Raw genomic sequence first — 115343 nt, 5'->3', positions numbered from 1 at the left:
AAATATTTAGAGTCACCTTTTCGGATGGAACTTGATCCAAAAACGTATAGCTTACTAGACAAAAAAATTAAGAATGCGCAAACATTATTTTGTGAAAAGAACATTGATTTAGAGATAACTGAAGACAAACTAGTAACAGAGTACTTCGAAATTACAGGTGGTTTAACTGCACTATGGGACAGTGAAGAGAAAACAATTACTGAACTACAGTCTTACTTACAAGATCCGGATCGTCATATACGAAAAAAAGCAAAAACGCTCATTTCCGAAAAGTTTTTATCTGTTGAAAATAAATTACAACAGATATTAAATGAATTAATTGCAATCCGTCACCAAAAGGCGCAAAACATTCAATTAGATAATTATTGTGATTACATGTTTAAGAAATATGAACGATTTGATTATACACCTGATGATTGCTATGAGCTCGCTGAATCTATTCGTGAATACGTAGTACCACTTATCGATAAAATGTTTAATGAGAAAAAATCTGAACTTCAAGTAGATAGTCTTCGTCCATGGGATTTAAAAGCAACCGCACCAAATCAAAAAATATTAAAACCTATCGAAGATGCGAGTGATTTAGTCGAAAAAAGTTCTCGCATTTTACACAAACTAGACCCGGAATTTTCTGCATTATTAAGCCGTATGCATAAAAATAATTGCTTAGATTTAGAAAGTCGTAAAGGAAAAGGACCTGGAGGATTTTGTGAATACTTACCTGCTTCGCAACTATCTTTTATTTTCATGAATCTCAATCATACACATTATGACGTTACTACTTTCCTTCATGAAATGGGTCATAGTATTCATAATGAGTGTATGAATCAGCTAGAGCTACAAAAATATTTAGAAATCCCTTCTGAATCAGCTGAGCTCGCTAGCATGACAATGGAATTATTTTCGATGGAGTATTGGGATACATTTTATGAGAATACAGAAGAATTTATAAAAGCAAAATTAGATTTCTTTAAAGATATTGTTAAGTACTTACCACAAATGCTTATCGTTGATCAATTTCAACATTGGATGTATGAAAATCCTAATCATACCGCTAAAGAAAGAAATGAAAAGTATTTAGAATTACATAAAACATACCAATCGAACGTCGTAAATATTGAAGGGTATGAAAATTGGATTGCAACTGGCTGGTTACCTGTACTACACATATTTGAATTACCATTCTATTACATCGAATATGCTATCGCACAACTTGGGGCGTTGCAAATGTATAAACAATATAAACAAAATCCTAATCAAGCAATAGAAAATTATAAAAAAGCTTTATCATTAGGTAGCTCTAAATCTTTACCGGCAATATATGAAGCGGCCGGTATTCGTTTTGATTTTTCTGGTGAAACAATTAAAGAACTAATGCTATTTGTAGAAAAAGAATTAGAATTACTTGAGCAATTATAAGAAGAAAACTACACCTATATTTTAGGTGTAGTTTTCTTCTTCATTTTATTAATCAGTTCTATGTACTGAGTATCACCATATCCGATTGTTGGAAAAAGATAAAACAACTTTGTTAATAATTCTTGATTTGATAAACCTTTATTTTTAGAGATGAATTTCATTACGATATTATCTTCTTTTAGCATTTCTAAATATAAATCTATAGCTTGATACATTACAGGTGGTACTTTATGATAAGTCTTTTTATGGTTTACTAATACTTCATTGTATATAGTAGAATAATCCCCCAATTCAAGTTCAATTTGATTTACTTTAAATTCATCCTCCCTGAAACTATTTAAGTATACTTTCCCTTCATAGCACGACTGCTCAAGGTATGAAAGTAAAGTAAGTAGATTCATTTGGCAAAACATATCTTCACCAAACCATAAAACAATACATTTGTACTCTTTCGTAAAAAGTTTTTTTAATGGATCTATTACCTTTTTTGTATAACTTTCTACTGAACTGTTATGTCCTTCCGCTCTTGTTTTAATAAAGTCCTCATCAAAAACTTGTGTAGTAGCAGGGTTCACACACATCGCCTCATTAAATGGTGCATAATCAGAATCACCCATTAGCTTTTTATTTTTAAATTCTTCATACATAACTTGACCATTTAATATGTTAAGTACCTCTTTATCAAATAGCTCACTCTTCCTATTTCGCAACTGTTCAACCTCTATTTTTCTAGAAATATTCATATTAAACGCCCCTTCTTTATTTAAATTTAGTTTAAGAAATGATTGAATAGACATTTTGTTAAGTTGATATTCTCTTGGATTCATTCCAAAAACATTTTTACATATTCGATTTAGCCGTTCCTATTTATAGTGCGATAGAATATTCATTTGCTGGAAATGGGAATATCATTGACTATGAACATTCTATTACAAAAGCACTATTTGAAGGCTACCAAGAGGAAAATGAACTACCAAAAGAGATGATAGACAAGTTTCCATTATTTATTAAATTAAAGGAGATTTTTGAATATAGCTTAATGCATATGTATTGGGATAAAGAAGAATTAAGGGAGGAACAAGTACGGATTATGAACCTTTATAGGATGAAGATCGAAAATAAGAATACCTATATCAATATTTAAGAACGCTGTTGTTTAACTACAAGGAAACTTTGGTTAAACAACAGCATTTATTAATTTGCTGACAGCCTTTTTTATGACTTATAAATACTGATTCAATAATCTTTTCAAATACACTTCATTTTGCGGTGATACTTTTTCAGAAAATCTAGCTGCAATAATAATAGGAGCCCATTGAAAAACTTCATCTCTTGATAAGCCGGTACGACTGCAATATATATGTAAATACATCTCAGCTAATTCTACCGAAGATTGTGAGTACAACAAGTATGTTCGAAATACATCTGCGCGAATATCACCTGAACTTGCATCTACCCAGTCTATAACTTTCACTTTCTCTTCCTTACTCAAAATCAAATTAAACGGATGGAAATCTCCATGACATAGCCTAAAATCAAATGTAATAGAATCTAATTTTTGTAATATATTCTTCTTTTTGCTTTCATCCAATTTATGTACAGATTTAATTTGACGCTCTAACCTTTTCCTCATTAACTCCATTTCATCTGTATTCACACGTATAGCATGGATCTTTTTTTGCTCATTAACACAAAGTCCGATATAACGCTCTGCCTCATTCAAATTATTAAGCAGGAGATTACCAATGTTCTCCCCTTTTACATATTCCATAATAATTGCCTGTCTATTTTGTATCTTTGTCACTTCAAATACGTTTGGAACTGGCAGCCCGCATGAATACGCATATTTTTGTTTTTTTGCTTCCTTTATAGACTCTGTATCTGAGAGGTAATCTTTAAATAATTTTACAACCTTATCATCAGTTAAATAAATTTCTGCTGTATTCCCTTTTGCAATCGGATTACCTAAAACCACTTCATTTCTCCCCTTAACATAAATTAAAATAACACCTTATACCTCTCTTTACATTCACTATAATCCTAGCTAAAACCTTCTTCACGAATATACAAAAAACTTACCGCTTTCCATCCTTAAATAGAAAGCGGTAAGTTTAATTGTTTAGGAATATCAGAATGAAACTCTGATGTATGCACAATTGAAAATGTATATCCTTGCTCAATAAATGATACTTCATTACATTTATATTCAAATGATACACCATTTTTCTTAAAGTTATTTTGGATTCGCTGTAAAAATGCGACGTCTGGTGTTCCGAAAGAAACGTGTACTTTCGGTGATAGAGCTTTCATCGCGATTGGAATCCAAGGTCGCTGCCACCAAGTTGCGACGACATAAGCAGTGCCACCAACTACAAAGTTAAAAATATCCCCGTCTTCCATCGTTTTCATATTTAGATTTGATTTCAGCCATTCCCTAAAAATAGGTACACTTTTAACAGGAAGACCAATTTCCCTTACATATAAAATGTTTAAAGGTGACTGCGGTACTAATACATCTTCTTTAACATAACTATGCGCGATAATTTCGAGTAGATTTCCATCTCCGTCTTTAAAGTATAAATTGAATCGACCATCCTCTTCATCAATTATATGACCATCTTTCCATTTCGCAATGAGTAATCCAGACTCCTCAAGCCATCTTGCTGTTTCATGAAATTTTGAATATGGGATTTCAAAAGCAACATGTGCAGGTGCAATTGATTCATACACTTCTTGAAAACTAATTGTTGTATAAGGTGTTACTTCAAATTGAATGAAGGATGCTGTTTCTTTTTTTATTGGAAAAGATAATATGTCCTTATAAACTTGTTTTACCCCTTCCATGGAAACCGTTTGTAGTTTTATATCTGATATATGTGTAATCACTTTACATTCCCCCTCATTTCTTATTATCTATTCGTATTGTATTACACTTATAAATAGATAAAATCAAACGGAAGGATGGATTTTTCATATAGAAACTACAACTTTAGTATGAATATGTTAGCTCCAATTATTTTTTATTTCTGCTATAACAATTTCTGGTTTATCCCAGTGCAACATGTGTGTAGTATCAGGAATTACTTTTACTATACTGTCCGTTTTCTCTTTGAAAACATTTACTGTCTTATCTCTATAATCCGCCCAAACTTGTGGAACTGTAGCTCGGAGTAATACAATATTAGCCGGCAGCTTCTCATATATATCTATCGTTTCATCTTTATGCATACCTCTTATTATATTACTAGCTGTATTCCCCCTGGCATGCCACCATACTTTGTTATCCATTTCGATCCCTAGGTCCTTTACAGCAACTTCTAACAATGAAGACCACCTAGTATAAGCTTCTTTTTCACTTTTGAAAAATTCGTCCCAATTATTAAAAACGTATTCATCAAAGTCCTTTTCATAATAAGCAATTTCTTCTTCCAACGTTTTTTCTTGAAGCCTTTTTGTTTGATATCCACCATCAATAAGAATACTTCCTTGTACTTTTTCTGAATGATGTAACAAATAAAATAACGCTACAAAACTTCCCCATGAATGTGATAGAAAATAGAAGTATTCGATTCTCAATTCATTTATTATTTCATTTAACCAATTTGCTAAATTCTGCATCTCATAATCTTCTGTTCTTTCAAATGGCGGTGTTTTACCATGTCCAGGTGCATCAACGGAGATAAATCTATACTCTTCTTTTAATTCCTCAGCAATTTCTATAAAACTTAAACTCGTACTACCTAATCCATGTAAACAAAAGATAACGGGCTTGTCATTATTCCCCCATTCAGTAATATGTACATTTATTTTTTCATTGCTAATATAGTAACGTTTCAAAACATTTATCCTCCATATTTTGATTTACACTTTATTTATTTCTATTATTTTCAAGTATTTCCTGTATTCTTTTCCACACAAAAAGCTGCTTTTCTTTAAATGAAAAGCAGCTTTTACGCTAAAATATATTATAATTTAACAGCGATAATCATAAATCTTTTTGAATTTGTATGAATCCCTTTTTCAGAACTATTCGTGTCAATGAACTTTTGTAAAATAGTAAAATCCTCTTCCTCTTCTCCAAATCTAGGAATAATAGGCGTATGTTTTAATAAGAAAATGAGATCTTCAGGCGTATTGTAATAATCAGTAACATCATATTCACGTACTTGCACGAGATCAAATCCTGCACTAATAAATTCATCCATATACTTTTCTTTTAAAGTGCCATCTCGTTCACCTAAGCATTGTCCTCTGCCAAATGCTTCTTTCAGGTTTAATTTATCATTCTCACTTACTTGTTGCGTTAAGAAAAAAGCACCTTGTTTCATTACTTTTGCTAACTCAGATGCTAGAAACGGTGCGTGACAACTAGAAGCGATATCAAAATGGGCACTCTGAAACGTTAAAGCTTCAGAACCCATTTGAAGAAACTCAACATTTTGTACACCTGATTTTTTCAAGTTAGAATGTGCCGTTTCAATCATGCCGTTAGAATTATCAATTCCAATTAACAATTTAGCCGAAGATGCTATATTAAGTATATTTTCCCCTCCGCCTGTACCAACATCAAGTAGAGTGGCTGATGGTTTACATCTTTTTTTCACTTCCCCATAAAAGTCCCATATATCTCCTACAGTTTCACATTTTATTTTACTAAAATCCCATCCATTTAATCTTCCTACTCTATCATAAAAGCTTTTGTACTCTAATTCATTCACCTTATAACTTCCCTTTTGTAAAAATAAATTAAATATGTAATATAACCTGCAACACTGTTTAATTATATGTTATAAAATAAAAATTATTAAAACAACATTTCACTTCGCAGTACATTAAGTTTACATAACAATTTTATAGTTTACCTTTAACTATATGTTCTAAATGTCTTCTTCCCCAACTACACATACTATCCAAAACAGTACTGACTGTTTTTCCATGTTCAGTTAAGCTATATTCTACTTTAGGTGGTATTTCTTGATAATGCTTATGAATCTTATAAATCTCTTTCTCTTGTAAAAAGGCCTGGCCATAATAATGAAATTGCACATACTGTTCTATATTTAATGCAAAATAGTTTTACTACAGGTAATGTATTATTTCCAGATAGAGGGTACACATATCATTAATTATTAAAAATTTAATGCCTCCTTGTATTAACTAGTATTAAGGAGGCTATTATTAACTAAAAAAGGGATCTATTAATGTAGGATCTTCTTTCAAAAGTTCTGCTAACAACACTAATTGCGGAAAAGGTCATAAGATTAACTCTTTATCCAGCAACCCCTTTTGTTCTCGAATCATTCCGCCTTCTCGCATAAAAACCGCCCTAATTTCTATTCCCTACAATTTTATATAAAATCAATATTATAAAGTAGGATTCAACAACTTCTTACAGAATTCTATATTTAATACGTATTGGACGAATTATTTTCAAGTTCCTCTATAAAAAAGGGAGGTCATACAATTGTGAAATTTGTACAAGAACGAAGATTAACTGTCAAGACAATTTTTTCAAAAGAATACAAGATTTTTATTTTTGGTTTACTCATTTCACGAATCGGGGATTCACTATATACTTTTGCACTGCCTTGGATTGCCTATCAATTAACTGGTTCAGCTGTAATTATGAGTTCTTTATTTGCTGTTAACGTATTGCCAATCGTTTTATTTGGCCCTTTAGTTGGTGTACTAGTTGATCGATATGATCGAAAAAAGTTACTTTGGATGGCAGATATTACCAATATTATTTTAGTAAGTCTCGTACCAATTCTACATGCATTACATCTATTAGAAATCTGGCATTTATACGTAATTACTTTTATCTTAGCAGTTATGTCCATGCTTTTTGATGTAACAACTGTTACAGTCATTCCACACATCGCAGGTGCATCATTAACGAAGGCTAATTCTTTATATCAAATGGTTAATCAATTGGCTAGTTTGTTTGGTCCAATCATAGCTGGGCTTTTCATATCTTTTATTGGCGGCTTTCAAGTACTTTGGATTAATGTTCTTTCATTTATTGCTACATTAATTGCTGTGATTATATTACCTTCTATGAAAAGCTTAATCAAAAAGAATACCGATAAAAATACATTGCAAAATGTACTAAATGATTTGCTTGATGGATTTAAATGGCTGAAAAATGATCGGTTAAATATAGCTTTGTCACTTCAAGCTATGGTAGGTAACTTTGGAGCAAGTGCTGTTTTAGGTATACTTATGTATTATTTATTATCGACATTAAATCTTACCTCCGCACAAAGTGGCTATAATTATACTTTAATAGGAATAGGTGGGCTTTTAGGAAGCTTAATTGCCGTTCCTTTAGAAAAGAAATTTCGACGTGGTGTACTTATTCCTTTACTCCTATTTTTAGGAGCGCTTGGATTAACATTTGCTTTGTGGAGTACATATTGGCTCGCTCCCGGAATTGCTTTCGGAATCGCGATGACATGTAATATCACATGGAATACGATTGTTACATCAATTCGCCAGGAAACTGTTCCATCCAATTTGCAAGGACGTGTTTTAGGTTTTTCTCGTGTACTTACACGATTAGCTATGCCATTAGGCGCATTAGTAGGTGGAATTATTTCAGCCTACAATCCTGTATTTATATTTGCTTTAGCTGCTTTTACTAAATTAATTGAAGTCTTTATTGCCTTATATAGTCCGATACGAAAACTGTAAAGAGGGAAAAGTACATATTTTGAGATATTAATAAAATAAAAAAGGCATAAAACATGCCTTTTTTATTACTTATTTGTTTATTGGATAACAAACTTCTGTAACCCACTTATTAGGATCCGCTTCCATCGCTGGGCTCACATGATAAATATTAAACATCGGGCCTACTAATTTGTAACCCTCTGCCTCAATCCATTTTGCCGCAGCTTCATTTACAGCTGTCATCTGTTCATAACTTCCATTAACCGTTATGGAAGCTACATGAATTGATTCAATCTTTTTAAATGTAACGTCTTTTGTATTTTCGTGCTTACCAAGAATACTTAGCTGTATTTCTATATCTACATCATTTTCTTTGTATTCACGATCATGGAAAACCGCAATACTATAACTCGAATGGGCAATACTAATATTTTTCATTTGAATTTCTTGCATCAATATACTCCATAAATCACCTTCGCAATTATACGATGGAATAATCTTTCTAACACTAGCTACAGTTCTTTCTGGAATTTCTTTTATTGAAACATGATAATTCATCTCAACAACATCCTCTCTCATCATTTTCATTGAGTCTTCGAGGAGACGTAATTGTTTTTGGAGGTTATTCATGTCTTCTTTAATTTGAGCACTACGATTAAAAAATTGCTCTTTTATGGTATCTATATTATCGCATTCTATTATTTCTTTGATGGTAGCAATATTAAACCCCATAGCTTTTAACGTTTGAATTTGATTTACTTTTTTTAATTGGTCTGCTGAATAAAATCGATATCCACTCTGCTCATCGACTTTTACTGGTTGTAGTAATTCCACTTTATCGTAGTGTCTCAACATTCGTATACTAATGGAAGATAGTTTTGAAAAATCCCCTATTTTAAACATAATTTCCTCCTATAAGTTACATCTACTTTGAAGCTCAACTTTATCTTAAACAATGACATTGTGTGAGGGTCAACTGTTTATAACGTTTGAATTATATTTCTTTAATTATTTACCCTTATATACTCTTCTGTCTTATGCCTATAAAGATTGATAATAATCCGTTCACAGCTAATAAAATTACTATAATACTTGTAAGTAAACCTACATCTGCCGCAAATATTTTTATCGTACGCCATGGTGAGCTTGTACAATAAGTAAGAAGTGGGATGAAAATAATAGATAATTGTAGGAATAGAGCCCCTACGAATAACCAAGTTAATTTTTTTACAGTTTCCTTATGTTTATATTTTTTAATTAACATAATTGATGAAATGAAAAGCGCGAGTATAACTGTAGACATAACAATTTGTGTAAATGGTATGCTTTTATGGGGATCAACCGGTTCTTCTTCATTCAAAATATTAATAATCCCCTTTTTTAATACTGAAAGTGCTGGTTCTTCTAATACATGATTTTTATTTGTTAAAATCACACCACCCCAGCCACTTTTATTTAAAGTAAATATTTCTGTACGAGCATCGGGCGTTGATCCTGAATGCCAAATCATCGTTTCGCTTTCATTTATACTTGTTGTTCTTAATCCAAAACCATAGCTTTTTTCTGAATTTATGTTATAAAGTGGTGTAAGATAAAGGTCGATGTTTTCTTTCTTTAAAAATTGAGTATCTTCTTGTCGATTCAAAAACATAATAAATTGAATCATATCTTCCAAATTTGCGGTAATATAACCATACGGTGCCCCGGCATTATCATAGGATACTACACTTTTTCTTGGTATGCCAAACCATGACTGATAACCTGTTAAATAGCCTTTTTCATATGCAGTTTCTTTACTTACTGCCGCACCATTCATATTTAATAGCTGAAAAACATGTTTTTCCATATATGAGGAATATGTATCATTTGTAATTTCCTCAATAAGTGCACCTAAAACAATATAATTCGCATTACTATATTGATATTTTTCTCCTGGTAGAGCAGTTAATTTTACATTTGAAAGTCTCATTACATTTTCTTTTAATGCTGTAGAACTTTTGGATTGCTTATCTGATATTAATAAGCCTTCATATGTGTTTATTCCGCTTGTATGAGTTAAAAGGTGTTGGATTGTTATAGATGAGGATATTTGAGAATCTTTTAGTTTAAACCAAGGAAGATGTTGTTGAACTGAATCCTCTAATTTTATCTTTTTGTCTTCTATTAATTTCACTATAGCTAAAGCTGTTAAAGATTTGCTTATTGAGCCGATTGCAAATGGTGTTTTACTAGTTATTTTTTTTCAGATTCCCCAGTAATCCCCCACGTTTTAGTGAAGAATACATCTTTATTATGTACAATTGCAACAGCAGCCCCTGGAATATTCTGTTCCTTTATAAATTTTTCAATATACTTATCTAAAGTAGCTTTAATATCTTGCTGAGCATATGCTTTTGGATAAATGATACATAATACTATTACATTACAAAGAATATAGATTTGAAATAGTTTATAGATAGTTTTCTTCATTATACTTTAGATAGCTTTCTTTTTTTATAACTTACTAAGCTAATAAACACTACTACAGAGAGCATAAAGCTAATCATTATTAATAAAACGTTCCACCATTGATTCTCTGATATGCGATATAAAATATTATAATTAAATGTATTTTTGCTATTAGTTGAATTAAATGATTCAGTTAAAAATATTGAAAATGTAGTTTGCGAGATGAGGTAAGTAATAATTGCGATGAATATGCCACGTAAGATAAATGTGTTGAATTTTCCTTTTTCATTTTGAAGTTGTTTCATTTTAACTTGTAAATCAATTTCATTTATTTCTATAAAATCTTTAACAAATAATTGAGGGGTACCTAAATCATCTATACTGTCTTCACCATGTTCATGACACTCTTGAATATGTTCTAATATTTGTCTCTTAATATTTTCCCTTTCTTCTAAACTAATATCGTATTGCTTTAATTCCTTAAGTACGTCTCTTAAAAATTGCTTTTCTTTACCTATCAATTTATTCCTCATTTCAGAAGGTCTCCTTTCAAACCGCTTTTTAATAATGTTTGAATGTCCAATTGCAATTCTAACCACTCATTAATTTTCTTCTCAAGACGTATTTTCCCATTTTCATTAATTTCATAATAAATCCTCACTTTACCACTGTCTGTTACCTCTTGATAAGTGTTAACCCACTCTTGATTTTTCAACTTAGTTAAAATAGGATAAATACTTCCTACTCCTTTCAATTTTAAATTGTTTATTTCAAGTTCTTTCATAATCTCATAACCATAACTTTTCTTTTTCGACAAAATAGATAATACACACATTTCTAAATGACCTTTAATTAAACTTGTTCTATCCATAGGATAAATTTAACAGAAATATATACTTCATTCAAGTATATATTTCTGTTAAATTTAAAAAATCACACAATGAAAAATAGATTAATAAACAAAACATATCACTTACGAACCATTTTAAACCTTAATTTTCGCTTTTATAATATAATAATTACATAATATATTAATCGTTTATCACTATTTGTTTTGTATCTCTCCTTCCATATTACTTCTTTTCTTATTGAAAAATATTGTATGGAGACATAAAAATACTAAAAGATCCAATTTCTTAATTTTGATATTAAGAAATTGGATCTTCTTTCATTACCTTGTATTAATCATACTGCGCTAATATATACATTATAAAGAATATATGTTTTATTAATTTATATTAATAAAACATATATTAATAAAATTTACTGATTACTCTCAAGACATTCATAAACCGCCATCATATCTCGTTTAACCAACTCACGTATGCGATTGAAAATGGGTATTTGTCCAACAGCTTCTGTTAATAAGCTTTCATTCACAACATCACTTACTTTTCCAGTTAACCACGTTTGTACATCCACGCCCTCGACAACTTCTTTTAACCCTTCGTCATTAATACCACTTGCATTACAAGTTACACATGGAATTGTTAGTTTAAAGACACCATCATGTAAATTATCTTCGGTTATCACTTTCTTACCTTTACAAAATGGACATGGATTATTTTTTTTAATTTTATTAATTTGGGTAACTAATTTTTTGTATCCAAACGCTTCGTATACATACGTAAGTTTTTTATATTTACCATTTGTGAAATACTTATCTATAATGGTTTCTCTCGTTTCATAAACATTAGGGAAATCACAAACAGTTACCTGATTATTAACACTAATGGATTCGATATTTCCTTTTATTTCGCTCCAGAATGGTAAGACATTTTGTAACACCATTTCATAGTTTGAAAAGCTTGCTTGTTCTAATTCAAACATTTTCAATGCAACTTGTGCTTTTCTTGGCAATAAAGAAACATCTTCCGTCAATACCATATCGCCACCAACAATAGACTTCAATTTAACAAGTGCCGGTAAATCACCAACTATTTTCAATACTTTATTAATAGGCTGATTGATTATTTCACGAATATTTACGTTACCAAATTTAAGTGGTTTATGATGATTTAAAACCGTCCCCTCACAAATTGGACATTTCATCATTTTTTTTGAACTCTTAATTTCTTCTTTAATAGGTGCCTTTGAAATAACAATATATCCACCAATAATTGTATTAAACCCTACCCATGTTCTGCGTGTCTTTCCTTTTTTATCATAAAATGATTTTTCAAAATATCCGTACCAAAACGTATGCTTTTCTTCTTCTGACATATCATTATAGCTCTTTGACAAATCGTGACCAAGCTCATTTTTTATTTCTTCGAATAGAAATTCTATTTTTTCATGCTGATAAAATTTTAATACCTTCATGATTTCTTGATCGAATAGCCCATCCCAAAATGGAACACTTTTATCTTGAATGGCAATATCTTTATCAAAAACTTCAATTTGAAGACGTCCAGAACAAGATGGACAATGATTGTCCTGTGAATAGAAATCAAAACTTCTCGTATCTTTATTAATTGGATGAGCAGCTACAATATGATTAATTAATCCACCAATCTCATATAAGAAACTATATTGACTATATAAATGTCTTTCAAGATCAATAGCAACAACAGGTGCAATTGTATCAGATTCATATTCGCCATAAATTAAACGGGCCATTGATGATAAACTTTTTAAAATACCACCCTTATAAATGTTTTCGGCATTTTTAAAATAGTTAATATGATTTTCTTCTAAATAGTGAACGCCTTCTTTATGCTTAAGTGCTGAAGAAATATGTATTTGCTCAGCATTATTCACACTGCTTTTTTGACGATAATAATTTTCATGACTTACTACATCAAGATGCTTTATAGATTCAGGCTGTCTTTTCCCGAAATCTACAATATAATCAGAGCTTTCTAACATGTAACTATTATGTTCAATCATAATGATAGAGACTGATTCATCTTGCAATATCCCTCTAACACTATCTATAAATTGATTTAAAATATTTTGGGATAAACCTTTTGAAGGCTCATCAAAGATAAATAATGTATGTGGATTTCTAGTGTTTGCAAATAACTCCGAAACTAAATGAACACATTGAAACTCACCTGTTGATAATGTTTGTGTTTTTCGTTCTAACGTTAAATAACCAAGTCCTAATTTAATAAGTAGACTCAAGCGTTTATACGCAATATCTTCATTTGGAAGTTCATCTATAATATCCTCGATCGAACGCTCAAAAATATCATCAATTTCTTCACTATACTTTGATAGTTTCTTTTTAATATCTAGGAAAGTGGCTACAGTTGATCGACTTGTAATGGATTGATTTCGATCTTGTCCTACCATAACTAATTTATCTTTTGGATATCGTTTCAAGAAATCTGTAGCTAAACATTCATTGACAAGTGTAGATTTCCCGCATCCAGATTCTCCAGTAACCGTCACAAGCCTATTTTTAGGGATTTGAAACTCCGCCATTTGGATATTACGGCAATATAATTCATGGAATGTATAGTATTCTGTTGGTACTTCTTTATTTAGATCCGACAGTATTGGTTTTGGTCTTGGCGATTCTTTCACAATTTGTCCACCATATTTTCCGCTACCAGGTCCAAAGAACAATTGCTCATCTGTTGTATCCAGTACAGTATCTGAATGATCAATGAGCCAAATTTGATTTTTACACCCTAACTGCTTAATCTCTTCTAATATTTGTAATAATGTTTCATGATCAAGTCCAACTGAAATCTCATCAATAATAATTACAGCATTTTCGCTTACTGCCATAAATTCAGCCAAATATAGTCTTGTTAACTCTCCACCTGACAACGTACCCATAATTCGATTTAATGTTAAATAACCAATGTTCATATTAATTATATTTTGCAGTATATGTTGCTTTGCTTCACTAATTTTTAACTCTTCCGCTAACGAAAGAATAGACTCAACACTTAAATCATTAATATTTGAAATTGTATGTGGTTTAGCAAATAAATCTATCTTATGTTGTTCGATTTCTTCGCTATAACGTTTTCCCTTACATTTTTTACACTCAATATTTTTAGTAGTACCTCGGCCTTTACAGCCAGTACACCAGCCTAACTGGTTATTGAATGAAAAAACCTCAGGTGAAAGATGAAATACATCAGCAAGTTTTTCACGTACCTCTGTGAAAACACCAGTATGTGTACCGATTGTTGAACGTGGATTGGAAGAAATCGATGATTTTCCTAGAAAAAGAACTAAAGGCATATCTTCTATCTTAATAGCACTAAAATTCGTTTGCATAATGTTAGGAAATAAATATTGATATTCAGCCTTTGGCAATAAAGAAACTAATCGTTTTTTTGATTCTTCACCAATCGTTTGACAAAAGGTTGTTTTACCTGAGCCTGATAACCCAGCGATTCCAAACGACTTATTAAATGGAATCACTGTATCTAATTTATTTATGTTATTAGCAATTAATTGATTTACTTTCATATTAACCTCTATTCTTATTTTTCTTTAAAATCATTTTTACAGTGTAATAATTACATAATGAATATAACTTTTTATACAATTATCCTCTCATTTAAAGGATCTTATTCTTATATGTTTCAAACCATTGTTGCCATTCATCTTTAGAAAATTCTTTTTCTTTTCCTTCTAGTACGGAAGAAAAAAGATCTAAGCAAATATGCCAACCAGCTATATCTTTCGGTGTATGATCAGTTAATACATGAATGTACTCTTTAAGAAGTAAAAGAGTCCCACTTTCTTCTTTATGTATTTCAAATCGGACACGATCTTTATCCCAAGTAAATTCAAGTACTGAATTTACTTGACACTCTAAAATATCCATATTTATAAATGAACCGTCCATCATGTCGAACTTTATTATTCCACTCGTTTTAAGACTTTCAATTTGTAAATTAGACATCCATTTTTTAAGCTTACTGTTTTCTGTTAAAACAGACCAAACTTCCTCTATTGTATTTGGAAATCGGCGTTCAAATTTTACAATATACCCATTAGTTAGTTTCCAAATTTCAGCTATCATATTGATTGCCCCTTTATACAGAATGTATGTTCTCACTCTATTTTACACGAATATAAATATAAAATAAATCTTTATGTCAACGAAGTATTAATTTAAAGTTAATGGTAATGAGAAAAACTTAAATATTTTCCAAGTCGAGTTATATAATGTTGAAAAATAATTATCATGTATATCCGTTTCCTTATTAAATATAGACTTACGCACCAATAAAAAAAGCCGCATTTGCGACTCATGAAATTATAGTATTAACCCTTGCTTTTATTGAATGACTTACCGCTTAATCGCATCAACAATTAGCGATGGAAAACCAAGCTTCTCACCTTTATTTCTAGAATCATACCTTTTCGAACGGAAAATAACACCGTCGTTTGCATCCCATTCGTTGTAATAAAACTGACCATTTTCATCACAATATTCAAGTAAAACTACCTCAAATCCAGCAAATTTAAACATTTCCGTTAATGTTTTATAATTATGAACAATTTTATGACTTGCTGCTGGATGATCTTTCGGGCCAGGTCCGCCTATTTGAACTATGTTTTGGTATGCTTCATCTCGGAAAAATGCATCAGGAACACCACAACGAATATGCCCTCCTGGCTTTAAAAATTCATAACAAATTTCAGCTGCTCTTACACCTTCTTCAAAAGTAAGGTGTTCCCATACATGCTCAGCTAAAATAGCTGAAATAGAGTTGTATTCAAATCTTTCTTCCCACGTAGCTTTATCTAGTAAGTTAAGTTCATCTTCTTGCGTTTGAATCCAAGCTGGATTATTATTAAACACTCCAGCTCCGGCAACTACTTTAATTTCGTCTTGTTTTATTGCCACCATGTTCACCTCTTAAATATTTTAATTCATTAATATATTCTATGTTTACTATTATCCTTCCTCCTTTAACAAATTTAGTACCATGAGTCCAGTACAATACCGAACTCATGTCCTAAAACTCTCTAACGCAACGATCTGTCTAACTCTATAAAATTAGTTCATAATATACGATTTTTCTTACAGAAATATAGCACACCAAACATTAGCATAATACCAATTACGTAAAAAATTGTTGTTCCGCTCCCACCAGTATTAGGAATTACCCAATTATTCTTCGCATTTTTCACTGTTATTTTTTGTGTCTTTACTGCTTCTGTAATTTCTATTTCTATTGGATCCCTAAGTAACATGTATCCGTTCGGTGCTTTTATTTCTTTAATCGTATACTTTCCAATTGCCAATTGGTTGGAAATTACCTTTCCTTTTTCATCCGTTATTAATCTACTAACTTCTTTCCCTTCTTTATCTAACACTTGAAATACAGCGCCTTTTAGCTTTAATTCACTATCCTTATCATCAACTTTTTCAATTTCAAATTGCCCAGTCGGATCTGGCAATTTCTTATTTTCTATTTTAATTTCTACTACTGTATCTTTTTCTATTTTTACAGCTATTTTATCTTTTAATAATTCATAACCTTTAGGTGCCTCTATTTCCACTAGGGTATAGTTTCCTATTGGTAAGTCCTTTGATATCATTTCTCCTTTTTCACCTGTTATTAACTCTCCAACTACTTTTCCTTTTGCATCTTCTATATGAAACTTTGCCCCTGCTAGTTTTTTATTTTTATCACTTATGTCTACTTTCACAAGCTTCATTTTTCCCATTGGATCTGGCAATTTCTTATTTCCTATTTTAATTTCTACTTCTGCATCTTTTTCTATTTTTACAGTTATTTTATCTTTTAATAATTCGTAACCTTTAGGTGCTTCTACTTCCACTAAGGTATAGTTTCCTATTGGTAAGTCTTTTGATATTACTTCTCCTTCTTCATTTGTTAATAGTTCTCCAACTATTTTCCCATTTAAATCTTCAATTTTAAACTTTGCTCCTGCTAGCTTTTTATTTTTATCACTTATGTCTACTTTCACAAGCTTCATTTTTCCCATTGGATCTGGCAATTTCTTATTTCCTATTTTAATTTCTACTTCTGCATCTTTCTCTACTTTTACAGCTATTTTATCTTTTGATAATTCGTAACCTTTAGGTGCTTCTTTTTCCACTAAAGTATAGTTTCCTATTGGTAAGTCTTTTGATATCGCTTCTCCTTCTTCATTTGTTAATAGTTCTCCAACTATTTTTCCTTTTGAATCTTCTATATGAAACTTTGCTCCCACCAATTTTTTATTATCATTATTACTATCAACTTTTTTTATTTTTACTTTTCCAGTACTAGGCTTGTTCCAATGTTGCCAGTTAAATTTGAAATTGTGAAATTCAAATCCACCAGTTTGTTGTACCGCGCCGACAAATGCTTGTCCATTAATCGAGCCGCCTTTTGTTTCTAATACAGCATTTGGGGCAAACACACTCCCAACGACACCATATCCCTCTGTTGTAATTTTTTTCGCATTTGGAAAAACCCAAATCACTTTCCCGTATAGCTCAGTAAACGGGGAATTAGGAGAATATGGTTGTGATGTAGGAACTATATCTGTAGCCCTTCCAATATTGTTCGTGTCATATAGAATAGACCCGTTTTTAAATGTAACCTCTGTTGCATCCGAATACATAACAATAAAATCTTTGTCCTTAGCATTTGGTAAAAATACATCTCTTATATCTAAATTGATTTTCCCTGTCAATTCTGATGAAACATAAATATTAGGATTGTTTATATCTTTTCCGATTCCATGACTCATATTTGGAATTGGGGTATTCGTTTTATATTGACCTGCATTTTTACTGACTTGGTTCACTATATTGCGAAATTCATTAAATTTCGCGTCAATTTCTAGTTTTTCTTTATAAACGATACGATTATAAGAGGATTGTATGATGCGATCTGGATCACTCTCTTTTGTCATTACGACTATTCCGTTTTGAATGATAAAAGATTCTTCTCTTGATTTCTTAAATTTTCCAGACAATAACAAGGACGGATATCCCTCATCAACCCATTTTTCACCTACTATATTAGATGTTCCCGCTGCAGCACCTACAATCGTATACCCCGATGCATCCATATCACCTTGAACTGCAATTGCTCCTTCAATGTCGCCACCTATTGCTTTATGGTTACCAAAGACAACTGCATTATAACGCGATATATCACCTAGACCTTCTAAGTTTGTCGTGGATCCATATACTTCTTTTGGTACATATACGACAAAACTTACACTTAACATTAACAAAACAATAAAATGAATACTTACCAGCTTTAATCGTAGCCTCAATTCCTTTGTTCCCACCTTTACCGTATTTTTTCTATAGTCGAATAAAATGACATATTTATCAATGAGGATTTACTTCATTCCCTATATACCTTCTTTACTTATCTCTGAATTTCCGGTCCCACTGTCCATTAATGCAGGATAAATAAATACATTCTATCTAGTTAACCTTTTCTTATAAATTACGACTAGAAACACACATAACAATAGGATTGGAACTATTACAGTCCACTTATTAAATATAAATATCTCTGTACTCACTTTTTGTTTTTCTTTCTCGTTTAACTCCACACGCACACCTCGAACTAGCAATCTATTGGTGTTTACTCCATAAGGCGTACACGTAATTAAAGTTGTATAATCTTTTTTTTGTACAATTTGTAGATCGTCCGTTTCGTGTGGTAACACTACTTTAATTTGATCTACTTTATAAGCAAGAACTTTGTCTAAAGAATGAATATAAAAAAGATCTCCTTCGCTCAACTTATCTAAATCTGTAAATAATTTTGCTGATGGTAAACCACGATGCCCTGTTAAAATAGTGTGCGTATTTTCTCCACCTATCGGGAGCGAAGAAAAATCTAAATGACCTATCCCGCGGCTCAATACTTCCTCAGATGTCCCTTGATAGATTGGCAGTTTTATATTAATTTTCGATATTTCAATATACCCCATTACATCTCCTAAATTTAACGCATCAGCATATGCTTGATGATTACTTTTTTTTTCAGAAAATGGATCAGTAAATGTTTTCGTGGAAGTGTGAACTTGTTTATTATATTCGGCTGCTTCTTTTTCCCTACGTTCAACTTCTTTCTTTTGTAGCGCTTTGATCTTCTTATCGTAAGAGCTAATCTCAGAATAATGTGCACGAGTCGCCAACCAATTACTAATAGTAGGATATAAAAAAACACCTAATCCAAATAAAAAAATACCTCCCAAAACAAGATTTCGTTTCATATTTCCACCTCTGTATATGCTTAAATATCGAAAAGAGGGAAGCATTTTGCTTCTCCCCTTTTCCCATAGTTACATGTTCCTAAAATCTTAATTATTAGCAAACTTTTTTCTGAAGAAAACAAATGCCGCTGTAACCATTAACGTAAGACCTATTACAGTAAAAAGAGTCGTTCCTATGCCACCCGTTACCGGAAGAACCCATCCACTTTTATTATTTTCAATCGTTAATTTAACCGTTTGATTATTTTCGCTAATCTTTACATCAATGGGATCTTTTAATAATTGATAAGAAGCTTTTGTACCATCTTCTTTTGTATATGTTGGTGCTTTCGTTTCAAAAATTTGATAGTCTCCATATGGAATGTTAGACCATTTAATAACACCATTTTCATCTGATACACCTGTTACTTCTTTTCCTGCTACAACAACTATTTTTCCATTTTTATCTTTAAGTACAAACTCTGCACCTTTTAATTTACTCTTATTAGCACCATCAATTTTTGTTAACTCAATTATTCCAGTTGTTGGAACAACAACTACAGGTTTAGATTCCTTTTCTCCAATTACATCATTTTTATTTGTAAAATCAATTTTTGCTGTATTTAAAATTTCCGAACCAGATGGTACTCCTTCTTTTACTTGAGATTTAATTTGCAAATGAAATTCTTTTTTACCATCTAATTTTGTGAAATCTTTTACTGTAGCTGTTACTTTTTGACCTTCTATAGCTACCTCTACAATGCTTGCATTTACTTCTGCTCCATCAATTTTCACGATTGGCTTTCCTTGAATCACTAAACGATTATCCAAAGTATCTGTTACCACATATTTTTTGTATTCCTTAATGTCTTCTGGAATTAATGTTTTAATATCATAATTATAATTAGTTAACGGATTTATTGGTAACGCTTCCAATTTTCCGTTAATTTTTTTATCAATTGTTGGTTCTTCATTGTTTTTCACTTCTATTTTAACTACTGTACCAGAAGTAATAGTTCCATCTTCATTAATTGTTCCGGAGTTCTTAACAAAAAACTCACGTTTAGTTGGATCTATTACGTAGCCTTTCGGAGCTTTTGTTTCTTGGAAATAGTATTTACCATACTCCAATCCTTGCACGCGAATATGACCATTAGCATCTGTTACTAACTCTTTTTTCACTTCTGTACCGTCTTTTTTAAATAAAGAGAATACTGCACCTGCTAATGCTTTTTCATTTACACCAGTTTTTATTAAATCCACTGCACCACGTTTAATCTCATTTTTGGGATACATGTGAACATCATAGTTTAGCACCTTACCCTCTTTATTCGTTAATGGGATATCCACTGTATACGTATTGGGATTTAGATTAACATGTGGAGGTCCTGCCACTTCTTTCACCTCATAACGTCCTAGCGGAAGATCTTTTAATACAGCTTGTCCGTTATCATCTGTTACTACTTGATTTGGAGTGGCTCCCATTACAGGTTTCACGTCTTCTTTTACGATTTTCCCATCGTTTGAAATTTTTTCAAAAGAAGCAACCCTTTTCACTTCAAACGTTACACCTTTTAATGGTTTCACATCTTTTGGCACCTCTTGATTTGCAGAACCGTCACCTTCTAGTCCCTGCGCTCCATCTTTTTCTTGTTCATACTTATGAATCGTTAAAGTACCTTTAGATGGTGAATCTGCCTTTACTAATACACTAGACCATGTAGAAAATGTTAAGAATAACACTAAAAGCACACTAAATATTTTTTTCATTTCTCTTATCCCCTTTACTACTTCTATCATTTTAAAAATTTCTTTATTACTATTACCTTCTTAAAAGCAATAGTGTGCCAAGTATCAGATTTAAACGAATAACATAAAACATAGTCGTCCAACAATCCATTGTTTACAATCACTTATTCACTTTTCTTATCTTCTATTATTACGTTGTCTCTCCACATGATATATGTAATTTTCTCCCCTAAATTACACGTATATCCCTATTTCAAGAATCATTACATTTGTTACATAATAGCTTTCACTGCTAATTTCGACTAGTCACTTACTGTCAATCTATTCATATCTCACTTCCTATCCCTATTTAAAATCCAATCTTAATCATTTTTTGATACATATAAGTAATAACCAACAAATAAGTGTGACGATTCATATTTTACGTTACTGTCCAAAACTATTACCTGTATATTCAAATAATATGTGCTATTCATGTTAAATTATGGTATTATTCTTAGAAGTTTATAACTTTTATTTATATTTTTTATTGATAAAGGTTTTCCGTATCTACTTATGAAAAAGGAATATATGTTTATTTAACTATTACGCATAACTGTAAGGAGGAAGAATATGACTAAAAAACTCAGTCTAGTTGAGATAGAGTACATTTGCAATATGTTTTTTCAATCTTTCGAAATTCCAGTTTGTTTTTTAGATTGTAACAAAAATATTCTTTTAGAATTTAAATCCAAAAATGATTCACATTCGTTATATACATCAAAAATAGAACAGTTACATATGCTTTTTCAGAGAAATGATACATATAATTCTCCCATCTTCAGAACTCACGAATATCTAGGGCACTTTATTTTAATTCACATAAAGAGCGATTATATGGTGAACGGTACTGTTATTATTGGGCCCTTGACACATGTAAATTTTTCTACAAGTAAAGCGGATAGTAACCTTAATTTTATTCCAAATTATAAAAGAACAAGAGACCATTATTTTTCATTGTCAGTCAAAGATCAAAATTTCTTTGTAAATATAGCGATATTGTTCTATAACATTCTCTATAAAAAAAATTCAGATGTAAGCACCTTTTCAAATAACAGTGACTCACTTCATATAAGTCATAGCAGCATCTTAAACGAAGATGTATATATTTCAATGCAAAAAGACGAATCCATTTATCATAATTTATATATAGAGCAGCAACTACTTAGTTCTATAGAAGACGGGGATAAAGAAACCGTACTCAAATATTATTACGAATTCCAACAAGAGACTCTTTCATCTTTATCTTCATTCCATCAATTAAGACGTCATAAAAACATTTGTATTTCATCCATCACGCTCGCTACTAGATATGCGATAAAAGGGGGACTTCCATCTGGGATTGCTTACAAAATTTATGATTTACATATTCAAAGAACAGAAGATTTAAAAGACAAAGAATCTGTTTGGGATTTATTAAAAAATGCTTTTTGTACCTTTGCAGACCGTGTAAAGGCACAAAAAACACAGCAATATTCACAGACTATTGCTATTTGCAAAAACTATATTTTTAAAAATATTTACAATCCAATATCTGTTAAACAACTTGCTAAATTTGCAAATGTGAATTCAGATTATTTATCTATATTATTTAAAAAAGAGGTCGGTATTTCATTAATTGAGTACATTCAACGTGAACGAGTCGAAGAAGCAAAGAAATTATTAACTTTCACCACCTATCCCTTATCAGACATATGCGCTTCGCTTAATTTTAGCGATCAAAGTTATTTTACTAAAATTTTTAAAAAATTCACCAATGAAACACCTGGTAAATATCGAAAATCTCATGTTGTCATTTAGAGTGAAACTTCCATTAAAACAACATGTTTTCAGTAACTCATCAATGGCAGATTAGAAGCACCCCCAGATTCATGAACTATAGGATTTATGCTTTTTCCAAACCAAAAAACACGTTACTATTCTTTTATTTTAATGAGAATAATAACGTGTTTTTTATGTAATGTAGTTTTGTAGACATAACATGATCCAACTACAAATTTTTATAGAAGCCAAATGCACCGCTTAACTACTAAAATCTTATTAAGTAAAAATCCATATTTTGTTTTACTTACTTTCTACTTTATTTCTTTTGAATAATGAACTCTTTTCTTCAAAAGAATGATCCCTACTATTATTTTTGTATCTTTCTAAATTTGCGAACAAAAGTGAGTACTGTGCCTGTAATAATCATCAATATGCCGATTGCTGCACTGTTAGTTGTACTTACACCCGTCTTTGGAAGCTCCTTATATGTATATTCTTTTTTATCGCTATTATTGTTATTTGTCTTATTAGTAAGGCCATTAGCTTTGCTAGTTTCTTTATCTTTCACTAATACTTTTTGTATTGTATTTACCTCATTACCCATGGAATCTCTAACACTATATATTATTTCATAAGTACCAGCTTTAGTTGTATCTATAGTTCCTTCATACGCTACTTTAGAAGTAAGGTCACCGTCCTCTTTATCAGTAGCTGATACCCCTACCAACGGATCAAATTGATCACCCTCAGTAATTGAAGTTGTAGCAGGTACTTTTAGTATTGGTTTATCATTTTTAACTTCTTCTCTAACTTTGACCGTTACAGTTTGTTTCGCCGTTACTTCATGACCTTTAGAATCTGTAACCGTGTACGTTAATACGTAAGTACCGACTTTAGATGTATCTACTCCACCAGCAATTTTTACTTTAGAAGTAAGATCGCCGTCTTCTTTATCAATAGCTTTTACTTTTATCATTGGATCGAATGAATCTCCTACATGAATTGTCGCTCCAACAGGCACTGTTAATTTAGGTTCTAAATCTAATATTTCTCCATTTCCCTCTACAATTACAGTCTGTGTAGCCGTTGTAGTTCTCCCTTGGGAATCAACGACCAAGTATTCCACAATGTATGTACCTGGTTTTGAAGTATCTACATCGCCTTTATGCTTTACTTTATTTGTTAAATCACCATCTTCTTTATCAACAGCTTTTACATTTCTCATTGGATCAAACGTATCACCTACACGTAGTGTAATGGTAAACGGCACAGTTAACTCTGGAGCTTGGTTTTCTGCTGTTTTTTCGTTTTCTTTCACTGTTCCGGTAATTTTTGCAGCATCAAAAGCATTTTGGACTGCTTGAACTTCAATTGAGTTCGTTCCATATTTATTAGTTGCCACTTTAAGGCATGCCAATTTCAATTCAGAGAAATTAGAAGTCATGTTTAATTCATCAGTATTTGTATAATAGAATATATCAAACATTTTATCTTCACCAATACCATTTACATTTACACCGTTATGAGTACCACCTTGTGCAATTAAATACGCAACTTTATTAATAATACTTGAGTTAAAATGAACGCCTCCATAATCCTCTCCATTTAAATCATTATATTTACTATAATCATCGGGATACGGTAGTCCTTCTGAAAAATTAATTGCAGTTGGATTTTTCATATTACGAAAAGTCGATCCAGTTTGCTCTCCTATTGTCCAGTTAAATTCCCCATTATTTATGTATTTCTCTATAGCCGTTCCCATAATATCCGATAATGCCTCGTTAATTGCCCCAGATTCTCCTGAGAATTCAAGGTTAGATTCACTTGATGTAACTGCGTGTGTAAATTCATGACCGGCTATATCGAACGCTTTTACCATAGGATCTCCATATAAAAGCATACTAATGTTATTAATATTAGTACTAAATGCATTCTCCCAATTTTCAGGATCATTTGTTCCTCCAGAATCCCATGCATGTACAACTGAAACTACTTTTTTTCCTTTATTATCAAAACTATTACGATTATATTTTTCTTTATAAAAATCATATACCTTTGTTGCTAAGAAATGAGCGCTTACCGCCTTTGGATCATTAAATGTTGTTGAAGCGCTAGTTGCTAGTATGCCAGGATAATAACTTTCTTCATTTGTAATATCTCTATAATTTACATCATATGTCTCAATTCCTTGCCCTCTTGTGTAATCAGCAAGCGCATAATTCCCACTGGTCTGTTTAGAAATACCAAATGTACGAGTTACGCCTAAATCATCTTTTCCTGTTCCAGTTAATGATGTGAAATTGCTAGTTTTATTTTCCTTAACGGATTCAACATACTCTTCACTTATTTTCAAACTTGATTCTTGTACCATATCTTTTAACATATCGCCATTATGAGCATTCACTAAATAAGTTCCAGATACATAATTTGGTGTTGTAGCAGCAAATGTAACTTGATATGCATTGCTAGCCTGCCCATGATTTTCATCAACAAAAATAACTGCCTTAACTTCTGGTTCAGAAATAAATTTAATGTCGTTTCCGTACTTTTTATAAATATATTGTTTCGCTTCTTCTTTTGATAAATTAATAGATTTCTTTAAATCTTCTTGTGTTAAATTTTGTGCGCTAGCTCCTGAAATGCTTTTAATAATACCTTTTTTATCTACGTGAGCAGTCAACTGGTGGCCATACACTTCTTTTCCTTCATATATTTGTTGCATGCGCACAAGTGTAGTTCCATCATAAGAACCACGTTTTTGAAGAACTTTGTAATCTACTCCTGTTTCTGCACTAACTTGTTTTGGAGACAAAGCATGGTCCGTATTTTCCTTAAGTGCATCTTTCACTACATTCTCTGGCGCCTTTTTTGATGGTTGTGTAAGATCACCTGTACGGAACGAATCCTCGTGAATTTCAACTTGCATTTGACCAGGTTCCTCTGCATGACCTACTCCATATGGTGTTACACTTGTTAAAACGAATCCTGTTGTTAATGCAACTATAGCTATTTCTTTTTTATTTCCCATGGTATTTACCTCGTATAAATTTCTATTATTTATATGAAACTGCTAAAATGTATACAATCTATTCCTAACATAAAAAGATGACTTTTGTAATCTACAAAAGCCACCTCTTCAATATATAATATCCCTAAAATGTTTTTAATACATAATTTCTATACAAAAAAGAAAAAAGCATTCATTAACGAGCATTTTGCAATACTTTTATTAGGTCATTTATATTTTCAACTTTCTGCTGAAACTGATCAAATCTGTTATGTAGCGATGAAGGATTTTTATCTTCAGTTGAAATAACTTGTTTTAATTCATTTTCTAATTTATCATACATATCAAAAAAATTATCAAATTCTACACTTACAAGCTCTTCATTTTCGCGATAGAATCTTTTTGCTTCTATATAAGTCATATATGATTTATTTAAAAATCCTAATGAAATTAAATATTTAGAAGTGTTTTCTTGATAAATAGCAATATCACATGCTATTTTAATATCAGAATAAGTCTTTTGAACGAGACAATGCAATTCAAAAATCTTAAACTTTAATCCATTATTCATTTCATCCCCTCCCATCGTATCTATTCTACATAAAATTAGAATATTATACAAAGAAAATTATTAGCAAGAAATTGACAATTAAAAAAATAACTTAAGGATAAACAAAATCCCTCTCATTATAAATTATAATTGCGGAGCATTTACCAACATAACGGCTAAATAAAAAACGAAAAGAATAAATCTTTCCGCTCTTAGAGTAATAAATACATTTCATATTGCGCTAAAGAATTCTTTTCAAATCCACACTTCTTTAAAAAACCCTCCAATAAATTATTGTTAGGAAACCCAATTGATAAACTTGATAAATTTAATTCTTCTATTGCTACTTGTAATAATTTCATCCCAACACCAATATTTCTATAACCTTTGTCTACGAAAATAAAACTAATTTTACCTTGTTCATTTACGCATAGAGAGCCTTTTAAGTCATTATCGACATATACACCATAAAATACATTATTTGTTTTTTTAATATAATCAATATCATTTTGCCAATTTATATGGAAGTTTAACCATTTCTGAATTTCATCTTTAAAAGTTGGAAATTCTAATTGTTTTACTTCAATATCTTTACAATCTTTATTCATTATTTTAGTCAAATCATTTAAATTATAATAAAAAAGATCGTACACTTTTTCATAGCCCAACTTATTATAAAAATGAATCGCTCGGTCGTTTCCTACAATGACTTCGAGAAAAAGTTGCTTACATCCATGTTGAATCGCCTCTTCTTTATGCAGTTCAAATAATTTTTGACTCACACCAATACCGCGGTAATTAGGATGAACCGCTAATGTTCCGCAGCGCATAGTCTTTATACTTTCATAATCCTTTATGCCACCTAGTATTACGCCAACAGATTTGCCTTCTTCTAAAGCAAGAAAAGAATGCTCTAGCAAATTACCTTCTGGTCCCAAAAAACGTTGTATAAAACCCTCTTTTGAAACCTCCATCTTAATAATGTAATCTGAAAATCCATCTTTAAAAGCTTCATATACTAAATCAATATTTACTTCACTACACCTTTTATATTGAATCATATAAAATTGCCCTCCAACTGCTTATATTAAACTCAACGTGTACCCATATAATATATTCCATCTATTATAAATTTCAGCTCTTAATTTGAAATGAGCGGACATTTCCCTACATATAACTCACTATTGATTTGTTTTATAACAAACTATCTATTATTTACTACATTAACCTCATAAACACGTAAAAAAGCAATTAAATGCTCACATGCTCTTTCACATGCTAGCATTTTAAAGATTTTTTGTTCTTCTTTCGTTTTATCATTTGCTTGATCTGAAGCAGCTTTTAAACAGAGAAATGGTTTTTTATTTATTTGGCATACATAGGCGAAAGCTGCTACTTCTTGATCAACTGCCAATGCTCCATATACGGTATGGAGTAAATATCTCATTTCCGAACTACGAATACGTTGATCTCCTGATAAAAATGTACCGAAATGTATCGGATCATACGATCGTATTTTTTTTATTCTTCTTACAAGTGATTTTGTTGTTTCAATAGGTGCTGTTCTACCGTTATATAAATTAAAAACATCTTCCCCTGAACCAGCAGCAGTAACATCATGTTGTATTGCGTTTAGTGCGACTACAATATGACCGTTTTTCACCTTGTTTGATAAACTTCCGCATATTCCTGTCATAAACAACTCATCTGGCTGAAACTCACTAATTAACAATTGTACACAACTAGCGCAGCTTACTTTACCGACACCAGTAACAACTGATATAATTTCCAGCTCATTAATAGTATGAAAATGAAATTCCCAAGCTGCTCTTTTTTCAACACGTTCACTTGGATAATGTTGATGCAAATACGTCAGTTCTGGTTCCCATGCAGATACAATTGCAATACGTTTCATTACACGCTCACTTCCCCTATTGTCATTTAAATAAGTTATCTATACTTTCTCGTTCATAATCTGGAATCCATTCTTTGTATTTCTTATATAAATCTCGTATTATTTCTTTATTCTTCGCAATTACTTCACATCCTCTATCATCATACATCAACATGACAATATCTTTCGTTGCATTTATGAGAAATACATCTGGATAAGAAATTTCTTTTTTTCGTCCAAATCGAGGATATAAATCAAAGAAATCCTCATGATTAGCAACTTGTATAAGCGATTCATATTTAATATGTTCCGCAAGGCATTTTAAAGAAAAATGATATGTACAATATAAATCTGCTTCTTCATCTTCAAATAAAAACGGTAACGTTTCTTATCTTATATGAAATCTTAAATCTCTTTTCCTAATATATTTATTGTATACATTTATTTTCTGTGGAGTTTTTATATTTTCCTTTTTAAATCTATAAACATTTGTCACTACAAACACTACATCTTCTTTTGAAAATATGTCTTCAAATAAGAATTTATTATATGTATATAGTTGAGAAAAGTATTCCGTATTTAAATTGTCGGTTCCTTCTACAATTTGATATTTATCTTTTCCAAAATCAAAATGTAAATGATTTTCCCACTAAGAATATAAGTAGGGTACTAATGTAACTCCTGGAAATGTTTGATTCACATATTCTTTTAATTGCATTTCCTTGTCCTTTCTACTGTACAATTCCTTTTAAATCCCAGTATGCTTCTTCTAGCCACGGATGTATAACTTTCAATGTATCTTTCCTTTCCCACAAATATGAAATATATACAAAAGCTGCTTTTTCCAAAGATTTTTCCAATCCTTTTTTTATTTCTATTAAATATGGTGGTGTCCCTTTTTGATCCCATTCTATTTTATCTGCAACAAATAATACTAAATCCATCTTCGTTGCATGTTTACGCAGCGTTGTGTGGCAACAAATTGCATTTAAAATCTCTTCATCTTCTACTTTAAATATTTCTTTTGCGATTACTCTCGATAGTTTTTGATGAATGATCATAGGAAACTTTCTTTCTGCTTCCACTATTTCTACACCAAATTCTTCAGCAACTGCAATCCGCTCCTCGTTCGGAAAAATGCCACTAATATCATGTAAATATCCTGCAATTGCTGCTTTTTCTTTATCTACGTGAAACTTTTCTGCAATCTTTTTTGCCTCATTTGCCACACGAATTGAATGTTTATATGTAAACTCTTTATTATATTTTAGTAGAAAAGCTTTAATATCATTTTCTATTTTTCCAGTTGGAGTAAATGAATATATATCATTACATAACATAGAAAATCCCCCTTATAACTAACTTTCATTATAATGTAGAATCTAAATATCCTCGTTATTTTATATTCGTTATTAATCTTTTTACTCCTTTTTAATACGTTACATGAAATTTTATACAGAATCATCGCTACAAGTACATAAATGTTTGATATTATAGTAATGTTGATGATTTGTAAGGAAAGGAACTACACAATGAATAAAAACATATTAATTATTGATGATGATAAAGAAATTGTTGAATTACTTGCTGTTTATTTGCGAAATGAAGGCTATAACATTTATAAAGCTTATGATGGCGATGAAGCATTGCAAAAGGTTTCTACATATGAAGTTGACCTTATGATTTTGGATATTATGATGCCAAAGCGAAACGGATTAGAAGTTTGTCAGGAAGTGCGTGAAAATAATACTGTACCAATTCTAATGCTTAGTGCAAAAGCAGAAGATATGGATAAAATATTAGGTCTTATGACAGGTGCCGATGATTATATGATCAAGCCATTCAATCCATTAGAATTAGTAGCAAGAGTGAAAGCTTTATTACGAAGATCCTCTTTCCAAAACGCTACTTCGCAAAAGAATGAAGATGGTATTATTCGTATTCGCTCTGTTGAAATACACAAACATAATCATACTGTTAAAGTAAATGGAGAGTATATTAAATTAACCTCTATTGAGTTCGATATTTTATATTTACTTGCAAGTAATACAGGAAGAGTATTTAGTTCAGAAGAAATTTTCGAACGCGTTTGGAATGAAGATGGTTACGGTTCAAATAAGACTGTAATGGTTCATATTAGCAACTTACGGGATAAACTTGAAACAGTAATAAATGGAGAAAAATTTATTCACACTGTTTGGGGAGTTGGCTATAAAATTGAGAAATGAAGCATTTGATATATTAAAAGATATCCCTAAATGGAAACTTATTTTTTGGCTCTTATTAGCTATCACACTCACGCCTATTACTGAGTTAATTATTTATCGCCTCGTTACGAGTGTAATTGAGAGTTCACTTACTCTAACTGAACTTGGTAAAGAATTCATTCGAATTTTTGGTTATGAAAAGTATAAAGGGATTAAAGAATCGTTATGGATGATGATTGTATCTTATTTGTTTTTATTTTCTATTTTTTCATCCTATCTTTACATTTTTTATCGTCACGAGAAAAAACTTTATTATGAAACTTGTATTAAAAAAATGATAGAAGAAATTCGTTATATTGCAAATGGAAACTTCAATCATAAAGTTTCTATTGTAAATCATAATTATCTAGAAGAATTAGCAATCGGGGTCAATGAAATTGTTGAACAATTAAAAGTCTCCATTGATGAAGAAAGACAAGCGGAACAAGCAAAAAGTGAACTTATTACAAATGTATCACATGACTTACGCACTCCCCTTACTTCTATAGTTGGATACGTAAATTTAATCCATCATGATAATTATAGAGATGAAGTAGAATTGCGATACTATATTCAAGTCATTTACGATAAAGTAACTCGTCTTAATGCATTAATGAATGACTTGTTCGAATATACACGTGTTCAAAATAAAGAGTTAAGCTTGTATTCTGTCCCTATTGACATAGTAGAGTTACTTGGGCAATTAACTGTTCAATTCCGTATACAATTTCAAGAAGCAAATATAGAATGTCGACCTTCTTTCCCATCTCAAAAGCTCATGGTATTAGCTGATGGTGAAAAATTAGTGCGTGTGTTTGAAAATCTTATTATAAACGCTATCGCTTATGGAAGCGAAGGTCGCTATATTGACCTTACTGCTTATGAAAGCAATAATATGATTACAATTGATATAACAAATTACGGACAACCTATTCCTAGTACGGATTTACCTCATATTTTTGAACGTTTTTATCGCGTTGAGAAATCTCGCTCTACAAACACTGGTGGATCTGGACTTGGATTAGCTATTGCAAAAAGTATAGTCGAATTGCATAAAGGAACAATTGAAGTATATAGTGATGATGAAAAAACAACATTCACTGTAAAACTACTCCCATACAAATGTTAATATTATAAATAAAAAGTTCAATTTCTTATCATATAAGAAATTGAACTTTTTCCATTAACACCCAAAATTTAATAATCCTTTATAATTCTTTAGAAATTCTTTACCTTTTCTTTCTTCCTAATTAAGCATTCCTTTTTACAATACTAGTATTGATGTCATAATAGGAGGATCGCTTATGCAATTCTTAAAGAAATTCGCTATTTTATTATTATCTTTTTTTATTACTGCACTTATCGTTTTATATTTTTATCTTTATGTAAATGGTCCCATTATTCAAGCTAAATCAGCTATTTTAATAAATGCTAATTCAGGTGAAATTGTTTATAAAAAAAATGAAGAAACTCCGATACAATCAGCTGCTTTATCTAAATTAATGACAGAATATATCGTATTGGAGCAACTAAATGATAGAAAAATACAGTTAGATGACTTCGTACAAATAAGTAACGAAGTTTTCCGAGTAGAAACAAGCCCTATACAAGTAACATCGAATGATAAAACAACGGTTCGTGATTTACTTCATGCATTGCTACTGGCAGGGAATAATCGTTCTGCACTCGCTCTAGCAGAACACATTGCTGGAAATGAAGATAACTTTACAATATTAATGAATAAAAAAGCAAAAGAACTAAAGTTATTACAACCATCTCCATTTCTAAACTCTACTGGAATTAATAATGATACAAATAAACAATCAACTACAACAGCAATAGATGCAGCTAAACTAGCAGCACGATTAGTAAAAGATTTTCCAGATGTATTGAATATTACGAAACTAACCTCTTACCAATTTACCTTCAAAGATTCCCAAGTTTTCAATACGAATAAAATGATATATTCCCTTAATGAAAACATTAAACTTCAAGGTGTTGATGGCTTACAAACTAGTTTTTCAACTAACGGTAATTATAGTTTTGTTAGTACAGCAAAACTTGGAGATACTAGACTAATTTCAGTAATATTAGATGCAGATGAAGAAAACATTTCATTTATTGAAACAAAAAAGTTGCTACAGTATGGTTTTGATCCTTCCTCGTACTCTGCACTCCAAGCTTTTAAAGACACAATTACATCCTGGACAATATTACTTCAGTTTAAAAATTTAATTATACAAACTATAATGATTTTTTTAATCATTACCACCTTAATGTTTTTACATATACGTCAGAAAAAATCCGAGGATTTTAATTAAGAAATCTTCTTATATATAAAAACCGACTTGCGTTTGAGATGCAAGTCGGTTTTTAATTCTATCATCCTCGTCCAATCAAATTTGCTGAAACAGATTGCAAGTTTAACTCCCTCGCCCATATAGATAGCTGACCAATATAATGAATTTCATATCCCATTACATGTCTTAAAACCTATGTTTTTCGAGGCATACATCCATCTCTGTTTCCGTTCGTTGTGTTCTTTTGTTTAGTATAAATGGGTTAATCTATTAATTCTATTAAATCCAACAATTGAACTATTACATATTAAAGTTCTATTCATATACTATAGTAGATTACTAGAAAGGAGGCTTAACTATGGATAGTTGCGTTGTATTTGTAAACGGACAACCTTTTTTAGTTCTTTCAGTAGCTGGTATTGAAATTGCTAGATTAGAGATTTCCCTTCAAGTAGCATTAGCTCTAAGAGTGCTTGGGATACCAATCTGTGATTAATTACCAAATTAAAAGAAAAAGAGGGCATTAGCCCTCTTTTTTTATTTTCTTCTCACCTTTTCTTAACAACAAACAAAATTCAAATTTGATTAATTATAAAAAATTAAAATATATGAACGTTACATGAAACACTTGTTAAAATAGCTGTCCTTCACACTATTTATTTCGCGACATTATATAATCAAAGCACACAATGATTAACTTTTTATACGGCTTATTTTAAGTGTGCTAGCATTCTATGCTAGATGATCATGACTGCAAAAAAACTTCAAGTTCTCGTTTATATAAATCAAATAACGCTTTCACTTTTTGAACCGATTGATAATCTTTAAATTGCGGTTTTCTATCTTCTTCTCCTTGAAGAGCACTAATCCAACTATACTCTACATCTACAATATGAAATAATGTTTCTAAAATACCACCAGTTTGCAAAGTAAATCTTCCTCTGAAAGTTGTTCACACCACTTAAACCAATCATCTCTTACTTGCCAATTATATTGAAATAAAGTGTACACATTTATCTCTCTCTTACTTCAATTATCCACCTAACAGCATCTGTTATACATTTAACCATTGACAATCACTTCTCTTCGGCCAAGTTCCTCTACAGCGTGATTAATTATTTCACTTACAGATAAAGAACCATCCAATATGATATCTGAATTCGGCTTAACAGTATGAATTGCCTCTAAATAAGCTTTTCTCGCATATGTCATGTAATGTTCCAAATCATTATGTATTTCATCTATTGTACCTTCCTTAAAATCTCGCAAAATCCTTCTAGCCATCGCAATATCTAAAGGCGTATCAATAAATATAGTTACATCAATGAATTTTCGCATCTCACTATTTAAGTATGCAAAAGGATAATCTACAATAATATAGTCTAAGGTATTATTTTGTATAAGTTGCTCAATATCATGAATTAATGGTGTTAATACCCACTCGTCGTAATTCGCCCCATCATCAATCCATTTACAAATATCAGCAGGACAGTTATCAAATGTATAACTATCAAAATATAAAGCTTTTGAGTTTTTAAACTCATGCTTTAATCTTTCTGTAATTGTAGTTTTACCTCCCCCTGAAACAGCTGCAATTGAAATTATTTTTGTTTTATTATCCACTATACCCACCAAGCCTCTTTTGTTAACATAATATAATTATAAATTACTATCGTTGCTACTTCTTCCATTCATATTCTAACATACTCATTTCCCATAAATTCCAATACGTTTCTCCTACTCTTTTTGACTCTCTTAATAAGCCTTCTTTTACAAACCCTATTTTTTCGTAACATGAAATGGCCGATGTATTAAAATCATACACACCAAGAGTTACTCTATGTAGTTTTAATTTGTCAAAAGCAATATGAAGTACTGCTTTCATCATATGTTTTCCTATAGAACGTCCTCTCATCTTCGTATTACCAACTAATACTTTTCCAATTCTAGCGGACTTGTTAATATTATCTATTTGCCCAAGCGAAATATGACCAATAACGTCTGAAGTCTCTTCATCTACCACTTTGAAAGCGAATGTATTTGCACTTTCTATATACTTCTCTAATTGCTGTTCGTCTAAAGGAAATGTGAAGGCATTACCTGACCATTGTATTAGAAATTCTTCGGAATTAATCCAACTTATTAATTGTTTATAATCAGATTTTTTAAAGGTTTCTAGTTTAATCACTTCCTTGCTCCTTTCGTACATCATGCTTTATAACCTCAAACTTATTTCTATATAAAGAATATATTCTCCTTTTATATGAAATTAAAATAAAGCCATTCATGTGAATGGCTTTACAAAAAAGCAGCATAATTATGCCTTGTTTGCTACATCAATACCATTAAAATCAAAGTCAGCAGTAACCGTTGTAACAGGTGGGAAAATTGCTTCAATTTTGCAAATGGAAATAATTACTCCAACCGATCCAGGAATAGCCGCAAGCTTAACTACATCACAACTTACAGACGAAACAGTACCTACATAAGTACGTCCCTCTGTGTTAATTTGAACTGTTCGATTAATTAATTTCTTAAGTTCATCTCTAATTCCTTGTACACAAGAATTATCACATTTCTCATGCTGTTCTTTTTTACACTCTTCGAATACTTCCCAACAATCATCCTGTTTACATGTACACTTCTTTTTACAATTATTAAATCGAGAACCCAATACCTCACCCCCTAATCATTTCTATTAGTAAAGTATGTCCACTAGCTTAAAAGGGTACGAGGCAAACGCATAAAAAGAAAAAAACAAGCAATTGTACCAAACCTTCTTTTCATTATTCATTATAAAAACAGACCTCTCCTAATTAAAAGCTTGTTTAATGAGCGGCCGTGAATTTAGTCCTACTCCATTTAATGTTTAGACACCGCTTTCTAAAACAAATCTTTTTTCTTTTAAATAAGACGCTCCTTAAAAACGCACTAGATTTTCCCATTAACTCACATATACATAGACTTTATTTGTGGATTTTTCCTTTGTTATTGTGAAATATACATTCAAAAAAGCGTACTCGAAAATAAGATATTATTTGTAATCAGAACGCTTTCTTCAACAAATGTTTATTAAAAAATACCATAACTAGTAGTAGTTCCCTCCACTATCTCTTAAAAATTAGCATAGTTTGTATGAACTCTATATCGAGTAGAAAACACTCTATTATATAGAGATAAAATAGTAGGTTAATAAACAAGCCATTTTTTTATTAAAACATAGAATAATATGAACACTATTGAAAGGAGGTAGAAATAAATGTCATGGAAAAATGATTGCTGGAGTTCTCAGAAAAAGCATTGTTGTGATGATTGGTGGAAATCTAAAGAAAAGTGTCATCGTGATGATGATTGGAGTTCTCAGAAAAAGCATTGTAATGATGATTGGTGGAAATCTAAAGAAAAGTGTCATTGTGATGACGATTGGAGTTCTAAACGAAATAAGTGTCGTTGTAAATGTTTCTTTATTTGTTGCCATTGTAAAAGAAAAAATTGGTAATATTTTTAATGTCAACTTAACGGAAAGAATATGTCTTTTGGAACCAATCGGACTTTTCCGGAAAGTTGATCCCTCACCTACTTCCTTGCTTTCGCTGAATTTTTAGGTGGGGGCATTACTGCCTGACAAATAGCGAGATAAATACTAGAATGTAATATATAAAAAGCTGACTGAGTATAGTCAGCTTTTTATATATGAACACGTAAAGGTTTAAACAGACATATAAGCAGTCACGCTTTGTCATCACCTTGTTGTTGTAAATTAGTATTCCCCCATTGAATAGACATTCTATAATATCGTATTTTGATTAAAACTATAAAACATACTTAACACTAATAGTAGAATTTTTCATCTTCATCAACTTCACTTCTTCTTTTTTTATAAACATAAAAAAGGAGCTCTATTTATATAGAGCTCCTTTCTAATTTTATAATTTACTAGACTGTAACCCCTGAATAAACGGAACTACTTCAGGATTTACAAGTGAAGACAAATCACCTAATTCTTTTCCTAAGTAAGCTGCTTTAATAACACGGCGCATTACTTTAGAATTACGTGTTTTCGGTAAATCTTCTACAACGTGGATGTCTTTAGGACACAACGCTTTTCCAATATGAGAGTTTACTAAACTCATTAATTCTTTCTTTAATTCTCCTGTGAATGTTACATGGTCTCTTAATACTACAAAACAATGACAAACTTCACCTTTTACTTCGTCAGGTATACCAATTGCAGCAGCTTCGATTACATCGTTATGTTTCACAAGAATAGATTCATATTCAGCAGGTCCAATACGTTTACCTGCAATATTTAACGTATCGTCTGAACGCCCTGTGATGATATATTGTTCACCATCGTAAATGACCCAGTCACCGTGGACCCATTTATTTTCAAAACGCGACCAATATGTGTTTATGTAACGTTCATCATCTTCCCAGAAGCTTTTCGTCATACCTACCCAAGGTTTCTCTAAGCATAATTCTCCGACTTCATCTCGAATTGGTTTACCTTGATCATCCAGTACGACAGCTGCCATTCCTGGTAAAGATGCGTTAAAACTAATCGGTGCTATTGGCTTAATAAGAACATTACCGAAAATCCCACCAGAGATTTCAGTTCCACCTGAGTAGTTACAGATTGGGACATTTCCTTTTCCAACTGTTTCAAATAACCACATCCATGGATCAGGATTCCAAGGTTCTCCTGTTGATGCGAATACTTCCAAACTCTTTAAAGAATGTTTATTGACATACTCATCACCTTTTGCCATTAATGCTCGGATTAACGTTGGCGAAATACCTAAATGAGTAATCTCATATCTATCAACTGTCTCCCATAACCGGTCTGCTTCTGGGAAGTCTGGAACACCTTCGTACATAACCATCGTTGCTCCATTAATGAGTGAACCGAATAATAGAAACGGCCCCATCATCCAGCCCATATCAGTTACCCATAATACACGATCACCTTGTTTAATATTCATTCCAAATCCTGCATCAAAAGCTGCTTTCAAAGGAAATCCTGCATGCGTGTGTACTGTTCCTTTCGGCTTACCAGTCGTTCCTGATGTATAAATGAGCATTAATGGATCATCACTTTGCATTTCCTCTGCATGTATGAATGGTTTTTCTTTTTCTAGCGTACTCCACGAAAAGTCATAGTTATGTGGTGTAAAATCATTTCCTGCATGACGAACGATAACAACTTTTTCAACAGTTGGGCAATGTTCACAAGCTTTATCTACTTCATCTTTTAAAGAAACAATTTTACCGCGGCGTGAAAATCCATCTGCGGTAATAATCATTTTTGAACCTGCCGCTTGCACACGTGTCATAACTGCATCAGACGCAAAGCCTGAAAATATTGGTGAAATAATTGCTCCGATTTTCATTACAGCTAGCATCGCAACAACTGTTTCTGGAATCATCGGCATATAAATTGTTACACGGTCACCTTTCTCAATACCCGCGTGTTTCAAACCATTTGCAACACGGCTTACCCAGTTGTCAAGCTCTTCATATGTAAATGATTTTGAAGTTCCATTTTCCCCTTCGTACTGAAGTGCTGGCTGTATTCTCGTCTCTTCATCCGCAAGCCAGCGGGATAAAGCTGATTCTACAACGTTACATGTTCCGCCATTATACCACTGTGCAAACGGTGTACCATTTTCTAAATCTAACACTTCTGTATAAGGTTTCATCCATTGATAGCCTACTGCTTTTTCTGCCTCTCCCCAAAACCAAGCTGTTTCCTCAATAGATTTATTATAAAAAATTTCATAGTCTTCATATCCCAATGATTTCATCCAACCATATAAACGTGTTTTTTCCTTGTACTCTTCTGTTGGAAACCAAACTGCTTGTTTCAATGTTTTCCCCTCCTTAACTTTTTGAGCAAGAAAGCCCTAAATAGGGCTTTTAAACTGGATATACAGGATGTTTACGATCTGTGAATACTTGATATTTGCTCATATACATTTCGAAACGTCCTTTTAACTCTTCACGTAAATTGTTTGGATGAACAATACCATCAATCACCATCTCTGATGCTAAGTGGTATATATCAATATCTTTCTTATACTCTTCACGTTTTTCAGCAATGAAGCTAGCACGCTCTTCTTCTGGTAAAGCTGCAATTTTATTTGCATATACAGCATTAACCGCAGCTTCTGGACCCATTACCGCAATAGAAGCTGTCGGTAATGCCAGACAGCAATCTGGTTCAAATGCTGGACCTGCCATCGCATATAAACCAGCGCCATATGCTTTACGAACAACGATAGAAATCTTCGGTACAGTTGCTTCACTCATTGCAGAAATCATTTTTGCACCGTGGCGAATAATACCGGCACGCTCTACTTTTGTACCAATCATAAATCCTGGTACATCCGCAAGGAATAATAATGGAATATGATATGCATCGCATAAATTAATAAACTTAGCAGCTTTATCAGCTGAATCGTGGAATAATACGCCGCCTTTCATACGCGGCTGATTTGCAATAATACCAACTGGCTTACCATCAATACGTGCTAAGCCTGTAATTAGCTCTTGAGCAAATAATTTTTTTACTTCATAGAATGAACCTTCATCAATAACTCTATTAATGAGATCTTTCATATTGAAAGGAGCATTTTGATTTTCTGGAATGATTTGTTCTAACGTTTTATCGAATTGTTTCGGTTCTTGAGGTGTAACCAATGGAGTCTTTTCTAAATAGTTGTTTGGAAAATATGAAATGTATTGTCTTGCTTGTGTAATCGCATCTTCTTCCGTCTTACATAAAACATCTCCGCATCCTGATACAGAGCAATGCATACGAGCTCCGCCCATCTCTTCTAAAGTTACCTTCTCACCGATAACCATCTCAGCCATACGAGGAGATCCTAAATACATAGATGCATTTCCCTCTACCATCATTACAACGTCACAAAAGGCTGGAATATACGCACCACCAGCTGCAGAAGGTCCAAATAACAAGCATACTTGAGGAACTTTACCTGATAACTTCACTTGATTATAGAAGATTCTTCCTGCACCGCGGCGCCCTGGGAACATTTCTACTTGATCTGTAATACGCGCTCCAGCAGAGTCAACTAAATAAAATAACGGAACACGTAGTTTTTCAGCTGTTTCTTGAATACGTAAAATCTTTTCAACTGTGCGTGATCCCCATGATCCAGCTTTTACAGTAGAATCATTGGCCATTACACACGCAGTACGACCATGTATTTTACCCGTTGCCGTTACAACGCCATCCGCAGGTAAGCCTGTTTGTTCACAGTTAGCAAATAATGCATCTTCTACATATTCGCCATTATCAAATAGAAGCGCTAAACGGTCTCGAACGAATAATTTTCCTTTTGCTTTATTTTGCTCATGATATTTCGGTGCCCCGCCTTGTTTAATTGTTTCAACTCGTTCTTCAAATGAATTAGATTGTTGTTTTTGGTCTAACATATTTACTCCCCCTTATACATCGGTTTGCGTTTTTCTTTGAATGCCTGTAATCCTTCTATGCGATCTTTCGTATGGATTACACCTTCATACGCTTGTTTTTCCATTTGTAATCCGGTATGTAAATCAACTTGAATACCATTTGAAATTGCCTCTTTTGCTAATCGAACAGCAATAGGTCCATTACTAGCAATTTTCTCTGCTATTTCAATCGCTTTCTCTTCAAGTAAATTAGCTGGTACAACAAATTCTACTAAACCGTATTCTTTTGCTTCTTGCGCTGAAATACGTCTACCTGTATAAATTAATTCTTTCGCTCTACCAGCACCAATTAATCTCGGTAAGCGCTGTGTACCACCTGCTCCTGGTATAATTGCAAGTGTCGTTTCAGTAAGACCAAGACTTGCAGATTCAGCAGCAATTCTAAAATCACAAGCTAAACTTAATTCCGTACCACCACCAAGTGCAATTCCATTTATAGCAGCAATAACTGGCTGTGGTAATTGTTCAACCATCTTCATAGTAGTACGAATCATACTAACAGCATGGCGAACTTGTTCTTCATTCATACCGGCACGCTCTTTTAAATCTGCACCAGCACAAAATGCTTTTTCACCAGCACCAGTCAAAATAACTACACGTGCGTTTGAATCTTCACTTATTTGAGTTAATATCGTTTGTAATTCATCTAATAATGCCAAAGATAATGAGTTTGCTTGTCTTGCACGATTTAACGAAATCTTTACTACGTGAGGTGTTACATAATCAACGGAAATGTTTTGTAATTGTAGCATCTACTCACCTACTTATCGTTTTATGTTGAAGCGCTCTATACACATGACTCGGTAATTGGATATTCAACTTACTTTGAATAAATTGACTAGCTCTCAATAACTTTTCTTCGTCTATATTCGTTTGGACTCCTAATTTATGGAGCATATGTACTAGGTCATCAGTGGCAACATTACCTGATGCTCCTGGTGCATAAGGGCAGCCCCCGAGTCCACCACAAGAACTATCAAACGTTGTAATACCGTATTCTAATGATTTAACTACATTCGCTAGAGCCATTCCATACGTATTATGAAAATGCATTGCAAACTGCGAAGCATCATACTCCTTTAATAGGTGTTCTAATACTTGTTCTACTTGTAATGGATTCGCTACACCGATTGTATCCCCAAGAGAAACTTCATAAATGCCGTATGAAAATAGTTGATTACATAATTCGTCAACTGCTGCGAGACTTATATCCCCTTCATAAGGACATCCAAATACAGTAGAAACATAGCCTCTTACCTTTTTCCCTTCGAATAATGCCTGTTTTGTTATATCTTCAATTACAACTAATGCTTCTTTAATCGATTTATTAATATTACTTTTATTATGAGATTCACTTGCTGATAAAAAAACATTCACCTCATCTACATTTTGCAAAAAAGCTCGTTCCAAACCATTTTGATTCGGAACAAGCGCAGCATATGTAACATTTGGATCCCTTTTCAGCTCAGAAAATACATCATTTGCATCCGCTAATGCAGGGACCCATTTTGGGTGAACGAATGAGGAAACTTCAACATACGACAATCCTGCTTCTGTAAGTAGTTGAATCCATTTTACTTTATCTTTTGTGCCAACAATCTTTTTTTCATTTTGTAAGCCATCACGTGGCCCGACTTCTTTAATGACAGCAAAATTAGGTAGTTTCAATTCGCTTCCCCCTATATCTCCCTATTCAATTTCTAATAATACATCTCCTTCATTTACAAAATCGCCTTCTTGCACATTAATTTTCATAACCGTGCCAGCTTCTTCTGAAATGATTGGAATTTCCATTTTCATAGATTCCAAAATGACGACATCCTGCTCTTCCTCTACTGTATCTCCTACTCCTACAACAATCTTCCAAACGTTTCCTGCCATCGATGCGTATACTTTCGTCATCATTTTTTCCCCCTTAATATTGTTAAATCTTATTTTTTAACGAGTTGTTTCGTTACAAAGCCTGTTGTATAAATACCCTCTTTGAACACTTCGTCTTCCAAAACTTGCAGTAGCATTGGTGTGTTCGTTTTAATACCTTCTACTTTTAATTCCTCTAGAGCATCATGTAATTTTGAAATTGCTTCTTCACGAGTCTCGCCATGTGCAATGACTTTCGCAATCATTGGATCATAGAAAGGTGTAATCGTTACATGATTTTCTAAGAAGTGATCAATCCGTACATTTGACGGTAATGTTAAATCTGTAATTTTCCCAGGTGACGGGAAGAATGTTTTCGGATCCTCTGCATAAATACGAGCTTCAATGGCATGACCACTACGTTTTACATCATCCTGAGTAAATGATAGTTTCTCTCCACTTGCAATCAGAAGTTGTTGTTCTACAAGGTCTAATCCCGTAATTTCTTCTGTCACTGGATGCTCTACTTGTAATCTCGTATTCATCTCTAAGAAATAGAAGTTCTTCTGATCATCTACAAGAAACTCAACTGTACCTGCATTTGTATAACCAAGTGCTTTGGCAGCTTGTACAGCAACTTCTCCCATCGCCTTTCGTGTACCTTCATCTAAAAATGGTGAAGGTGCTTCTTCGATTACTTTTTGATTTCGGCGCTGTACCGAACATTCACGCTCCCATAAATACACTGTGTTACCATGTGTATCTGCTAAAAGCTGAATTTCAATATGATGCGCGTCTGCTATATATCGCTCTAAATACATTTCTCCGTTACCGAAGAAGTTTTGCGCTCTCGTTTTATTACTTTCAAACGCTTTGGTGAGCGTTTGCTCAGTTTCCATCAACTGCATACCAATGCCTCCGCCGCCTGCGGATGCCTTAAGCATTAATGGATAACCAATTTGTTTTGCAATTTCAATTGCTTCTTCAGCAGTTTCAATATTTGTAGTAATACCTGGGACTACTGGGACATCTGCTGCTTGCATTGCGATACGTGATTCGATTTTACTTCCCATCTTCGTAATGATTTCTTCTGAAGGACCGATAAATACGATTCCTTCTTCTTTGCAGCGAACCGGAAAAGACGGATTCTCTGATAATAAACCATAACCCGGATGAATTGCTTCTGCATTTGTCTTCTTAGCTATTTCAATAATTTTTTCAAGGTTTAAATAGCTTTCTTGGACACGCGGTCCACCTACTAAGTAAGCTTCATTTGCCATTTTCACATGAAGGGCATTTTCATCTGCTTCAGAATAAATAGCAACAGTGCGAATGCCAAGTTTTTGACAAGTTTTCATAATACGAACAGCGATTTCCCCGCGATTCGCAATTAATATTTTTTGAAACATAGTGATTCCTCCCTTTTATCTACATCCTAAATGTCTAGCAATTACGAGACGTTGAATTTCAGAAGTTCCTTCACCAATTTCTAATAGTTTCGCATCACGAATATGTCGTTCAACTTCATATTCACGCATATAGCCATATCCACCATGAATCTGTACTGCTTGATTCGCAATACGGCTTGCCGCTTCCGATGCAAATAGTTTTGCCATTGCCGCTTCTTTACCGAAAGGTTTATCGTTATCTTTTAACCAAGCTGCTTTATGTACTAAATTGCGTGCTAGCTCTACTTCAGTCGCCATATCAGCTAATTTAAATTGAATCGCTTGGAAATTAGAGATTGACTTTCCAAATTGTTGACGTTCTTTCGCATATTGCAATGCACGTTCAAAGGCTGATTGCGCAATACCAACTGCCAATGCTGCGATTGAAATACGTCCTCCATCAAGTGTATATAAAAATTGTTTAAAACCTTTATTTACATCACCAAGAATATTTTCTTTCGGTACACGAACACCATCAAGTACGATTTCACAAGTATTAGAAGCGCGAACGCCCATTTTATCGTAAGGACTAGAAATCGTTAATCCTTCACTAGTAGTAGGTACGATAAATGCTGAAATGCGTTTTCTACCATTCTCTTCAACACCGTTGACAGCGGTTACAATAATGGTATTTGCATACTCTGCGTTTGTAATCCAACACTTCTCACCACTGATTACATACTCATCGCCATCTAGTACCGCTTTCGTTTGAGTACCACCTGCATCTGATCCAGCATTCGGCTCCGTTAATCCGAAGGCACCTAATGTTTTACCTGACGCCATTGGAACTAAATACTTTTGTTTTTGTTCTTCTGTACCGAAATAATAAATTGGAGAAGCACCTAATGAAATTGTTGCAGCATAGCTTAAACCAGTGCCACCACAAGCGCGACCAATTTCTTCAACTGCTAACGCATACGATACAGTATCGCCACCTGAACCTCCATACTCTTCTGGGAATGGGATGCCTAATAATCCTAGTTCGCCCATTTTTTGAAATGTTTCATATGGAAACTCTGCAGTTTTGTCATAATATACAGCTTTCGGTGCGATTTCCTTTTCAGCAAAGTCACGTACCATTTCTTTAATCATTTGTTTTTCGCGAGTTAGAGTAAATTCCATTCCGCTACACACCCCTTATCGAATATTGAGTTTCGACAGCGTGCGAGTTTCTACTACAAACATAACAACTTAAAAGACAAGAATATTAGTTAGACAATTGCTACAATTCTGTCATAACTTAATTTTAAAACAGATTCTGTACTAATGCACAAAAAAATTCCTACATTGTTCTACAACAACATAGGAGTTTTCTTGTCGAAATATGTAATTTATTGTTTAATAATCTCTACCTTTACCCGAATCTGAAATCTCTACTAAAGCTTCAGGGTATGGTTCGAAATATGTTTGTCGTAATAAATACTTTTCATCAAATCGAAGAGCCCATGATTTTAAAATTGCAAGTATACTACTAAGCGGGCTTTTCTTTTCTTTATATTTTTGTATCAGATCTAAAAAATGATCTTTTTCTTGTTTTTTCAATTTTGTTTTAAAATATCCAAAAATATGTTCACATACATTTACATTCGATGTATAGCGGGGTGTACGCATAAATAATTCATATAAAGTCTTCTCATAGTTTTCAAATACAACTTCAATCTTTTCATTTTTGTGATTTGCAATTATACGCCCTAATTCCTTTTGTTTCACTTGATTATATGCCATAAATAAATATTTATTGTCCGACTGAAACGATACAAGGTCTTTCATATTTTTATTATGTTTAATCATTTTGTAATATGCGATTGTAAATAGTCTTGTAAAGAAATGCTCTCTAATAATAAAATTCGACAATCTGCCTTCCTCTTCAATAGGAAGATGCGAAAAATTTTTTACTACTGCTCGGCCAAATAAGCCCGATCCTTTTCCCTTTGCTGGCGCTTTTTCAAAACCAGAATAAATTTTCACATCACGCGTACCACAACTTGGCGAACGATTCTTTAAAATAAAACCATCCACATCCGATATCGTTTGTAAAAAGTCATTTGAAAACTGCTCCATTTTTTCAGTTACATCTTCTCGTGTCGACGGTTGCACAAGTCTGTTCTCACCATTTTCTTCTACAATTCGTATCGTTTCACGAGGAGTTCCCAATCCAATCTCCACTTCTGGACAAACAGGTATAAATGTAACAAATGGCTGCAAATTTCGTATTGTTACATCTGGAATCATCTCTCCATTATAACGACAAGCATCAAATTCTAAACATTTACTCACAACAATTGTTGGTTTTGCAAATTGTCGCATTTCATTACCTCCTTTGTACTAGTCCGTACTATATAAATTGTACTAAGTTTAGTATCGTAATCAAAGTTTGTTTTATTTAATATTTTAATGCACATATTCAATGCCATTTTAACAGTTATTTAGCTCTACGACGTAAAGATGTTCGCTTTAAAATCATGGTTTGATACTATCACAAATGAATAATGCACAAAAGAGTTGGAGAATGTAATACGTAAGAAAGGAGGGGAAATTTATGAAGAAAAAATTATCATCTATTTTAAGTGTTTTAGCACTATCTATTATGTTTTTAGGTACATCTGCCCAAGCTGAATACGATGGAAATCATATGAATAGAGTTAATAACACTGATATTTCAACTCGAGTTAATGACAATAATTTAGACAGAGTTAATAATGATGTGAGAACTCGAAATGTAAATACGACAAATGATTTAAATGATAATCGTGATAGAAATAATAATTGGGCTTGGCTCGGTTTATTAGGACTAGCAGGATTATTAGGTCTTAGAAGAAGAGACAAAGAAGTACGTTAATCTAGAATGTTTTTCGTAAACAAGTACTTATTTATCAAAAATATAACAAATATAAATCGCCTTTTTAAAGGCGATTTATTATTTTGCTTAAATGTAACATATGTAATTCATACTTCGACGATTAATTTCGTGGCGTTAATCCGTACAGTATAAATTGAATCGTATTTTCAATTTCCAAATCATCATCCCATTTTTCTTCAGGTAATAATAAAAATCTTGTTAATAATAAACCTAATACAGCTGATAAAGTAAGTCTTAATACTGAAGATGGCGGCATTTCAATAATTTCCCCGTCTTCTTGAAACTTTACAATCAACTTTTTAAAATGTGAAAATAACTCTGTTTCTACTAAATGTTGTATTTCATTTTTTAGTTCTGGCTGAAATGGCACTTCTTGAATTAATATTTTTATCATTGGAAAATGCTTTTTTGCAAATTCAAATCTATTATAAATCACAACTCTTAGAAACCCTTCGTATGATTCATACTCCGATTTAAATATTTCCTTTGCGAAGGTTTGTACGAAAAATGGTGCAGCAAACTTTGTTAATGTTGGCATGACGACTGCTAACAATAAATCTTTTTTCGTCTTATAGTAGCGGAAGATGGTTCCTTCCGCTACACCAGCACGCTTTGCAATTTCACTTGTTGAAGTTGAAGCGTATCCTTTTTCTCCAAACATATCAACAGCCGCCTCTAATATTCGCATTTGACGTTCATTTCGTTTATCCGTATTAGTTGCAGCTATTAATTCCTCCAGCCAATCCTTCTGCATTTATAAAGCTCCTTTTTGTCATTATTATATTTTGCGATGTTTCTTTAAAGCAAATACATTTCCTACTGCAAATAATAGTGAAAAAAGTAATAATACAGTAAGATCTAATGCAATCTCTGTAAACCCTTGATTCCGAATCATCACTTGTCTCATTGCGTCAGCGCCGTATGTGAGTGGAAATACTTTCCCTAACATTTGTAGCCACTTATTCATAGATTCCATTGGAAACAATCCAGAAAAGAAGATTTGTGGCACAATAACAAGCGGTATAAATTGAATCATTTGAAATTCATTATTTGCGTATGCCGATAAAAACGTACCTAATGTTAGTGCAGTTAAAGAGAGCATACATGTAATAAGTAGCGTTAGCCATATGGAGCCAGCTACGTATAAATCTAAAATATAAACGGAAAAGCTTACGATAATAATGGATTGTATAAAGGCAAAGATTCCAAAACCAATAATATAACCTGCGACTATTTCCCATCTTCTTACTGGGGTGGATAATAACCTTTCTAGCGTACCACTTAAACGTTCTCTTACGAAAGATACACCTGATAATATAAATACAAAGAAAAATGTAAAGAAACCAATTAATACAGGACCAAGCCCATCAAACATCGTAAAGTCTTTAGAGCCATGTAAATAATTTACTTCAGGTTTCATAATCGATACATCATTCTTCTCTGTACTTTTTTGCAATACTTGAAGTACAGCACGATTTTTTGACGAATCACTACCTTCCAACAGAAGTTTCATTTTTCCATTCTCTATACGAAGTACTGCATCTACCTTTTGTTTTTCCAACTCAGAAATCGCCTTTTCTTTACTGTATTCATAAATTGACGCTTCTTGATTTTTCATCATTTTTACTATTTGAGCGGGCATATCAACAACAGCAATTTGCGGTACATAGTCTTTCTGTGTAAACACTAGTGACAAAAGCCAAAGTAATAACATCGGTGCTCCAAACATCATTGCTAACGAACGCTTATCTCGAAAAAATTGACGAATAATACGTATAATTACACCAGTAACTCTCATGATGGCACCACCTCTTCTAGCAAAAAGACATCTTCAATCCGTCCAGATGACACGCGTTTTTTCAATTCTTCAGTTGTTCCAACCGCAACTAGTTTCCCTTCTCTAATTAACCCTAGACGCTCACAAAATTCAGCTTCATCCATAATGTGCGTCGTTACAATAATCGTTGTGCCTTTCTTTTTAAGATCATAAAATTTTTCCCAAATCGTTTTTCTAAGAAGCGGATCTATCCCCACTGTAGGCTCATCTAAAATTAATATTTCTGGTTCGTGAAGGAGCGCTATTGCTAATGATAAGCGTTTTTTCATTCCACCTGAAAATTGTTGTACTTGCTTTTTCATATACTGTGACAATTGTACAAGTTCAAAAACCTCTGCAATTCTTATCTTTTTACGTTTTCCCTTTAGTCCATACATCGTTGCTATAAAATCTGCATTTTCATATGCTGACAATTCTTCGTATAATGCATCCGCCTGGGCCATATAACCAATTCTTTTCATTTCATTTAAATTAGGCATATTAGTATTATTAACAAGCACTTCACCTTTCGTTGCCTCATTAATACCTGCAATCATTTTAATGAGCGTTGTTTTCCCCGATCCAGAAGGTCCAACAAAACCAAAAATTTCTGCTTTTTCAACTTGCAATGAAAGATTGTGTAACACTTCTTTTTTTCCAAAACTTTTTGATACAGTCCGTAAAATAATTGAAGGTTGTTGCACGTTTCATCCTCCTTTTTCAATAAAATGAGTGAGTACTCACTTTTATTTTACCCTTGCTTAATTATATGTCAAACTTCATTGATTAGTATGTATGTTCAATCAACGATATTAAACAATGAAACAGAGTCGACATTAGAATTTCATTTCCTAAAATCGACTCTGTTTCATTTAAACTATAAATTTCACTTTACGTTTTTAAATTCATATACTTCCGAATTCTAGCAACATCTAAAGAATATTCAATAACTAATTGCTGTAACGGTAAAATAACTGTGTCAGGATATAAATGTGCATATTGTAATGTTTCTGCATATTTTTCTAACCTTTTTTCTAAATACTTTATTATTTGATCAGGATGACTTACTAATAAACATTTACAATAATAATGTATTTGTTCCTCAATCGCCGTGTATTCTTCAATTTCATATTCTTTATGCATGTGTACACCCCTTTAAGTTTTTTACATGAATTACTTATCACAATTTTCACTCGACAAATTTTAAGTTTTTTGATTATTTACACTATAACAAACAATCAGGGTCAAATTTTGTTACTTTATGTAACGTAGAAAATTTTTAACAAAATTGTAATGTTAACTCCTGCAAAATACATAAAATCTCTTTACTCACTTTTGCATAAAAAAAATCGTACAGCTTAATTTAACTGCACGACTACAATCTCTGGCCTATTCAAAATTCTTTGCGGAATGATACTATTTCCTAATCCTCTACTCACTACCATTGATGTATTTTGTTCTACATATAAACCTGCTGTATATTTAGGTAAAACACCTTGATTTGGAGCAACTAATCCACCGATAAATGGCAATCTAACTTGCCCTCCATGAGCATGTCCCGATAAAACCAAATCCAACCTCTCATTCGTATATTCCTTTATAAATTCAGGCCTATGGGATAATAATACATTATATCTATCTGGCTGCATTTCAATTTTTGCTTTTTTAATTTCATCTATTATAATATTTCCTTCATCACGGTTTCCAGTAACAAACTCTGGATCATCAATACCTAGCAAGTTTATTTCTTGCTCACCCTTTCGAATGCCTACATGTTCATTCCTTAAAACATTGACACCATATTTCTTCAACTCTTTTTCTAAACTGTTATACTTTCCAGACCATTGTTCATGGTTTCCTGTCACAAAATATACAGGATACTTCTTTACCATTTCTTGTATTAATTGCATACTCACTTCTGCATCGTATGATTTACTGTCAATTAAATCACCCGTAATCGCAATAATATCTGGGTCTATACTTTTTATTTTTTGAATTAACACATCTTGATTATCGCCAAATTTTTTATTGTGTAAGTCTGAAATTTGTAGAATTTTATACCCTTTAAAAGAGGATGGTATTTTACTAGAGGTTATTTTAACCTCAGTTATACTTATTAAATTGTTCTGTAAATATAAAAAGATTGTAAAACCTACTAATATACAAATAATCATTACAATTCTATTAATTTTCTTTTTCATATTTTCTCCTTTACATTCTCATCAAACACTTCTATATGCTAACTGAATTATATTATACTTTCTTGAAATTTATTTAAATTAATAAAATAATGCAGTACATGAAATTTCGTATGAGATATGTCATATATATTCGTTATATTTTTACTTCTACCTTTTTAATAATAAGAATACAAAAACGACTCTTATCACAAGAAAAGAGTCGTTTTCTAACTTTATACTTTTAATACTTTCATGTTAAAAATGCGAAAACTAAAATACTATTACCTAAGAGCCTTAACTATAACTTTAGTTGCCTCTGCAATGAGTTGATTATCATAGATTGCCTCTTTCTCATCTTTACTAGATAAAATTGCGATGATAATTGGTGCTCTATTTGGAGGCCAAACGACAGCAATATCATTTCTTGTCCCGTAACTACCAGCACCTGATTTATCTCCAACTACCCAGTCAGTTGGTACGCCTGCACGAATAAGTTTGTCCCCTGTAGCATTTCCTTTCATCCACTCTGTAAGAATTTTACGTTTTTCAGCTGGAAGTGCATTTCCGACCGTAAAAGCTTTAAGATTCGTAGCAATAGCTTTCGCTGTACTAGTGTCACGAATGTCTCCTGGAATAGCTTCGTTTAATTCTGTTTCAAAGCGATCAGACATAGTAATCCGATCCCCCATATGCCTAAGCGCTTTTTCATATCCTTTCGGTCCTCCTATTTTATTAAATAAAATGTTCCCTGCAGTATTATCACTTGAACGAACAGCTGCCTCTGCAATTTCTCCTAGTTTCATTCCAGTATCTACATGTTTCTCTGTAACAGGTGAATAATCCACTAAGTCTTCTTTCGTATATGTGATTACTTCATTTAATGAATCAATTGAGTTTTGCTGTAGTAATACTCCCGCGGCTAAAGCCTTGTATGTTGATGCGAAGGCAAATCTTTCGTTAGGTCGATAAGAGATTGTTTGATTTGTACCAGTATCAATCGCATATACACCTAATCGAGCATCAAATTTTTTCTCAAGTTGAGAGAACTCTTTATGCGTTGCCTGATTTTTATGTTTCACTTGTTCAGTCTTTTCTTTCGCTTCAACTTGCAGTGACTCTCCTGTAAAAGCTTCTAGGCTTGTAATACTTAAACCTAATATACCAACGCATATTCCTATTTTTAGCATCCTCTTATTTTTCAAAATCATCATTCCTTCCAAATTTTTAGCACCTTTTTATACGTACACATAATAGACAATCACCGAACCAAATTTGTTCCATAAACTGAAAAAATTTATAGCTAGTATGAGAATTATTAACAAAATAAGAGATAGTAGCTATGATCGCCACTATCTCTTATTTCACATTTCATTTTTTTACTTATAAATGGCTTTATATAAACAGGTTCTCTTCCCTGAGAAAAGTATTCTAATTTTGCTTGGAACCACCTGTACTAGTAGATTCACCATGTATACGTTGCTGTTTTAAATCAAAGTATACATCTAATACTTCCTTTCCAATTATAGAATTAATTCCATTTTTATCATCATGAAGCCATGGAACTACTACGGAAAATGCTACTTCTGGATTATCATATGGAGCATATCCAACTAACGTTAAGTTATAACATTCCATACGTTCTCCTTTTGCATTTCTACCAATCGGGTCATCTCCACCATATACAGTTTGGGCTGTTCCTGTCTTTCCTGCTGGTTTATATGGCGCGTTTTTGAAATATTTCACGCCAGTTCCATCACCTTCTTGGAATACCCATCTAAACCCTTCTTTTATCCGATCAATATGTTCTTTCTTCATATCAATTCGATTTAATACGACAGGCTCTATGGAACGTATAACTTTGCCAACCTCTTCTTTTATTGATTGTTCTCGTATTTCTTGTACAATTTGAGGTTGCATTCTATAACCACCATTTGCAATCGTTGAAATATATTGCGCTAATTGCAACGGCGTATACGTATCATACTGACCGATAGAAAAATCTAGTAAAAACCCAGGTTGACTATCTACTTTTCTCGTTTGTCCAATTATTTCATTCGGTAAATCAATACCTGTTGGGACACCTAAACCAAATTGCTTGAAATAATAGCGCATCGTATCAAATGCTCCTTGTTTAATATCCAATGAGCCATTTGGTACGTAATTGACTCCCGCAATTTTTAAAGCTGTCTGGAACATGTATACATTCGAAGATACTTGTAAAGCCCGTAAATCATTAATATTACCAAATCCGGATACATTCCACGATTTCTTAGCTTGTGTACCTTTAAATTTCATCGGCGCGTCATAAAATTGATCTCCTGGATGTATTGCCCCTGTCTCATATCCAGTTAATAAAGTAGCACCTTTTACAGCTGACCCTAGCTCATACGAAGTTGTCATGTTTCCTAATGCCAAATCCTCAACCTCTATTTTCCCTTCTTTTTCTACAATCTTTTTGCCTGCCATTGATAAAATTTGTCCGTTATTTGGATTCGTCATGACAACAAAAGCTCGATCGAGCAGTGGCTCTGAACTCTTAAAAGCTCTCAAGTTTTTTTCTATACTTTCTTCCACTTTCTTTTGTAATTCCATATCAATCGTTAATGTTAAACTATTACCACTTTTTCCTTTAGAGATTATTTCTGTGCTAACAATGTTTCCTGATTTATCAGTAATATTTTTTACTTCTTCTTTTGTGCCGTGTAATACATCTTCATATCGTTGTTCAATATAACTTTTTCCAACACGATCATTACGGTTATATCCACGTACTAAATAAGAATCTAAATTTTCTTTCGGTAATCCTTCTTCACTACTCGTAATATTTCCTAATACAGAACGAAATAAATTACCGTTTACATAATTACGTTCCCAATCAACAGTTGCATCTACTCCTGGAAAATTCGCAAGATTTTCGCTTATCCGCGCATACTCTTCATCTGTTACATCTTTTTTAATGATTTGTGGTGTTAGTTGATAACCTGAACTCATTTTACTTTTAATAGCTAACACCTTTAAATCTTGTGCTGTTAATTCTGCTAATTCTACCTCTGTAACCCGACCTCGTCTTAAGTCTTCTATTTTTTTATCTAACTCTTTTCCCTCTATACCCTTTTCTTTAAACTTTTCTATATCTTTCTTAGTAATCTTTGTCTCCGCACGTTTCGAATTCAACTGCATCCAAAAATCTTTTTTATCGATATCTGTTAATTTATTTATATCTTGTTCAGGCATTTCAAGTACTTTCGCCAAGTCTTTTGCTGTTTTTAAAATATCTTCACTCGTAATTCCCTTCACCCTTGTATACGTAATTGTGCGAAGAGATTTGTTATTAACAACTGTTTTCCCTTCTCGATCTAAAATTTGTCCACGTGGAACTGGAATACTAGTTATTGCATTTTGACTACTTTCCACTTGGTTCTTATAAGCCTCTCCCTCAACGATTTGTACCTTTCCTAGCTGCATAATAATAGCTGAGAATAGTACAAATATGCAAAGGAACATTATATTTAATCGAATAGATATATATGTCTTCTGCTTCTTGCCTTTTTGTTCTTTCATAAATCCTCCATTTAATCCTTTCAGAAATTGCTACAAATACTAAAAACATCCCTTATATATTAGATACCGATAATCGGTTATAAATATCGCCTCAATCTTTTGCTTATTCCTTGTAAGCATCTATTCCTTTTCGTTTAGCTATGGAATTAATAACTCTCCCTTCTTGTTTTCTCTCTATTTTTTGCCGCTTGCATTAGAAGTGCTAAACTGTATAATGACTCTTATTAAACTTACCTATAAACTTGCTAGTAAATTTTCATGCTAATTATTCCTTTCTTCATGCTGTAATACTTAATAGACAACCTAAACAATAAAGTTGTTCCACATTTACAAAAAAAATAATTAAATATAAGATGAAATAGGCTACATAAGGGAGGGTTATATGTTACATACAAAAAGATGGAGATTTTTTGCGGTTCTTTCTATTGTAGGTTTGATTTTACTAATTTTATTAAAAATCAACTTCATTTCAATTACTATCGCAACTTCTTCAGCTGAAAGAGGAAAGATTTTTGATCAAAATGGTGTAATACTAGCTACAAATAAGAAAGTTAAGTCTCTATATTGCACTTCTAATGATGAAAAGCTATCGAAACAAGATACATCAAACACATTAGCTTTTTTTAATCAATTTTCAAGCGAGTTTCAACATGATATTTCTACAGAGAACATAAAATCTCAATTACAACAATCTTGTAAAAAGCAGACTATGAATGATATACCGTTATACTCTCATATAACTGAGAATGAACTTGCATTCATAAACAAAAACAAACCCAATAATGTAATAATTAAAGATGAATGGATTCGATATTATCCTAAACACGAAATTGGTTCACAAGTAATTGGGTATGTAGAAAATGACCTTAATTCAAAGCATATGGCTGTTGGAAAAAGCGGGATTGAGCTGCAATATGAAAATGATTTAAAAGGAAAACCAGGTAAAACTCTTATTTTTAAATTGAATAATAAAAAGTTCTTATGGAACATTCAAAACGTACAAAAAGGTAAAGATGTGCGGCTAGCTTTAGACTCTGAGTTGCAGCAAAAGGCAGAAGAAGCATTAAGATCTCAAATTAAGAAAACACCTGATGCTAAAGCTGGTTATGCTATAGTGAGCGATGCAAAAACTGGCGCAATTTTAACTATGGCCAACTCGGTAGTTTTTGATCCAAATATATTAAATACACATGTATCTTCTAGAAAAGAAAACATTAAATCTCTTTCGCAAAATAAAGCAATTCAAAAATTAAAGTATGGTGAATCTTATGTAAATATGGCTTCTACTATAAAACCACTCACTATTTTAATTGGATTAAACGAAAAGCTTTTCCAACCCGAAGATACTTATTTAGATAAAGGTACTTTTCAGTATGATAATCAAAATAACATTACGAATGCGCCTGGAACACCAACAGGGGAGATTACACCGAGGCAGGCTATCATTAATTCATCTAACACATTTATGACAGCAAAAGTAGCTCTGCCCTTATTCAACCAAAATAATGGAAATATAGAAAAAGTGGCACATATATGGACAGATTATTTAATGCAATTCGGCCTACGTTCTAAAACTGGGATTGATTTACCCTTTGAAGAAGACGGACAATATGAATTCCATCCATCTAATAAATTTGAAAATGGGATTTCAGCTTTATTAAATGCCTCTTGGGGAGGAAATGAAGTGCATACTCCTCTTCAACTCGCTCAATATGCAGCAACTTTGGCAAGTAAAGGCGACAAATATAAACCTCAAATCGTAAGTGCGATTATTGGTCAAGATGGTAAGGAAACCAAAAAGTTTAAACCCATTTTAGAAAGTTCAAATCGTTACCCGATGAACTTTTGGAGTGTCGTGCAAGGTGGGATGAGTCAAAATATAGAGGAAATTAAAAAGTTGCCCTTTGACGTCGCAGGTAAAACAGGTATTACAGGTTTTCCAAATGAGCAAGCAAGAATGATAAATCACTCTCTTTTCATTGCGTATGCTCCTACGGAAGATCCACAAATTGCCGTTTCTGTCGTTATCCCTGGTAGTAATTCAGAAAAAAACATTGCCGCTCTCGTTACATCAGAAATTTTAGAGTACTGGAATACTCTTCAAAAAGAAAATAAAAATAAAGAGGAAGGTTCACTTTAATGAACCTTCCTCTTTTACCATATAGAATTTATATTTATTATTTTCCATATACCTTCATTATTCTTTTCGAACATAAATGAATATTTAATATCAGTTAAAACATACTCTTTCTGTACATATCCAGTATTACCGTTAATTGTCGAAACTTTTATATATCCATTATTCTGTACTTTTTCTGGAATCCAAGCTTTTACCATTTCATTAGATACTTCATATAAAACTTGTGATTCTCGTTTTGGTTCAGCTAAAATTTTCGTTTTATTTCCAGTAACAGTTGCATATATAAAATGCGCTTGGTTTGGTTGGTTACTTTCTGTCAATCCACTTGGTACTTTATATACTTGCTTTGTATCTTTTGCAAACTCTCCTCCCATTGTAAGGGCGACTTGCAACTCATGAAAAATATCTTCATCAAACTTCAGTTCATCCTTCTTATAACTCTTCCCTTTAAATAGAACTTCATCATTTAACGCTTTGTACAGGTCATTTTCATTTTTTGAGTTCGTACTTTGATATAGTTCATTCATAAATTGTTTTAATGATGGATCTTGAGCAGACTCATCTTTTGTTTTAGGCTTAATTTGAGTACTACTTTGTACCGGTGATTTATTATCATCAAGCCAAGGTTGTTGAACAATGAAAAATAACATTGTACAAACCAACACAACTACAATAGGTAATGCTTTTTTACGAAATGGTCTTTTATGTTTTACAAAATCCACTTCATTATTTTCATATATAGACTGCTTTATTTTAGAAATAAATTCTTCTTCATCTTTACGATTCTCCATTGGCCCTTTTTTTATTTTTCTATACCAGTCAGGATTTTGTTTATTGTTCATCACTACTACCCTCCCCTATTAATTTTGAAACCTTACTTCTCGCTCTACTTAATCTCGATTTTACAGTTCCAATGGATACTCCTAATGTTTCAGCCATTTCTTCATAAGATAATTCATATTTTGCGTCCAATATAATTATTTCACGGTGCTTTTTAGGTAGTTTTAATACAACCTTCCACACATCATTCATTTCTTCTTGCTTAAAAAATTCTTGTTCTGCTGACAAGGATTGCTTATCGTCACTAAAAAATCCTATTAAAGATATCCTTTTAAAATAGGAGGATTTCAAATAGTTTATTGCCGTATTTCTTGTGATTTTTAATATCCACGTTTTAACAGATGACTCCTTTCGAAATGAATTCCAATTTTTAAACACCTTTATAAATACATCTTGTGTGATATCATCTGATAAGTGTGGATCTTTCGTAATAATAAATGAATAATTCCATACATCTTGCCAATAGTCTTTTATAACATAGTCCAGCTCATCATGATTACACTTTTCAATAAACGTCTGTTCCATTTCCACACCTCAAACTTATTTGAATAAACATAAAACTGCCCTCACTTTTATTATGGTTTCAATATATAGACAAGATACAAGTTTCATTTGTTCCATTGTTTATCTTTTTTCAGGCAGAATAATACTACTAAAAAACAACTAAAGCATACAATGATAAAAATCCACTCACAATAATCTATTTTTTGAATTTAACGTAACACTCTACTTGTCCATTTCAATTTGCTATTCCCTTCTATTTACCATTAACAATGTCAACTTTTCTAGAATGACAGCAAAAAAGCATTCTCGATTAGAAAGAATGCTTTTTTGAAATTTAATTGTTCTATATTTCCCCCAATTTATATCTTTGAGTGAAGCAAACATATAATAAATGTAGTGAAAAATTTCACCTTATAATTAAGCGTTATTTCTGAAATACATGTTTTACTTTTTCACCTGGAACGTTACTTCCTCCTCTTCCTTTTACATCTTCAATCATCATGGTAACAATCATGTCTGGCGTATTTGCATCGAAAGCTGCGAACCATCCCAGTTCTTTTCCCTCTGCTTCTTTCGACTCTTTCAGTTCTGCTGTACCGGTTTTACCAGCAAGCGTTACACCATTAACCTTTGCAATTCTCCCCGCGCCATCAGGGTCATTAATGACTTTGATTAATGCACTCTTTAATATCTCTTGATTCTTTTTAGAAATCACATTTTCTTTCCAATTCCCCGCTACTTTTGCTTCTTTTAAAAGGTGTGGCGACGGAATATTCCCTTCATTCACAATCGGTGCATATGTTAATGCTAAATGAAGTGGCGTCATTAATACTTGTCCTTGTCCATAACCCGTGTCTGCTAGTTGAATATCATTTTTTATCCCATCTTTTGCAATAATTGAAATAGGAAATTCGTATTCGATTGGTAATTTTTCATGAAATCCGTACTTTTTAAATTCATTTACATACTGATCTTTTCCCATTTTCAAAGCTTGTTGAGCAAAATAAATATTATCAGAGTACTTCATTGCCTTATCAAAATCAATTGGACTTGCATCCTTCACACGCGTTACATAGTAATTTCCCCAAGATGAATCTTTTGTCCACTTTAATCCTTGAATTTTAAATTCTTCCTTTGGATTTATTGTGTTTGTTTCCAAACCAATTGCACCTGTAATCGTTTTAAATACGGAACCTGGTACAAATGCTTGTGTGAAGCGATTCATCATTGGTAGTTTCGAGTCGTTACTCCATACTTCTCGTTGGGCTTTCGATGCTCCTCTAACTATTATATTTGGATTATAAGCAGGGCTACTTACAAGTGCGATTGTTTCACCCGTTTTAGGATTGACCGCTGCACTAGATCCTGCTTCAGTTTTCATCTCATTAAAGATTTTTTCTTGAATTGCAGCATCAATTGTTAACGTAACAGTTTCTCCCTCTTTTGATTCTTTTTTTGCTACGTTTTTAATCTCTTTCCCCTTCTCATCTTCTATAAATACGCGTCCACCCTTTTCACCACGCAATTTATTTTCTAACACTTTCTCTAAACCGGTCTTACCTACTAAATCATCTGCTTGATAACCTTGTTTTTGAAGTGATTTTAACTCCTCCGCATTCACCTTTCCTATATATCCAGTTAAGTGTGCCGCTGCTTCACCTAATGGATACGTACGAATATTTACTGGACGAGATGAAACTCCTTCTAATTCAATATAATCATTCTGTCTGGTTCCTTCTTTTAAAATACCAATTGGTACAAAGGAGTCTGGTTTTATCCATTTCGCTGTGAGCTTTTGTTCAACCTCTTCTGTAGACATATCAAGTAATTGTGCTACTATTTCTTTCGTTTGCGCTGCTGTTTCGCCTAGTTTCTCTGGAATAATTCCAACCTCAGTCGCTTTACCATTCGTTGCAAGCCCTTTTCCATTTCGATCATATATTTCTCCACGTTTTCCTTGCTCTATTTGCATACGTACTTTGTAATCTTTTTTCATTCCTGGAAAAATGAAGTCTGGTGTCCAATCTATTTTCCAAGACTCTTTATCTTTCACAAGTTTTGCTTCATGGATGAATGAAACTGATCCTACATCCGTATCCATCTTAACTTCAAAAAGAAAAAGCTCTTTATCTTTCGTATTCTCTCCTTTCATTTTAACTTTTAAATTCTTAGCTCCAATCCCCTCATAGATTTTTTGATATTTTTCTGTGAATTCTTTTTTAGAAATTGATTTTTTTGCATGATCTGATAAATGATCATACATATTTGTAAATTTTCTATCATTCCATAAATTGATATATTCTTCAAATGCTTGTTTTGGCGGTTCGTTTTTATTACATCCTACCAACATAACCGCAAAACAAACGAAAAGCAGCATCCATAATTTTTTCAATTCAATCTTCTCCCTTAGTTAAAAATGATGATTCCTTTCTTAATTTATTTAATAAAAAATGTTTTAACGCTTAATAGACAGTGAAAGTAATGATATTGTTCCATATTTACAAAAAACTAAAAAAGAGTGATAAGAATTCCGTAAATTTGGAATCCTCATCACTCTCGTTTGATATTGTGCAAATCATGAATATGAAATAAGAATTTCTAATTTTTAAAAACAATTTCAATTTTCCGACTAACGGGATAAAAATCATGTATTTGTTCTATTTTTAATAATTCATAAATTCGTTGAAATGTTCGCATCAAATTCATCTGATGTTTTGGTATCTATTTTTCTCCCATCAATTGTCATCTTTATTTTTTGTTTTTGGTTTGCTGTTACTACCCAAGCGTTCGGTAAATAACGATCTTCATGGGATAATGTAGACGGTGAATTTATAACCTTTCCTCCTAAATATAGCGTAGCAGAAGAACCTCCATCCATTGCCATTGCATTTATAGCTCCTTTTTCATATAGAATATCTTGACACTCTTTCAACGTAGCTCCTATACTATGTGTCTGTCTACCGTCAATAACTAGAAACATAATTGTACCATCTTCTTTTTGGGCCATAATACTTCTTGGAGCCGACCCCCAACCGCCGTCTCCTTCTGTAATCATTTTTTCTCCATTTACAATTAACTGTGGCATAAATCCAGCTGCGGAAACGACTTGTTTATCCAACAGTTGTTGGGTTGAATAATTTCCTGTTATCATTTGACCAAACTTTGTTAATCCCGTAATAATTGTAGGGGCATTTCTATCCATATTTGTATCAATAGCTTTCCCATTTTCTATCACAATTCCAGTAGCAACATTTCCTCCACCCCTTCCTGTTTCGTCAGCAAATCCACTTGCATTCACAGCAACAAGTGCATGATTACGTTTTGCCATTACACTAATTTTTTCTCCCCTGTTAGCACCCTGTGTTCCTTGATGGCTAACAAGTTTAACATTGAAAGGATTACTAATTGTTACTAACTTTCCTTCGAAAAGAAAGCGACTATCTTTATTACTTTTAATTGTTTCTACATCAATTTCTAATGGCTGATTTTTTAATTCTTCTAATCTTTTTCCTACTATTTTTTTATAAATATGCTCATCACTGTTTGACCATTTTGGATGATTAATTCTATCTTGCAGTTTATCTAGTTCCTTTTGGGATAGGAATGTATATTTCGCATATTGTGGATGCTGAGAAGTTAATATACTCCCAGCGATTGTTATACGAAGCTCTCGGCCATAGCTAGTACCAAATAGTATTCCTACGCCAATAATCATTAAAATAGAAAATAGAAGCAAAATTCGTTTGAAGATTTTTCTTAGATGTTTCATAGTTTTATCCTCCAGCATTCATTACATTCAATAAATCCATTAAAATATTATTTATCTAAAGACAAAAGTGTTTGATTTCCTCATGCCTGAATTCCCCACTATGTTTTAGCAATTAAGGCAACATACTTATTCCGGATTTCGTTTTTTTAGTGTATATTTATAAATTTAATAACGTTTTTGCAACCATGAAGTAAATTATTAATCCTGTTCCGTCAACAAATGTTGTAATAAATGGACCTGAAACAACTGCAGGATCTAGTTTTAATTTTCTTAGAATTAAAGGTAAAACAGCTGCTACAAGAGAAGCCCAAATAACAATAAATAATAAAGTAATTGCTACAACTTGCGCAACTTCTGCTCCAACTCCTAACATATAAGCACGAATGAGCCCAGCTATCCCAAGTGCAAGTCCAAGAAGCATACCAATTGCAAATTCTTTTTTCATTACACGGAAAATGTCTTTAAATTTTAACTCTCCAATACCAATTGCACGAGTAATTGTTGCTACAACCTGTGTTCCTGTATTCCCTCCAGTGCCTACTAATAATGGAACAAAGAAAGCAAGGGCAACTACAGTTTCAATTTCGTCTTCAAAATACTTTAATACTGTACCTGTATATGCCTCAGCAACAAAAAGAAGTAATAACCATGGTAGACGTTTTAGGAAAATGCTCCAAATACTAGCTTCAAAGTAAGATTGATTCAATGGTTCACTTCCGCCTAACTTTTGAATATCTTCTGTAGCTTCTGCTTCCATAACATTCATTACGTCATCAAATGTTATAATACCAATCATTTTATTATTTGCTGTTGTGACAGGTATTGCTGCTAAATTATAATTCAGTAGCTTTTTTACAACTTCTTGCTGGTCAACTTCAGCGTGTACTGAAATTACCTCTGGCATCATGATAGTAGATAATATCTCTTCATCTGCTGCTAGTAATAACTCATGTATGGAAACGATTCCCTCAAGATAACCATGACTATCAAGAACATAACTATAAGATATTGATTCTACATTTTCAGAATGTTCCCTAATGTACTTCAATGTCATTTTTACTGACCAATTTCCTCTAACTGCAACAAAATCACTTGTAACAAGACTTCCTGCCGTTTCAGGTTTGAAAGTCATTAATTTTTTTACGTTATGTTTTGTAATTTTATCTAGATACGCCATTAATTTGGCCTGTTCTTCCGGATGAACCGCTAGAAGTAAATCTACTAATTCATCAATCGGTTGTAAATTCAGTAACTTTTTAGCTTTATTTTCAGATAAGTGAATTAAGATATTATATTTTTCTTCTGCACTCATATATTGAAGAACTTTAGAGCTTTTTAATACAGGAATCGTATTTAGTAATATGACTTGATCTTCAATTGAAAACTGTTTTACTTCTTGCGCAATATCATACGACGGAAGACGTAAAACTTTCTCTGCATCCAAGTTATTTTTGGTTATAAGTAATTCCTTTAATAATTTCTTCATGTTAACTCCTCCTCATATTGCTAAGGGAGACTCTAGAGTTTCATGAGTGGTTTTGTTTTATTTTATCTGTCTTAAATTTTTTATTAGAGCAATAATAGTTACATTGCAATCAATTCATTAGTTAGAATTACCTCCTTTTTGAATATAGACAAGATAAAAATAAATAACATTAAACAGAAAAACCTTTACTCAAAAAGGAGTAAAGGTTTTTTCACAATACAAATAAATGATTATTAAGACAGCTCTGCCGAAATCACAGAGGTGCCTTTCTATCAAATCGTATACCACTCCCTCGTTGAGTTTTAGCACTGTATAGCATAGGTTTTTATAACCAGCTACATTAAGAAGGGCCTTAATCCGACCGTTCCTGTTGACCCATTGGCGTCTCTCGACATTTTTGGGCAGCAGCGTTTCTCTATACAGGAGCCTCACCTAACAAAGTTTATTGAATTACTTCAAAATTTAAACCAGAATTTAATATTTGTCAACTGACTTTCAATTCCATTTATAAAAAAATCTTTTATAGAAAATGAAATTATATTTTATTATAAATTTAAAATTCCCCTTAAAAAACATAGAATTCAAATAGATTTAATTCGAAGAAACGTAATAAAACATATGAAACTTATTATTTTTAATCAAATTCCAACTTTATAACAAAAGATGAATAATTAGTCATTCTGTATACAAAAAGAACATTCACAAAAAATCTTCTTTTATGATTAAAATCTTCTTTACTGTTTATCAAATTTATATGGTTAAACTACTTAATCAAACGATACACTACAAGTCAAAAATATGTACTTATACAGAATGATTACAGACATTTTTTCATAAATAGTGAGGAAACTCCACCTGAATGGAAAACTTTTCATGTAATGGAGAACACTCCTTTTAAACTCTCTTTCTTCCACGCCACTTGGAATGCACACCTTACTCGATCAATCGAATCTGTGCTGGATATTGCTCATCTTGCTTATGTACATAAAAAAACGATTGGTAGAAAAACAAAAGCCGAATCAACCAATTATAAGCTGGAGGGAACACTGGATCAGTTTATATTCTCAAATGGTAATGCTTACCTTGAATACAAATTCCCACATCAGTGGATGCTTCACAGTGGCAAACAGGAGAATGAGTCATTTATTCAGTACATTACGTTTACACCAATTGATGAAGAAGAGACATTAATTATGGGATATACCGGAAGGACATTTTTAAAGTACTTCCCTTTACTAGACCAAATTTTAGCTGAATTTAGTTTAAGAGTACTAAAAGAGGATCAAATTATTGTAGAAAGTCAACATCCTAGACCTATACCAGAAGCTTTAAAAATGGAGGCCCATGTTCATGCAGATATGGCTCAAGTTCAGTTTAGAAAACGTTGGTTTCAGTTTTTACAAAATGGGTCTTGTTTTTCACTTGATTAAAGGCACGTAACTCAGTATTAAATATAGGTGTAGTGATGTTGATAGACGTGGATGCTACCCCATCGCCATCAAGCTAAAATTTTATAGTACCCCCTGAACCCAATTTTGTAATAACTCGTAACAAAAAATCCCTTCAAAAAAAGAAAGGCGCCTATGCACCTTTCTTTTGTAATGCATTCTCACTCTCTTAGCATTCAGAATCCCTTATGAATCACTTTAATGCATCATTGTACGGACCTAATTACTCTTTAGAAAAGTAATAATTTGTCTCCTTACTTTTCAGTAACATATTTCCTCTTATTATTAAAAATAAGTCGTTTCTACTTAATATTTTTACTATAACTCTAACTAGTGCTAACCAAAGGATCATAATAAGCCAAATATAATTTATTAATCACGTTTAAAGTACATAAGTCTGCACTGATTGAAAATGCAGAACCAGCATTAATATCGTTTAGCGTATTTCTAATCCGCTAACGACTTAAATCACCTTATTTCACTCTCTTCGGTAAAGCTGAGCCTGAATGTTCAATTACTAGATGAACATAAACATTAATGTCAGCATTACTAAAATAATTTTCACCTTGATCCCAATTCTTACTTATTTTCTTCCATTCTTTATAATTATTCCGCTTATATACTTCTCCTAATGCTAATACATCCACCTTATATTTTTTTTGAACAAGCTTTATTGATTTTTGAATCCTTTGCTCCATCTCTTTTGAAATATCCTTCGTTAAGCGTTTTTTATCTCCATGCTCAAATGTTTTCAATTATTTTTGTTTCTCCAGATTTATTATAGAATCTTTCATCTAAAATTAGTCTGTTTTACCAGTTAACATAGAATTTGACAGACGAATAAATTCTTCTTTTCGATTTAAAAAAATGTATGTGCAATAAGAGTTATGTTTAACATTAACAAAACACTTAATATAACCAATAAAACCATACACCCAAAATTTACTTCTTCATTGAAAAAACAACATTTTTAGCTAGATATAGTAAGTTATTTTAGGATGAAAAATTTAAAATATCTATCTTTATATACAGTTCAATATATTACTACAATTTTAACAAAGGACCACAAGCAATTGTAAAAGAGAAAATGAAAAAACAACTTAAGTTTTACCCTATACAATCATTAAAATATATTAAATTTATTGTTGTATTAATTACCAATAAGAATTTCATAAAGAAAGCACAGACTTATTAAGACACATATTTATCTAACCTACATAAAATAAAGATGTACAATTGCCTACTTTATGAATTTTTTATAATGATATATAGAAAGGATTCATTAAGTTATGTTTGTTGGGAAATAACATTTATATTTCCTCTAAAATAAACAGGGTACAAATTACACATATCAGCCTGTTTATTTTAGAGAAAAGTTGTTTATAAGTAGTTCTTTTCTTTAAAAGAAGGAACTACATTTTTTAAATTAAATTTCTAAATGGATAAATTTAGCACGGGAAAGGAATTGAACTTATGTCTAATTTAAATTTCATTTCTGATCAATTTGCTGCAATTCTTAAAGGAAAGAGTAAAATAAATCAAGGTGGTTGTTCGGTGTCTTTTCACCGCAATTTTAAGGTCCTGGTTCAAGGAAAACCAAGTGCCTATGTAGTTCCCGTCGGAGTAAGTTTTGAATCGTTGGATCAAAATGGCAATGCATTAAATTTAGGAGAAATCGCGGTTCTACAAGAAGAGATCCCTGCATTTATGAAATCAATTGTACAACAAGGAATTATTGTCAGTGCTTTACATAATCACTGGTTATACATGAATCCCTTAATTATGTATATTCATATCCAATCGGTAGAGCATCCGTTACATTTTGCAAGAAAATTGGCAAATTCATTTTTATCGTTAAGCAGCTATCCTGTTACTAATATCGAAGGGCAATAATTTATCTACAATCATAGATATGATAATAATATGTACCAGACTCCATGCACGTTGCGCTTGTATAAATAGTATTATCTAATGTATCTTCTTCCGTTATTACTCCTCCTTTTGGAACCTCACAATTTTACAAAATACGAAAAATGACCGATATACCCTCTTCTTCGTTATCTATACCCTGAATATTTTATTTACCATACGCTGCTCGTATAAACCTTGATGGTGGGGTGAAATCTCCATTAAGTCCCATTGAACCTGAACCTTGTCCAAAAGTACTTAATGGTATATCCCCCTCGCATGGCTGCGATTTAAGACCTATATATTGTCTTAAATTTTGTAAATGCCAATTAAACTCAGGACTATTAGTCACTACTCCTTGTCGATTCTAATACAATAGATTCACCCCATTTATCCGATAAAATCCAATGTAATGGTGGAGTAACTCCTAAAGCAGGTAATGGTACCTCCCAAAAGGAAATACTAGCTACAAATTTCTTTAACTCTTCAACAGATTTGAATTGTGTCTTTCGAAACCAGAAGAAAAGCCAATAGATTTCTGAAAACTGGGCGTATGATTTGATATTGTAAAGCCCTCAGGCATCAATTTGTTCATCACCTATCATCATGTATCCCTTGGTTGAAACCATCAGCTTTTCTGTACCTCTTCCCAGTCGATAGCTCGAAAAGTTATGAGTGTTGAGCTCAACTTAACGACGACGAGAGCTGCTCCCCAATTAGTGATGAAACCCATTATCACATTTCGTATCATGTGGCATAGGTCCATCCAAGGAATCCAGAAAGGCAACGGCCTGTTTGAGGTTCCTCAAAAATAAATGCGCGAGATCCATAGAAAACCCGTTTCGAACCACAACGCGCATAATCGTCACTGCTTCTAGGTCTGGAGGCAATGGATATGCGGGTACTTGCCAGCCGAACACACGCAATTGTCGAGATAAATCATAAAGGTTCCAGTTTAATGTGTAACCTTTTTTCAGTTGCCAAGCGAAAACCGGAATATCCGAACCATCGGACAAAAGTTCGAACGGTTCCATCTCCTGAATTGCCTTGCTAAGAAAAAGAGCGACCTTCTGAGAAGCCCTTTGGACATCATAGTACCCACTTTTCCCCAAACGCAGGTAATTGTAATATTGTAGGAGCACTTGTGCGCCAGGACGTGAAAAATTCAGGGCAAAAGTCGGCATGTTTCCGCCTAAATAGGAGACGCGGAAGATTAAATCATCGGGGAGATCATCAGCTTCCCGCCAAATTATCCAACCCAAGCCAGGATAGACTAATCCATATTTATGTCCCGATACATTGATGGACTTCACCCTCGGCAACTGAAAATCCCAGACTAAATCTGGTTGAAGAAACGGTGCTATAAATCCGCCCGAAGCCGCATCTACATGCATAGGAATGTCGAGTCCCGTCCTCTCCTGTAAATCGTCCAACGCTTTTGCAATGGCGGCAACCGGTTCGTAAAGTCCGGTATAAGTCTCACCGAGAATCGGTACCACACCAATCGTATTTTCATCCACGGCTGCAAGGACCCCTTGAGGATCTAATCGGGGATGCTCAGGGCTAACCTTCACATAGCGTGGTTCAACCTCCCAATAGTTCGCAAATTTTTCCCAAACGACTTGAACAGCAGAACTAAACACAATATTAGGCCGATCCACCGGCTTACCCTCTCTTTTTCGTGCATTTTGCCAGCGTCTCTTTAACGCAAGCCCCCCGAGCATACAGGCTTCCGATGATCCAGTTGTTGAAACGCCCATAGTTGTAAGGGGGCTGGGGGAATGCCAGAGGTTGGCTAAAATGCGGACACACCGCTCCTCAATTTCAGCTGTCTGTGGATATTCGTCCTTATCAATTATGTTCTTATCAAATGATTTAGCATATAAGTGCTCTGCGGTAGGTTCCATCCATGTACTAACGAATGTTGCAAGATTCAAGCGTGCATTGCCATCAAGAGTCATTTCATCATGGACGATTTGATACGCTGTTTCTGGTAACATGCCTTCATCAGGCATGTGAAAGCGCGGAACGACTGATTCTCCTTTGCGGGCAAAAAGAGGATTTATAGAAAATTCGGGAGGCAGCTCCATTTGCACGTGACGCGGTAGATATTGTGGATTATCTGGCATAACCTCTTTTCCTTCATATGTATCGTTTTGCACTTCTTCTTTTCGATCCTGCGGCATACTAGTCCCCCTTAATTAATGGTTTAACAAATATATTATTTACAAAAAAACATTTGCTAAACCAAGGGACAATTCTAATAAAAGGTGATGCCATCATTCAAAATAAAGGAGTATAGTTTTTGATTATAAAATAGAAATCGATTTATATTTTAATGAAAATATTGAATATTTTTAATATAATTATTGAGTTATGTATTTATAGAAACTTAAGGGGTATGATTATGGAGTTTATTACTTTTAAAGTAATTTGTATCTTTTTATTTTTAATGCTTATGACTTCTATAGAAGTTTTAGGATATGGAGTTCAACTTGTTGGAGCGAAATTAGCTTTAGTTTCATCGGCTTTTGCTAAATATAATATTATGTCTTTAATTGCTCGATTTTCTAATATGTTTCAACAACCATTTACTGTTTCTTTAGTTGATAGTACAGCAAAAAATGGTAGATTAGAATTACTAATTAAACAATTAGATTTTTGTTATTAGGTTCTACTATGGGAGTAATACTTGGAGGGATTATTAGTACCATTTTTTATGAAAGTTCTTTCTAAAGCGCTAATACCATTGTCAAAAGATGGTTCGTTTTTAAACATGTTCAAATTAATATGTTCACAAAAGAATTGATGCAACGTTAAAAAGAATGAGCCCGGTACAATACCGGACTTATATTCATACAACCGCTGTATTTTTCTGTTTAACTGTTGGGATTCAGTTCATAATGAAACATATTTTTACATAAAAGACTTTCGTATATAAATTTTTCAAATGATTTATTAGCGAATTGTTGACCAATATCACTTTTTTGAGTGAGTAATTTTTTAGATTGATGATGTAATGAATTTTTTTCGTTTCTTTTATGTAAAATATTCTAGTTTTGCATTAGGAAAGAACTGTTTCATATAGGAATACAGATAGTTTTTTATATCCTCTTCTTCTTCTTTTTGATAAATGTATTTTCCGATTCCATATTTCCCCCATTTATACCTTCTTTTCTCTTCATCTAATTCTAGTTTTGTCATCGGGTAGTTTTTTTCAATTACTCTCTTAGCTGGCTTTGTAAAACGATGTTGAATAAATTCAAATGTAATATCATCCCGTGCATCAAGAGGTAATTCAGCATTTAGGCGTTCAAACATATGATAGTATCCTTCCTTCCAGCCTTCATGCAGGTAAATAGGAGCTACAATGAAACCAAGAGGATATCCAGCTCTAGCTACTTTTCCTGCTGCCTCAATTCGTTTAGCTAAGGGAGAAGTTCCTGGTTCAAAGTTTTTAATCACATAATCAGCGTTTACACTAAAGCGAAATCTTGTTTTTCCATTATGTTTAGCATCAAGTAAATGATCTACATGGTGGAATTTCGTAACAAATCTCAATTTCCCATATTCAGATTCTCCAAAATGCTCAATGGCCCGTTTAAGGGTATGCGTTAAATAATCGATTCCTACAATATCTGAAGTACACGACGCTTCAAATCTTGTTACTTCAGGTGCACGCTCTTTCATGTATTTATCAGCAGCATCTAAAATTTCTTCAACATTTACATACGTTCGTATATAAGGCTTACTTCCCATCGTTGTTTGTAAATAACAATAATGACAATGCCCCATACATCCCGTTGCAAAAGGAATTGCATACTCTGCTGAAGGCTTGGAAGTATCAAATTTCAGTGTTTTTCTAACACCAACAACCAGCGTGGATTTTGCTACTCGATACTTTTGAAAATCGTTATCCCCTGGCAAATCTCTTACTTGATTATGGGAAGTAGTATGTCGAATTTCAACATCCATCTTTGAAAACTTCTCAAACAGCTCTTTCCCCAAAGGATAATCTAATGCTTTCGGTTCAAAATATACGAGCTTAGGCATAAATGGCTTATTCATTCAAACATCCCCTCTGAAATATCACCATAATAGTAAGTGTAAGCTTGGTTTGCCTCATCTTCGGTAGCATATATAGCCATCTCATTTGTTAGTGGATAATACGTTTCGTAAAGAAATAGTGCTAATTCATTAGGTCTTTCAGGATTATTTACAACTGCTGCAGCTTGTATGTTAGCTACGTCTTGAGTATGAGGATTTCGGTAAAAAATATAAACAATGTCACCAGCATGATACGTATTACTTTCAGAAGAAAATTCCATTCCATCACCATCTCATTTCATAAAATTCAATGCTCACAGTTTTACTTTCTAATTTCCTTGTAGTGTAACTATTTAATTACATTGATAATGATTACGCCATACAAACATATTTTGAAAAATGAATAATAAATGTACTCCCAAAAAGGCAAGCATATATCAATGCTTGCCTTTCGTTCTAACGACGATGTTCAACAAGATCCATTACACCTAAAACGACGTGTGCTAAACCAAAACCAAATACTGTACTTGCAATCATTTTATTAGTTCCACGAGTTTGTTTAAGAGCATAACCTGCTGCTGTCACTGCTGTACCTAAAGCTGTTGGAATTAATCCTTCACGAATGTCCACAGTGATGCCTCCTTGTTTCGTAGTTAGTAAATTTGTTTTAATGACTCGAAGTAAAGTATTAAAACAAGTATTAGTATTTTTCTTTTTAATAAAATTATGTGAAATTCTTATGAATAATATTTTAAATCGATAACAGCTATAAAGATTGAAAAAATTATTAATTAACAAATAAGAAAATATCTTCAAAACGTATTTTTATATGAAAATTTTATACCTCAGACAAAAAAATCTTTGCGAAAATTCTCTCCATAAAAAGTGCTCCTAAATTTATATATAGGAGCACTTTTTATGAAACACTATTCTTTATTTGCTTATGAACCACTTTATTATAATAACCATGCTTTACAACTTGCCTAAAATCATCTACCTCGATATCCATTCTTTCCGCAATATCTACAACAATTGTATTTTGTAAAACATTCACCACAAATCCCATTAATTTCAAATTATGATTTTTACGATATGAAAATTCAACGTAATCCCCAAGTGTTACTTCTTTATTATGTTTCATTTGGCGCCCCCTAAATTATCGATAATTATACAATAGTTTCCCCCTTTTTTACTTCTACATACGGGGTCACCAGTTTATCATTTTAGCTAATTCATCTCCCACCTACTTATTTTGCGTTCCTTGAGGAAGGGGTCTTCTTGGCTAAAATGATAAAAAAAGACAAACTCTCCAATGTGAGGAGTTTGTCCAAAACCATGATTTCTTTAGTTTAACAATATAGAATTCAGTTCCGATAAGAATCTTTCTTTTTTCCATATCCCACGGTTTTTACATCGATACTAACAATAGTGGATTAGAATAATGACTTAATACTTGCTAGGACAGTAAGAATACCTATAATAATGACAAATACATTGCTAGATTTCCCTTTGTATTTAGCAAGTACTGATACTTTATGGATTGCATACATTGGTAGTATACATAAGATAGCAGCAACTAGCGGACCGCTAAGGGCATCAATGATTCCAAGAATACTTGGATTTGTATAAGCAACATACCAGCATGTTAATACGACAAAAGTAAGAATCATTGTCTTAACTGTTTTTTCTCCTATATCTTTCCCACGTTTTTTACTGGACTTGATAATCATGTCACGCATTACCTCATACGCTCCTATATAATGACCAAGGAAAGACTTTGTAATAGCCACAAATGCAATGATAGGAGCTGCAATAGTGATTACTGGCGAATTAAGCTCATTAGCAAGATATGATAGGATTGACAAGTTCTGTTCTTTTGCCACCTTAAGATCATTTGGAGTTAAACTTAAGGTACTGCTCCAAACAAAGAACATAACAACTGCGAATGTCATAATATAACAAACTTTTTGTATTTGAGCACATTTAGCATCAGTAGCATCTATTCCATACGTAGCTCTCTGTTTCATAACAAATGACGAAATCATAGGCGAATGATTAAACGAGAATACTATGATTGGAAGTATCATCCATATCGTTCCTAAATATCCTGTTCCTGTTGAAGCAGTAGAAACACTTGAAAAACTAAGCATTGACGTATTCCACTGTGGAATCAAAGATATTGCGATAAAAAGTAGAGAAGCTATAAAAGGATACACTAGCATGCTCATGATCTTTACAGTTATATCTTGACCAAAATTTAGTATAGCGATAAGACCGAGTACTAAAACAAGCGATAAAATGGACCTTGGAGGCTCCGACATGTGCAATTGATGCACGATAAAGCTACTAGCGGTATTTGTAAGTGCGACCGAGTACATCAGCACGATCGTATAAATGGAGACAAAATATACAATATTAAAAATGATACTTGCCTTATTTCCAAAATACTCTCTTATTGTACCTGTAATCCCCTCATCGGCAGAGTTCGAAGCGTAAATCATTTTAGCAAGCGCCCTATGTGAATAATACATAACAGGATATGCAAGTATGGTAATTAACAGCAATGATAATAAACCACCTGAACCTGCATTAATCGGTAAAAAGAGTACTCCTGCTCCAATTGCTGTTCCAAAAAGGCTCAATGCCCAGGTAGTATCCTGTTTATGCCACTTTTTAGGGTCTAGATATTTCTCATTTTTTACTGCAGTGTTATCAGCTTGAAATTCTATGTTTTTTGCAGTATTCCCATCCATATAATAATTCCTCCTTGTGTCCTATTCTTAATTCTCTTTTTAAGATATAGGAATATAGACCGTTCTTGAAAAATGAATAGCTTATATAGTGCCCCACAACGAATATCCCCCTTCTAGGTTAATAAAAATCAAAAAATTAGCGAAGCATCAACCTGAAGGGTTTGTTACCACTTATAAAATATTTTAATTATATAGTAGTATATTTTATTGATAACTCCCCCAATATACAGACATCCTTAGGCGAACAATAGAGTGAAAATTGTTGAAAACTTCACAATATACTCGATAACTTATTGATTTGATTGTTTCTCCCCAAAGATTTTATTTTTAATGGAAATTCCTGTAGGTGTAGCTGCAATACCACCTAAACCTGTCTCTCTTAATTCGCGAGGCATCTGTCTTCCAACTCTATACATGGCTTCAATCACTTCGTCAGCATTGATGAGATTGTTTACGCCGGCTAATGCGATGTCCGCTGCTGCTAAAGCATTTGCCGTTCCAATGGCGTTTCTCTTTACACAAGGAATTTCTACCAAACCAGCGACCGGATCACAAACTAAACCGAGTAAATTTTGTAATGCAATCGAAAAAGCTTCAGAAGATTGCTGTGGCGTTCCACCCGCAGCTTCTACCGCAGCTGCAGCCGCCATCGCTGAGGCACTTCCTACTTCAGCTTGACATCCTCCATACGCTCCTGAAATACAAGCGTTGTTTGCGACTATCGTTCCAAATAACGCTGAAGTGAATAGAAAATGAATCATATCTTCATGACTTAACTGCAACGTATCTTTAATACTAAATAGGACTCCCGGAATCGTCCCACTCGCACCTGCTGTTGGAGTTGCACAAATAGCTCCTAATGCAGCATTTACTTCATTAACACCGATAGCACTTTGAATCCCTAACACCATCAAATCTCCAGAAAGAGTTTTCCTATTTTCTCGATAGTTTTTAATTTTTACAGCATCCCCTCCGGTCAAACCTGTTGGAGAAAATACACCGTCGCCCTCGATACTTTTATTTATTGCATGTTGCATAGTCGCTAAATTTCGTTCCATTTTACTCCATACTTCTTCATAAGAAGTTTTAGTTTGTTTGATTTCCTGTTCGATTGCTAATTCATAAATTTGCTTTTGGCTTTTATTAGCTGCATCCACAATTTCTTTTATGGCCATATGCATATTTTTCACTCCTTAATGTGACTAAAGAATAATAAGATTAGCTATATTGCTTAAATCTCCTAATTCCTTCTGAGCATTACCTGGCAATATCGAATCCAAAGCGAATGCATATAAATATTTTGTTTTATCTTCCAAACTATGAAAGTTGTTAATTTCCACATCATATTGTTTAAAGATCCTGCGTAAAACAAATTCAAAGTCAGCTCTTTCTGAAATCGCAATAACAACTGGCAATGGCCCCTGCAGATTTAAGCTAAATCCATCAATTTCAACATTTTTGACTTCAATCAACCCACCACCGACCGAAATACCCATTACTCTAATACTTCGACTTTCATCCTCTGCATATACATCTGCCGTATTTGGATGACCAGCAGGACTATTACCCAATTGTTCAATAAAGGTAATGTCAATTCCCTTAGACTCTGCTATTTTAATAGCATCTGGCACTTTGCTGTCATCAGCAGCTAAGCCTAATATACCAGCAATAATTGCAAAATCAGTTCCGTGACCTTTATGGGTTTCAGCAAATGATTCATAATACTTTACCACAACTTTTTTGGGAAGACCTTGAAATAATTTATTAGCAACTGTTCCAATAGCCAAAGCACCTGCAGTATGTGAACTTGAAGGGCCTATCATTATGGGCCCAATCACATCAAAACAACTTTTGTATTTAACAATCTTTTTTTCTTTAATAGATGCTACATTCATGTTCATATAAGCACCCCCATAATTTATTATTTTTAGCTGTAGTTGAATCTAAGTTATTAGAATGATCGATTCAAAACAAGTTTTGTTTGATAACGCTTTCTTTATTGAGTTGAATAAACTTCCCTTCTAATCCGCTATCCTCCGTATAGTAATCATATCAGTATGTCCAATTTTAAAAAATTACTGGCAAGTTGTTTAGAATTTTTAATCCAAAACGAGGTTTGATATTTTCTCTAGAGGTAATAAATTGTGTCTCGACGCCCTCATTATAACTTGTATATTTATAAGTTTAATCTTTTTTTATTTTTAGAAAGATTGAATAGACAGAATTTTGAATAGGTAATAAATTATACTTAGTATGTAGCAATTGTGTCCTTTGTTTGAAGCTGTATTAGTTAGTAAAAAAGCAAAAATAACACAGAGTTCCTTTCATAAACACATTGATTATATTGAAAAATCATTATAAAGATACTTATATTGTCTTTTGTTTGAACATCTTGTTTTGAACGGGAAACCTGTTGCAATAAATAATTCATTCAGATGAAAAGGAATACATTAATAAAATTTAAAAACGTTTTAGTATATTAATTATACATTTTGTATAAATATTAATTATCAAAAAAAACTAACTTCTTATTAGGATCTTAACATAAAGGATACATTCCAAATAACAATGGAGATTCTGCTTTATCAATTTCTTTATACGTCATATTTCCCTCTTTACCTGCAACAGCAACTTGTACTTTTTCATTTGTTTTCACATCTTCTGCACCTATTGCACCACCCGCCAATAATCCTGTACTTAACAGACTATCGTGAACAAAAGTTAGAGAGTTATAGAACAAAATATAATGTGTATGTACATACATTTCTTTTAAAAGAAGTTTTGTAGTATGCAACTGAATTAAAAAAATATAGATTTTTATGACTCTTTTTAGGGGATATAGCAAAGTGAGATCTTTTATATGCACATTGCTATACCGAACTAGATTTCAGCATAGTATTTTTTTGCAACACATTGATTTTTTACCAAACACGTATAAAAACCAACAATATGAAAATAAACGACTGGCTAAAATTTTACTTTCAATAAAATAAAAAAGAACCTGCAAATTTGCAGATTCTCCTGATAATGATTTATATGAGTAAGACTCGAAAATATAATACAATGATTCAAAAATAAGTTCAAGTAAATTCAAAGAACCGGCTAGAGTTCGAGTTCTTTCAGAAATGATGATGTTTTCTAGGCTTCGCAAAGTGAGAAAATACAAGAATATAATACATAGAGATTTAGAGAATTTCAATACTTAAATTAGAGGTTATTTTAATGTGATGTAACATCAGCATTTTGAAGGAATAGCAATGAATACCTTATACATCCCCAGTCTACATAACGCTTTATTATCAGTAGAAAGAAAAAGGAAAATCCCTACTTCCACAATAAATCCGCCTTGCTACTCTATTCATTTTTTGATACATTCCTATCCACCGTTTTAAGGTTCTCTTTTGTACTGTGTTAGCCAAAAAATTGTATAAATCATAATTCGTTTTTCTTCCACCTGTTTCACCCTTTCTACACCCTAGTTTTACAAAATAAGAAGTCATCAAAACTTATATTTATTACTTTCTGTTATCTCCTCTCTCTTGTTCTATGCATAGTCTATCTAAATTTTTATTAGCTACTAAAAAAAGAATTTACAGGACGATTAAAAAAAGCCAAGTGCATTGCACTCGGCTTTATGGTCGATTAAACAATTTTACTTCAGACGTATTAAACTGATGTAGATAGTCTTTAGTAGAAGTATAACCTGAATTCATGAGTGTTTTCTTTTCTTCTTCTGTGATATCAAAATTAAACGACGACGTAAAGAATGTATTAATAAATACAGTGCGGGCAGCATCTTCTTTGGTGGTTTTTCCGCTCTCATGACCTTTGATCATGGTTTGAGACAAATTCCATGCAAAATGAATAAGAGAATGGCCAATATGATGTTCTGTTGAGGTTGCGATATGTTTTAACATGGCAACCTCCGCCTGAGATTCTAAACGGAAACCAAGTGTTTCTTTGTTGTAGACAATTTCATCTGTAGGATCAAAGAAAGATGCATTGTATTTCGTGTGTAAGCTTCTTAGTGTAGAATGATCCTCTATATTGCTTATCAGTTTATTAACCTCGTCAATCGTATCTGTGGTCGTGAAGTGTTCTTCTTTATTCACAAAACTTTTCCGATCAAATAAACGAATTGGGTAGTTATCGAGTACACCTCCGTCTACATAATAATCTTTATCCCATTCCACAGATTTAAAAAAGAATGGGATGGACATCGAAATCCGCACAGCAACTACTAACGGGACATCAGGTGTCGTTTCGCGAGAAAACGTACGAAGCTGGTGTGTAGAAACGTTCGTTCCTTGGAAAAACACGTCTTTTCCTGTTTTGTCATACAACTGCTGAAAAGTTGTGTCCTTACTCCCTGTCCACTTTTCAACGATCTTTCCTACCCACTCAGTGAAGAAATCCCCTTTATAGATACCAAAACCATCAAAAAACAAACGAATGTTATCTTGTACAATCGAAAAATCATCATCTTTAAACGCTTTGAAATTCATGTCTTTGTGGATTTTTACAAGATCTGCGAATGGAATGGAAAGACCTAAAAGTAATGCAGTAATCGCTCCTGCTGAAGTCCCTCCAAATCGTTGTATTTCTGGTAAAATCCCTTCTTCATTTAGTGCACGGATGGCACCTATATAAGCGCTTCCCTTTACCCCGCCACCTTCAAATACTAAGTTACGAAATGGATATGCCATTATATACCTCCAATAAAGAAATTTTCGATCTGTTATAGTATCGGAAGTATATTGAAATATATTCCAAATGGTATTAAGAAAGTTTCATGTCCTCCGATACGTATGGCCGAATTATCTTTATTCAATGGATGAATTGTTTGAAAGAGAAGAAATTTGCTTGGAATGGTAATTTAGTAGGATAGGAAACAGGAAACGGAGTGCATCTTTGGATGCACTGAATAATATCCCCTTTTGAAATCGTATATAACGTAACTTCTTTTCCGATGTCCAAGTAAAATCACGAGTAAGAAATCAAGGAATAATCTACATTTCATAAATCCCGCACTCTCTTTAACATACAATTCAGTGAAATAATTTGTTTCAAATACGTAGAAATATGGTTTAACCAGCAATCAATGATCAGGTCTTCTTACCCTAAGTAAACCTAAATCTATTTGTCTCCATACAGAAAGGAATAAATAGTTTTGTTCCTATTCATGAAATAGTACAATATATGCAAAATTACATATCTAATTAATTGCTTTTAATGTTATATTTTAATAGCGATGAATGCTATTATTTCATAAGTTGTCAACAAGCGTTATGTATGTATGAGAAAAAGGAAGGAGCCAAATAGGCCCCTTCCTTTTTCTACTAATTAACTAAATTACTCTCTGGTAAAAATTTAAATAGTAATGCTCATTTACAGGCGTCTGATTATGCATTAAACATGCTAACTTTGCTTGCTGTCGGAAAAATTAAAGACGATAGTCAAATATGTCCTTTCATTACTTTATATTGAAATAAATAATGATTCAAAGTTATTTTGTGAAAATTATACAAAAAGTACTAATTCGTCGTTTACCTAACAATAGATAATATAGATAAAGAAAAAATACTAGAGGATATCACAGTGTAGTAGTCTCTAGTATCTTTTCATAGTATTTTAGCGGCTATACAATACGGAGGGATAAAAAAAGGACCTCTTACGGAAAGATAAGAGGTCATCAAAAAGATAAAAATGTTGTATTTGAAACACGCGAGTTTCTAATTCACATCATAACACAATATATTAATATATTCAATATATACATTAAAGATAAGTAATGTATGTTCAAAAAACACATGGAATATTAATTTGTAACAGTATATATTTTCCTCTTTTATTCTATTTCTTCTACAATGCCGTGATTGTAACAAATATCCCTCTTTCTTTTTTGGATGATTACGAATAAAAATACTACATGTTTTCTGTCTCACTTGGAATAAAGCATCATGGTAAAAATACAATGCTGACAAGTAAAATACTTAATACAATCAACCCTATCCCTAACATCATCCATTCACCCTTTTTAGAATTTTAAAATTTAGCCCTTCACTTTCATATACTTCTCTTTTACATGAGCCAGTAAGTCCCTCAGCTTATTCTCTGCAGGGTGTTCTTGATTTTCTAGAACTTCTCTGCCATAGGATGAAAAGTTTTGTGAGCATGCACTAGTTGTTACTTTCAATTTCGCGTATGAGAATGTATGCTCATTTTCTTTACCAATGTTTTCAGTAGTGCTTCCATTTGAACCAACGCGTATACAGCTTTCGTCAAGTTTAGTACGCTTACCTTCCTTGTTAACTGTGTAATATGTGTCATTGACTTCTCCATATTTCATATTAACTGTTGATGTCACTGCGTTCCCGTCTGTAGAAAAAGTAACGACACGAAACTCATCTTCTTCTGGCAACAACTCAGCTCCTGGAACATTATATAGAACCAAAAGGTCTCCTTCGTATGCTTCTGGAATGAGATAAATGGTATCTGTAGTATCTTTTCCGAATCGGACACAACCGCTTAAAAGAATCATAATAAAGATTCCGCAATACATGATAACTTTTCTCATAGAGTCTCTCCCGTTATGTATAAGAATGGTATAGTATGTATTATATAATGCAATATATTTCCTTGGATAGAATAAGTTTCTAGTATGAAATCGGTTTTACTATTGTCATATAAATGATTTATGTCAATGGTTGATTGGCACGAAGAGAAATGGAGTGAATTAATGAGCAGACGTTTTGCATTAACATATGAAAATAAGATTTTGAGAAAGATAATGATTACCGTAAGTATTGTCATACTCGTTTTCATTACAACAGGGTGTGATTCGGTCCAAAATAATCCAAAGGATGTAACGGACATTCCGCTAAACAGCAAACTAGATTCCCTTATTTCAGAAAGTATCATTGCCTGGGATCAAGACAAATTAAATCATACAGAAAAACAATTTGAGACGCGTATAATCTATGGAACTGAAATGAAGGATGAAAAAATGTATGTCTACCTCCATTCCCTCATGCAAGGATATAACCGCGAAACACAGACAGTTCCTCAAGCAGGACATTTACTTCCAATCCGTGTGACAGTCATAAAAAATGGAAATGATTACATCATTGAAGATTACGGTGAACCAGGAGATAGTGCTGAAAATGAACCTACTTTGCGCAACATTTTCCCGAAAAAGCATGCGGATGTCGCACCTGCTAAGACATTTTGAATAATCTTTGCAGCTGCTACATCAACGGGTAATTTACTGTATTTCCAATCTAGAGAATCAATTGTCCAATCCCATACTTTTAAAACTAGTGCAATAGATCTTTTTAATTACATACTTAATTTATTTTTTAATGTCCAATATTTTTCTCCATTAGCTTCAAAAGAGAATTCTACCCATCCATTTGGATCTTCACGATAAATAAAGATGGTTGTTCCAGGAGTTACTGTACCAACTTTATTTTCCTCGACAGCTACATCTGGTCTACTTTTAATTTTCAAATTAAATGGATAAGGTACCTGGTAGTAAGTAGCTGATGATACAACATTTGTGCTTGAACCGTCTGCATACATTTTATACGGAATTTCATTTGATAACGCTTCGACATCTAATGTTTCAGGATTCTTTGATAATTTTTTTGCATATGTATAGTCTTCTACACGAAACGGTTTAATACGTTCCATAATGCCTGCAATTTTCTTAGCCCAGCCTTTATCTGATGCATATTTCACATTCATACCAGTTAATGTTGGCCCGTTATAATATATACCATTTTCTTCCAAATATCTTTCTCGTACATAATTAGCATTATAAGCAATGCTATCGCCGTAGCTTGGTAAATATTTCGCATATTTAAACGGATCTCCATCATATGCACGTAGACCGAATAAATTATGTTTTTGATATGCGATTTCTGATTTTCCGTATCCAGATTCTAAAATCGCATGCGCCGCTAAATAATGAGCACTCACGCCATATTGATTTTGCGCATTGATAAAATCTTGTCCATGTCCAACTAAGGGACTATCTGAATGATATTTTGCAATAAAACTATCAATCTCTTGAGCTGTAATTTTCGAAGCCACTGTTAAATTTAAATCTTCATATGAGGTAGCAGTAATAACCTCTTTTTCATCGTTTAAATTTTGTTGTAACATATCTGTTTTTGCAGTAAGTTGAGCAGCTTCAGCACGTGTTATAAATCTATTTGGTTGCCAACCGTTCTCGGTACCATTAGAAATTTTTAAATCTATTAAAATATTGGCATGTTTTTCTCCCCAATGCCCTTTTAAATCTTCAAATCTAACCTGCTCGTTATGATTTGCTGTGCTTTGTAGTTTATATGCATTTACTAGCATGGTAGCCATAGCAGCACGAGTTACTTTTCCGGATGGATTAAAGATTCCATTACCTTCACCTTTAACAATACCAGCTTTTTCAGCAGCAGCAATATAAGGAGTAGCCCAGTGATTTTGTGAATCTGTAAAAGATGGTTTTGCATTAGGATCAATTTGTATACCTAAAACTTTTGTCATAATCTTTGTAGCCGAAGCTCTGTCTAAGGAGTCATTTGAACCAAAAGTTCCATCTGGATAACCATTTAATACCTGTTTATCAACTAAATAGTTAACGGATTTATCAGCCCATGTAGGAACATCAGGGAATTTATGAGTATCTGCTAAAATATTAGAAGAATAGGATAATATAGCTCCTGCAAGGATACCTGTTGCAATTAATTTGTGCTTCATTAAAATAAACACCTCTACCATTGTATTTATCAAATTGAAATTTTCTATTTTTATATTTACATGTTTGTAATAATAATAAAATCGTATTATCACGCATTCAATTTGATGTAACGAGTATAGTTACTTATATACACAAGTGTCAATGAATTTATTTTACAAAAATGCATAATTTTTACATTATTTTGTAATTGAATTATGTATAAATTTTGTAAAGGACCTTTTGATAGATTTTACCTGAATAAATCTCTTTAGTTGTTAATTTGCCAATCTTTCTTGTTTACTATTAATTAATTAAAAAAAGAATTTTTTTGTTTAAGAGCTACTTTAAAATCTTAAGTTGATGGATGTGTGAATGTACCGCTACTAAAATTCTTGCTTTTAAATCATTATTACTGTATTATATTTACGTATCAATATAAGGATTATATTATATAAAAAGGAATCAAATCTATAAGTAAGATTTAAATCCTTTTCGAAATCAAAAAGACTTTGTCAAAATCTAATATAATTTATGCTTGTCTTTTTAATATGTATCTAGTAAAAACATATTTTTTATCCATAGAATTCTGTTTTCAATGATAGGAATTAGTGTTCTAAACAAGAAACCGTACAAAGTGATCTGAAAAACCTGAGAGATATTGTATGTAGTTTGCTCATCTCCAGGTACTACAATAAAAGAGCCTTACCTTTCTAGGCAAGACTCTACTAGTTTAGTTGTATACTATTTACATGATAACTAAGAAACAGAAAACATATAACACCAAATAACAGCACCCTATTACTCCTCCTACAGCTAATACCTGTTTAACCCAACTCTTAAATTTTTGATTACTGTAAATCGCTTGCACTCTTTCCATATTTCCTCCTATTAAGCAGAACCCTTAAAGACTCTCACCTCGCTATAGTACCATTAAAAAATGAATAATAGAGATCTAATGTATAAATATGCAATATTGCATACGAAAATGTATTGTTATAATTGTAAGCGCTTACTATAATAAGGTTATAAAGATTTATTACATCTTAATACGAAAAAGAGGAGAGAATAATATGGAAATCGCAATGGCAGTTTTAAAATTTATAGGTGGAGCAATCCCATTAATTCAAGAACTACTAAAAGCATTTATGTAAATTCACTATTTAGCAATTATTTATAAAAATTATTATACAAATGATCTGTATATCAAAAATGAATTGGTTTACAGATCATTTGCGTGATCAAGGTCCCTTTAACATGACTAAGGGGCCTTTTTAAAATTTTTAAATAATTAAGGTTACGTCACATCACCATCAAGTTAGCAAAATAAAACGAAACTTTAACTTGATGGTGATGGGGTAACAGTTGTGATTTAGAGATAAGATCAGATTATACAAAGTTTTGCACGTCAGCGATACTGAAAATAAACTTCGCCTTTAGTAGCAAGAATCCCCAATAAAGATAGTCAACTTGCCTATTTAGGAATAAGAGTGTCAATTTAAATGATGCATTCTGAAACACTACTCTTCTTCTAAAATAGCGTAATAATATTCATCCCACCATTCATTCCCATGTGGTATACACTTCCTGAAATAGCCTTCTCTTCTCATTCCAATCTTCTCCATTACTCGATATGATGGGGTATTTTGTGGTTGACATGTAGCTATAATCCTATGTAATTTCATTTCCTTAAAGCCATATTCCAATGTAGCTTGTGCTGCTTCAGAAGCATATCCTTTATTGAAATATTTAGGATTGAACACCCAACCAATCTCATATGTATGCTCACCAAAATATTTATGAAAAACTATATGACCAATCAGAATATCTTTATCAATTAATACTACAGGAAAGTTCTTAGCGTTTTCACCAATGTTTTCATTCACAAAGTTTCTTGTATTTTCTTCAGTAAAAACCCCTTCAGGTATGTATTTCATAACATTGATATCTGATGTATACTCATGAACAGCTTGCCAATCTTTGAACTCAAATTTCCGTATTAATAATCTTTCTGTTTTTATAAACATTTACTTTTCCCCCTCAAAAAATTGCAACTATATTTGAAATCCACATTTAACCCTTAAAACAAAAAGAACTTGTAGGACTCTCTACAAGTTCTTTTTAGTTTAAGGTGAATATACGAGCCAAACAAACTATCTTACAGATTGACTGTAGAAACTTTAGGGGTAATGCTTTGACAAATATATTATATAACAAATATTAACATCCATAGGATTTATTTTTGAAAATTATGTGAATTAAGAAAGGAAGTAGTTTTTTCTTAGCTATTATTATTATTAACTGACGGTATCATTATATTTCATTCTGCAACTTATTTAGAAGAGCTATGTACATTTCGAAGAAGTTCTTCAATAAGTTTTGTTTTTTCATTTACCTTTGTGGCATATGTGAAATCACCATAACAATATGGATACCTAAAATTATTTTTATTTCCACCACAAGTATACATCGCTGGATTTTGATCAACTTTCATCTTAGAAAACTTTTTGGCTGAATCCTCCGAGTGTTGTTTAACTTCTTGACTAGCAACAAAATCAATATAACCTGGCCCCATATTATAGCTTTGAATAATTGTATCCATGCTAACATCCTTGTCCGTTCCATATTTGTACATTTTAGCAAAGTGCTTTACCCCTTGTTTAATGCTCAAGCTTGTCTCTTGAATTTCATTTGGCTTTAATCCAAGTGATTCGGATGACTGCATAGGGTCGTTTCCCTCACCTCTACTCTCTTGATACATAATTCCTAATAAAATTGGTGTTTTCTCTCCTAAATTATATTTTTCTAATTCTTTTTTTAAGGTAGACTCATATTGCAATACACGTTTTTCGGTGGCTAGCGCTTTATTTTTTTGAATATTGGTTTTATGATTAAAATATAGCATTCCAAGTATTGTTCCTAAGCCTAAAATACTAATAAGGAACACTTTTATAATTTGTTTTTTACTTGTATCCTTCATATATTCCTCCTCGTATAAAAAATTTAATTTTTCAAAGGTAATTGGTTATTTACAAACTATGTAATGAACATCTATCTCCCGCCCTTTTTAGACTCAAACATCAATCCTTTAAGATTTTAAGTTTAATATAAAAATTTAAAGATAAGGTAAAGATAAGATAAAGATAAGATAAAGGGCATTTTTTATACGTACTTTAAAAGATATTGGTACAAAGGGGTATGTGGGGAAATTTGTTGATATAAATGGATTTAGTAATAATGGAAAGGTTAACGTACAAATTATTAATTATGGAGGTATCATTCCAGAAGATTTACCCTATCTTTTCAATATGCTTTATATAAAAACTACAACATAACATATAATAAAAAACGGCGAACCCTCCACCTAGGAGAATCCACCATCACAAATAACTGATTATTTCACACCTAGTTTTTTTGCTTTCTTAGGGATCCCGTCTTCCAGCACTTCCTCCCAAGCTGTTACACCTTTTTATCTAAATGATATACACGTAGGAATGCTTCTTTACGAAGATTCTTTTGTGCGATAAATTCTAACTCTTTTTCTTTACCTTCCTTATCAAAACCCGATAATGTATATTCATACTCCTTTCCCATCACTTTACCATCCATAGATTTTGAAACTCCTCCTTTTCCATCCATATTAATTTGAACGTAATATTCATCTTTACCCATACGGTTGATATCACACCCAACTAAAACACTTGCAAATACAACTTCCTTATTTTTTACGTACCTGTATATTTTTATCTTGTTACTCACTTTTACTTTTCTTTCTTAACTAACTTATTTAAGATAATCTCATATAAATTACTTAACGAATTAATGCTATTTGCGACATAAAAAAAGAGAGGCGTCTGCCCCCTCTTAGAAGTGAAATTCAACTTGCTGTTCTTTTGTAATTGTCTCATCCCCCTCAGGATTAACTGTGTCGCTAAAGAGTAACTTAGCTGATATAATCTCCTCAAGCTTACTCTTAATGAATAGACCTACGCTACCTTCTTTCTTCACCTTCCCATAGAATTTGTTAGCATTCTCATCTTTCTCCTAACTAAGATCTTTTACTTTTACTAATTTCATATGAGAAATTCCCTCCAAATGTACACACTAAGAATGAGATTTGATAGAAGATACTTGTCTACATTTTGACTTTTCCTATTAAAACTGGAATATTTGGTCGAATGTATTAAACACGCAAATAACTTGATATCGTATCTCATGATTTTAATAATGATTCTGTTTTTCATTGTAGTAAGGTTGTTTATCTCATATTGAATTACCTTTCATTTTTCTTACAAGTTCGCAATATTTTTGAAAATACAGTCTATAAAGCCGAGAATTATTATTTTTTGAGAGATAGCATTGAGGAGTTTTTCATATGCACTGTACTATACGGTACTAGATTCCCGTACAGATTTCATTTACAATTCATTGTATTTTCTTTACCATTTACCAAGTTAAAATGGAACAAATTTATTACTTAGAGTGTCTATTATGTGTATCCCTAAAAATATGAAAGGACTTATTATTCCCCAAAGTAAAGTGATGTAAAAAAGTGTGTATTGAGATACTTCATTTAAATGTTACGAGTTTAATACTTTCACAGGTAAACTATAAAAAAAGAAACACCCTAAACAGCAACTGTTCATTCATATAAACGCTTTGGTTCTGCTTAGCCTGTTAAAATTCAACTTCAGAAGTATCGGTATCCAACACCCGCTTTAATTAACATCGGTATTTAAAATACCAAAACAAAATCCATATATCGTTGAAAGAGGTTGAAAATTCATGTACGTTTTAAACAAGTTCTTTACCTACAAAAAGATTGTACCTGTCGTATTACTTTCATGTGTAACACTAATAGGGTGTTCTAATAGTAATACTCCATCTGGACCACCTAAGCAAACAAAACAAATAAAGCAAATTAAACAAGAAAATACAGGTCATGATTCTTTTGCTAAGCTTGAAAAAGAATATAATGCTAAGCTTGGTATTTATGCTCTGGATACAGGTACAAATCAAACTATTGCTTATCATTCAAATGATCGTTTTGCATTTGCCTCTACATCTAAATCATTAGCAGCGGGAGCTCTTTTACGTCAGAACTCAATAGAAGCTCTTGATGAAGGGATTACGTATACGCGTGAAGACCTTTCTAATTATAATCCAATTACAGAAAAGCATGTGTATACAGGAATGACGTTAAAAGAACTTGCAGATGCTTCTGTTCGATATAGTGACAGTACGGCACATAATTTAATTCTTAAAAAGTTAGGTGGTCCATCCGCATTTGAAAAAATCTTGAGAGAAACGGGAGATACGGTTACTAAATCTGAACGATTTGAACCTGAATTAAATGAAGTACATCCTGGAGAAACGCGCGATACCAGTACACCAGAAGCGATCGCTAAGACACTTCAATCATTTACATTAGGATCTGCACTTCCAACAGAGAAACGTGAATTATTAGTAGATTGGATGAAGAGAAATACGACTGGAGATAAGTTGATTCGTGCGGGCGTACCAAAAGGATGGGAAGTAGCTGATAAAACAGGCGCAGGATCTTATGGAACAAGGAATGATATTGCAATTATTTGGCCACCAAATAAAAAGCCAATTGTTCTTGCCATCCTTTCTAATCATGATAAAGAAGATGCAGAATATGATGATAAGCTTATTGCAGACACAACTAAAGTCGTATTAGATACTTTAAAAGTTACGAATAAAAACTAATAAATTAATAGTTTTCCGTGGTTAGGGGACATATTCTCTAATAAGAGTAACCATACATGAACGTCAAATGATGCTAAAAAAGAAAAAACACGCAGTTCCATTTGGAATTGCGTGTTTTTATTTTGCTAATTTATTTTGGATAACCGCTTGTGTCATCCAGTGCTGATTGGTTTGCACATGGTCTTTTCGAACAAATGCCCCTATGGATTTTGAAAAATCATTATAGTGAAACGCATCCGTTAATCTAAGTACATACCCCTCCTGAATCCCTCCAAAGAGTGAAGTACCGTTGTAGCACAAACGAATTACCTTTTCATTATAGGGGCCACGATATAACACTGGAACGTGTGCAAGGCCTAACTTTTTACACCATGCAACTGCTGCATCCCACGATAAACATTCATTTTTCTCATTCTATATTGAAAAGACATAAAAATAGGACGTCAGTGCTGTGTAGTGAATGCCATGACAAGCATACACATTTTCACCACATATCCTCCAGCCTTCTGGAATTCTATCCCCCCATACTTCCTTGTAACGTTTTTACCCATGTTCTCGATGGGTTATGACCACTTGATAACGACCTTGCATGAATAGCCTCTTTATAAAGAGATGTATTTTCACCATCTAACTTTTCTAGTACGACCACTTCTTGAGTTTCAAATCCGTCCATATTTTGTAGAACATGGTCATCACTTGTTACCCCTATCGACCAAGGAACATGCAATGTTCGTGGATATTTTACAAGCATTTTTTCACCTCTCTACTTCGCAAATGCATCTGCATCTCGAAAAAAATATACATACCTCTTTATGATAGTCTTCTATAAGTTTATTGATACAAAATAAGCAAGCGGTGGATTCAGCAACGGGATGTTCTTCATGACAAATTGAACACCACACCCATGCGTCTCCTCCTGTTTCACCATTACAGTTTGCTGTAAGTCCCGCTTTACTTGTTCGTTCATAGTTTCTTATAGTTCGAATAAGACGATGTACAATCCGCTCTGGTTTTATGTAATCTATTAGCTTGAATCGTTACTTAAATATAAAGGGTGTCTCGGTAACACATCCTTTTTTCCTAAGGCAGTGTAAATGGTAACCTCTGAATAACTCATGAATATCTTTATACCGATTGTGATATTTATAATTTTCTCCCCAAGCAGCAATCAACATATTTTCCATTAATTTTTTTCTTTTCAATATTTCATCTAACTTCGTACGATTAATTACTTCCTGTAGTAGCCTTTCTACTGTATCTATTTTTATCTCATTTGGTTTTCTCAATATTCTTTACTTCTATTTTTTGATTGTTATAACTGGCACTTTCTTGGTATCAGAAATTTCACTGTAACCATAATAAAGTAGAAAAAACAATAAAATAATTGTCCAAATAAATATAAACACTTTATAACTATACTTCATATGAAAAACCTCATTTTCCCTATATAAGTGAATGTACATACACCTTATAAATCCTATTACATAAATTATTGGATATTGCAGTAGTAGAGAATCATTAAGTATTAGAAATTGTTATTCATAAACATATCCAAGAAATCTTCAAAAAATATCATCTAGACATTTTAACATTTCATAAAAATGCACAGATAATATTTTTACGTTTAGCTAAGTAATGCTTATTATGTAATAAATCCTTATCTCCATTTCACCTTAATGTTTATATGTACAAGAGTCTGTGTAGCAACTAGGCTGTACTTTAAATATGTACTAAATTGTGTGTGGGAAAGGAAGCACATTTTATTTAAAGTTGTTACTTTGAACCCTTTAATTAGTTGGTAGTCTTCTTCATTCAGACAGAAAGGAAATTTAAAGTGTGCACGTATTTTCAACTCAGACTCTTTACTACACACACTCCTATACACATAAAACGTCTATACCTTTCGTAACATTAAAGAAACAAAAGGAAATGATATAGAAATAATTATAATATTTCGTAACAACCTTGTAACACAAATGTAACACAATGCATTTAATCGTACAATACTTTTTTAGCTAATTATCAACAAAGCATTGTTAATATCGTTCAAATTTAATAATGTTCCCATAAAGTAATACATATTGTTTGTGAAGTGTTTTTTCAAAATATAACGAAACCTACCATGACGGAGGAATGTTAATTCAATTTAAGAATAAATGGATTGATACCTTTCTAGCTTTTGTATCCCAATCATAGTATAGAGAGGATTATAGTTATCCAATAAATGTATGTGAACATATACAAGCTAAGCCTTCTAAATAATTACTGTAACTAAAAAAACAAGTAATTATACTTGTTTTTTTAGTTTACTTTACTTTCCAATATCGCAACAGTTTTATGTGCTCTCTTTTCCTGTCTACATTATTGGATGCATATCTTACTAAAGATAGCTTCTTTTTTTATGATTCTATTGAAGTAATTAATTGCTGACGTTCTTTATCTCTATAAATTTTCATTTCATGTTTAAACTCGTAATTTCCTACTTCAAATCTAGCCCATTCCTTACTTGTCCAATATACTACATCTACATTTTCTCTTAAGATTGCAAAACACACATCCACTAATTCATCTTCGTAAAATGGAGCTTCTTTTGCTAATTCAAAAGCAAGCACTTTTGGATCCTTAGTTTTAATTTGAAGTTCCCTAGAGGTTTGCCCTAAATACTGCCATGGCGATGGTATTGATTGAACTTGGGCATCTCCCCTATCTTGAAACTGTGATGGAGAATAATTTGTTGAAGCAAATGTAGGTTTACTTACTCCTATTGCTGTTCCTAAAACAATAGAACCAATAATAAGTTTTTTAATCATTTTTTCAGCCCCTTTAATAATTTTGGATATGCTTCATTTTTATACCACGTTCACAGTCATGTAAATGAAGATAATTTGACAGAATTCTGCGTTTTCCTCGAAAAATGTATATTAATTACACACCTTAAATTTACTAAAAACAAAATTGTTGGTTAAGGTAAATTTTTTTGTCGTAAGTATACACTTTTTGTATAAAAATTAGTTTTTTAAATATTTGCATACTTATTGATAAAGCTTCCTGCCATACCTTATTCGAAGCCAATTTACCTCTACCTACTCACTTCGCATTCCTTGAAGAAGGAATCTTCTTGACTAAAACGTATAAAAAAGTTGGGGATTTCCCCAACTTTTTTATACGTTTATTGTCTTATTAATCCTGTAGATGTAACCCCATATGTTCTTTTCTTTCCGATATATTCCTGTTTTCCATTCTCAAGGTTAGTTAAAGTCGCGCGTGTTTTTTCCTTTGCTGCTTCCCCTCCTATATGAGTAAATTCTATATAATCTCCCTCTTTTACAGGTACTGTTTGGGTTTCAGCATTTTGTTGTCTATTTCCCATAATTTCCTTATTGTACATAACGCTACCAGATGAGTTCTGGACTTTAATACTTGCATATGTGCTATTGAAATAAGAATGCGGTACACCAGTTTCTAATATTCGCTTTAAAACTTAGATATATTTAATATTTTTTTCACTACTATTATTAATCAAATTATAGTATTTTGTATTAAAATCTTATGATTTAGGACTAAATAACTTAATTGATCACACTATTTGACTCATAATTGTTTACCAGCAAATAAACTATTTTGTCTAATTGACAAAATAGTTTATTTGCTGGTACCTTATCATTAGCTAGAAAGACCCTACTAAAAAAACGTAGACTCCTTTAGGTATCTAAACATTACATATATTTCAAACGTAAATTCCTCTATCGTTAACACCTGCCCAATTCCAGCGTTGTTTACAAGGATATCAAATGTAGTATCACCTATATATTTTTGAAGAGATTGATCCATCATTGAATACAATTTATTAATACCATTAAAAGTACTTAAGTCTGCACGAATCGCAAATGCGGAACCACCATCTTTTTTAATTTTATCCACTACACTTTCTGCTTCTTCTTTTCTTTTACTATAGTGAACAACGACTAACGCACCAGCCTGTGCCAAATGTAAGGCAATACTTCGACCTATCCCTCTACTAGCCCCTGTTACTAATGCAATTTTCCCCTTCAATTTATTCATCTCATCATCCCCTTGTTTAAAAAAATCTACTTAGTTATATCACAAGATACCCTTTGAAATGTTGCTCACTAATTTGATATCCATAAAACCAAAAGGCCCACTCATAATTATAAGAGTCGGCCTTTTCACTTCACATATTCATTAGCTTTACATACAGCATCCCTAACTGTTATGTACTTTGTACTAAGTATAATAAAGACTCTAAATGGTATTATAGGTAAAGCCAACTTAAACTAAAGTTAATTCATATACATTTTGCTTAGAGTCTCTGCCTTTAAACAGTTCGTTTAGGATTCTATGCATATATTCAATAAAATTTCAGCAATGCCTGTATTTTTCATCTTTCATATTTTTCTTTGTTAGCTATGAGTATACTTAAAAAACTAAAAACTATTTGATAATCTTTTAGAATCTAACTTTCTTTTAATACTATTTGCTATTTCTTCAATATTTTCATTTAGAAAGAAATGATTACCTTCAAAAGAATGAAAAGTACACGTTTTACTTGTGTATCGTTCCCATTTTATTACTTGATCATATGTAGTAAATTCATCATTTTCCCCATTAAATATAAGAAAATCAATATCACATGGTTGTGTATTTTTCTCATGGATATACGTCTCAACGATTTTAAAATCTGCTCTTAGAATAGGGAGAAAAATCTCCATTAATTCTTCTGATTGCAGTACCCCAGATGGTGTACCTCCCATTGCAATAACTTCTCTTTTAAATTGCTCATTAGAAAGATTATGTCGGATATTTTTTATTTTACTATTTGGATGATTTCTACCGGACAAAACAAGAAATTCAGGCGATACGTTTTTAGAATCTTTTATTTTTCTGGCTACTTCATAGGCGATCAAACTTCCCATGCTATGCCCGAATAGAATGTAGGGCGAATCATCTATCTGCATAACTATTTTATTGTAGACATCATTTACTGCCTCTTCCATACTTTGGTACAAGTTTTCTTCAATTCTATATCCTCTACCAGCTAACTCTATCGGGACTACCTCAATATATGGATTAAAGTGATTTTTCCATTTTGCGTAACTAAACGCAGATCCCCCAGCATGTGGAAAGCAAAAAAGTTTAGTCTTCTGCATTGATTTTCTCCTTACTTTCAAATTTGTATATATTTTGGAAAATTGCATAAATGTCTTTAATTATTATCTCTTGCGGAAATTCATCCCTTGTTGCACAAGCAGATAACTTATAATTTGGATCAATGTTATATTGTTTAAAGTAAAAGTTTTTAGGTATATTCTTGTATAAAATTAAAGCTCGTGATTCTTTTTTTATAGAGAATGAATTTAATGGGGTATAAAGCCCTTTTCCAATCGTTTTTATATAGCTTTCTTTTAATGTCCATAAATCATAAAAATAATTAATTTGTTCATCAGAATTCATATTAGATATATCATAAAATTCATCCGCTGAAAAAAATTCTTTTGCTAATTTAAGAGCCTCTATCTCTGAAACCTTTTCTATATCAATACCCACATTAAAATTAGCAGTAGTACAAACCACCCATTCTCCTGAATGTGACAGATTAAAATGAAAGTCAGAAAAATTTTCAACAAAAGGTTTTCCATACTCATTATATTTAAATCTAATTTCTTCATTATTAATTTTATACTTTTGGCAGATTAGAGATCGGATTAGTAAATCCCCTATCAGTGTCCTATTAATGTCGCATGAATTTAATAAACGCTTCATTCGTTCTTTCTTCTCATTTGAAACTAAGTTACTAAGTTGCTTAAACAAATGACTTTCAATATTCTTTGGTATTTTCACAGCTTGAATTTGTATGATAAATCACTTCCCTTTTTTAAGAATTACTTCATATATGAACGTTACATAAATTCAAATTCACATTACTAAAGTGCATATACAATAGGAAAGGTGCATATTTACATATCAATGAAAATATGCACCTTTCCTCAGTAATATCATCAGGCATTCGCTTCTATTACAAAGATTTCTATGTCTCTACCAATTACTTTTTACATTATCCCCTTAAAAAGTAATGCTCTTAATATATTCATTATTCCCTACACTTGATATGCATGCAGGTATTGGTCTCCCCTTTTCGTTCATAGCGTTGCATCTTTTGCACTCTCTACTTTTCAGTTAATGAAAGGGATGTTTCTTTTATCCCTTCAAATTCATTTAATAGGTACTTAGCTATCTTTTCAACTGCGGGGAAGTCTACTATTTCCTCATGTGATCCAGGGACTGAATACCTATTTACTCTTCCTTTTAATAAAGGTCCCCAATCTGTAAACAACTCTTTTCCTTCCTCAGCACTAAAGTAGATAACTTCTCCAAAGTATGGTATCAAATCATGCTCTGCCATTAAGTTCAGGCATTTCCTATGAGCATTGATAACTTGCTTCAAATTCATAAGATTTGCATCAGGCGGGAGTACTCCTTCCATAATTAATCGCTCCACAAGCATATCTTGCTTATGAACGAGCCCTTCTTCCTGCTCAGTAAGATCTCTAGGAATGAAATGTTCAGATATATATGAGAGCATACCCTCCCTTGTTTTACGATCTTGCTCTGAAGGTACTTTAGTATCCATTAGTATCAACAACTCAACTTCCTCACCTTGATTCTTTAGCACAGTTGCGATTTCATAAGCAATTGCACCGCCTAAAGACCATCCTCCAAGACGATATGGGCCTTCTGGCTGAACACGTTTGATTTCTTCAATGTAAAGTTGAATTAGTTCCGGCAAGGTCAATTCATCAATTTCTTCCTTTTCTATAAGAGGATTCTGTAAACCATAAAATGAACAATGGTTCTTAAGTAATCTTGCTAGTTGAATGTAACAAAATACATTCCCCATAAACGGATGAACACAGAAGAAAGGGCTTTTTTCTGATTCTTGTAGTGGAACTAGCGCTGCTACTGATTTCGTCATATCATGCTTATCACGAATAAGGCATGCGATTCCTTCCAATGTTGGATTCTTAATCAATGTTGAAACCTTAATCTCTTTTCCAAACTTCTCCCTAATTTTTGAAACTAATTTAATTACAAGGAGAGAGTGTCCTCCTCTATTAAAGAAATCATCATTTACATAGACATCTTCTATCTGTAACACATCCTGCCAGATTTTAATCAACTGATATTCAATTTCATCCCTTGGAATGATTGGTGTAGAGAAGTTATTTTCTCTATGAATAGTTAAATTGTTCAATGCCTTTCGATCAACTTTGCCATTCGTTGTAAGAGGAATCTCGTCTACCTTAATAAAGTGTGCGGGAACCATATAATTTGGTACTTGTGTCTTGAGATACTCACGCCACTCATGCATACTACCATCTCCAACTACATAAGCAACCAATCTCTGCTCTCCTAATTTATCCTCTGTTGCCAAAACTACTGCTTCTTTTACCAATGGATGCCTCTCTATACTCGCTTCAATCTCTTCAAGTTCAATACGAAAGCCCCTAATTTTCACTTGATTATCAATTCTTCTCAAGTAATCTAAATTACCATCAGGTAAATAACGAACCAAATCTCCCGTACGATATAAACGCTCTTCTTCATTAAATGGATGACAGATGAATCGCTCTGCTGTTAATTCTGGGCGATTCAAGTATTCTCTCGCTATACCTGCACCCCCAATATATAGCTCACCTGTTACACCAACTGGAACAGGTAACAAATTTTTATCCAATACATAAGTTTGAACGTTCGGCAACGGACGTCCAATTGTTACTCTCTTACTATCTTTTTTGATATGATAGCATGTTGCATCAACCGTACATTCTGTAGGACCGTATACGTTATAAAAATCAATTTTTTCGGTCTCTACTAGCTGTTCCCATAATGACGGCATGATTGCTTCACCACCGACCAATATCTTGCTTGGTACATGAACATCAGCACTTATTTCTAGCAATCCTCCATCTATTAGTAATTGAAGTAATGAAGGTGTCATATCAAACATTTCCAATTTATTCTCCCTAATATAGGACACAAATTGTTCTGGATTAGTGCGAACTTCACTTGGAATAATATATAAACTTGAACCATAAAGCAGCATTTGTAATTGCTGAATAGATACATCAAAGGCAATTGATGCATTCAAACCGACGCGCATATTACTAGGTATCTCATGTGAGAAAACTTCTTTTTGTAAACCATAGGATAGGTTTATTACAGAATGGTGCTGTACTAAAGCTCCCTTTGGATTCCCTGTCGAACCAGAAGTGTAGATAACATACGCTAAGTTTTCCCCTGTTACCTCACATATTGGTGAAAGTTTGCTTTCTTGAGAAAGCATTGCTTGGTCCCTATCTAGGCAAACTGTCTTAATGTCTTTAGGAATCCAGCCTAGTAATACTTCATTTGTAACTAACACTTTAATTCCTGTGTCTTCTAAAATATATTGTAGGCGGCTTTCCGGATTCGATGGATCTAATGGAACATAGGCTGCTCCAGCCTTCCAAATTCCCATGAGACCAACCACCATCTCAACTGAACGCTCAAAGCAAAGGCCAACTAATGACTCTGTCCCAATTCCACATTTCTGTAAATGATGGGCTAATTGATTAGCTCTTTCATTCAGCTCTCGATATGTTAGTTGCTGTTTTTCATCTACCACTGCCAACGCGTCAGGCGTACGATTTACTTGCTCTTCGAATAGTTGATGAATTGCATTCTCACGTGGATAGGATATAGTATTATTATTCCATTCTTCCAATAGCTTTCTTTGTTCAGCTTCCGTAATATATACTAGCTCCGATAGATTTTGATCAATGTTTTTGAGCATTTGCATTAACACTTTGTGTAAATGACCCAGCATTCGTTCAATGGTTACTCTATTAAACTTACTACGGTCATACATTAACTTTAACGATAACTGGATTCCTGGAACTACAGCTAACCCTAATGGGTAGTGGGTTTGTTCTACCCCTTCCAATTCACCAATTTCCAGATTTTCTGAAGACTCCTCTTTCACTGGATAATTTTCAAACACATATAAACTATTGAACAGCGGTATTCCTCTAGGAACTTCACTCCACCCCTGAATCTCTGTCAAAGAAGCATACTCATATTGTCTTCTTTCTATCTCTTCCTCTTGTATCTTTTGCAACCAATCTATTAATTTTATATCATCCATCAATTGAATTCGCGTCGGTGACGTTGTAATGAAAGGACCTACGATGTTTTCAACATCAATAATCTCCGTAGAACGCCCTGAGCTTGTTACACCAAAAACAATGTCATTTTCTCCACTATATCGGCTCATGAGATATGCCCATGCACCTTGAATTACTGTACTCAAAGTAAGTTTATTGCGTTTCGCCCATCCTTGTAACGCTTGAGTCTGCTCTTCTGATAAATACGTAACCTTCTCTGTGTAACCTTTTTCTTCCTCTTTACTTTCTAAGCCCAGCAAAGTTGGCGCAGTAAAACCTTTTAGCTTCTCTCTCCAGAATTGTTCCGCCTGCTCCTTATCTTGCTCTCTTAACCATTGGATATATTTCTTATATGGTGAGGACTTAGGTAACTTCACAGCTTCTCCATTCATTCTCTTCTGATAGACTGTAAGTAATTCATTAAATACTAATGGTAAACTCCATCCATCCAGTAAAATATGGTGATGGGTCCAAACAATCCGATATTCTTCCTCACCTTCTTGAATGACTGTTACCCGCATCAATGGTGCTTCATCAAATTGGAAGGCTTGTTTTCGATCTAATGCCAAAAAGACTTTTCTTTTTTCCTCTATCTCTTCACTTGTCATTGTACGCCAGTCTTCTTTATTCACTTTAAATGGGATATTTTCATACACCACTTGTACAGGTTCTTCAATTTCGTCCCATACAAATCCTGTACGAAAAATTTCATGCCGCTGAATTACAGATTTCCACGCCTGCTCAAATGTAGGAATATTCATTTTTCCTCGAATCATAAAACTCAATTGCACTATATACGGTGCAACATGTTCATCCCCTTGGTCATGCAATGTGTGGAAAATCATACCTTCTTGCAAAGGTGATAGTGGATATAAATCAGTAATCTGATTGTTCTTTCCGCGATGCATTTTGTTTAGTACATTTGTCAAACCTTCTTGGCTAAGATTAGCCATTGCAAAATCCGAAATGGTCAGTGCAGATTCTCTATCTGAAAATTGAATCAATGTACTCAGTTGATATAGCATATTCTGTGCAATACTTTGAATCGTTGATTTGGCAAATTGTCCAACATTGTATACCCAAGTGAACTGAAGTTTTCCATCCGTTACAACCCCAATTACATCAATTACATGCGATCGCTTGGAACCGGCAGCATGATCTAAACGCTTAAATTCGTTCTCCGGAATAAACATTGCATCGCTAGAAAACATTTGGTCAAATTGTCCAAGATAGTTAAAACTAATAGACGGTGTATATTGGGAGCTTAATTGCTCACACATTGTTGCGTTCATGTAACGCAACACCCCATAATCAACACCCTTATTAGGAATTTTGCGAACTTGTTCTTTAACTGCTTTTAATGCTTCAATTGGCGTATTAGCACTAGTAATATTTAAATGAACTGGGTAAATACTTGTAAACCATCCCACAGTTCTCGATAAATCAACATCTTCAATAATCTCTTCTCGACCATGTCCCTCTAAATCTACGCTCAATATCGGCTGCCCCGTACATGCTGCCGTAGCTTGTACTAATGCTGCTAATAATACTTCATTGATTTGGACACGGTGAGTGCTTAAAGTCTCTTGCAATAACATACGGGTCTCATTCTCATTTAACACCACAGTAATTTCCTCAGTTACTGCGCTTACTGGATTACTTATAGTACCATCTACCGGCAATTTAACTACGTCTTGTTCAGCCTGCTCCTCCCAGTAATGTAGCACTTCTTTTGATAGGCCAGTTTCAGCGTAATGATGTAATTTCTCCGACCATTCTTTAAAAGATGTACTCTTCATAGGTAATTGAATTTTCTGCCCTTGGACTACTTGCGTATATGCTGTTTGCAAATCTTCCAATAAAATTCGCCAAGAAACACCATCCACGGCTAAATGATGAATTGTCCAAAATAATCGGCCAGCGTGCTCACCTTCATCAAAATACACCATTCTCATTAGCGGACCATCATGTAAATTCAAACTTTCTTGTGCAATATTAATCTCTTTTTGAATAACCTGATGCCAATCAGCTTCCGGCACTTCGTCTAATGAAATGACAGTAAGCATCAATTGTTCTTCTATTCCTTCATTCCACTGTTTCCAAACCCCATTAGGTAAACGTTCATATCTTAAACGCAGAGCATCATGATGAAGTAGAAGGTTACCTGCCGCCTTTTCCAGTGATCCTATGTCCAATTTCTCTTTCGTTCTAAAGAACATGGATTGATTCCAATGATGTGGGTTAGGATGATTTTGTGCAAAAAACCTTTGCTGAATAGGTGTAAGTATCGTCTCTCCAGTTATAATTCCCTGTTCAGCTTGTACACCTTGTTCTTCTTTGACTACTTGCGCCAACTCAGCAATCGTTTGGTGTTCAAATATTTGTTTTGGTGTCAATTGTAAACCAACTTGCTTCGCGCGCGAGACAATCTGAATGCTAAGAATTGAATCTCCACCAATTTCAAAGAAGTTATCATTCATACCAATACGTTTTGAACCTAGCACACGTTCCCAAATGATAGAAAGCTTATGTTCACGTTCATTTCTTGGGGCCACGTATCCTTCTTGTGTTCCTTGATAATCTGGTATAGACAGCGATTTCCGATCAATCTTTCCATTTATGGTTAGCGGTAATTCTTTCATTTCGACAAAGTAGGAAGGTATCATATGGATTGGCAGTTTTGTTTTAAGATACTCTCGCCATTCTTCTAAACTGCCTTCGCCCACTACATAAGCTACCAGCCTCTTATCTCCCGACTGATTTTCCCTAACCATTACAACTGCCTCTTTTACTAAGTAATGCTCCTGTAAGGTCGACTCAATCTCTCCAAGTTCAATTCGAAATCCTCTAATCTTCACTTGATTATCCATTCTTCCTAAGTATTCTATATTACCATCAGGAAGATATCTCACAAGATCACCCGTTCTATATAACCTCTCGTCTTCTTTGAATGGATGTGAAATAAATCGTTCGGATGTTAACTTTGGACGATTCAAGTACCCCCTTGCTAGACCTGCTCCTCCGATATAAAGTTCCCCCATCACACCAACTGGAACTGGCAACCTATTTCTATCTAATACATAAGTTTGAACGTTCGGCAACGGACGCCCAATTGTTACTCTCTTACTATCTTTTTTAATATGATAGCAGGTTGCATCAACCGTACATTCTGTAGGACCATATACATTATAAAACTCCATTTTATCAGTCTCTACTAGCTGTTCCCATAATGAAGGCATAATCGCTTCGCCACCAACCAGTACCTTACTTGGAACATGAACGCCATCGCACGTTTCTAACAATCCGACATCTAAAAGTAATTGAAGTAATGAAGGTGTTATATCAAAGATTTCTAACTTGTTCTCCCTAATATAAGCTACAAACTGCTCCGGATCACTTCGTACTTCATTCGGAATAATATACAAACTTGAACCATATAACAGCATTTGTAATTGCTGAATAGATGCATCAAAGGCAATTGACGCATTTAAACCGACATGCATGTTAGATGGTATCTCATGTTTGAAAACCTCTTTTTGTAAACCATGCGACAAGTTTAGTACAGAATGATGCTGTATCAAGACACCCTTTGGATTTCCCGTTGATCCTGAAGTATAGATAACATACGCTAAGTTTTCTCCTGTTACTTCGCATTTTGGTGAAAGAATGCTTTCTTGGGAAATCATTGCTTGATCCCGATCTAGACAAACTATCTTGATTTCTTTAGGTATCCAATCTTCCAATGACTCGTTCGTAACTAATACTTGAATTCCAGTGTCCTCCAAAATATATCGTAGGCGACTTTCTGGATATGATGGGTCTAATGGAACATAGGCTGCTCCAGCCTTCCAAATCCCCATAATACTAACAACCATCTCAATTGAACGCTCAAAGCAAAGTCCAACCAATGATTCATTCCCAATTCCGCATTGCTGAAGATAGTGGGCCAATTGATTAGCTTTTTCATTCAGCTCTCGATACGTTAACTGCTGTTTTTCATCTACCACTGCCACCGCATCAGGTGTACGATTTACTTGCTCTTCAAACAGTTGATGAATTGTACTTTCCTGTGGATATGCTACAGCACCATTATTCCACTCTTCCAACTGTTTTTGCTGTAATCCTGATAATATAGGCAACTTAGCTAATGATTTATCAGGATTCTCTACGATTACATTCAACCAGTTCCCAAAATGTTCAGCCATGGATTCAATAGTTAAGCTGTCAAATAAATCAGTTCTATAAACAAAAGTAAGTAATAAACCCTCTTCCACTTCTGCAGCAGTTAAACTTAAATCAAACTTAGCGATCGGAGCATTACTTTCCATTACTTCTATATTTCTTCCATGTAGTTCTGGTAGCTTCTGTCCCGTATTTTGCAAAGTAAACATGGTTTGGAAAATCGGAGAATGGCTTGTATTTCGTTCAGGTTGGATAACCTCTACAATTTTCTCAAACGGAACATCTTGATACTCATACGCCTTCAATGCTTTTATCCGTACTTGAGATAACAACTCTTGAAATGCCGGTGCATTACTTAAATCAGCTCGATAAACCAAGGTGTTGACAAAGAAACCAATCAGCCCCTCAATTTCTCGATAATTTCGATTTGCAATTGGGCTGCCAACAATAATATCCGTTTGTCCCGTATAACGAGCAAGGAAACTTTGATACGATGCCAATAAGGTCATGAAAAGTGTGGCCCCTTCTTGACGACTTAGTTCGTTTAATTTATCCAGTAATGAGCGTGACAACAAAACATTATGAGTTAATCCATGGTGGGTTTGCACTGGCGGACGCGGACGATCTATTGGCAACATTAAGACTGGTAACTCACCAGATAATTCTTCCTTCCAATATGCAAGTTGTTGATATAGTACTTCATCTTTCAACCAGTCTCTTTGCCACTGAGCAAAATCGGCATATTGAACTGGTAGTGGTTCCAGCTCTGCTTGTTTTTCACCAATCGCATTCTCATAAAATGCCATCCATTCTTGAAGCAAGATTTCCATCGACCACCCATCCGAGATAATATGATGCATATTACACAGAAGAACCCATTCTTCTTCTGAAATTCTTATGAGTTTCCCACGGAATAATGGCCCTTGTTCTAAATCAAATGGAGATTCTACTTCAGTTTGAATCCATTGCTCCAACTTTCTTTCTCGCTCCTCTAATGAAAGCTTAGTTAAGTCCATTTGCAGAAGCGGACGGAAAACGTACGGTTGAATCTGCTGCACAGGATGGCCATCCTCTTCATAAAATACAGTCCGCAAAGATTCATGACGCTCTATCAACTGATTCCATCCCAACTCCAAGGCCTCAGGTAACCAATTCCCTGTAAGCCGGCATACCATTGGCATATTATAAAGTGCACTATTAGGTGCAAATTGATCAATAAACCATAAGCGCTGTTGGGCATAAGACAGTGGAATATTTTCCCCTCGTTCCATCGGCATCAATGGTGGAATTTCTCGTTTTTCGCTCCCCTTACGTAACTGATCTATTCGTTTCGATAATGCCTCGACCGTTGAATATTCGAACAGTTCACGTACTGGCAATTTGATTTGAAAGACTTCCTGTAAGCGTGAGACCACTTGTGTAGCAAGTAGAGAGTGACCACCGAGATCAAAGAAAGAATCCTGAACATCAATGTCTCTTATTCCTAGCACTTGACTCCACACTGAAGCAATAAGTTCTTCCAGCGGAGTTCTTGGGTATACAGTATTTTCAGTGGATTGTTCACTAAGTATAGGCAATGCCTTCAAATCAAGTTTTCCATTCGGTGTAAGTGGTAAAAATTCCATCTCAATAAAGTTTGTTGGAACCATGTAATTAGGTAAATGTGTTTGTAGATGTTCTCGCCATTCATGGAAACTTCCTTCACCAACTACATAAGCTACTAATCTCTTATCACCTTGATTATCCTCTCGCACCAATACAACAGCTTCTTTGACAGAAGAATGCGCCTGCAAAACAGCTTCTATTTCTCCCAATTCAATCCGGAAACCACGAATTTTCACTTGGTCATCTATACGTCCATGGAACTGGAGATTACCATCAGAAAGATAACTTGCTTTGTCTCCTGTATAATAGAGACGTTCTCCTGACTTGAAAGGATGTGGAATAAATTTTTCCTTTGTAAGATCCGGACGATTAGCATATCCACGTGCAAGACTCTTCCCTCCAATATAGAGATCTCCAATTACACCAATTGGTACTAGCTGAAGATGAGAATCTAACACATAAACTTCTGTATTCGCAATCGGTCGACCAATCGATGGCGTACCTGTTGTCACTCCTACAGGTACATAACAATCTGTGGTAACAACGGTATTCTCCGATGGACCATACTGATTAATTACCGCAAAAGGAATATCGTTAGATGGATACTGCGTTAATTGATCCCCACCAGTAATGATAAAACGAAGATCCGTTTTATCTGGCCAAGATAATTTCAAGAGTCTTTCCAGAATAGGCGTAGGTGCAAAGCTAGCTGTTATTCGTGAATCAATGAGCCAGTCCCTTAGTGCTTCTGGATTAATTCTCAGTTCCTCTGTTGACAAGTAGAGTGCTGCGCCAGCAGTTAGATACGGCCAGATCTCCTGGACAGCCGAATCAAAAGCAACCCCTGCAATCTGAGTCGCACGATCCTCTGCTGAAATATGATAAACTTCCTGATGCCAAGAAACCATATTCATTAATGAGCGATATTCAACCATGACACCCTTCGGTTTTCCTGTAGAACCAGAGGTATAAACAATATAGGCTAAGTTCTCTGGATTTATTTGACGTGTAGGTGCGATTACGCTTTCCACCGTTAATTCTTCTAACCTCACCATTTCGACGTGTGCGAAATGTCCTTCTTGTCCTTCCGCCGTCACTACAAATTGAATTCCTGCATCTTCAATCATGTATTCTAACCTTGATTTTGGATACAACGGATCTAAAACGACATAAGCTCCACCAGCTTTTAAAATGCCTAGTAAACTTACCATCAGCTCAGCTGACCTCGGAAGATAAACCCCTACCACTGACTCTGGGGCTACTCCCTTTCGCTGTAAAACATTTGCCAACTGATTTGCTTGTGTATCCAATTCACCATAAGTCCACTGTTTTGTTTGATCAACTATCGCAATCGCATCAGGACGCCTTGCTACTTGCTCCTCAACTTTGTCGCAAATAAGACCCTGATGAGACATTTCCATTACAGTGTCATTCCATGTTTCTAATAACAAAGTACGCTCGGTTTCTGATAGCATGCTCAGGTCATGCAACGGATTTTGTGGGCGATGAGAAACTTCATGTAGCCATTTCTCAAAGTGTCCTGCCATCCGTTCAATAGTAGTAGCATTGAATAAATCCTTATTGTACTCAAAAGTAAAAAGTAATCCCTCTTCCGTCTCAACTGCCATTACACTTAAATCAAACTTTGCAATTGGACTATGGCTTTCTATCATTTCAATACTTCTACTCGATAACACCGGTAACTCTTGTTTCATATTTTGCAAGATGAACATAGTCTGGAAGATTGGCGAATGACTTGTACTTCGCTCCGGTTGCACAACTTCTACAATTTTTTCAAATGGAATATCTTGATATTCATACGCCTTCAATGCCTTTTGACGAACCTGATACAGTACATCTTGAAATGTCGGTCTACCACTCAAATTAGCTCGATAAACCAGCGTGTTAACGAAGAAACCAATTAGTCCTTCAATTTCTCTATAATTCCGATTCGCAATTGGGCTTCCGACCAGAATATCTTCTTGTCCCGTATAACGAGATAGAAAACTTTGATATGCAGCTAAAAGCGTCATGAAGAGCGTAGCCCCTTCTTTTCGACTAAGTTCATTCAATTTATCATGTAGCGTGCTTGGCAGAACCAGAGTGTATGTCGACCCGTGATGAGTTTGTATTGCGGGACGCGGGCGATCCACAGGAAGTTGGAGTACAGGAAGCTCCCCAGACAATTCTTCCCTCCAATATTGGAGTTGTTGATCAAGCACCTCCTCCTTTAGCCATCCTTTTTGCCACTGAGCAAAGTCGGCATATTGAACCGGTAATGGTTCAAGTTCCGCTACCTTTCCATTCGTTGCTTTCTCATAAAATGCCATCCATTCTTCAAGTAGGATTCCCATTGACCATCCATCTGAAATGATATGATGTAGAGTACAAAGGAGTATCCATTCTTCCTCTCCCACGTGCAAAATACTTGTCCTGATTAATGGACCCTCTGTTAAATCAAATGGCACTTCTGTTTCTTGTTGAATTAAACGTTTAACTTCTTCTTCTTGATCTTCAGAAGAAAGCATAGTTAAATCCGTTTTCGGAATTGATTGAAAAGCATACGGTTCAATTTGCTGTACGGGTTGACCATTCACTTCTTGAAAGACCGTCCGCAGTGATTCATGACGTTCTATTAGTTGATTCCATCCCGTTTCCAATGCTTCAAGTAGCCAATTCCCTGTAAGACGGCATACCATTGGCATATTGTAAAGGGCACTATTAGGTGTAAATTGATCAATAAACCATAAACGTTGTTGGGCATAAGATAGTGGAATAGCTTCTCCTCGTTTCATTGGTATTAGTGGCGGAATCTCTCGTTTTTTATCTCCTTTACGTAACTGTTCTAATCGCTTTGCCAGTGACTCCACCGTTGTATATTCAAATAGTTCACGTACTGGTAATTCGATTTGAAAAATTCCCTGTAAACGTGACACTACTTGAGTAGCTAGTAGTGAATGACCACCGATTTCAAAAAAGGAATCCTGAACACTAATATTTTTTATTCCTAACACTTGGCTCCAAACGGAAACGATGAGCTCCTCCACTGGTGTTCGTGATGAAGTAATATCTTCACTTATGAACTGTTCTTCTAATTCCAATAATGCTTTCCGATTCACTTTACCATTTGGAGTGAGTGGCATACCTTCAATTTGGAAAAAGTATGCCGGAACCATATAATGTGGTAATTGCTTCTTAAGGTATTCACGCCACTCTCCAGTATCCCCTTCCCCCACTACATAAGCTACTAACTGCTTATCTCCTGGTCGATCTTCCTTCACCAACACGACTGCCTCTTTTACAGATGAGTGATCATGTAAAGCTGCTTCAATTTCTCCCAATTCAATTCGGAATCCTCTAATTTTAACTTGGTTATCTATTCTTCCAATATATTCTAAGTTACGATCATTCATATATCTCACCAAGTCACCCGTTCGATATAATCGTTCCCCGTCCTTAAAAGGATGCGGAATAAAACGTTCAGTAGTTAAATCCGATCGATTGAAGTAACCACGTGCCAATCCTACTCCTCCAAGGTAAAGTTCCCCTGCCACACCAATCGGGACCACTTGTTGATATTGATCTAACACATACAACTCTGTATTATCAATCGGACGACCAATCGGAATAATCATTGCTTCTTTTTCTAAATCACAATCGTAATAAGTCACATCCACAGTCGCTTCAGTAGGACCATACAAGTTAATTAACTTTGTTTGCTGAACATTGTAAAAGATCCCCTTAAACCGGCGAACCTGCTCAGTGTTTAACGCTTCTCCACTAGTAAAAACTTGAATTAAAGACGATACATCCCTTTTCGAATTATATAGTTCCATATAATCTAAGAAAGTAGATAACATCGACGGAACAAAGTGCATGGTGGACACGCGATATCGTTCAATATACTCCTCAATCACCGCAGGATCTTTCTCTCCTCCTGGTGGAAGTAAACAAACACGTGCTCCTACAAATGACCACCAAAATAATTCCCAGACAGAAACATCGAACGAAAACGGTGTCTTTTGTAGGATTGTATCCTCCTCGGACAATGGGTATTTTTTCTGCATCCACTGTAGGCGGTTGATAACGGAATGATGTTCAATCATTACCCCCTTTGGATTTCCCGTCGAACCCGAAGTGTATATAATATAGGCTAAGTTATTTGCTGTTACTCCACTTACCGGAGCTAAATTACTCTCTTTAGAAATCATCACTTGATCCCGGTCTAAACAAATTGCTTGAATATCTTTAGGTAACCAGTCCTGTAGTGCCCCTTTTGTTAACAGCACTTGAATTTGTGAATTCTCCAAAATATATCTCAGGCGGTTTTCAGGATAACTTGGGTCCAGTGGGACATAAGCCCCACCTGCCTTCAAAATCCCAAAGAGACCGATAATCATATCAGGAGAACGTTCAATACATATACCAACCAATGATTCAGGTCCGATACCTCGTTTTTGTAGAAAATGTGCCAATTGATTCGATTTTTCATTTAGTTCTTGATACGTTAGCTTTCCACCCTCATAAACTACCGCCACTGCATCAGGTGTCCGTGCAACTTGCTGCTCAAATAGCTCATGAATCATACAATCATGACCATAAACTACGTCCGTATCATTCCATTCTTCTAGGAGTTGTTTTTGCTCAGTATCCGATAACATTGACAGCTTTGTATATGATTCATCTGGATGATACGTGATTTCATTTAGCCAGTTCTCAAAATGTCCTGCCATACGTGCAATGGTACCACTATCAAATAAATCCGTGTTGTATTCAAATGAGACGAATAGACCTTCTTCCACTTCATAGGCAGTTAAGCTCAAATCAAATTTAGCAATAGACATATTACTTTCTACCATTTCAATACTTCTATCAGGCAAATCTAGTCGTTCTTGTTTTATATTCTGTAGCGTAAACATGGTCTGAAATATAGGGGAATGACTCATGCTTCGTTCAGGTTGCACAGCTTCTACCACTTTTTCAAATGGTATATCTTGATATTCGTAAGCTTTTAACGCCTTTTTCTTTGTTTGGTTCAAAATCTCCCGAAAAGTAGGGGTGCCACTCAAATCTGATCGATAAACCAACGTATTAACAAAGAAACCAATTAATCCTTCTACTCCCTTATGGTTCCGATTTGCAATCGGGCTACCAACTAGAATATCTTTTTGTCCCGTATAACGAGCAAGAAAGCTCTGGTATGCGGCCATTAAAGTCATAAATAAAGTAGATCCTTCTTGTCGACTTATATCCTTCAATTGACTGAGCAATTTATAAGGAAAAATCACATGATGCGCAGCCCCAGAGTAAGTCTGCTTAACCGGTCGAGGTCGATCCACTGGCAATTGTAAGATAGGAAGCTCACCAGACAATTCTTTCTGCCAATACGTAAGCTGACGATTTAGCACATCACCTTGCAACCACTCCTTTTGCCACTTCGCAAAGTCTGCATATTGAATAGATAATGAACTTAATTTAGCAGGATTTCCGCCCGTTTCTTCTTCATAGAAAGCAAGGAATTCATTCATGAATATACCAATGGACCAAGCATCAGAAATAATATGATGCATCGTACACAGTAATAACCATTCATCCTTCTCTAATTGAACAAGCTGATTACGAATTAAAGGACCATTCATTAAATCAAATGGTTCTTGCGCTTCTCTCGCAATTAAACTATCTACCTCTTTTTCTTTTACTTCTAGAGGAAGTTGAGAGTAATCCCTTACAGGTAATGCTCTAGGAAGGAATTCGACAATTTGTTGCACAGGCTGTTCTCCTATTTCTTTAAAAACAGTTCGTAATGATTCATGACGTTCAATGAGTCGATTGAATCCCTTCTCTAATGCTTCAGGTATCCAATTTCCTTTTAGATGCCATACTGTTGGAATATTATATAAAGAACTGTTTGGATTAAATCTGTCCATAAACCACAAACGTTGTTGTGCATAAGACAACGGGAGTGCTTCTTTATTCTCCTTTTTTTGCATTTGCTTCTGAAGCCATGCTCTCTTCTCAGGAGAAAGTGAACTCAGCTTTGCAAGTAAATCACTTCTCATTTTTTTACCCCTTCCTCAATCAAATTACTCTCAAATATCCCTTGTGCTTCTTCCTCTGATAACTCTTCTAATTGCTTAAGCAGTTCCAGTAATTCTTCATCATTACTCACTCCTGCTTCTTTTTGAATATAATCTTGAAGGCTTACATTCTCCTTACTATCATTCTGCATTTCTTGATTTTTGTTATCGAGCAATTGATCAATCTGTTCTGCCAATTGCTGCACCGTATGAAACATAAATAAATCATGCAATGGTATCTCGATTCCAAAAGCCTCTTTAAGATTAGAAACGGCTTGCGTAGCAAGTAATGAATGTCCACCAATTTCAAAAAACGAATCTTGAATTCCGATGTTTTCCATGCCTAAAACTTCATGCCATATCGAAACAATTGTTTTTTCCGTAGACGTACGAGGAGCAATATAACAACTCGCTATCTCCTGCTTCTCTGGTGCTGGTAAAGCCTTCCTATCAATTTTTCCATTAGGAGTGAGTGGAAATGCATTTAATCCAACAAAATAGGATGGAATCATATAATTTGGTAGTTGGTCCTTGAGATAATCACGCCACTTTTGAGCATCCCCGTCTCCTACAACATAGGCAATCAAACGTGGATCGCCAGGATAATCTTCCCGCACCATCACAATAGCTTCGTTAACTAATGTATGCTTTTGTAATACCGCTTCGATTTCTCCTAGTTCAATCCGGAACCCACGAATTTTCACCTGATGATCAATTCGTCCAACATACTCCAAATTTCCATCCGGCAAATACCTTACTAGATCTCCAGTCCGGTATACTCGCTCGTCTTCTTTAAACGGATGCGGTATAAATCGATTTTTCGTTAAGTCAGGGCGTTTTAAATATCCACGTGCTAACCCTGATCCACCAATGTACAACTCACCAACTACACCAATTGGAACCATTTTTTGTTCAGCACTCAATACATATACTTCTGTATTGAAGATTGGTTTACCAATTGGTGGTACCCTATGCATGACACCCTTTTCTAATTCCATATACGTGGAATACGTAGTATCTTCAGACGGTCCATATAAGTTGAACACCTTCTCAATCGTACTTCTCTCGTATAAATCTTGAACAAGCGGATATGGTAACGGTTCTCCAGCCAAATTCATTACCTTTACTGAAGAAGGAATTGTTTTTGCTCGAACCAGTTCCTTTGCTGCCGATGGCACAGTATTAACCAAAGTCACACCTTTGGTAGACAACTTGTCTAGATGTAGAGCATTTTCAGCGACAATCACCTTACCACCCATCGTTAAGGGAACAAATACTTCAAAAACGGATAAATCAAAAGATAGTGAAGTTGAAGCTAATACTCCCGCTAATTCCTTTCGAGAATACGTATGATGCGCCCAATGAATCATTGTTACTGTATTCCTGTGCTCAATCATTACTCCCTTTGGATTTCCAGTGGAACCTGAAGTATAGATAATATAGGCTAAGTTATCGCCCGTCACTTCACTCGTGCATACCGTAGTAACTTCTTGTTCTATTTCTGCTCGATTACGATCAATACAAATGACGTTGACGAATGTAGGTATAACCATTTTTTGTTGTAACTTTTCCTGTGTCACCAGTACCTTTATTTGAGCATTTTCTAAAATGTACTGCAGTCGACTTTCCGGATACGCTGGATCAATTGGGACATATGCTCCTCCCGCCTTCATAATTCCTAAGAGACCGACAATCATCTCGGATGAACGTGTAACGCAAATCCCAACCAATGTTTCGCATGTTACACCATTTTTTTGTAAATAATGTGCCAACTGATTCGAGCGTTCGTCCAACTCTCGATATGTTAGTTCTTCATCTTCGCACACTACTGCAATTGCTTCTGGTGTTTTTTCCACTTGTTCTTCAAACATTGTATGAATCGTGCTATCTTCTATATCTATAACGGCTGATTCATTCCATTCCACTAGTAGTTGCTTATATTCCACTTTCGATAACATATTCAATTTTGATAATAAACATTTTGGATAAGAGGCAATTTGATTTAGCCAATGTTCAAAATGATTTACCATACGTTCAATGGTTGTATCATTAAACAAATCAGTATTATATTCAAAGGTTAGTGATAATCCTTCTTCCGTCTCAGAAGCAAATAAACTCAAATCAAATTTTGCAACAGAAACATGGCTTTCCATGAGTTCCATTTGTCTTTCAGATAGCTGAAGAAACTCTTGTTTCGTATTCTGTAAAGTAAACATAGTTTGGAATATTGGTGAATGACTTGTATTCCGTTCAGGTTTTACGGATTCTACCACTTTCTCAAATGGGATGTCCTGATACTCGTATGCTTTTAGTGCTTTTTTTCTTATCTGCGATAAAAGTTCTTGGAACGTCGGATTTTCACTGAAATCAGCTCGATAAACTAACGTGTTTGCAAAAAATCCTATTAATCCCTCAATCTCTTTCACATTTCGATTAGCGATTGGGCTTCCAACTATAATGTCGTCCTGTCCTGTATAACGAGAAAGGAAGCTTTGATACGCTGCCATCAATGTCATAAATAAAGTGCATCCTTCTTGCAAACTTAAATCTTTGAGCTTTTCCCGTAAGGAATTCGCCACTATTAAGGACTGACTTGCACCACGATGGGTTTGAACTGCAGGTCGAGGACGATCCATCGGTAGTTGTAAAACCGGTAGTTCCCCAGACAATTCTTCCTTCCAATATTGAAGGTGCTGATTCAAATTCTCTTCTTTTTGCCATTCCTTCTGCCACATAACAAAATCTGCATATTGGATAGATAACTCCTTCAATTCTGCCGGTTTGCCGCTTAATGCGCCTTCATAAAAAGCCATCCATTCTTCAAGTAAGATTCCCATTGACCATCCATCTGAAATAATATGATGCATCGTACAAATGAGAATCCATTCTTCCTTGTCCACTTTCAATATTCGTGTTCGAATTAGAGGACCTTGTCCAAAATGAAATGGTTCCTCCGCCTCGTTTTGAATGAGCCGTTTCATTTCTCTTTCCCTATCTTCCAAAGAAAGATCTGTTAGATTCGTTTGAGGAATATGTCTGAATACATGAGATTGAACTTGTTGAAAAGGTTCACCCTCTTGTTCTAGAATTATCGTCCTTAATGATTCATGACGCTCCAACAATTGATTCCATCCGGCCTCCAATGCTTCAATTGACCATTCACCTGTTAAGCGACACGCTGCATGGATATTGTACATAGCACTATTTGGCATTAATTGATCAATAAACCATAGACGTTTCTGCGCATAGGAAAGTGGGATAATTTCTTCTCGTGTCATAGGTACAAGGGGAGCAACCTCTCGTTTTTTATCTTCTTTTCGTAACTGATCCACCCGTTTCGCCAATGCTTCCACTGTATCGTGCTTGAAAAGTTCACGTAATGGAATTTTAATTTGGAACAGTTCTTGCAATCGAGAGACAATTTGAGTAGCAAGTAGTGAGTGCCCACCACGTTCAAAGAAGGAATCCTGAATGCCAATATTTTCTGTTCCTAACACTTGACTCCAAACCGAGGCGATAAGCTCTTCCGATGGCGTCCGAGGTAGCACATTTAAATCTTCAATAGCTTGCTCATCAGGTGCTGGCAAGGCCTTTCGGTCAATTTTCCCATTTGGAGTAAGCGGGAAGTGTTCTAACTCTATAAAGTGCGCTGGAATCATATGATTCGGTAATTGTTTTTGTAAATACTCTCTCCACTCCTCGGTATTTCCATCGCTTATTACATATGCAACCAATCGTTGATCACCTGGACGATCTTCTCTAACTAATACGACAGCCTCTTTAATAAACGAACATTTTTCTAAAGTCGCTTCAATTTCTCCTAATTCAATCCTAAAACCACGCATTTTGACTTGGTGGTCCATTCTACCTATAAATTCTAAATTCCCATCAGTTAAATATCTTACTGAATCTCCTGTTCGATATAGTCGTTCCCCAAATCGATATGGATGCGAAACGAATTTTTCAGCAGTAAGATTCGGACGATTTAAGTATCCACGTGCTAAACCAGCACCACCAATATATAACTCACCCTCAATTCCTATTGATTGCAAGCGTTGATTTTGGTCTAATACATATAATTGCGTGTTCTGTATTGGCTGCCCAATAGAAACAAATTCTTGATTAGGCTGAATATCAAATGCATTCACATAAATAGTGGCTTCAGTTGGCCCATAAAAGTTGGTTAATTTCACTTGTCCACTATAATTCCATTTCTGTTGAAATCGTCTAACCAACCCTGAACTTAGTTCTTCCCCACCAGAAAATACATGGCGTACGGACGAGCAATTCATGTTCAATTCAATATGATTGAAGTGGTCTAAGAAAACAGATAACATCGAAGGTACAAATTGAACTATAGTAACCTGATGTTGTTTAATCACTTCAGCTATAATAGAAGGATCTTTTTCTCCACCTGGAGGTAGGAAAGATACACTTGCACCAACGTGAATGCCCCAAAACAATTCCCAAACAGAGACATCAAATGAGAATGGCGTTTTCTGCAAGACCACATCCTTTTCAGAAAGCGGATATTTATGTTGCATCCATTCTAGATAATTAATTACTGAATGATGCTCAATCATTACTCCCTTTGGATTCCCTGTAGATCCTGAAGTATACATAACATACGCTAAATTTTCTCCTGTTACACCACTTATACATGGGGTTGATTCTTCTTTTTCAATTGCAGTGTAATCTTTATTCATACAAATTGTTTCTATATTTTCAGATACAAACAAATTTTTAGAATTCTCTTCCGTCACTAGTACTTCGATTCCAGCATCCTCTAATATATATCGAAGTCGACTCTCTGGATAAGTAGGGTCAAGTGGAACGTACGCTGCTCCTGATTTTAGAATACCTAATAACGCTATCATCATTTGTAATGAACGTTCCATATATACCCCAACTAGAGACTCTGGGCCTACACCATGCTTTTGTAAATAATGAGCTAGCTGATTTGCACGCTTCTCCAACTCTTTATAGGTAATTTGTTCATTTTCGTAACTAGCCGCGATTGCTTCCGGTGTTTTTTTAACTTGCTCCTCAAACATCGTATGAATCATGCCTTCAGCCGAATAATTAAATTGAGTATGATTCCATTCCTCTAGTAACTGTATTTGTTCTTCTTCTGTTAAATGAGTAATTTCAAATAGTTTTGAATCTAGGCTCTTCGTCATCTGAATTAATATTTGCAATAAGTGATTCTGAATCAGATTTATTGCTTCTTCATTAAAATAGCTTCGATCATACATCAACTTTAAAGTAATTTTCTTACCGGGCATTACAATGAGTGTTAAAGGATAATTTGTTTGTTCCGTGCTTGTAACATCTAGTAATCTTAAATCATCATTTCTCTCACCTTGAATTGGATAATTTTCAAACACATACAAGGTATGAAATAAGGAGCAATTTCGCGGAACCTCACTCCAGCCTTGAATATCTATCAACGAATTATACTCATACTGTCTTCGTTCCATTTCTTTCATTTGTATTTTACGAAGCCAATCTACTACTGATGTATTATCCGTTAATCGAATTCTGGTAGGTAATGTGTTAATAAATAGCCCCACCATATTCTCTGCTCCTATTAAATCAGTAGGACGTCCAGCGCTAGTTACGCCAAATACGACGTCACTGTCACCGCTATATCTACTCATCAAATAAGCCCATGCACCTTGTACTAACGTATTCAACGTTAATCGACTATTTCGTACCCACTCTTGTAAACTCTCAGTAAGTTCCTCAGATACTTGATAAGCACATTCTCCATAACCCTTCTCTTGTCCTTGATCCTTTCTTTCCATTGCTAATGGAGTAGGTGCATAGAACCCTTTTAATTCTTCTTTCCAAAATTCCTCTGCTTGACTTTGATCTTGTTTATTTATCCATTGAATATATTTTTTATAAGGAAGAGATTTAGGGAAATTCAACAATTCTCCCTTTATCATCTTGAGATAAACTTCCATCACTTCACTAAAGACCAATGACACACTCCATCCATCTAGCAAAATATGATGATGTGTCCAAATAATTCTCGTTTTCTCTTTTGCTTCTTTAATCGCAGTGACTCTCATCAATGGTGCTTCATCCAATAAAAATCCTTTTCTACGATCTACATTCAAAAACTGTTTTAATTTCTTCGCCCTTTCCTCATGTGGATGGGTGCTCCAATCCTCTTGATGAATAGTAAAAGGAAGACGTTGGTAAACCGCTTGTAGTGGCTTTTCTACTTCCTCCCATACAAATACTGAACGTAAAACCTCATGTCGATTAATAACATATTCCCAAGCCTTTTCAAAAGTATCAACATCCAATTGCCCCCCGAGCAAGAAACCTACTTGTACAATATAGGAAAAAGAATGTTCATCATCTTGATCGTATAAAGTATGAAACAGTATTCCTTTTTGCAAAGGTGATAAACCATATA

76 protein-coding genes, 18 pseudogenes and 1 riboswitch (2 of these 95 cut by a window edge) are annotated in these 115343 nt (G+C 33.7%); of the genes and pseudogenes, 20 read left to right on the top strand and 74 right to left on the bottom strand.

Going from position 1 to position 115343, the window contains the following annotated elements; all coding sequences use genetic code 11:
* Window positions 1–1419, top strand: the 3' portion of a protein-coding gene (locus tag ACTFRY_RS16640; protein ID WP_098616570.1) for a M3 family oligoendopeptidase. It extends 273 nt beyond the left edge of the window; the window shows 1419 of its 1692 coding nt (coding positions 274–1692); the start codon falls outside the window, past its left edge; the stop codon is at window positions 1417–1419.
* A 14-nt stretch (window positions 1420–1433) separates the two neighbouring features.
* Here ACTFRY_RS16640 and ACTFRY_RS16635 read toward each other — a convergent pair whose 3' ends face one another.
* Window positions 1434–2246 carry an AraC family transcriptional regulator gene (locus ACTFRY_RS16635; RefSeq protein WP_100619076.1) on the bottom strand — a complete coding sequence of 271 codons (813 nt, stop codon included), beginning with the start codon at window positions 2244–2246 and terminating at the stop codon, window positions 1434–1436.
* On the opposite strand from ACTFRY_RS16635, the gene ACTFRY_RS16630 reads away from it, so the two are divergent.
* On the top strand, window positions 2237–2563 hold the full coding sequence (locus ACTFRY_RS16630; RefSeq protein WP_001999850.1) for a hypothetical protein: 327 nt from the start codon (window positions 2237–2239) through the stop codon (window positions 2561–2563). The two genes, ACTFRY_RS16635 and ACTFRY_RS16630, sit on opposite strands and share 10 nt — an antisense overlap.
* Window positions 2564–2641: 78 nt before the next feature.
* Here the strand turns inward: ACTFRY_RS16630 and ACTFRY_RS16625 are convergent, their stop codons facing one another.
* From ACTFRY_RS16625 to ACTFRY_RS16605, 5 genes and pseudogenes are all read right to left on the bottom strand, one after another.
* Entirely contained in the window at window positions 2642–3394 is a 753-nt protein-coding gene (locus tag ACTFRY_RS16625; RefSeq protein ID WP_000242842.1) for an aminoglycoside phosphotransferase family protein, read from the bottom strand.
* Window positions 3395–3510: 116 nt separating this feature from the next.
* Complete coding sequence (locus ACTFRY_RS16620) at window positions 3511–4305, bottom strand: VOC family protein (protein WP_098616569.1); 795 nt, start codon at window positions 4303–4305, stop codon at window positions 3511–3513.
* A gap of 117 nt (window positions 4306–4422) precedes the next feature.
* Complete coding sequence (locus ACTFRY_RS16615; RefSeq protein ID WP_061654675.1) at window positions 4423–5256, bottom strand: alpha/beta fold hydrolase; 834 nt, start codon at window positions 5254–5256, stop codon at window positions 4423–4425.
* Between the two features lie 128 nt (window positions 5257–5384).
* Entirely contained in the window at window positions 5385–6137 is a 753-nt protein-coding gene (locus ACTFRY_RS16610) for a class I SAM-dependent methyltransferase (protein ID WP_098616568.1), read from the bottom strand.
* Between the two features lie 133 nt (window positions 6138–6270).
* Window positions 6271–6405 (bottom strand): annotated as a pseudogene (locus ACTFRY_RS16605) (winged helix-turn-helix transcriptional regulator); the annotation flags it as partial.
* Between ACTFRY_RS16605 and ACTFRY_RS16600 the strand changes: the two are divergent.
* Window positions 6402–6545: pseudogene (locus ACTFRY_RS16600) on the top strand (SDR family oxidoreductase); the annotation flags it as partial. The pseudogenes ACTFRY_RS16605 and ACTFRY_RS16600 overlap by 4 nt on opposite strands.
* Window positions 6546–6885: 340 nt before the next feature.
* Window positions 6886–8112 carry an MFS transporter gene (locus tag ACTFRY_RS16595; protein WP_098616567.1) on the top strand — a complete coding sequence of 409 codons (1227 nt, stop codon included), beginning with the start codon at window positions 6886–6888 and terminating at the stop codon, window positions 8110–8112.
* Between the two features lie 69 nt (window positions 8113–8181).
* Here the strand turns inward: ACTFRY_RS16595 and ACTFRY_RS16590 are convergent, their stop codons facing one another.
* The 10 genes and pseudogenes from ACTFRY_RS16590 to ACTFRY_RS16545 form a co-directional block, all read right to left on the bottom strand.
* Window positions 8182–8994, bottom strand: coding sequence for a MerR family transcriptional regulator (locus ACTFRY_RS16590; RefSeq protein WP_044797383.1), 813 nt, complete (start codon window positions 8992–8994; stop codon window positions 8182–8184).
* Window positions 8995–9109: 115 nt separating this feature from the next.
* Window positions 9110–10560 (bottom strand): annotated as a pseudogene (locus ACTFRY_RS16585) (serine hydrolase domain-containing protein).
* Entirely contained in the window at window positions 10560–11072 is a 513-nt protein-coding gene (locus ACTFRY_RS16580) for a hypothetical protein (protein WP_001244705.1), read from the bottom strand. Before ACTFRY_RS16580 ends, ACTFRY_RS16585 begins: the two are co-directional and overlap by 1 nt.
* Window positions 11069–11374: a PadR family transcriptional regulator gene (locus ACTFRY_RS16575; RefSeq protein WP_002094025.1), complete on the bottom strand. Its 306-nt coding sequence runs from the start codon at window positions 11372–11374 to the stop codon at window positions 11069–11071. Before ACTFRY_RS16575 ends, ACTFRY_RS16580 begins: the two co-directional genes overlap by 4 nt.
* 428 nt (window positions 11375–11802) lie before the next feature.
* Window positions 11803–14973, bottom strand: coding sequence for an ATP-binding cassette domain-containing protein (locus ACTFRY_RS16570; protein ID WP_098616566.1), 3171 nt, complete (start codon window positions 14971–14973; stop codon window positions 11803–11805).
* 91 nt (window positions 14974–15064) lie between these two features.
* Window positions 15065–15532 (bottom strand): SRPBCC family protein, encoded by a 468-nt coding sequence (locus ACTFRY_RS16565; protein WP_098616565.1) that lies wholly within the window; start codon window positions 15530–15532, stop codon window positions 15065–15067.
* A 270-nt stretch (window positions 15533–15802) separates the two neighbouring features.
* Window positions 15803–16366, bottom strand: coding sequence for a class I SAM-dependent methyltransferase (locus ACTFRY_RS16560; RefSeq protein ID WP_136986618.1), 564 nt, complete (start codon window positions 16364–16366; stop codon window positions 15803–15805).
* Between the two features lie 155 nt (window positions 16367–16521).
* Window positions 16522–18759: an MSCRAMM family protein gene (locus tag ACTFRY_RS16555; RefSeq protein WP_350369189.1), complete on the bottom strand. Its 2238-nt coding sequence runs from the start codon at window positions 18757–18759 to the stop codon at window positions 16522–16524.
* 153 nt (window positions 18760–18912) lie between these two features.
* Window positions 18913–19716, bottom strand: coding sequence for a class C sortase (locus tag ACTFRY_RS16550; RefSeq protein ID WP_080336351.1), 804 nt, complete (start codon window positions 19714–19716; stop codon window positions 18913–18915).
* A gap of 87 nt (window positions 19717–19803) precedes the next feature.
* Window positions 19804–21465: an LPXTG cell wall anchor domain-containing protein gene (locus ACTFRY_RS16545; protein ID WP_080336350.1), complete on the bottom strand. Its 1662-nt coding sequence runs from the start codon at window positions 21463–21465 to the stop codon at window positions 19804–19806.
* A 591-nt stretch (window positions 21466–22056) separates the two neighbouring features.
* Here ACTFRY_RS16545 and ACTFRY_RS16540 point away from each other — a divergent pair.
* A complete protein-coding gene (locus ACTFRY_RS16540; RefSeq protein ID WP_000162834.1) occupies window positions 22057–23283 on the top strand; it encodes an AraC family transcriptional regulator in 1227 nt (408 codons plus the stop codon).
* A 331-nt stretch (window positions 23284–23614) separates the two neighbouring features.
* On the opposite strand, the gene ACTFRY_RS16535 is transcribed toward ACTFRY_RS16540, so the two are convergent.
* From ACTFRY_RS16535 to yqeK, 6 genes and pseudogenes are all read right to left on the bottom strand, one after another.
* On the bottom strand, window positions 23615–26278 hold the full coding sequence (locus tag ACTFRY_RS16535) for a M4 family metallopeptidase (protein WP_098616562.1): 2664 nt from the start codon (window positions 26276–26278) through the stop codon (window positions 23615–23617).
* Between the two features lie 175 nt (window positions 26279–26453).
* Window positions 26454–26828 carry a hypothetical protein gene (locus ACTFRY_RS16530; RefSeq protein ID WP_001059023.1) on the bottom strand — a complete coding sequence of 125 codons (375 nt, stop codon included), beginning with the start codon at window positions 26826–26828 and terminating at the stop codon, window positions 26454–26456.
* A 191-nt stretch (window positions 26829–27019) separates the two neighbouring features.
* Complete coding sequence (locus tag ACTFRY_RS16525; RefSeq protein ID WP_098616561.1) at window positions 27020–27868, bottom strand: GNAT family N-acetyltransferase; 849 nt, start codon at window positions 27866–27868, stop codon at window positions 27020–27022.
* 143 nt (window positions 27869–28011) lie between these two features.
* Window positions 28012–28722 carry a 5'-methylthioadenosine/S-adenosylhomocysteine nucleosidase gene (mtnN, locus tag ACTFRY_RS16520; RefSeq protein ID WP_000820810.1) on the bottom strand — a complete coding sequence of 237 codons (711 nt, stop codon included), beginning with the start codon at window positions 28720–28722 and terminating at the stop codon, window positions 28012–28014.
* A gap of 22 nt (window positions 28723–28744) precedes the next feature.
* Window positions 28745–29419 (bottom strand): annotated as a pseudogene (locus tag ACTFRY_RS16515) (DUF3885 domain-containing protein).
* Between the two features lie 13 nt (window positions 29420–29432).
* A complete protein-coding gene (gene yqeK / locus ACTFRY_RS16510) occupies window positions 29433–30041 on the bottom strand; it encodes a bis(5'-nucleosyl)-tetraphosphatase (symmetrical) YqeK (protein ID WP_000882443.1) in 609 nt (202 codons plus the stop codon).
* A 192-nt stretch (window positions 30042–30233) separates the two neighbouring features.
* Here yqeK and ACTFRY_RS16505 point away from each other — a divergent pair, with 192 nt between their 5' ends.
* The 3 genes from ACTFRY_RS16505 to ACTFRY_RS16495 all read left to right on the top strand — a co-directional run bounded on the left by ACTFRY_RS16505 (window position 30234) and on the right by ACTFRY_RS16495 (window position 33268).
* Window positions 30234–30929 (top strand): response regulator transcription factor, encoded by a 696-nt coding sequence (locus ACTFRY_RS16505; RefSeq protein WP_001038807.1) that lies wholly within the window; start codon window positions 30234–30236, stop codon window positions 30927–30929.
* Window positions 30919–32076: a sensor histidine kinase gene (locus tag ACTFRY_RS16500; protein WP_001243309.1), complete on the top strand. Its 1158-nt coding sequence runs from the start codon at window positions 30919–30921 to the stop codon at window positions 32074–32076. Before ACTFRY_RS16505 ends, ACTFRY_RS16500 begins: the two co-directional genes overlap by 11 nt.
* Window positions 32077–32251: 175 nt before the next feature.
* Window positions 32252–33268 (top strand): D-alanyl-D-alanine carboxypeptidase family protein, encoded by a 1017-nt coding sequence (locus tag ACTFRY_RS16495; protein WP_016117959.1) that lies wholly within the window; start codon window positions 32252–32254, stop codon window positions 33266–33268.
* Window positions 33269–33329: 61 nt separating this feature from the next.
* Here ACTFRY_RS16495 and ACTFRY_RS16490 read toward each other — a convergent pair.
* Window positions 33330–33440, bottom strand: a pseudogene (locus ACTFRY_RS16490) (DinB family protein); the annotation flags it as partial.
* Window positions 33441–33605: 165 nt separating this feature from the next.
* Here ACTFRY_RS16490 and ACTFRY_RS16485 point away from each other — a divergent pair.
* Window positions 33606–33743, top strand: a complete 138-nt coding sequence (locus ACTFRY_RS16485) for a DUF3956 domain-containing protein (RefSeq protein ID WP_000376554.1) — start codon at window positions 33606–33608, stop codon at window positions 33741–33743.
* A gap of 255 nt (window positions 33744–33998) precedes the next feature.
* On the opposite strand, the pseudogene ACTFRY_RS16480 reads toward ACTFRY_RS16485, so the two are convergent.
* The 4 genes and pseudogenes from ACTFRY_RS16480 to ACTFRY_RS16465 all read right to left on the bottom strand — a co-directional run.
* A pseudogene (locus ACTFRY_RS16480) lies at window positions 33999–34258 on the bottom strand (DinB family protein); the annotation flags it as partial.
* A gap of 51 nt (window positions 34259–34309) precedes the next feature.
* Window positions 34310–34879 carry a hypothetical protein gene (locus ACTFRY_RS16475; RefSeq protein WP_170964296.1) on the bottom strand — a complete coding sequence of 190 codons (570 nt, stop codon included), beginning with the start codon at window positions 34877–34879 and terminating at the stop codon, window positions 34310–34312.
* A gap of 46 nt (window positions 34880–34925) precedes the next feature.
* Window positions 34926–35459, bottom strand: coding sequence for a GNAT family N-acetyltransferase (locus ACTFRY_RS16470; protein ID WP_000990087.1), 534 nt, complete (start codon window positions 35457–35459; stop codon window positions 34926–34928).
* Window positions 35460–35564: 105 nt separating this feature from the next.
* Window positions 35565–35921, bottom strand: a complete 357-nt coding sequence (locus ACTFRY_RS16465; RefSeq protein ID WP_000535573.1) for a hypothetical protein — start codon at window positions 35919–35921, stop codon at window positions 35565–35567.
* A 598-nt stretch (window positions 35922–36519) separates the two neighbouring features.
* On the opposite strand from ACTFRY_RS16465, the gene ACTFRY_RS16460 reads away from it, so the two are divergent.
* Window positions 36520–36852: a hypothetical protein gene (locus tag ACTFRY_RS16460; RefSeq protein WP_098616560.1), complete on the top strand. Its 333-nt coding sequence runs from the start codon at window positions 36520–36522 to the stop codon at window positions 36850–36852.
* Between the two features lie 321 nt (window positions 36853–37173).
* On the opposite strand, the gene ACTFRY_RS16455 is transcribed toward ACTFRY_RS16460, so the two are convergent.
* The 8 genes from ACTFRY_RS16455 to ACTFRY_RS16420 form a co-directional block, all read right to left on the bottom strand.
* Complete coding sequence (locus ACTFRY_RS16455; protein WP_061662951.1) at window positions 37174–39114, bottom strand: AMP-binding protein; 1941 nt, start codon at window positions 39112–39114, stop codon at window positions 37174–37176.
* A 49-nt stretch (window positions 39115–39163) separates the two neighbouring features.
* Window positions 39164–40705, bottom strand: coding sequence for an acyl-CoA carboxylase subunit beta (locus ACTFRY_RS16450; RefSeq protein WP_000886744.1), 1542 nt, complete (start codon window positions 40703–40705; stop codon window positions 39164–39166).
* 2 nt (window positions 40706–40707) lie between these two features.
* On the bottom strand, window positions 40708–41496 hold the full coding sequence (locus ACTFRY_RS16445; RefSeq protein ID WP_000939795.1) for an enoyl-CoA hydratase: 789 nt from the start codon (window positions 41494–41496) through the stop codon (window positions 40708–40710).
* A 4-nt stretch (window positions 41497–41500) separates the two neighbouring features.
* Window positions 41501–42412, bottom strand: a complete 912-nt coding sequence (gene mvaB, locus ACTFRY_RS16440; protein WP_098616559.1) for a hydroxymethylglutaryl-CoA lyase — start codon at window positions 42410–42412, stop codon at window positions 41501–41503.
* Window positions 42413–42433: 21 nt separating this feature from the next.
* Complete coding sequence (locus ACTFRY_RS16435) at window positions 42434–42649, bottom strand: acetyl-CoA carboxylase biotin carboxyl carrier protein subunit (RefSeq protein WP_001987345.1); 216 nt, start codon at window positions 42647–42649, stop codon at window positions 42434–42436.
* Between the two features lie 26 nt (window positions 42650–42675).
* Window positions 42676–44013, bottom strand: a complete 1338-nt coding sequence (locus ACTFRY_RS16430; RefSeq protein WP_000486742.1) for an acetyl-CoA carboxylase biotin carboxylase subunit — start codon at window positions 44011–44013, stop codon at window positions 42676–42678.
* Between the two features lie 15 nt (window positions 44014–44028).
* A complete protein-coding gene (locus tag ACTFRY_RS16425) occupies window positions 44029–45174 on the bottom strand; it encodes an acyl-CoA dehydrogenase (RefSeq protein ID WP_000397282.1) in 1146 nt (381 codons plus the stop codon).
* 216 nt (window positions 45175–45390) lie between these two features.
* The gene (locus ACTFRY_RS16420) at window positions 45391–46359 is read right to left on the bottom strand and encodes a YbgA family protein (protein ID WP_098616558.1); all 969 of its coding nucleotides are present in this window, start codon (window positions 46357–46359) and stop codon (window positions 45391–45393) included.
* A gap of 232 nt (window positions 46360–46591) precedes the next feature.
* Here ACTFRY_RS16420 and ACTFRY_RS16415 point away from each other — a divergent pair, with 232 nt between their 5' ends.
* Window positions 46592–46891 (top strand): WGxxGxxG family protein, encoded by a 300-nt coding sequence (locus tag ACTFRY_RS16415; protein WP_000728148.1) that lies wholly within the window; start codon window positions 46592–46594, stop codon window positions 46889–46891.
* Window positions 46892–47012: 121 nt separating this feature from the next.
* On the opposite strand, the gene ACTFRY_RS16410 is transcribed toward ACTFRY_RS16415, so the two are convergent.
* From ACTFRY_RS16410 to ACTFRY_RS16380, 7 genes are all read right to left on the bottom strand, one after another.
* A complete protein-coding gene (locus tag ACTFRY_RS16410; protein ID WP_001168186.1) occupies window positions 47013–47666 on the bottom strand; it encodes a TetR/AcrR family transcriptional regulator in 654 nt (217 codons plus the stop codon).
* Between the two features lie 24 nt (window positions 47667–47690).
* Window positions 47691–48710 (bottom strand): ABC transporter permease, encoded by a 1020-nt coding sequence (locus ACTFRY_RS16405; protein WP_098616557.1) that lies wholly within the window; start codon window positions 48708–48710, stop codon window positions 47691–47693.
* Window positions 48707–49432, bottom strand: a complete 726-nt coding sequence (locus ACTFRY_RS16400) for an ABC transporter ATP-binding protein (RefSeq protein ID WP_001187066.1) — start codon at window positions 49430–49432, stop codon at window positions 48707–48709. The genes ACTFRY_RS16405 and ACTFRY_RS16400 overlap by 4 nt, the downstream gene beginning before the upstream one ends.
* 187 nt (window positions 49433–49619) lie before the next feature.
* Window positions 49620–49871: a hypothetical protein gene (locus ACTFRY_RS16395; RefSeq protein WP_000548621.1), complete on the bottom strand. Its 252-nt coding sequence runs from the start codon at window positions 49869–49871 to the stop codon at window positions 49620–49622.
* Window positions 49872–50086: 215 nt separating this feature from the next.
* Complete coding sequence (locus ACTFRY_RS16390) at window positions 50087–50929, bottom strand: metallophosphoesterase (RefSeq protein ID WP_086392438.1); 843 nt, start codon at window positions 50927–50929, stop codon at window positions 50087–50089.
* A gap of 260 nt (window positions 50930–51189) precedes the next feature.
* Window positions 51190–52116, bottom strand: a complete 927-nt coding sequence (gene bla, locus ACTFRY_RS16385; RefSeq protein WP_136986633.1) for a class A beta-lactamase Bla1 — start codon at window positions 52114–52116, stop codon at window positions 51190–51192.
* A 220-nt stretch (window positions 52117–52336) separates the two neighbouring features.
* A complete protein-coding gene (locus ACTFRY_RS16380; protein ID WP_086392436.1) occupies window positions 52337–54469 on the bottom strand; it encodes a peptidoglycan D,D-transpeptidase FtsI family protein in 2133 nt (710 codons plus the stop codon).
* Between the two features lie 382 nt (window positions 54470–54851).
* Here ACTFRY_RS16380 and ACTFRY_RS16375 point away from each other — a divergent pair, with 382 nt between their 5' ends.
* Complete coding sequence (locus tag ACTFRY_RS16375; protein WP_086392435.1) at window positions 54852–56609, top strand: peptidoglycan D,D-transpeptidase FtsI family protein; 1758 nt, start codon at window positions 54852–54854, stop codon at window positions 56607–56609.
* A 14-nt stretch (window positions 56610–56623) separates the two neighbouring features.
* On the opposite strand, the gene ACTFRY_RS16370 is transcribed toward ACTFRY_RS16375, so the two are convergent.
* The 5 genes from ACTFRY_RS16370 to mgtE form a co-directional block, all read right to left on the bottom strand.
* Window positions 56624–57451: an SH3 domain-containing protein gene (locus ACTFRY_RS16370; protein WP_098616555.1), complete on the bottom strand. Its 828-nt coding sequence runs from the start codon at window positions 57449–57451 to the stop codon at window positions 56624–56626.
* On the bottom strand, window positions 57441–57974 hold the full coding sequence (locus ACTFRY_RS16365; RefSeq protein ID WP_136986349.1) for an RNA polymerase sigma factor: 534 nt from the start codon (window positions 57972–57974) through the stop codon (window positions 57441–57443). Before ACTFRY_RS16365 ends, ACTFRY_RS16370 begins: the two co-directional genes overlap by 11 nt.
* Before the next feature lie 403 nt (window positions 57975–58377).
* Window positions 58378–60345 (bottom strand): penicillin-binding transpeptidase domain-containing protein, encoded by a 1968-nt coding sequence (locus tag ACTFRY_RS16360; protein WP_086392432.1) that lies wholly within the window; start codon window positions 60343–60345, stop codon window positions 58378–58380.
* A 279-nt stretch (window positions 60346–60624) separates the two neighbouring features.
* Window positions 60625–61722, bottom strand: a complete 1098-nt coding sequence (locus ACTFRY_RS16355; protein WP_000681825.1) for a phosphodiester glycosidase family protein — start codon at window positions 61720–61722, stop codon at window positions 60625–60627.
* Window positions 61723–61879: 157 nt separating this feature from the next.
* Window positions 61880–63208, bottom strand: coding sequence for a magnesium transporter (mgtE, locus tag ACTFRY_RS16350; protein ID WP_000734820.1), 1329 nt, complete (start codon window positions 63206–63208; stop codon window positions 61880–61882).
* Between the two features lie 281 nt (window positions 63209–63489).
* Window positions 63490–63655, bottom strand: a riboswitch (M-box (ykoK) riboswitch).
* Between the two features lie 389 nt (window positions 63656–64044).
* Between mgtE and ACTFRY_RS16345 the strand changes: the two are divergent.
* A pseudogene (locus ACTFRY_RS16345) lies at window positions 64045–64638 on the top strand (aromatic ring-hydroxylating oxygenase subunit alpha); the annotation flags it as partial.
* 241 nt (window positions 64639–64879) lie between these two features.
* Here ACTFRY_RS16345 and ACTFRY_RS16340 read toward each other — a convergent pair.
* Window positions 64880–64948, bottom strand: a pseudogene (locus ACTFRY_RS16340) (HXXEE domain-containing protein); the annotation flags it as partial.
* A gap of 181 nt (window positions 64949–65129) precedes the next feature.
* Window positions 65130–65390, bottom strand: a pseudogene (locus tag ACTFRY_RS16335) (Ger(x)C family spore germination C-terminal domain-containing protein); the annotation flags it as partial.
* Between the two features lie 739 nt (window positions 65391–66129).
* Here ACTFRY_RS16335 and ACTFRY_RS16330 point away from each other — a divergent pair.
* Window positions 66130–66549 (top strand): DUF1259 domain-containing protein, encoded by a 420-nt coding sequence (locus tag ACTFRY_RS16330; protein WP_000067577.1) that lies wholly within the window; start codon window positions 66130–66132, stop codon window positions 66547–66549.
* 4 nt (window positions 66550–66553) lie between these two features.
* Here the strand turns inward: ACTFRY_RS16330 and ACTFRY_RS16325 are convergent.
* Both ACTFRY_RS16325 and ACTFRY_RS16320 read right to left on the bottom strand, forming a co-directional pair.
* A pseudogene (locus tag ACTFRY_RS16325) lies at window positions 66554–67070 on the bottom strand (linear amide C-N hydrolase); the annotation flags it as partial.
* Between the two features lie 210 nt (window positions 67071–67280).
* Window positions 67281–68750: a glutamate decarboxylase gene (locus tag ACTFRY_RS16320; RefSeq protein WP_001135433.1), complete on the bottom strand. Its 1470-nt coding sequence runs from the start codon at window positions 68748–68750 to the stop codon at window positions 67281–67283.
* A 215-nt stretch (window positions 68751–68965) separates the two neighbouring features.
* Here ACTFRY_RS16320 and ACTFRY_RS16315 point away from each other — a divergent pair, with 215 nt between their 5' ends.
* The gene (locus ACTFRY_RS16315; RefSeq protein WP_350369190.1) at window positions 68966–69235 is read left to right on the top strand and encodes a lipid II flippase family protein; all 270 of its coding nucleotides are present in this window, start codon (window positions 68966–68968) and stop codon (window positions 69233–69235) included.
* Between the two features lie 368 nt (window positions 69236–69603).
* Here the strand turns inward: ACTFRY_RS16315 and splB are convergent, their stop codons facing one another.
* The 9 genes from splB to ACTFRY_RS16270 form a co-directional block, all read right to left on the bottom strand.
* Complete coding sequence (gene splB, locus ACTFRY_RS16310) at window positions 69604–70632, bottom strand: spore photoproduct lyase (protein ID WP_001039638.1); 1029 nt, start codon at window positions 70630–70632, stop codon at window positions 69604–69606.
* The gene (locus ACTFRY_RS16305; RefSeq protein WP_000396090.1) at window positions 70629–70892 is read right to left on the bottom strand and encodes a transcriptional regulator SplA; all 264 of its coding nucleotides are present in this window, start codon (window positions 70890–70892) and stop codon (window positions 70629–70631) included. Before ACTFRY_RS16305 ends, splB begins: the two co-directional genes overlap by 4 nt.
* Window positions 70893–71067: 175 nt before the next feature.
* On the bottom strand, window positions 71068–71241 hold the full coding sequence (locus ACTFRY_RS16300) for an asparagine synthase (RefSeq protein ID WP_098616552.1): 174 nt from the start codon (window positions 71239–71241) through the stop codon (window positions 71068–71070).
* 286 nt (window positions 71242–71527) lie between these two features.
* Window positions 71528–71752 (bottom strand): DUF2187 domain-containing protein, encoded by a 225-nt coding sequence (locus ACTFRY_RS16295; RefSeq protein ID WP_000682213.1) that lies wholly within the window; start codon window positions 71750–71752, stop codon window positions 71528–71530.
* A gap of 292 nt (window positions 71753–72044) precedes the next feature.
* Complete coding sequence (locus ACTFRY_RS16290) at window positions 72045–73364, bottom strand: aromatic amino acid transport family protein (protein WP_000348956.1); 1320 nt, start codon at window positions 73362–73364, stop codon at window positions 72045–72047.
* A gap of 290 nt (window positions 73365–73654) precedes the next feature.
* Complete coding sequence (gene sdaAA / locus ACTFRY_RS16285) at window positions 73655–74545, bottom strand: L-serine ammonia-lyase, iron-sulfur-dependent, subunit alpha (RefSeq protein ID WP_061663513.1); 891 nt, start codon at window positions 74543–74545, stop codon at window positions 73655–73657.
* 21 nt (window positions 74546–74566) lie between these two features.
* Window positions 74567–75265 (bottom strand): serine dehydratase beta chain, encoded by a 699-nt coding sequence (locus tag ACTFRY_RS16280; protein WP_001056999.1) that lies wholly within the window; start codon window positions 75263–75265, stop codon window positions 74567–74569.
* A gap of 1731 nt (window positions 75266–76996) precedes the next feature.
* Window positions 76997–78070, bottom strand: coding sequence for a patatin-like phospholipase family protein (locus ACTFRY_RS16275; protein ID WP_000331137.1), 1074 nt, complete (start codon window positions 78068–78070; stop codon window positions 76997–76999).
* Between the two features lie 1346 nt (window positions 78071–79416).
* A complete protein-coding gene (locus ACTFRY_RS16270; protein ID WP_098616551.1) occupies window positions 79417–79941 on the bottom strand; it encodes a DUF6843 domain-containing protein in 525 nt (174 codons plus the stop codon).
* Between the two features lie 162 nt (window positions 79942–80103).
* Between ACTFRY_RS16270 and ACTFRY_RS16265 the strand changes: the two are divergent.
* A pseudogene (locus ACTFRY_RS16265) lies at window positions 80104–80577 on the top strand (peptidase M56); the annotation flags it as partial.
* On the opposite strand, the pseudogene ACTFRY_RS16260 reads toward ACTFRY_RS16265, so the two are convergent.
* Together ACTFRY_RS16260 and ACTFRY_RS16255 are read right to left on the bottom strand one after the other, a co-directional pair.
* Window positions 80565–80678 (bottom strand): annotated as a pseudogene (locus ACTFRY_RS16260) (polysaccharide deacetylase); the annotation flags it as partial. The pseudogenes ACTFRY_RS16265 and ACTFRY_RS16260 overlap by 13 nt on opposite strands.
* A 24-nt stretch (window positions 80679–80702) precedes the next feature.
* Window positions 80703–82121, bottom strand: a complete 1419-nt coding sequence (locus tag ACTFRY_RS16255) for an S-layer homology domain-containing protein (RefSeq protein ID WP_061663294.1) — start codon at window positions 82119–82121, stop codon at window positions 80703–80705.
* Between the two features lie 945 nt (window positions 82122–83066).
* Between ACTFRY_RS16255 and ACTFRY_RS16250 the strand changes: the two genes are divergently transcribed.
* A complete protein-coding gene (locus ACTFRY_RS16250) occupies window positions 83067–83252 on the top strand; it encodes a hypothetical protein (RefSeq protein ID WP_001987408.1) in 186 nt (61 codons plus the stop codon).
* A gap of 366 nt (window positions 83253–83618) precedes the next feature.
* Here the strand turns inward: ACTFRY_RS16250 and ACTFRY_RS16245 are convergent, their stop codons facing one another.
* Together ACTFRY_RS16245 and ACTFRY_RS16240 are read right to left on the bottom strand one after the other, a co-directional pair.
* The gene (locus ACTFRY_RS16245) at window positions 83619–84125 is read right to left on the bottom strand and encodes a GNAT family N-acetyltransferase (protein WP_000470144.1); all 507 of its coding nucleotides are present in this window, start codon (window positions 84123–84125) and stop codon (window positions 83619–83621) included.
* 305 nt (window positions 84126–84430) lie between these two features.
* Window positions 84431–85078, bottom strand: coding sequence for a lysozyme family protein (locus ACTFRY_RS16240; RefSeq protein ID WP_098616550.1), 648 nt, complete (start codon window positions 85076–85078; stop codon window positions 84431–84433).
* A 214-nt stretch (window positions 85079–85292) separates the two neighbouring features.
* On the opposite strand from ACTFRY_RS16240, the pseudogene ACTFRY_RS16235 reads away from it, so the two are divergent.
* Window positions 85293–85415, top strand: a pseudogene (locus tag ACTFRY_RS16235) (histidine kinase); the annotation flags it as partial.
* A 77-nt stretch (window positions 85416–85492) separates the two neighbouring features.
* Here ACTFRY_RS16235 and ACTFRY_RS16230 read toward each other — a convergent pair.
* Window positions 85493–85845: pseudogene (locus ACTFRY_RS16230) on the bottom strand (YxeA family protein).
* A gap of 1038 nt (window positions 85846–86883) precedes the next feature.
* Here ACTFRY_RS16230 and blaIII point away from each other — a divergent pair.
* Window positions 86884–87828: a class A beta-lactamase BlaIII gene (gene blaIII, locus ACTFRY_RS16225; protein WP_000289423.1), complete on the top strand. Its 945-nt coding sequence runs from the start codon at window positions 86884–86886 to the stop codon at window positions 87826–87828.
* A 117-nt stretch (window positions 87829–87945) separates the two neighbouring features.
* Here the strand turns inward: blaIII and ACTFRY_RS16220 are convergent.
* A pseudogene (locus ACTFRY_RS16220) lies at window positions 87946–88579 on the bottom strand (RNA ligase family protein).
* A 72-nt stretch (window positions 88580–88651) separates the two neighbouring features.
* Window positions 88652–88795, bottom strand: a complete 144-nt coding sequence (locus ACTFRY_RS16215) for a hypothetical protein (RefSeq protein WP_153580215.1) — start codon at window positions 88793–88795, stop codon at window positions 88652–88654.
* Window positions 88796–89937: 1142 nt separating this feature from the next.
* Here ACTFRY_RS16215 and ACTFRY_RS16210 point away from each other — a divergent pair.
* Window positions 89938–90024, top strand: a pseudogene (locus ACTFRY_RS16210) (DUF2278 family protein); the annotation flags it as partial.
* 203 nt (window positions 90025–90227) lie between these two features.
* On the opposite strand, the gene ACTFRY_RS16205 reads toward ACTFRY_RS16210, so the two are convergent.
* The 7 genes and pseudogenes from ACTFRY_RS16205 to ACTFRY_RS16175 form a co-directional block, all read right to left on the bottom strand.
* A complete protein-coding gene (locus ACTFRY_RS16205) occupies window positions 90228–90638 on the bottom strand; it encodes a hypothetical protein (RefSeq protein ID WP_086392422.1) in 411 nt (136 codons plus the stop codon).
* A 359-nt stretch (window positions 90639–90997) separates the two neighbouring features.
* Window positions 90998–91306: pseudogene (locus ACTFRY_RS16200) on the bottom strand (putative mucin/carbohydrate-binding domain-containing protein); the annotation flags it as partial.
* A 242-nt stretch (window positions 91307–91548) separates the two neighbouring features.
* Window positions 91549–91890, bottom strand: a pseudogene (locus ACTFRY_RS16195) (SDR family NAD(P)-dependent oxidoreductase); the annotation flags it as partial.
* A 383-nt stretch (window positions 91891–92273) separates the two neighbouring features.
* A complete protein-coding gene (locus tag ACTFRY_RS16190; RefSeq protein ID WP_098605350.1) occupies window positions 92274–92996 on the bottom strand; it encodes a thioesterase II family protein in 723 nt (240 codons plus the stop codon).
* Window positions 92983–93687 carry a 4'-phosphopantetheinyl transferase family protein gene (locus ACTFRY_RS16185; RefSeq protein ID WP_098616549.1) on the bottom strand — a complete coding sequence of 235 codons (705 nt, stop codon included), beginning with the start codon at window positions 93685–93687 and terminating at the stop codon, window positions 92983–92985. Before ACTFRY_RS16185 ends, ACTFRY_RS16190 begins: the two co-directional genes overlap by 14 nt.
* A 325-nt stretch (window positions 93688–94012) precedes the next feature.
* Window positions 94013–108895, bottom strand: coding sequence for a non-ribosomal peptide synthetase (locus ACTFRY_RS16180; RefSeq protein WP_098616548.1), 14883 nt, complete (start codon window positions 108893–108895; stop codon window positions 94013–94015).
* Window positions 108892–115343, bottom strand: partial view of a non-ribosomal peptide synthetase gene (locus tag ACTFRY_RS16175; protein ID WP_098616547.1) — the 3' portion only. 19 nt of this gene lie beyond the right edge of the window; the window shows 6452 of its 6471 coding nt (coding positions 20–6471); its start codon lies off the right edge, out of view — the gene reads right to left on this strand; the stop codon is at window positions 108892–108894. The genes ACTFRY_RS16180 and ACTFRY_RS16175 overlap by 4 nt, the downstream gene beginning before the upstream one ends.

It is taken from the genome of Bacillus cereus group sp. MYBK195-1 (assembly GCF_051916605.1).
In the GTDB taxonomy this organism is placed as follows: Bacteria; Bacillota; Bacilli; order Bacillales; family Bacillaceae_G; genus Bacillus_A; species Bacillus_A cereus.
This window is presented reverse-complemented; position numbering and strand designations above follow the sequence as displayed.

Coding starts and splice junctions, on each gene's coding strand:
- ACTFRY_RS16635 (WP_100619076.1), bottom strand. CDS start 2,246: ATGAATCCAAGAGAATATCAACTTAACAAAATGTCTATTCAATCATTT.
- ACTFRY_RS16590 (WP_044797383.1), bottom strand. CDS start 8,994: ATGTTTAAAATAGGGGATTTTTCAAAACTATCTTCCATTAGTATACGA.
- ACTFRY_RS16580 (WP_001244705.1), bottom strand. CDS start 11,072: ATGAGGAATAAATTGATAGGTAAAGAAAAGCAATTTTTAAGAGACGTA.
- ACTFRY_RS16575 (WP_002094025.1), bottom strand. CDS start 11,374: ATGTGTGTATTATCTATTTTGTCGAAAAAGAAAAGTTATGGTTATGAG.
- ACTFRY_RS16570 (WP_098616566.1), bottom strand. CDS start 14,973: ATGAAAGTAAATCAATTAATTGCTAATAACATAAATAAATTAGATACA.
- ACTFRY_RS16565 (WP_098616565.1), bottom strand. CDS start 15,532: ATGATAGCTGAAATTTGGAAACTAACTAATGGGTATATTGTAAAATTT.
- ACTFRY_RS16560 (WP_136986618.1), bottom strand. CDS start 16,366: ATGGTGGCAATAAAACAAGACGAAATTAAAGTAGTTGCCGGAGCTGGA.
- ACTFRY_RS16550 (WP_080336351.1), bottom strand. CDS start 19,716: ATGAAACGAAATCTTGTTTTGGGAGGTATTTTTTTATTTGGATTAGGT.
- ACTFRY_RS16545 (WP_080336350.1), bottom strand. CDS start 21,465: ATGAAAAAAATATTTAGTGTGCTTTTAGTGTTATTCTTAACATTTTCT.
- ACTFRY_RS16540 (WP_000162834.1), top strand. CDS start 22,057: ATGACTAAAAAACTCAGTCTAGTTGAGATAGAGTACATTTGCAATATG.
- ACTFRY_RS16535 (WP_098616562.1), bottom strand. CDS start 26,278: ATGGGAAATAAAAAAGAAATAGCTATAGTTGCATTAACAACAGGATTC.
- ACTFRY_RS16530 (WP_001059023.1), bottom strand. CDS start 26,828: ATGAATAATGGATTAAAGTTTAAGATTTTTGAATTGCATTGTCTCGTT.
- ACTFRY_RS16525 (WP_098616561.1), bottom strand. CDS start 27,868: ATGATTCAATATAAAAGGTGTAGTGAAGTAAATATTGATTTAGTATAT.
- mtnN (WP_000820810.1), bottom strand. CDS start 28,722: ATGAAACGTATTGCAATTGTATCTGCATGGGAACCAGAACTGACGTAT.
- yqeK (WP_000882443.1), bottom strand. CDS start 30,041: ATGTTATGTAATGATATATATTCATTTACTCCAACTGGAAAAATAGAA.
- ACTFRY_RS16505 (WP_001038807.1), top strand. CDS start 30,234: ATGAATAAAAACATATTAATTATTGATGATGATAAAGAAATTGTTGAA.
- ACTFRY_RS16495 (WP_016117959.1), top strand. CDS start 32,252: ATGCAATTCTTAAAGAAATTCGCTATTTTATTATTATCTTTTTTTATT.
- ACTFRY_RS16485 (WP_000376554.1), top strand. CDS start 33,606: ATGGATAGTTGCGTTGTATTTGTAAACGGACAACCTTTTTTAGTTCTT.
- ACTFRY_RS16470 (WP_000990087.1), bottom strand. CDS start 35,459: ATGATGTACGAAAGGAGCAAGGAAGTGATTAAACTAGAAACCTTTAAA.
- ACTFRY_RS16460 (WP_098616560.1), top strand. CDS start 36,520: ATGATTGCTGGAGTTCTCAGAAAAAGCATTGTTGTGATGATTGGTGGA.
- ACTFRY_RS16450 (WP_000886744.1), bottom strand. CDS start 40,705: ATGTTAGACCAAAAACAACAATCTAATTCATTTGAAGAACGAGTTGAA.
- ACTFRY_RS16445 (WP_000939795.1), bottom strand. CDS start 41,496: ATGCTACAATTACAAAACATTTCCGTTGATTATGTAACACCTCACGTA.
- ACTFRY_RS16435 (WP_001987345.1), bottom strand. CDS start 42,649: ATGATGACGAAAGTATACGCATCGATGGCAGGAAACGTTTGGAAGATT.
- ACTFRY_RS16430 (WP_000486742.1), bottom strand. CDS start 44,013: ATGTTTCAAAAAATATTAATTGCGAATCGCGGGGAAATCGCTGTTCGT.
- ACTFRY_RS16425 (WP_000397282.1), bottom strand. CDS start 45,174: ATGGAATTTACTCTAACTCGCGAAAAACAAATGATTAAAGAAATGGTA.
- ACTFRY_RS16420 (WP_098616558.1), bottom strand. CDS start 46,359: ATGCGACAATTTGCAAAACCAACAATTGTTGTGAGTAAATGTTTAGAA.
- ACTFRY_RS16415 (WP_000728148.1), top strand. CDS start 46,592: ATGAAGAAAAAATTATCATCTATTTTAAGTGTTTTAGCACTATCTATT.
- ACTFRY_RS16410 (WP_001168186.1), bottom strand. CDS start 47,666: ATGCAGAAGGATTGGCTGGAGGAATTAATAGCTGCAACTAATACGGAT.
- ACTFRY_RS16405 (WP_098616557.1), bottom strand. CDS start 48,710: ATGAGAGTTACTGGTGTAATTATACGTATTATTCGTCAATTTTTTCGA.
- ACTFRY_RS16395 (WP_000548621.1), bottom strand. CDS start 49,871: ATGCATAAAGAATATGAAATTGAAGAATACACGGCGATTGAGGAACAA.
- ACTFRY_RS16390 (WP_086392438.1), bottom strand. CDS start 50,929: ATGAAAAAGAAAATTAATAGAATTGTAATGATTATTTGTATATTAGTA.
- bla (WP_136986633.1), bottom strand. CDS start 52,116: ATGATTTTGAAAAATAAGAGGATGCTAAAAATAGGAATATGCGTTGGT.
- ACTFRY_RS16380 (WP_086392436.1), bottom strand. CDS start 54,469: ATGAAAGAACAAAAAGGCAAGAAGCAGAAGACATATATATCTATTCGA.
- ACTFRY_RS16375 (WP_086392435.1), top strand. CDS start 54,852: ATGTTACATACAAAAAGATGGAGATTTTTTGCGGTTCTTTCTATTGTA.
- ACTFRY_RS16370 (WP_098616555.1), bottom strand. CDS start 57,451: ATGAACAATAAACAAAATCCTGACTGGTATAGAAAAATAAAAAAAGGG.
- ACTFRY_RS16365 (WP_136986349.1), bottom strand. CDS start 57,974: ATGGAACAGACGTTTATTGAAAAGTGTAATCATGATGAGCTGGACTAT.
- ACTFRY_RS16355 (WP_000681825.1), bottom strand. CDS start 61,722: ATGAAACATCTAAGAAAAATCTTCAAACGAATTTTGCTTCTATTTTCT.
- mgtE (WP_000734820.1), bottom strand. CDS start 63,208: ATGAAGAAATTATTAAAGGAATTACTTATAACCAAAAATAACTTGGAT.
- ACTFRY_RS16330 (WP_000067577.1), top strand. CDS start 66,130: ATGTCTAATTTAAATTTCATTTCTGATCAATTTGCTGCAATTCTTAAA.
- ACTFRY_RS16320 (WP_001135433.1), bottom strand. CDS start 68,750: ATGCCGCAGGATCGAAAAGAAGAAGTGCAAAACGATACATATGAAGGA.
- ACTFRY_RS16315 (WP_350369190.1), top strand. CDS start 68,966: ATGATTATGGAGTTTATTACTTTTAAAGTAATTTGTATCTTTTTATTT.
- splB (WP_001039638.1), bottom strand. CDS start 70,632: ATGAATAAGCCATTTATGCCTAAGCTCGTATATTTTGAACCGAAAGCA.
- ACTFRY_RS16305 (WP_000396090.1), bottom strand. CDS start 70,892: ATGGAATTTTCTTCTGAAAGTAATACGTATCATGCTGGTGACATTGTT.
- ACTFRY_RS16295 (WP_000682213.1), bottom strand. CDS start 71,752: ATGAAACATAATAAAGAAGTAACACTTGGGGATTACGTTGAATTTTCA.
- ACTFRY_RS16290 (WP_000348956.1), bottom strand. CDS start 73,364: ATGGATGGGAATACTGCAAAAAACATAGAATTTCAAGCTGATAACACT.
- sdaAA (WP_061663513.1), bottom strand. CDS start 74,545: ATGCATATGGCCATAAAAGAAATTGTGGATGCAGCTAATAAAAGCCAA.
- ACTFRY_RS16280 (WP_001056999.1), bottom strand. CDS start 75,265: ATGAACATGAATGTAGCATCTATTAAAGAAAAAAAGATTGTTAAATAC.
- ACTFRY_RS16275 (WP_000331137.1), bottom strand. CDS start 78,070: ATGGCATATCCATTTCGTAACTTAGTATTTGAAGGTGGCGGGGTAAAG.
- ACTFRY_RS16270 (WP_098616551.1), bottom strand. CDS start 79,941: ATGAGAAAAGTTATCATGTATTGCGGAATCTTTATTATGATTCTTTTA.
- ACTFRY_RS16255 (WP_061663294.1), bottom strand. CDS start 82,121: ATGAAGCACAAATTAATTGCAACAGGTATCCTTGCAGGAGCTATATTA.
- ACTFRY_RS16250 (WP_001987408.1), top strand. CDS start 83,067: ATGCAATATTGCATACGAAAATGTATTGTTATAATTGTAAGCGCTTAC.
- ACTFRY_RS16245 (WP_000470144.1), bottom strand. CDS start 84,125: ATGTTTATAAAAACAGAAAGATTATTAATACGGAAATTTGAGTTCAAA.
- ACTFRY_RS16240 (WP_098616550.1), bottom strand. CDS start 85,078: ATGAAGGATACAAGTAAAAAACAAATTATAAAAGTGTTCCTTATTAGT.
- blaIII (WP_000289423.1), top strand. CDS start 86,884: ATGTACGTTTTAAACAAGTTCTTTACCTACAAAAAGATTGTACCTGTC.
- ACTFRY_RS16215 (WP_153580215.1), bottom strand. CDS start 88,795: ATGAACGAACAAGTAAAGCGGGACTTACAGCAAACTGTAATGGTGAAA.
- ACTFRY_RS16205 (WP_086392422.1), bottom strand. CDS start 90,638: ATGATTAAAAAACTTATTATTGGTTCTATTGTTTTAGGAACAGCAATA.
- ACTFRY_RS16190 (WP_098605350.1), bottom strand. CDS start 92,996: ATGCAGAAGACTAAACTTTTTTGCTTTCCACATGCTGGGGGATCTGCG.
- ACTFRY_RS16180 (WP_098616548.1), bottom strand. CDS start 108,895: ATGAGAAGTGATTTACTTGCAAAGCTGAGTTCACTTTCTCCTGAGAAG.